This window comes from Nonomuraea africana (assembly GCF_014873535.1).
GTDB lineage: Bacteria > Actinomycetota > Actinomycetes > Streptosporangiales > Streptosporangiaceae > Nonomuraea > Nonomuraea africana.
Window position 1 is genome coordinate 1 of sequence record NZ_JADBEF010000001.1, and the last position, 112,628, is coordinate 112,628.

The 112,628-nt window shown below is 70.5% G+C and carries 100 protein-coding genes, 3 rRNA genes and 2 pseudogenes (1 of these 105 running past the window's edge); 52 read left to right on the forward strand and 53 right to left on the reverse strand.

All coding sequences use genetic code 11. The annotated features are described in order from the left end of the window. Nucleotides 1-163 precede the first annotated feature (163 nt). The 4 genes from H4W81_RS00005 (at nt 164) to H4W81_RS00020 (ending at nt 7,380) form a co-directional block, all read left to right on the forward strand. A 16S ribosomal RNA gene (locus tag H4W81_RS00005) occupies nt 164-1,685 on the forward strand. 342 nt (nt 1,686-2,027) lie between these two features. Further along, nucleotides 2,028-5,134: ribosomal RNA gene (locus H4W81_RS00010) — 23S ribosomal RNA — on the forward strand. Nucleotides 5,135-5,195: 61 nt separating this feature from the next. Further along, nucleotides 5,196-5,312 (forward strand): 5S ribosomal RNA (rrf, locus tag H4W81_RS00015). The 16S, 23S and 5S rRNA genes sit together here, the layout of an rRNA operon. Nucleotides 5,313-5,544: 232 nt before the next feature. After that, a complete protein-coding gene (locus H4W81_RS00020) occupies nt 5,545-7,380 on the forward strand; it encodes a WD40 repeat domain-containing protein (RefSeq protein ID WP_192772887.1) in 1,836 nt (611 codons plus the stop codon). Nucleotides 7,381-7,556: 176 nt separating this feature from the next. Here H4W81_RS00020 and H4W81_RS00025 read toward each other — a convergent pair whose 3' ends face one another. Next, on the reverse strand, nt 7,557-9,026 hold the full coding sequence (locus H4W81_RS00025) for a phosphodiester glycosidase family protein (RefSeq protein ID WP_192772888.1): 1,470 nt from the start codon (nt 9,024-9,026) through the stop codon (nt 7,557-7,559). 207 nt (nt 9,027-9,233) lie between these two features. Here H4W81_RS00025 and H4W81_RS00030 point away from each other — a divergent pair, with 207 nt between their 5' ends. Both H4W81_RS00030 and trpS read left to right on the forward strand, forming a co-directional pair. Next, nucleotides 9,234-9,383: a hypothetical protein gene (locus H4W81_RS00030; protein WP_192772889.1), complete on the forward strand. Its 150-nt coding sequence runs from the start codon at nt 9,234-9,236 to the stop codon at nt 9,381-9,383. Nucleotides 9,384-9,563: 180 nt separating this feature from the next. Next, nucleotides 9,564-10,526, forward strand: coding sequence for a tryptophan--tRNA ligase (gene trpS / locus H4W81_RS00035; RefSeq protein ID WP_192772890.1), 963 nt, complete (start codon nt 9,564-9,566; stop codon nt 10,524-10,526). Here the strand turns inward: trpS and H4W81_RS00040 are convergent. The 5 genes from H4W81_RS00040 to H4W81_RS00060 all read right to left on the reverse strand — a co-directional run bounded on the left by H4W81_RS00040 (nt 10,504) and on the right by H4W81_RS00060 (nt 16,103). After that, nucleotides 10,504-11,535, reverse strand: coding sequence for a methyltransferase (locus H4W81_RS00040; protein WP_192772891.1), 1,032 nt, complete (start codon nt 11,533-11,535; stop codon nt 10,504-10,506). The two genes, trpS and H4W81_RS00040, sit on opposite strands and share 23 nt — an antisense overlap. 226 nt (nt 11,536-11,761) lie before the next feature. Beyond that, nucleotides 11,762-12,079 carry a cupin domain-containing protein gene (locus H4W81_RS00045; protein WP_225958359.1) on the reverse strand — a complete coding sequence of 106 codons (318 nt, stop codon included), beginning with the start codon at nt 12,077-12,079 and terminating at the stop codon, nt 11,762-11,764. Beyond that, nucleotides 12,076-13,692 carry a PucR family transcriptional regulator gene (locus H4W81_RS00050; protein WP_192772892.1) on the reverse strand — a complete coding sequence of 539 codons (1,617 nt, stop codon included), beginning with the start codon at nt 13,690-13,692 and terminating at the stop codon, nt 12,076-12,078. The genes H4W81_RS00045 and H4W81_RS00050 overlap by 4 nt, the downstream gene beginning before the upstream one ends. 88 nt (nt 13,693-13,780) lie before the next feature. After that, a complete protein-coding gene (locus H4W81_RS00055) occupies nt 13,781-15,388 on the reverse strand; it encodes an AMP-binding protein (protein ID WP_192772893.1) in 1,608 nt (535 codons plus the stop codon). Between the two features lie 13 nt (nt 15,389-15,401). Then, a complete protein-coding gene (locus tag H4W81_RS00060) occupies nt 15,402-16,103 on the reverse strand; it encodes a TetR/AcrR family transcriptional regulator C-terminal domain-containing protein (protein ID WP_192772894.1) in 702 nt (233 codons plus the stop codon). Nucleotides 16,104-16,157: 54 nt separating this feature from the next. Between H4W81_RS00060 and H4W81_RS00065 the strand changes: the two genes are divergently transcribed. Next, nucleotides 16,158-17,609: an MFS transporter gene (locus tag H4W81_RS00065; RefSeq protein WP_318781434.1), complete on the forward strand. Its 1,452-nt coding sequence runs from the start codon at nt 16,158-16,160 to the stop codon at nt 17,607-17,609. A 174-nt stretch (nt 17,610-17,783) separates the two neighbouring features. Here the strand turns inward: H4W81_RS00065 and H4W81_RS00070 are convergent, their stop codons facing one another. Then, the gene (locus tag H4W81_RS00070) at nt 17,784-18,488 is read right to left on the reverse strand and encodes an alternative oxidase (protein ID WP_192772895.1); all 705 of its coding nucleotides are present in this window, start codon (nt 18,486-18,488) and stop codon (nt 17,784-17,786) included. A gap of 541 nt (nt 18,489-19,029) precedes the next feature. Between H4W81_RS00070 and H4W81_RS00075 the strand changes: the two genes are divergently transcribed. From H4W81_RS00075 to H4W81_RS00095, 5 genes are all read left to right on the forward strand, one after another. Then, entirely contained in the window at nt 19,030-20,304 is a 1,275-nt protein-coding gene (locus H4W81_RS00075) for an aspartate aminotransferase family protein (protein ID WP_192772896.1), read from the forward strand. Continuing rightward, nucleotides 20,291-21,796, forward strand: a complete 1,506-nt coding sequence (locus H4W81_RS00080) for a CoA-acylating methylmalonate-semialdehyde dehydrogenase (protein WP_192772897.1) — start codon at nt 20,291-20,293, stop codon at nt 21,794-21,796. The genes H4W81_RS00075 and H4W81_RS00080 overlap by 14 nt, the downstream gene beginning before the upstream one ends. A 103-nt stretch (nt 21,797-21,899) precedes the next feature. Continuing rightward, nucleotides 21,900-23,033, forward strand: a complete 1,134-nt coding sequence (locus H4W81_RS00085) for an extracellular solute-binding protein (protein WP_192772898.1) — start codon at nt 21,900-21,902, stop codon at nt 23,031-23,033. 188 nt (nt 23,034-23,221) lie between these two features. Next, on the forward strand, nt 23,222-24,295 hold the full coding sequence (locus H4W81_RS00090; RefSeq protein WP_192772899.1) for an LLM class flavin-dependent oxidoreductase: 1,074 nt from the start codon (nt 23,222-23,224) through the stop codon (nt 24,293-24,295). A 6-nt stretch (nt 24,296-24,301) separates the two neighbouring features. Further along, a complete protein-coding gene (locus tag H4W81_RS00095) occupies nt 24,302-24,883 on the forward strand; it encodes an FMN reductase (protein ID WP_192772900.1) in 582 nt (193 codons plus the stop codon). A 49-nt stretch (nt 24,884-24,932) separates the two neighbouring features. Here the strand turns inward: H4W81_RS00095 and H4W81_RS00100 are convergent, their stop codons facing one another. Beyond that, nucleotides 24,933-26,360: an aldehyde dehydrogenase family protein gene (locus tag H4W81_RS00100; protein ID WP_192772901.1), complete on the reverse strand. Its 1,428-nt coding sequence runs from the start codon at nt 26,358-26,360 to the stop codon at nt 24,933-24,935. A 205-nt stretch (nt 26,361-26,565) separates the two neighbouring features. On the opposite strand from H4W81_RS00100, the gene H4W81_RS00105 reads away from it, so the two are divergent. Further along, nucleotides 26,566-27,192 carry a TetR/AcrR family transcriptional regulator gene (locus tag H4W81_RS00105; RefSeq protein WP_192772902.1) on the forward strand — a complete coding sequence of 209 codons (627 nt, stop codon included), beginning with the start codon at nt 26,566-26,568 and terminating at the stop codon, nt 27,190-27,192. Here H4W81_RS00105 and H4W81_RS00110 read toward each other — a convergent pair. Then, nucleotides 27,149-28,594: a PucR family transcriptional regulator gene (locus H4W81_RS00110; protein WP_192772903.1), complete on the reverse strand. Its 1,446-nt coding sequence runs from the start codon at nt 28,592-28,594 to the stop codon at nt 27,149-27,151. The genes H4W81_RS00105 and H4W81_RS00110 overlap by 44 nt on opposite strands. Nucleotides 28,595-28,685: 91 nt before the next feature. Here H4W81_RS00110 and gabT point away from each other — a divergent pair, with 91 nt between their 5' ends. Next, a complete protein-coding gene (gene gabT, locus H4W81_RS00115) occupies nt 28,686-30,032 on the forward strand; it encodes a 4-aminobutyrate--2-oxoglutarate transaminase (RefSeq protein ID WP_192772904.1) in 1,347 nt (448 codons plus the stop codon). A 152-nt stretch (nt 30,033-30,184) separates the two neighbouring features. Continuing rightward, nucleotides 30,185-30,400 carry a hypothetical protein gene (locus H4W81_RS00120; RefSeq protein ID WP_192772905.1) on the forward strand — a complete coding sequence of 72 codons (216 nt, stop codon included), beginning with the start codon at nt 30,185-30,187 and terminating at the stop codon, nt 30,398-30,400. On the opposite strand, the gene H4W81_RS00125 is transcribed toward H4W81_RS00120, so the two are convergent. Next, nucleotides 30,397-31,617, reverse strand: coding sequence for a saccharopine dehydrogenase family protein (locus H4W81_RS00125; RefSeq protein ID WP_192772906.1), 1,221 nt, complete (start codon nt 31,615-31,617; stop codon nt 30,397-30,399). The genes H4W81_RS00120 and H4W81_RS00125 overlap by 4 nt on opposite strands. A gap of 94 nt (nt 31,618-31,711) precedes the next feature. Between H4W81_RS00125 and H4W81_RS00130 the strand changes: the two genes are divergently transcribed. Beyond that, entirely contained in the window at nt 31,712-32,473 is a 762-nt protein-coding gene (locus tag H4W81_RS00130) for an SAM-dependent methyltransferase (RefSeq protein ID WP_192772907.1), read from the forward strand. Here H4W81_RS00130 and H4W81_RS00135 read toward each other — a convergent pair. From H4W81_RS00135 to H4W81_RS00145, 3 genes are read right to left on the reverse strand one after another with little or no spacing between them, the layout of a single operon-like run. Then, nucleotides 32,468-32,908, reverse strand: coding sequence for a GNAT family N-acetyltransferase (locus H4W81_RS00135; protein ID WP_225958360.1), 441 nt, complete (start codon nt 32,906-32,908; stop codon nt 32,468-32,470). The two genes, H4W81_RS00130 and H4W81_RS00135, sit on opposite strands and share 6 nt — an antisense overlap. Before the next feature lie 47 nt (nt 32,909-32,955). Then, nucleotides 32,956-34,020 (reverse strand): trypsin-like serine peptidase, encoded by a 1,065-nt coding sequence (locus tag H4W81_RS00140; RefSeq protein ID WP_192772908.1) that lies wholly within the window; start codon nt 34,018-34,020, stop codon nt 32,956-32,958. A 56-nt stretch (nt 34,021-34,076) separates the two neighbouring features. Further along, nucleotides 34,077-35,069 carry a trypsin-like serine peptidase gene (locus H4W81_RS00145; protein ID WP_192772909.1) on the reverse strand — a complete coding sequence of 331 codons (993 nt, stop codon included), beginning with the start codon at nt 35,067-35,069 and terminating at the stop codon, nt 34,077-34,079. Between the two features lie 139 nt (nt 35,070-35,208). Here H4W81_RS00145 and dxr point away from each other — a divergent pair, with 139 nt between their 5' ends. From dxr to H4W81_RS00175, 6 genes are all read left to right on the forward strand, one after another. Further along, on the forward strand, nt 35,209-36,390 hold the full coding sequence (dxr, locus tag H4W81_RS00150; protein ID WP_192772910.1) for a 1-deoxy-D-xylulose-5-phosphate reductoisomerase: 1,182 nt from the start codon (nt 35,209-35,211) through the stop codon (nt 36,388-36,390). Between the two features lie 44 nt (nt 36,391-36,434). After that, nucleotides 36,435-37,601: a flavodoxin-dependent (E)-4-hydroxy-3-methylbut-2-enyl-diphosphate synthase gene (gene ispG / locus H4W81_RS00155; RefSeq protein WP_192772911.1), complete on the forward strand. Its 1,167-nt coding sequence runs from the start codon at nt 36,435-36,437 to the stop codon at nt 37,599-37,601. 490 nt (nt 37,602-38,091) lie between these two features. After that, nucleotides 38,092-39,708: an alpha/beta hydrolase gene (locus H4W81_RS00160; RefSeq protein WP_192772912.1), complete on the forward strand. Its 1,617-nt coding sequence runs from the start codon at nt 38,092-38,094 to the stop codon at nt 39,706-39,708. Between the two features lie 52 nt (nt 39,709-39,760). Beyond that, on the forward strand, nt 39,761-40,603 hold the full coding sequence (locus H4W81_RS00165) for a GNAT family N-acetyltransferase (protein WP_192780511.1): 843 nt from the start codon (nt 39,761-39,763) through the stop codon (nt 40,601-40,603). 10 nt (nt 40,604-40,613) lie between these two features. After that, nucleotides 40,614-41,441: an NAD(P)H-binding protein gene (locus H4W81_RS00170; protein WP_192772913.1), complete on the forward strand. Its 828-nt coding sequence runs from the start codon at nt 40,614-40,616 to the stop codon at nt 41,439-41,441. A gap of 92 nt (nt 41,442-41,533) precedes the next feature. Continuing rightward, nucleotides 41,534-41,986, forward strand: a complete 453-nt coding sequence (locus tag H4W81_RS00175; protein ID WP_192772914.1) for a hypothetical protein — start codon at nt 41,534-41,536, stop codon at nt 41,984-41,986. On the opposite strand, the gene H4W81_RS46485 is transcribed toward H4W81_RS00175, so the two are convergent. Next, entirely contained in the window at nt 41,983-44,010 is a 2,028-nt protein-coding gene (locus H4W81_RS46485) for a DUF4097 family beta strand repeat-containing protein (RefSeq protein WP_318781435.1), read from the reverse strand. The two genes, H4W81_RS00175 and H4W81_RS46485, sit on opposite strands and share 4 nt — an antisense overlap. Before the next feature lie 460 nt (nt 44,011-44,470). Beyond that, nucleotides 44,471-45,142 (reverse strand): annotated as a pseudogene (locus H4W81_RS46490) (AfsR/SARP family transcriptional regulator); the annotation flags it as partial. Between the two features lie 71 nt (nt 45,143-45,213). On the opposite strand from H4W81_RS46490, the gene H4W81_RS00190 reads away from it, so the two are divergent. Together H4W81_RS00190 and H4W81_RS00195 are read left to right on the forward strand one after the other, a co-directional pair. Beyond that, complete coding sequence (locus H4W81_RS00190) at nt 45,214-46,224, forward strand: NADP-dependent oxidoreductase (protein WP_192780512.1); 1,011 nt, start codon at nt 45,214-45,216, stop codon at nt 46,222-46,224. Between the two features lie 69 nt (nt 46,225-46,293). Further along, nucleotides 46,294-47,034: an MBL fold metallo-hydrolase gene (locus H4W81_RS00195; protein WP_192772916.1), complete on the forward strand. Its 741-nt coding sequence runs from the start codon at nt 46,294-46,296 to the stop codon at nt 47,032-47,034. Between the two features lie 10 nt (nt 47,035-47,044). On the opposite strand, the gene H4W81_RS00200 is transcribed toward H4W81_RS00195, so the two are convergent. The 3 genes from H4W81_RS00200 to H4W81_RS00210 are packed head-to-tail and all read right to left on the reverse strand — an operon-like array spanning nt 47,045 to nt 48,771. Then, nucleotides 47,045-47,422: a DUF3037 domain-containing protein gene (locus H4W81_RS00200; protein WP_192772917.1), complete on the reverse strand. Its 378-nt coding sequence runs from the start codon at nt 47,420-47,422 to the stop codon at nt 47,045-47,047. Continuing rightward, nucleotides 47,422-48,234, reverse strand: a complete 813-nt coding sequence (locus tag H4W81_RS00205) for a HipA family kinase (RefSeq protein WP_192772918.1) — start codon at nt 48,232-48,234, stop codon at nt 47,422-47,424. The genes H4W81_RS00200 and H4W81_RS00205 overlap by 1 nt, the downstream gene beginning before the upstream one ends. 9 nt (nt 48,235-48,243) lie before the next feature. Next, complete coding sequence (locus tag H4W81_RS00210) at nt 48,244-48,771, reverse strand: hypothetical protein (protein WP_192772919.1); 528 nt, start codon at nt 48,769-48,771, stop codon at nt 48,244-48,246. A gap of 63 nt (nt 48,772-48,834) precedes the next feature. On the opposite strand from H4W81_RS00210, the gene H4W81_RS00215 reads away from it, so the two are divergent. Continuing rightward, complete coding sequence (locus tag H4W81_RS00215) at nt 48,835-49,398, forward strand: TetR/AcrR family transcriptional regulator (RefSeq protein ID WP_192772920.1); 564 nt, start codon at nt 48,835-48,837, stop codon at nt 49,396-49,398. Here H4W81_RS00215 and H4W81_RS00220 read toward each other — a convergent pair. The 3 genes from H4W81_RS00220 to H4W81_RS00230 are packed head-to-tail and all read right to left on the reverse strand — an operon-like array spanning nt 49,382 to nt 52,226. Next, nucleotides 49,382-50,212 (reverse strand): TIGR03619 family F420-dependent LLM class oxidoreductase, encoded by an 831-nt coding sequence (locus H4W81_RS00220; protein ID WP_192772921.1) that lies wholly within the window; start codon nt 50,210-50,212, stop codon nt 49,382-49,384. The two genes, H4W81_RS00215 and H4W81_RS00220, sit on opposite strands and share 17 nt — an antisense overlap. Beyond that, nucleotides 50,209-51,456, reverse strand: a complete 1,248-nt coding sequence (locus H4W81_RS00225) for an LLM class flavin-dependent oxidoreductase (RefSeq protein ID WP_192772922.1) — start codon at nt 51,454-51,456, stop codon at nt 50,209-50,211. The genes H4W81_RS00220 and H4W81_RS00225 overlap by 4 nt, the downstream gene beginning before the upstream one ends. After that, nucleotides 51,453-52,226, reverse strand: a complete 774-nt coding sequence (locus H4W81_RS00230) for an alpha/beta fold hydrolase (protein ID WP_192772923.1) — start codon at nt 52,224-52,226, stop codon at nt 51,453-51,455. Before H4W81_RS00230 ends, H4W81_RS00225 begins: the two co-directional genes overlap by 4 nt. A gap of 58 nt (nt 52,227-52,284) precedes the next feature. Here H4W81_RS00230 and H4W81_RS00235 point away from each other — a divergent pair, with 58 nt between their 5' ends. Beyond that, nucleotides 52,285-53,079: a TIGR03619 family F420-dependent LLM class oxidoreductase gene (locus H4W81_RS00235; RefSeq protein ID WP_192772924.1), complete on the forward strand. Its 795-nt coding sequence runs from the start codon at nt 52,285-52,287 to the stop codon at nt 53,077-53,079. 296 nt (nt 53,080-53,375) lie between these two features. Beyond that, entirely contained in the window at nt 53,376-55,442 is a 2,067-nt protein-coding gene (locus H4W81_RS00240; protein WP_192772925.1) for a serine/threonine-protein kinase, read from the forward strand. Nucleotides 55,443-55,592: 150 nt separating this feature from the next. On the opposite strand, the gene H4W81_RS00245 is transcribed toward H4W81_RS00240, so the two are convergent. Together H4W81_RS00245 and H4W81_RS00250 are read right to left on the reverse strand one after the other, a co-directional pair. Next, a complete protein-coding gene (locus tag H4W81_RS00245) occupies nt 55,593-56,123 on the reverse strand; it encodes a TetR/AcrR family transcriptional regulator (protein WP_192772926.1) in 531 nt (176 codons plus the stop codon). Between the two features lie 73 nt (nt 56,124-56,196). Further along, the gene (locus H4W81_RS00250) at nt 56,197-57,285 is read right to left on the reverse strand and encodes an alcohol dehydrogenase catalytic domain-containing protein (protein WP_192772927.1); all 1,089 of its coding nucleotides are present in this window, start codon (nt 57,283-57,285) and stop codon (nt 56,197-56,199) included. A gap of 112 nt (nt 57,286-57,397) precedes the next feature. Between H4W81_RS00250 and H4W81_RS00255 the strand changes: the two genes are divergently transcribed. The 3 genes from H4W81_RS00255 to H4W81_RS00265 are packed head-to-tail and all read left to right on the forward strand — an operon-like array spanning nt 57,398 to nt 62,043. Further along, nucleotides 57,398-58,630, forward strand: coding sequence for an ABC transporter substrate-binding protein (locus H4W81_RS00255; protein WP_192772928.1), 1,233 nt, complete (start codon nt 57,398-57,400; stop codon nt 58,628-58,630). Continuing rightward, a complete protein-coding gene (locus tag H4W81_RS00260) occupies nt 58,631-61,300 on the forward strand; it encodes an ABC transporter permease subunit (protein WP_192772929.1) in 2,670 nt (889 codons plus the stop codon). Continuing rightward, on the forward strand, nt 61,297-62,043 hold the full coding sequence (locus tag H4W81_RS00265) for an ABC transporter ATP-binding protein (protein ID WP_225958362.1): 747 nt from the start codon (nt 61,297-61,299) through the stop codon (nt 62,041-62,043). The genes H4W81_RS00260 and H4W81_RS00265 overlap by 4 nt, the downstream gene beginning before the upstream one ends. A 102-nt stretch (nt 62,044-62,145) precedes the next feature. On the opposite strand, the gene tnpA is transcribed toward H4W81_RS00265, so the two are convergent. Next, nucleotides 62,146-62,565, reverse strand: a complete 420-nt coding sequence (gene tnpA, locus H4W81_RS00270) for an IS200/IS605 family transposase (RefSeq protein WP_192772930.1) — start codon at nt 62,563-62,565, stop codon at nt 62,146-62,148. 29 nt (nt 62,566-62,594) lie between these two features. Here tnpA and H4W81_RS00275 point away from each other — a divergent pair, with 29 nt between their 5' ends. Further along, entirely contained in the window at nt 62,595-63,902 is a 1,308-nt protein-coding gene (locus tag H4W81_RS00275; RefSeq protein ID WP_192780514.1) for an RNA-guided endonuclease InsQ/TnpB family protein, read from the forward strand. A 42-nt stretch (nt 63,903-63,944) separates the two neighbouring features. On the opposite strand, the gene H4W81_RS00280 is transcribed toward H4W81_RS00275, so the two are convergent. Then, the gene (locus H4W81_RS00280; protein ID WP_192772931.1) at nt 63,945-64,754 is read right to left on the reverse strand and encodes a thioesterase family protein; all 810 of its coding nucleotides are present in this window, start codon (nt 64,752-64,754) and stop codon (nt 63,945-63,947) included. A gap of 45 nt (nt 64,755-64,799) precedes the next feature. On the opposite strand from H4W81_RS00280, the gene H4W81_RS00285 reads away from it, so the two are divergent. Beyond that, nucleotides 64,800-65,459, forward strand: a complete 660-nt coding sequence (locus H4W81_RS00285; RefSeq protein WP_192772932.1) for a TetR/AcrR family transcriptional regulator — start codon at nt 64,800-64,802, stop codon at nt 65,457-65,459. On the opposite strand, the gene H4W81_RS00290 is transcribed toward H4W81_RS00285, so the two are convergent. Further along, the gene (locus H4W81_RS00290; protein ID WP_192772933.1) at nt 65,456-66,313 is read right to left on the reverse strand and encodes a LysR family transcriptional regulator; all 858 of its coding nucleotides are present in this window, start codon (nt 66,311-66,313) and stop codon (nt 65,456-65,458) included. The two genes, H4W81_RS00285 and H4W81_RS00290, sit on opposite strands and share 4 nt — an antisense overlap. Nucleotides 66,314-66,385: 72 nt before the next feature. On the opposite strand from H4W81_RS00290, the gene H4W81_RS00295 reads away from it, so the two are divergent. Genes H4W81_RS00295 through H4W81_RS00310 form a run of 4 tightly spaced genes read left to right on the forward strand, consistent with a single transcriptional unit; the run spans nt 66,386 to nt 69,941 of the window. Beyond that, nucleotides 66,386-67,042, forward strand: coding sequence for a type 1 glutamine amidotransferase domain-containing protein (locus H4W81_RS00295; RefSeq protein WP_225958363.1), 657 nt, complete (start codon nt 66,386-66,388; stop codon nt 67,040-67,042). Between the two features lie 24 nt (nt 67,043-67,066). Next, the gene (locus H4W81_RS00300; RefSeq protein WP_192772935.1) at nt 67,067-68,152 is read left to right on the forward strand and encodes an acyl-CoA dehydrogenase family protein; all 1,086 of its coding nucleotides are present in this window, start codon (nt 67,067-67,069) and stop codon (nt 68,150-68,152) included. Next, the gene (locus H4W81_RS00305) at nt 68,149-69,108 is read left to right on the forward strand and encodes an acyl-CoA dehydrogenase family protein (RefSeq protein WP_192772936.1); all 960 of its coding nucleotides are present in this window, start codon (nt 68,149-68,151) and stop codon (nt 69,106-69,108) included. The genes H4W81_RS00300 and H4W81_RS00305 overlap by 4 nt, the downstream gene beginning before the upstream one ends. Further along, a complete protein-coding gene (locus H4W81_RS00310) occupies nt 69,105-69,941 on the forward strand; it encodes a TIGR03619 family F420-dependent LLM class oxidoreductase (protein ID WP_192772937.1) in 837 nt (278 codons plus the stop codon). Before H4W81_RS00305 ends, H4W81_RS00310 begins: the two co-directional genes overlap by 4 nt. On the opposite strand, the gene H4W81_RS00315 is transcribed toward H4W81_RS00310, so the two are convergent. Beyond that, the gene (locus H4W81_RS00315; protein ID WP_192772938.1) at nt 69,925-70,311 is read right to left on the reverse strand and encodes a hypothetical protein; all 387 of its coding nucleotides are present in this window, start codon (nt 70,309-70,311) and stop codon (nt 69,925-69,927) included. The two genes, H4W81_RS00310 and H4W81_RS00315, sit on opposite strands and share 17 nt — an antisense overlap. A gap of 31 nt (nt 70,312-70,342) precedes the next feature. Beyond that, nucleotides 70,343-72,709 carry a CHAP domain-containing protein gene (locus tag H4W81_RS00320; RefSeq protein WP_192772939.1) on the reverse strand — a complete coding sequence of 789 codons (2,367 nt, stop codon included), beginning with the start codon at nt 72,707-72,709 and terminating at the stop codon, nt 70,343-70,345. Nucleotides 72,710-72,915: 206 nt separating this feature from the next. On the opposite strand from H4W81_RS00320, the gene H4W81_RS00325 reads away from it, so the two are divergent. Then, nucleotides 72,916-73,527 carry a PaaI family thioesterase gene (locus H4W81_RS00325; RefSeq protein WP_192772940.1) on the forward strand — a complete coding sequence of 204 codons (612 nt, stop codon included), beginning with the start codon at nt 72,916-72,918 and terminating at the stop codon, nt 73,525-73,527. 227 nt (nt 73,528-73,754) lie between these two features. Then, nucleotides 73,755-73,982 carry a hypothetical protein gene (locus H4W81_RS00330; RefSeq protein ID WP_192772941.1) on the forward strand — a complete coding sequence of 76 codons (228 nt, stop codon included), beginning with the start codon at nt 73,755-73,757 and terminating at the stop codon, nt 73,980-73,982. Here the strand turns inward: H4W81_RS00330 and H4W81_RS00335 are convergent. From H4W81_RS00335 to H4W81_RS00355, 5 genes are read right to left on the reverse strand one after another with little or no spacing between them, the layout of a single operon-like run. Then, nucleotides 73,976-74,725 carry a glucose 1-dehydrogenase gene (locus H4W81_RS00335; RefSeq protein ID WP_192772942.1) on the reverse strand — a complete coding sequence of 250 codons (750 nt, stop codon included), beginning with the start codon at nt 74,723-74,725 and terminating at the stop codon, nt 73,976-73,978. The genes H4W81_RS00330 and H4W81_RS00335 overlap by 7 nt on opposite strands. Further along, nucleotides 74,712-76,874, reverse strand: a complete 2,163-nt coding sequence (locus H4W81_RS00340; RefSeq protein WP_192772943.1) for an acetate--CoA ligase family protein — start codon at nt 76,872-76,874, stop codon at nt 74,712-74,714. The genes H4W81_RS00335 and H4W81_RS00340 overlap by 14 nt, the downstream gene beginning before the upstream one ends. Further along, a complete protein-coding gene (locus tag H4W81_RS00345; RefSeq protein WP_192772944.1) occupies nt 76,864-78,366 on the reverse strand; it encodes a class I adenylate-forming enzyme family protein in 1,503 nt (500 codons plus the stop codon). Before H4W81_RS00345 ends, H4W81_RS00340 begins: the two co-directional genes overlap by 11 nt. Then, complete coding sequence (locus H4W81_RS00350; protein ID WP_318781436.1) at nt 78,363-78,677, reverse strand: VOC family protein; 315 nt, start codon at nt 78,675-78,677, stop codon at nt 78,363-78,365. The genes H4W81_RS00345 and H4W81_RS00350 overlap by 4 nt, the downstream gene beginning before the upstream one ends. Next, a complete protein-coding gene (locus H4W81_RS00355; RefSeq protein WP_192772946.1) occupies nt 78,674-79,024 on the reverse strand; it encodes a Zn-ribbon domain-containing OB-fold protein in 351 nt (116 codons plus the stop codon). Before H4W81_RS00355 ends, H4W81_RS00350 begins: the two co-directional genes overlap by 4 nt. A gap of 139 nt (nt 79,025-79,163) precedes the next feature. Here H4W81_RS00355 and H4W81_RS00360 point away from each other — a divergent pair, with 139 nt between their 5' ends. Next, a complete protein-coding gene (locus H4W81_RS00360) occupies nt 79,164-79,631 on the forward strand; it encodes a GNAT family N-acetyltransferase (RefSeq protein WP_192772947.1) in 468 nt (155 codons plus the stop codon). 1 nt (nt 79,632) lies between these two features. On the opposite strand, the gene H4W81_RS00365 is transcribed toward H4W81_RS00360, so the two are convergent. From H4W81_RS00365 to H4W81_RS00400, 8 genes and pseudogenes are all read right to left on the reverse strand, one after another. Further along, nucleotides 79,633-81,477, reverse strand: coding sequence for a serine/threonine-protein kinase (locus H4W81_RS00365; protein ID WP_192772948.1), 1,845 nt, complete (start codon nt 81,475-81,477; stop codon nt 79,633-79,635). Nucleotides 81,478-81,687: 210 nt separating this feature from the next. Beyond that, a pseudogene (locus H4W81_RS00370) lies at nt 81,688-81,957 on the reverse strand (alpha/beta hydrolase fold domain-containing protein); the annotation flags it as partial. A gap of 230 nt (nt 81,958-82,187) precedes the next feature. Continuing rightward, nucleotides 82,188-82,694 (reverse strand): methyltransferase family protein, encoded by a 507-nt coding sequence (locus tag H4W81_RS00375; RefSeq protein WP_192772949.1) that lies wholly within the window; start codon nt 82,692-82,694, stop codon nt 82,188-82,190. A 63-nt stretch (nt 82,695-82,757) separates the two neighbouring features. Further along, on the reverse strand, nt 82,758-83,204 hold the full coding sequence (locus tag H4W81_RS00380; RefSeq protein WP_192772950.1) for a DUF6463 family protein: 447 nt from the start codon (nt 83,202-83,204) through the stop codon (nt 82,758-82,760). Then, complete coding sequence (locus H4W81_RS00385; protein WP_192772951.1) at nt 83,201-83,758, reverse strand: TetR/AcrR family transcriptional regulator; 558 nt, start codon at nt 83,756-83,758, stop codon at nt 83,201-83,203. Before H4W81_RS00385 ends, H4W81_RS00380 begins: the two co-directional genes overlap by 4 nt. 95 nt (nt 83,759-83,853) lie before the next feature. Further along, nucleotides 83,854-86,619: an early set domain-containing protein gene (locus tag H4W81_RS00390; RefSeq protein ID WP_192772952.1), complete on the reverse strand. Its 2,766-nt coding sequence runs from the start codon at nt 86,617-86,619 to the stop codon at nt 83,854-83,856. A gap of 232 nt (nt 86,620-86,851) precedes the next feature. Continuing rightward, the gene (locus H4W81_RS00395; protein ID WP_318781437.1) at nt 86,852-88,744 is read right to left on the reverse strand and encodes an ABC transporter ATP-binding protein; all 1,893 of its coding nucleotides are present in this window, start codon (nt 88,742-88,744) and stop codon (nt 86,852-86,854) included. A gap of 250 nt (nt 88,745-88,994) precedes the next feature. Continuing rightward, nucleotides 88,995-90,161: an esterase-like activity of phytase family protein gene (locus tag H4W81_RS00400; protein ID WP_225958364.1), complete on the reverse strand. Its 1,167-nt coding sequence runs from the start codon at nt 90,159-90,161 to the stop codon at nt 88,995-88,997. A gap of 169 nt (nt 90,162-90,330) precedes the next feature. On the opposite strand from H4W81_RS00400, the gene H4W81_RS00405 reads away from it, so the two are divergent. Then, nucleotides 90,331-91,104: a hypothetical protein gene (locus H4W81_RS00405; protein ID WP_225958365.1), complete on the forward strand. Its 774-nt coding sequence runs from the start codon at nt 90,331-90,333 to the stop codon at nt 91,102-91,104. A gap of 348 nt (nt 91,105-91,452) precedes the next feature. On the opposite strand, the gene H4W81_RS00410 is transcribed toward H4W81_RS00405, so the two are convergent. Further along, nucleotides 91,453-92,595, reverse strand: coding sequence for an epoxide hydrolase family protein (locus tag H4W81_RS00410; RefSeq protein WP_192772953.1), 1,143 nt, complete (start codon nt 92,593-92,595; stop codon nt 91,453-91,455). 241 nt (nt 92,596-92,836) lie between these two features. On the opposite strand from H4W81_RS00410, the gene H4W81_RS00415 reads away from it, so the two are divergent. After that, nucleotides 92,837-93,085: an SCO4226 family nickel-binding protein gene (locus tag H4W81_RS00415; protein ID WP_192772954.1), complete on the forward strand. Its 249-nt coding sequence runs from the start codon at nt 92,837-92,839 to the stop codon at nt 93,083-93,085. Nucleotides 93,086-93,103: 18 nt separating this feature from the next. On the opposite strand, the gene H4W81_RS00420 is transcribed toward H4W81_RS00415, so the two are convergent. Further along, nucleotides 93,104-94,243 carry an ROK family protein gene (locus H4W81_RS00420; RefSeq protein WP_225958366.1) on the reverse strand — a complete coding sequence of 380 codons (1,140 nt, stop codon included), beginning with the start codon at nt 94,241-94,243 and terminating at the stop codon, nt 93,104-93,106. Nucleotides 94,244-94,346: 103 nt separating this feature from the next. On the opposite strand from H4W81_RS00420, the gene H4W81_RS00425 reads away from it, so the two are divergent. Genes H4W81_RS00425 through H4W81_RS00445 form a run of 5 tightly spaced genes read left to right on the forward strand, consistent with a single transcriptional unit; the run spans nt 94,347 to nt 98,380 of the window. Next, nucleotides 94,347-95,075: an amino acid ABC transporter ATP-binding protein gene (locus tag H4W81_RS00425; RefSeq protein ID WP_192772955.1), complete on the forward strand. Its 729-nt coding sequence runs from the start codon at nt 94,347-94,349 to the stop codon at nt 95,073-95,075. An 18-nt stretch (nt 95,076-95,093) separates the two neighbouring features. Next, nucleotides 95,094-96,011 (forward strand): glutamate ABC transporter substrate-binding protein, encoded by a 918-nt coding sequence (locus H4W81_RS00430; protein ID WP_225958367.1) that lies wholly within the window; start codon nt 95,094-95,096, stop codon nt 96,009-96,011. Further along, nucleotides 96,011-96,655, forward strand: coding sequence for an amino acid ABC transporter permease (locus H4W81_RS00435; RefSeq protein ID WP_192772957.1), 645 nt, complete (start codon nt 96,011-96,013; stop codon nt 96,653-96,655). Before H4W81_RS00430 ends, H4W81_RS00435 begins: the two co-directional genes overlap by 1 nt. After that, on the forward strand, nt 96,652-97,446 hold the full coding sequence (locus tag H4W81_RS00440) for an amino acid ABC transporter permease (protein ID WP_192772958.1): 795 nt from the start codon (nt 96,652-96,654) through the stop codon (nt 97,444-97,446). The genes H4W81_RS00435 and H4W81_RS00440 overlap by 4 nt, the downstream gene beginning before the upstream one ends. Continuing rightward, entirely contained in the window at nt 97,439-98,380 is a 942-nt protein-coding gene (locus H4W81_RS00445; protein ID WP_192772959.1) for an asparaginase, read from the forward strand. The genes H4W81_RS00440 and H4W81_RS00445 overlap by 8 nt, the downstream gene beginning before the upstream one ends. A gap of 15 nt (nt 98,381-98,395) precedes the next feature. Here the strand turns inward: H4W81_RS00445 and H4W81_RS00450 are convergent, their stop codons facing one another. Beyond that, the gene (locus tag H4W81_RS00450; RefSeq protein ID WP_192772960.1) at nt 98,396-98,857 is read right to left on the reverse strand and encodes a Cif family virulence factor; all 462 of its coding nucleotides are present in this window, start codon (nt 98,855-98,857) and stop codon (nt 98,396-98,398) included. 290 nt (nt 98,858-99,147) lie between these two features. On the opposite strand from H4W81_RS00450, the gene H4W81_RS00455 reads away from it, so the two are divergent. Then, nucleotides 99,148-99,825: a YqjF family protein gene (locus H4W81_RS00455; protein ID WP_225959114.1), complete on the forward strand. Its 678-nt coding sequence runs from the start codon at nt 99,148-99,150 to the stop codon at nt 99,823-99,825. Nucleotides 99,826-99,829: 4 nt separating this feature from the next. Here the strand turns inward: H4W81_RS00455 and H4W81_RS00460 are convergent, their stop codons facing one another. The 4 genes from H4W81_RS00460 to H4W81_RS00475 all read right to left on the reverse strand — a co-directional run bounded on the left by H4W81_RS00460 (nt 99,830) and on the right by H4W81_RS00475 (nt 101,771). Then, nucleotides 99,830-100,093 (reverse strand): hypothetical protein, encoded by a 264-nt coding sequence (locus H4W81_RS00460; RefSeq protein ID WP_192772962.1) that lies wholly within the window; start codon nt 100,091-100,093, stop codon nt 99,830-99,832. A 111-nt stretch (nt 100,094-100,204) separates the two neighbouring features. Next, nucleotides 100,205-100,855, reverse strand: a complete 651-nt coding sequence (locus H4W81_RS00465; RefSeq protein WP_192772963.1) for a TetR/AcrR family transcriptional regulator — start codon at nt 100,853-100,855, stop codon at nt 100,205-100,207. Continuing rightward, entirely contained in the window at nt 100,852-101,373 is a 522-nt protein-coding gene (locus tag H4W81_RS00470; RefSeq protein ID WP_192772964.1) for a hypothetical protein, read from the reverse strand. The genes H4W81_RS00465 and H4W81_RS00470 overlap by 4 nt, the downstream gene beginning before the upstream one ends. After that, complete coding sequence (locus H4W81_RS00475; protein WP_192772965.1) at nt 101,370-101,771, reverse strand: DUF6463 family protein; 402 nt, start codon at nt 101,769-101,771, stop codon at nt 101,370-101,372. Before H4W81_RS00475 ends, H4W81_RS00470 begins: the two co-directional genes overlap by 4 nt. Before the next feature lie 68 nt (nt 101,772-101,839). Between H4W81_RS00475 and H4W81_RS00480 the strand changes: the two genes are divergently transcribed. Both H4W81_RS00480 and H4W81_RS00485 read left to right on the forward strand, forming a co-directional pair. Next, nucleotides 101,840-102,055: a carboxylesterase family protein gene (locus H4W81_RS00480; protein WP_225958368.1), complete on the forward strand. Its 216-nt coding sequence runs from the start codon at nt 101,840-101,842 to the stop codon at nt 102,053-102,055. Between the two features lie 71 nt (nt 102,056-102,126). Next, nucleotides 102,127-103,146, forward strand: a complete 1,020-nt coding sequence (locus tag H4W81_RS00485) for a fatty acid desaturase family protein (protein WP_192772966.1) — start codon at nt 102,127-102,129, stop codon at nt 103,144-103,146. Between the two features lie 29 nt (nt 103,147-103,175). Here the strand turns inward: H4W81_RS00485 and H4W81_RS00490 are convergent, their stop codons facing one another. The 3 genes from H4W81_RS00490 to H4W81_RS00500 all read right to left on the reverse strand — a co-directional run bounded on the left by H4W81_RS00490 (nt 103,176) and on the right by H4W81_RS00500 (nt 106,324). Then, on the reverse strand, nt 103,176-104,318 hold the full coding sequence (locus tag H4W81_RS00490) for a hypothetical protein (protein WP_192772967.1): 1,143 nt from the start codon (nt 104,316-104,318) through the stop codon (nt 103,176-103,178). A 158-nt stretch (nt 104,319-104,476) separates the two neighbouring features. Beyond that, nucleotides 104,477-105,097 carry an isochorismatase family protein gene (locus H4W81_RS00495; protein WP_192772968.1) on the reverse strand — a complete coding sequence of 207 codons (621 nt, stop codon included), beginning with the start codon at nt 105,095-105,097 and terminating at the stop codon, nt 104,477-104,479. A gap of 18 nt (nt 105,098-105,115) precedes the next feature. Further along, nucleotides 105,116-106,324 carry an MFS transporter gene (locus H4W81_RS00500; RefSeq protein WP_192772969.1) on the reverse strand — a complete coding sequence of 403 codons (1,209 nt, stop codon included), beginning with the start codon at nt 106,322-106,324 and terminating at the stop codon, nt 105,116-105,118. Nucleotides 106,325-106,372: 48 nt separating this feature from the next. Between H4W81_RS00500 and H4W81_RS00505 the strand changes: the two genes are divergently transcribed. Then, on the forward strand, nt 106,373-107,350 hold the full coding sequence (locus tag H4W81_RS00505) for an ArsR/SmtB family transcription factor (RefSeq protein WP_192772970.1): 978 nt from the start codon (nt 106,373-106,375) through the stop codon (nt 107,348-107,350). Between the two features lie 18 nt (nt 107,351-107,368). Here H4W81_RS00505 and H4W81_RS00510 read toward each other — a convergent pair whose 3' ends face one another. Together H4W81_RS00510 and H4W81_RS00515 are read right to left on the reverse strand one after the other, a co-directional pair. Beyond that, on the reverse strand, nt 107,369-109,123 hold the full coding sequence (locus H4W81_RS00510; protein WP_192772971.1) for a serine/threonine-protein kinase: 1,755 nt from the start codon (nt 109,121-109,123) through the stop codon (nt 107,369-107,371). Between the two features lie 98 nt (nt 109,124-109,221). After that, the gene (locus H4W81_RS00515) at nt 109,222-109,908 is read right to left on the reverse strand and encodes a hypothetical protein (RefSeq protein ID WP_192772972.1); all 687 of its coding nucleotides are present in this window, start codon (nt 109,906-109,908) and stop codon (nt 109,222-109,224) included. A gap of 143 nt (nt 109,909-110,051) precedes the next feature. On the opposite strand from H4W81_RS00515, the gene H4W81_RS00520 reads away from it, so the two are divergent. Further along, nucleotides 110,052-111,512 carry a trypsin-like serine protease gene (locus H4W81_RS00520; protein WP_192772973.1) on the forward strand — a complete coding sequence of 487 codons (1,461 nt, stop codon included), beginning with the start codon at nt 110,052-110,054 and terminating at the stop codon, nt 111,510-111,512. Between the two features lie 167 nt (nt 111,513-111,679). Then, nucleotides 111,680-112,628 carry the 5' portion of an AAA family ATPase gene (locus H4W81_RS00525; protein ID WP_192772974.1) on the forward strand. It continues 2,567 nt past the right edge of the window, so 949 of the gene's 3,516 nt are visible here — the first part of the coding sequence; the start codon lies at nt 111,680-111,682; its stop codon lies beyond the right edge, outside the window.

The window sequence follows — 112,628 nt, forward strand, 5'->3', positions numbered from 1 at the left end:
ACATAACGAAGCGAGCGCCACCGGGTGGGTGACGGTGAACGCGTCCGTTTCTTGAGAACTCAACAGTGTGTTAAAAGCCAGTGCATGATGCACAACCCCGTCCATTGGACGGATTCCTTTGGTTGGAACATTCATGTTTCAGCCGGGAGAAATTCTCAAACATTGTTTGGAGAGTTTGATCCTGGCTCAGGACGAACGCTGGCGGCGTGCTTAACACATGCAAGTCGAGCGGAAAGGCCCTTCGGGGTACTCGAGCGGCGAACGGGTGAGTAACACGTGAGCAACCTGCCCCTGACTCTGGGATAAGCCCGGGAAACTGGGTCTAATACCGGATACGACACGCTCTCGCATGGGATGCGTGTGGAAAGTTTTTTCGGTTGGGGATGGGCTCGCGGCCTATCAGCTTGTTGGTGGGGTAGTGGCCTACCAAGGCGACGACGGGTAGCCGGCCTGAGAGGGCGACCGGCCACACTGGGACTGAGACACGGCCCAGACTCCTACGGGAGGCAGCAGTGGGGAATATTGCGCAATGGGCGAAAGCCTGACGCAGCGACGCCGCGTGGGGGATGACGGCCTTCGGGTTGTAAACCTCTTTCAGCAGGGACGAAGTTGACGTGTACCTGCAGAAGAAGCGCCGGCTAACTACGTGCCAGCAGCCGCGGTAATACGTAGGGCGCAAGCGTTGTCCGGAATTATTGGGCGTAAAGAGCTCGTAGGTGGCTTGTCGCGTCTGCCGTGAAAGCTCGCAGCTTAACTGCGGGTCTGCGGTGGATACGGGCTGGCTAGAGGTAGGTAGGGGAGAACGGAATTCCTGGTGTAGCGGTGAAATGCGCAGATATCAGGAGGAACACCGGTGGCGAAGGCGGTTCTCTGGGCCTTACCTGACGCTGAGGAGCGAAAGCGTGGGGAGCGAACAGGATTAGATACCCTGGTAGTCCACGCTGTAAACGTTGGGCGCTAGGTGTGGGGGTCTTCCACGATCTCCGTGCCGGAGCTAACGCATTAAGCGCCCCGCCTGGGGAGTACGGCCGCAAGGCTAAAACTCAAAGGAATTGACGGGGGCCCGCACAAGCGGCGGAGCATGTTGCTTAATTCGACGCAACGCGAAGAACCTTACCAAGGCTTGACATCGCCCGGAAAGCTGCAGAGATGTGGCCCTCTTCGGACTGGGTGACAGGTGGTGCATGGCTGTCGTCAGCTCGTGTCGTGAGATGTTGGGTTAAGTCCCGCAACGAGCGCAACCCTTGCTCCATGTTGCCAGCACGCCCTTCGGGGTGGTGGGGACTCATGGGGGACTGCCGGGGTCAACTCGGAGGAAGGTGGGGATGACGTCAAGTCATCATGCCCCTTATGTCTTGGGCTGCAAACATGCTACAATGGCCGGTACAGAGGGTTGCGATACCGCGAGGTGGAGCGAATCCCTAAAAGCCGGTCTCAGTTCGGATTGGGGTCTGCAACTCGACCCCATGAAGTCGGAGTCGCTAGTAATCGCAGATCAGCAACGCTGCGGTGAATACGTTCCCGGGCCTTGTACACACCGCCCGTCACGTCACGAAAGTCGGCAACACCCGAAGCCCGTGGCCCAACCAGCTTGCTGGGGGGAGCGGTCGAAGGTGGGGCTGGCGATTGGGACGAAGTCGTAACAAGGTAGCCGTACCGGAAGGTGCGGCTGGATCACCTCCTTTCTAAGGAGCACCGACCAGTCTTCATCGGCTGGTCTACGTCGAGGTCATCAGCGAACGTCTGATGCTCGGCAAGCTCATTAGTGGAGCACTGGCTACTCGGTTCAGCGTGATCGCTGCCCGTCTAGTACCGCCCGGCTTGCTGGGAGTGGGAACGAGGGTGACAGGGGTTACGAGGTTCCGGACACACTGTTGGGTCCTGAGGAAACGGGCCCTGCAGCCTTACGAGGTTGCGGGTCTTGCTTCTTCTGGAGCACAGGACCAGCGAAGGATCGCCGTTGCGCGGTTTGGAGCTGGTTGCTGTTTGTTGTTTGAGATTTGCATAGTGGACGCGAGCATCTTTGTGGCCAAGTTTTTTAGGGCACACGGTGGATGCCTTGGCATCAGGAGCCGATGAAGGACGTGGGAGGCTGCGTTAAGCCTCGGGGAGTCGCCAACCAGACGTTGATCCGGGGATGTCCGAATGGGGAAACCTAGCACCAGTCATGTGGTGTTGCCTCCGCCTGAATGTATAGGGCGGTTGGTGGTAACGCGGGGAAGTGAAACATCTCAGTACCCGTAGGAAGAGAAAACAACAGTGATTCCGTGAGTAGTGGTGAGCGAAAGCGGATCAGGCTAAACCGTTTGCGTGTGATAGCCGGCAGGCGTTGCGCAAGCGGGGTCGTGGGACCCTCTTGATCGATCTGCCGATCGGTCGAACAGTGAGAAATCGATGGGGTAGTTGAAAGCTCTGGGAAGGGCTGCCGTAGACCGTGAGAGCCGGGTAGGCGAAACCTTGTCGACTGTTTGAGGGGATCCCAAGTAGCACGGGGCCCGAGAAATCCTGTGTGAATCTGCCAGGACCACCTGGTAAGCCTAAATACTCCCTGATGACCGATAGTGCACTAGTACCGTGAGGGAAAGGTGAAAAGTGCCCCGGTGAGGGGTCGTGAAATAGTACCTGAAACCGTGTGCCTACAAGCCGTAGGAGCTTAGTCGTCTTCGGACGGCTGTGATGTGACTGCGTGCCTTTTGAAGAATGAGCCTGCGAGTTATGGTGTGTGGCGAGGTTAACCCGTGTGGGGGAGCCGTAGCGAAAGCGAGTCTGAATAGGGCGTTTGAGTCGCATGCTGTAGACCCGAAGCGGAGTGATCTACGCATGGGCAGGTTGAAGCGAGGGTAAGACCTCGTGGAGGACCGAACCCACCAGGGTTGAAAACCTGGGGGATGACCTGTGTGTAGGGGTGAAAGGCCAATCAAACTCCGTGATAGCTGGTTCTCCCCGAAATGCATTTAGGTGCAGCGTCGCGTGTTTCTTGCCGGAGGTAGAGCACTGGATGGCCGATGGGCCCGACAAGGTTACTGACGTCAGCCAAACTCCGAATGCCGGTAAGTGAGAGCGTGGCAGTGAGACTGCGGGGGATAAGCTCCGTAGTCGAGAGGGAAACAGCCCAGATCACCGACTAAGGCCCCTAAGCGTGTGCTAAGTGGGAAAGGATGTGGAGTCGCAGAGACAACCAGGAGGTTGGCTTAGAAGCAGCCATCCTTGAAAGAGTGCGTAATAGCTCACTGGTCAAGTGATTCCGCGCCGACAATGTAGCGGGGCTCAAGTACACCGCCGAAGTCGTGGCATTGATGAGAATTCGTTCTTGTTGATGGGTAGGGGAGCGTCGTGCAGCCGGCGAAGCAGCAGAGTGATCTAGTTGTGGAGGCTGTGCGAGTGAGAATGCAGGCATGAGTAGCGAATGCAGGGTGAGAAACCCTGCCGCCGGATGACCAAGGGTTCCTGGGCCAGGCTAATCCGCCCAGGGTAAGTCGGGACCTAAGGCGAGGCCGACAGGCGTAGTCGATGGACAACGGGTTGATATTCCCGTACCCGCTTTAACGCGCCCATATCGAACCTCGTGATGCTAAGAGTCCTTAGCTCGGGCACGCCCTTCGGGGCAGCCGTCAGAGTGAACGCTCGATCCGATCGGGTAGTAGGTAAGCGATGGGGTGACGCAGGAAGGTAGTCCAACCCAGGCGATGGTTGTTCCTGGGGTAAGCATGTAGGGAGTGTCGTAGGCAAATCCGCGACACACGTATCCTGAGATGTGATGCCGAGCCGATTGTGGCGAAGTGGATGATCCTATGCTGCCGAGAAAAGCCTCTAGCGAGTGTTGTGGCGGCCCGTACCCTAAACCGACTCAGGTGGTCAGGTAGAGAATACCAAGGCGATCGGGTGAACTGTGGTTAAGGAACTCGGCAAATTGCCCCCGTAACTTCGGGAGAAGGGGGACCTCTGCTGGTGATGAAACTAGCTTTCTGAGCTGGTGGGGGTCGCAGTGGCCAGGGGGAAGCGACTGTTTACTAAAAACACAGGTCCGTGCGAAGTCGTAAGACGATGTATACGGACTGACGCCTGCCCGGTGCCGGAACGTTAAGGGGACCGCTTAGCCACGCAAGTGGCGAAGGTGAGAACTTAAGCGCCGGTAAACGGCGGTGGTAACTATAACCATCCTAAGGTAGCGAAATTCCTTGTCGGGTAAGTTCCGACCTGCACGAATGGCGTAACGACTTCCCCGCTGTCTCAACCGCAGACCCGGCGAAATTGCACTACGAGTAAAGATGCTCGTTACGCGCAGCAGGACGGAAAGACCCCGGGACCTTCACTACAGCTTGACATTGGCGTTTGGAGCGTCTTGTGTAGGATAGGTGGGAGACTGTGAAGCTCGGACGCTAGTTCGGGTGGAGTCATTGGTGAAATACCACTCTGGTCGTTTTGAACGTCTAACTCTGGTCCGTGATCCGGATCGGGGACAGTGTCTGGTGGGTAGTTTAACTGGGGCGGTTGCCTCCTAAAGAGTAACGGAGGCGCCCAAAGGTTCCCTCAGCCTGGTTGGCAATCAGGTGTCGAGTGTAAGTGCACAAGGGAGCTTGACTGTGAGACTGACGGGTCGAGCAGGAGCGAAAGCTGGGACTAGTGATCCGGCGGTGGCATGTGGAAGCGCCGTCGCTCAACGGCTAAAAGGTACCCCGGGGATAACAGGCTGATCTTCCCCAAGAGTCCATATCGACGGGATGGTTTGGCACCTCGATGTCGGCTCGTCGCATCCTGGGGCTGGAGTAGGTCCCAAGGGTTGGGCTGTTCGCCCATTAAAGCGGTACGCGAGCTGGGTTTAGAACGTCGCGAGACAGTTCGGTCCCTATCCGCTGCGCGCGCAGGAGACTTGAAAGGGGCTGTCCCTAGTACGAGAGGACCGGGACGGACGAACCTCTGGTGTGCCAGTTGTACCGCCAGGTGCACGGCTGGTTGGCTACGTTCGGAAGGGATAACCGCTGAAAGCATCTAAGCGGGAAGCTCGCCTTGAGATGAGGTCTCCCACCACGAGAGTGGGTAAGGCTCCCGGTAGACGACCGGGTTGATAGGCCGGAGGTGGAAGCACGGTAACGTGTGGAGCTGACCGGTACTAATAGGCCGAGGACTTGACCACAAAGCATTCTTGCTCGCGTCCACTACGCAATTCTGAGACAACAAGCACTGTCTCATGGGGTTGCGGCGGTTATAGCGCAGGGGAAACACCCGGTTACATTCCGAACCCGGAAGTTAAGCTCTGCAGCGCCGATGGTACTGCACTCGGGAGGGTGTGGGAGAGTAGGTCGCCGCCGCGCAATCTTTACATTATGGGATTTGGGGTTCCACCGTCTGGTGGGGCCCCTTTTCTCGTTGTCGGGGTTCTTCGGCAGGAGCGTCGATCCACTTACCGATCGCAGTGAAGACCGCGCCCCGCAAGCATCGCCGCGCGGCGATCGCCAGCACGGAATCCAACGCGTGACAGATTGATCACCAGTGCTCACGAGATCACTGTTCCGTAGCCACATGTCCCGCTAGAGTTTGGTGATCATGAGGCTGGTGAAGGCGGTCATCACGATTGTGCTCACGACCGGCGTCTCGGTCGCATGCACGGCTCCCGCCGCACCAAAGCGTCCGGTTGCCACGTTCACGTGTTCTCCGGCGTCCACTCCCACCCCAGGCCTCGACGGCCATCTCGACGTCGAGCAGGTTGTGGCCGGCGAACTCGACGACCAGGTGATCGCGGTCAGTGCGGGGGCCGAGGGCACGGTCCAGGTCCGAGACGCGCGCACACTCAAGGCGATGGGCAAGCCCCTTCCCGGCCAGGCGCCGATCGCCCTCGCCAGGCTCCGCGGTGTCCCGATCGTCCTGATCAGCAGCAAGGAGGGCATCGTCCAGGGATACGATCTGCGCAGCCGTACCAAGCGAGGGCCCAGCTTCCTGGCGGGAAAGGGCATCAGCAAGCTGGCGACCGGCGACGAGGACGGCACGCCGATCCTGGCCACCTGGTCCGAGGAGGGTATCAAGATCTACGACCTGCGGACTGGCAGGACACGACGCCTCTGGGACTGGCCGGTTGGTCAGTTGCTCGCCATCACCCGGATTAACGGTGTACCGGCCCTGGTCACCGGCGCGGCCGACTCCCTGGACGTCTGGAATCTCCGCACCGGACAGAAGCTGCGCAAGGGGCTCCAATTTCACGATGAGAGCGATGAACCGGAAGATCGGGGGCCGGACTTCGACAGGAGTGCGATCGTCCGGCGTGGAGGTAGACCGGTTGTCCTGCTGTCGACCGGTTCACAACGCATACGGGTCTGGGACCCGGCCACGCACAAGCGGCTCGTGCTCCTGAAACCGCACTGGGGCGTCGACGCCCTGGCAGAGAATCTGGCATTGTCAGTGGACGAATTCAAGATCGTCGCATGGAATCCCGACGACGGCGCGGAGCTCACGTCTTTTCCGCTCAAGAGTCGGGTGACGACCGTCGCCACGAGCGGAGGTCTCGTCGTGACCGGCGGGCCGGACAATGGCGTCCGTTCCTACGACCTGCGCACCGGCCGGCAGACAGGCGTCGCGAACGGCAGCAGCCTCGACCGCCTGGACCTGCTGCGCGCCACGGACGACGTCGGCGTCGTGAGGTACGAGGACAGTTGGCAGGCCTGGAACCCGACGACGAACGCCGAGCTCGGTCCTCCTGTCGCGGTGCCGCAGTTGGCGGCTCTCGCCATCGGCCCCCACCGAGGCCGCTACCTCGTGGCGACGACCAAGCGTTCGGTGATCCAGATCTGGGAGCTGAGGACAGGCAAGGAGTACGGGCGTCCGTTCACCAAGGCGCCCGGCGACGTCAGCGCGCTGGCGATTGGCAGCCTGCGCGGCAGGACTGTGATCGTCGCAGAAACAGGCGGCAGCCTGTTCGTCTGGGATCTGGGGAGCCGGACGCTCCTCTACTCGTCAGTGACCAAGCAAGGGCCGTTGGTCGGGTTACGGCTGGCGGAGCTGGGCGGCCGCCCGGTCGCCGTGACGCTGGACGAGCACTCGCTCGGCGTTTTCGATCTGGCCACCGGGTCACGGCTCAAGGAGTTCGCCCTGGGCGCCACGCCACCGGCGCCCAAGGCTCTCGCCATCGGCCATGTCAGATGCACGCTCGTTGCCGTGGTCACCAAGGGTTGGAAGATCTCGACGCTGGACCTCAACACGGGAGGCGACCTCACGCCTGTGCTGGAGGCCGAATCGAACGCGGACCAGCAGGCGCTAACGATGTACGGTGATCGCCTGCTCATCGCCGACGAAGGGGACATCGAGCTCTACGACCTTGCCACAAGTCGGAGACTCACCATGGCGCCGACGGGCCGCAGGGGACGGACCCCGCGCCGGTCGCGCGGATAGGGAATCAGAGATGGACCAACAGACTGGCGTACTCGGCGACCCGTAGGCACGGCTTCGCGGGACACCTCGGCCACCTGGTCCAAGGCGTGAGGAGCAGGCACGGTCTTCTCTGATCGTTTGGTGTCGAAACCTCGTGATCGAAGGTTGTGCCTGCTCGCGTCGGACTGAAGAGACCCTTACGGAAGGACGAGGAGGGCGTCGCCGACGGCGCGTTCGCGGCCGTCCGAGGGCTGGTTGACGACCTTGCCGCCAACGACCATCGCCGTCGAACCGCCTCCGTCCAGGTTGATCGCCTGCACCGCGCCCAGCCACTTCATCAGCTGCGCCGCCTCGATCATGTTCGCGCCCACCGTGATCCCAGGCTTGCGCCCATCGACCGTGGCCAGCACCAGTCCGCCCGACCTCGTCACACCCATGAGCGTGCGGGGATGACGGCGGAGGATCATGTTCACCGAGTCGTGGCCGTCACGCTTGGCGGTCACCTTGATGCGGCCGTTGCGGATGAGGCCGACCCCGCCGCCGATCACACTGACGTCCGGCGTGAGCGCGACCCTGCGGCCCGTGCGCTGGTCGATGACCTTGGTGTCGACCGTGACGCTCCAGTTCTCCCAGGCGTGCTCCCACAGCCAGTCGGCCGCGGCGCCCGAGCCGTGCAGGATCCGCGCCCCCTTCGGCACGGCGCCGCCCGCCGTACGGAGGGAGATGACCTTGCCCGAGGCGTCGAGGATGGCCTCGGCGCCGCCGTTGGCGGGGGTCTTGGCGCCGTACTCCTCGGTGTAGAGGATGAGCTCGTCGGTCGCGCCGAGCCTGTTGACGCCGTTGATGTCGAGGCGGGTGCCGTCCTGGGAGATGGCGGCCAGCTTGGTGGTGAGCTCGGTGATGCGGGCCGTACGGCCCTTGAGGACGACGGCCGAGCGGCCCGGGACCGCCTCGCTGAGCAGCCTGCCGCCGACCACGGAGATGCCGACGGGCTCGCCGCGCAGGGCCGGCTGGGTGTGGATGTTGAAGAAGCCGCCGTTGATCGCGGCGATCGCCTTGCGCGCGTTGGCCATCGAGGAGGTGGTCTCGCGCTTGGCGACGCTCGTGCCGAGGCTCGCGGCGAAGGAGCCGCGGAAGGCGCGCGGGTCGACGGTGAGGACCTGCATCTGCCACGGGCCGGTCGTCTTCACGCCGTCGTCGCCGAGGTAGTCCGCGCGGGCCTTCACGCCCGCGTCACTCAGCTCCTTGGCCGCCTTGACGGCCTTGTCCTTGTCCTTGAGCGGCCAGAGCCCGACGCGGACCATGAAGATCTCTTCGGACGGGTCGTCCGAGACGGCGGGACGGACCACTCGCTGCACGCTGGCCGTCTGGCCCGCCGCCTCGACCTCGGCGGCCTTCGCCTCGGCGGTCTCGCGCCTGCCGTAGTCGCGCCCGCTGGGCATGAGCACGGTGACGGTGTAGCCGTCGTTGGCGGTGCCGGTCGAGACGCTGTAGAGGTCGATGCCGCCGCCCACGCTCTTGTGCGTCTTCGCCGGCATTCCGCGCTCGCCGAGGGGGAACCTCGCCGAGGGGAAGGGGGCCGACACCTCCTCCGCCGTGGCGGGCACCGCGACGGTGACCGTGAGTGCGGCGGCCAGGGCAAGGCCGACGAGGGTGTGTCGAGACATGAAAAACTCCCCAGGAGGACGGCAACCGGTCCATCCTGGCGAGATCAACAGGGCCGAGTCAGCGAAACACGCAGACCGGGAAAGACAGTTACCTAATCGACACGACAATGCCAAGATTCGGCTGCGGGGAATGACCTCCCGGGGTTACCTTGCGGTAGGCCGCATACCAAGGATTCGAGCGGCACATCATCCCGAGAGGCAGCCGACATGGGGCTGAGCATCCTCCTTGTGATCATCGCGAGCGTTGTCCTGGGCTTCATTCTTGGCGCGTTCGTGGCGCGTCCCCGCCGGTGGGACATGTACATCTGCGCGGACGACACGATCCACGCCGACGCGACGCGGGATCATCGCAGGTAGACAATGAGCCGGGCGCAAGCCGTACGGAATCTGGGTCCAGTGCGGCTTGCGCCCTACAATGGGTCCATGACTATCAGCATGTGGTGGTGGCCGCCCGACGGCCACTGATCTCCGCATGCGCGAAGGCCGTCTCCAGACGGCCTTTCGTGGTCTCTGGGGACGCTGCGAAAGGAACCCAGAATGAACCACACCGTGCTCACCGGCGACCGCCCGACGGGTCCGCTCCATCTCGGCCACTACTTCGGGACGCTGGCCAACAGGGTGCGATTGCAGGAGCTCCACCAGATGTACGTCCTGGTCGCCGACTATCAGGTGATCACCGACAGGGACGTGCCGGGCGGGATCCAGGCCAACATCACCGAGTTGCTGCTCGACTACCTCGCGGTCGGGCTCGACCCGGCCAAGGTCACGATCTTCCAGCACAGTGCCCTGCCCGAGCTCAACCAGCTGCTGCTGCCGTTCCTCTCGCTGGTGAGCGTGGCGGAGCTCCAGCGCAATCCGACGGTCAAGGACGAGATCGCGCACAGCTCGCAGAGCGCGGTCAGCGGGCTGATGTTCACCTATCCCGTGCACCAGGCGGCCGACATCCTGTTCTGCAAGGGCACGCTGGTGCCCGTCGGCAAGGACCAGCTGCCGCACGTCGAGGTGACCAGGCTGGTCGCACGCCGCTTCAACGAGCGTTACGGCCCCGTCTTCCCGGTGCCCGAGGCCATGATGGGCCAGGCTCCGCTGCTCAACGGTCTCGACGGCGGCAAGATGAGCAAGAGCAGGGGCAACGCGATCGCGCTGAAGGCCACCGAGGACGAGACCGCGGCGTTGATCAGGGCGGCCCGCACCGACGCCGACCGGCACATCACCTACGACCCCGAGGGCAGGCCGGAGGTGGCCGGCCTGCTGACGATGGCGGGGCTCTGTCTCGGCCGCGCGCCCGAGGAGATCGCCGAGGAGATCGGGGACGGCGGAGCCGCGCAGCTCAAGCGGCTGCTCACCGAGGCGGTCAACGAGTTCCTCCGTCCCATGAGGAAGCTGAGGAACTCGCTGGACGCGGCCGACGCCCGCCAGGTGCTGAGAGAGGGCAACGCCAGGGCGAGGGAGCGGGCCGTGCTCACGCTGGAGGAGGTCAGGCGGGCAATGGGGTTCTAGCGAGCGCCAGCTCGCCGGAGGGCGCCCCGAGCGGACGGCGGTGGCGCGGCCGGCCGAATCCTGCCGCCGTCAGCAACCTGCCGACCTCGGCGAACGTCCTGATGCCCGCGCCTCCGGCGATCAGGTAGTTGAGGTCGAGCAGGTCGAGGAGGGTACGGCTGGCCCGCCCCGGCATCGCCCCCTTGAACTGGTCGCCGATGACCAGCAGCCCGCCCGGGTTGAGCGCCCGCGCCACCCGCCGCAGCAGCACGGCCAGCTCCGCGTCGCCGAGGCCATGGATGATGTTGAACAGCAGCACGAGGTCGAACCCCTCGCCCAGGTCGTCGTCGAGGAACGATCCCGCGCGCAACGTCAGCCGGGGGTGCGGCGGGGCGGCGGTCAGCGCCTGGGGCAGGTCGATCACCGTGGCTCTCAGCTCGGGGTGGCGGCGCAGCAGTTCGAGGCTGTAGACGGCGTGGCTGCCGCCCACGTCGAGCACCTGCCTGGCGTCGCGGTGCACGGGGATCGCGGCGGCCGTCGCGGGGCCCTGCCGCCTGGCGATCGCCGCGGTCCATGCCTGGAAGGAGCGCGACAGCTCGGGATCGCCCTCGGTCAGCGTGTAGAACGGCACTGCCGGCGTGCCGTCGCGCACGGACTTCTCCAGTCCTGGCCAGATCCGCGTCGCGCAGCGCTCCCAGAAGGCCAGCCCCTCGGCCAGGCAGAGAGGGGAGTCCGCGCAGAGCCAGGTCCGCGCCGCCCTGGTGAGGTGGTAGCGATCGGCCCGCCGCTTGAGATAGCCGAGCCCGAGCAGCGAGCGGAGCAGCGTCTCGGTGTGGCGGCGGTCGGCGCCGAGCTCCACGGCCAGCTGCGCGGCCGGCATCGGGCGCGTCTGGAGCGCGTCGAACACGCCGAGCCGCACCCCGGCGACCAGCGCGTGGAAGCCGAGGACGCCGAAGTAGTCGGCGAACATCGGCGGCACGATCGAGAGCCGGAAGGCCGCGGCCTCCAGCGGATTCGGAAAGAGCGGCACAGATCGAACGTAGGCCGATTCCACCGGTTCGCCAGAGTAGGGACTACTCAGGTCAGGTCAACCGCCACGCGGTTCGCTGTCTGTATCGCGATGCGGTGGTGCCGGCGGCCCGTCGGTCGCGGCCTTGCCGGCGACCGCCGTGGCCCTGAAGGCGTCGTGGTCGCCGACCAGCAGCGCACCCGGCCCACAAGGCCGATAGACGCACGCGCCGGCGATCAGCGGCCCGTCAGTGGGCCTGGTAGACCTTGCGCAGGGTCTCGTGGACCGTCCACGTGGTCTTCGCGCCCTCGGGCAGGAGGCACACGTCGCCGGGGCCGACCTCGACACGCTGGCCGTCGTCGACCTCGATCGTGGCCCGGCCCGACAGGACGACGAAGATCTCGTCGCGCTCCACGTCGGTCACCACGCCGGGCGTGATCTCCCAGATGCCGCGGCCCTCGTCGAGTTCGGCGACCGACGTGACGGGCGTGCCGGAGACGATCTGGGACGGGTCGAGGGGGTCCAGTTCGAGCTGGACGTCGGCGACGCGCATGACGCGGATCAACGGTTCTCCCTGCGGAAGGATTCAAGGGCGAGGAGGGCGACGTGGAGCGAGAGGCACGACTCCACGTCGTCGAGGTCGGTGTCGAGGATGCGCTCGAGGCGGCGCAGCCGGTCGTAGAAGGCGGGGCGCGACAGGTGCGCCTTCTGCGCGGCGACCGCCTTGTTGCGTCCGGCGTCGAGATAGATGCGCAGGATGCGGGTGAGGTCGCCGCCGCGCTGGGCATCGTGCGCGAGCAGCGGGCCCAGCTCGCGCTCGGCGAACGTCTGGATCCGCGCGTCGTCGCGCAGCAGGTGGAGCAGCCCGCGCAGGCGCAGGTCGGGCAGGCGGTAGTACGGCCTGCCGTCGGGCTGGCGGACCGCCACGTCGGCGACCTGCTCGGCCTCGAGGAAGCTGCGCCGTACGTCGCGGATGGACTCCACCGCCGAACCCGCGGCCAGCACGAACGTCGAGCCCGGCTTCCACATCGCGCGCAGGCGCTCGGCCAGCGCGGTCAGCGCGGGCTCGACCTGGGTGCGCGGCGGCAGCGGCAGCAGCACGCCGACGCGGTCCTGGTCGAGCGCGCCGACGAGGGCGGGCAGCTTGGCGTCGCGGCAGACGGAGGCGGTGGCCTCGGCCAGCTCGCCGAGCAGCGCCTGGCCGTCGAGAGCCTGGTCGACGGGGTCGACCAGGCGAAGGACCACGCTGACGAGCTTGCGCCCGGTGAGCGGCACGCCCACCGCGCGGGCGCGGGCGGCGGCCTCGTCGGGATCGGCGTAGGCGTGGGTGAGAATGCCGGTGATGATCGTGCCGTGCGCCTGGCGTTCGAGCGACTCCTGGTGCCGCTCCAGCAGGCGGCCCAGCGCCAGCGTGGTGGCGGCGCGTTCGGCCAGTACCATCTCGCGCGGGCCCGGCGGGGCGTCGCAGAGCAGGATCAGCCGGCCCCAGTCCTGGCCGCGCGCGCCGACCGTGGTGACCAGCCAGCCGGAGGAGGCGTCGTAGGCGGTGCGCTCGTGCGGGGCGACCGCGCGCGACCTCGACTCCCAGCCGGCCAGCAGCACGCCCGTGTCGCGGCCCGCCGACTCGCAGGCCAGCACCTGGTGGGCGAGGTTCTCCAGCAGCACGGGCCGGCCCGACAGCCTGGAGACCTGGGCCAGCACCTCGGCGGGAGAGGCGCCCTCCACCGACAGCTCGGTGAAGACCTCGTGCAACTGCTCGGAGGCGCGCAGCTCCTCCAACTGGATGTCGATGATCCTGGCGTGGACCGACTCGGTGATCTGCACGAAAGGTGTCTCGCGGGCCAGCACGATCAGCGGGAGGCCGTGCTCCTCCGCCGCCTTGACCACCGCGCGCGGCAGCTCGCGGACGAACCTGCGGCCGAGCTCCACGACCAGGCCGGCGGCGCCGACGGCCGACAGCTCGCCGATGTAGGCGGCCAGCTTCTCGGGGTCTTCGGGCAGGGCGACACCGGTGGTCAGGACCAGCTCGCCGCCGCGCAGCAGGTGCGCGATGTCGGCGATCTCGCCCACGTGCACCCACCGCACCCGGCTGTCGAGCCGGTCCGCCCCGGCGACCACGCGGGGATTGCCCCTGCGTACGGTCTCCAGGGACAGAACGTCGGAGATAGTGGGCAGCACGTGTGGAGCCTATCCGATCAGGATGTAACTAGGGCCACCTCGACATTTACACGATGTCGTACCAACCATTCTATGTCGGCGCGCCCGTTCACGCCCTTAGATCGTCGTCCGTGTACTCGTGCGCGGGCGCCTGTTCTCGCAGCTCGACCCGGCGAATCTTGCCGGAGATCGTCTTGGGCAGGTCGCCGAACTCGAGGCGGCGCACGCGCTTGTAGGGCGCCAGGTGCTCGCGGGCGTAGGACAGGATCGAGCGCGCGGTCTCGGCCGTCGGCTCGAAGCCGGGGGCCAGGGTCACATAGGCCTTCGGTACGGCCAGCCGTACCGGATCGGGGGCGGGGACGACCGCCGCCTCGGCCACCGCCTCGTGCTCCAGCAGCACGCTCTCCAGCTCGAACGGCGAGATGCGGTAGTCGGAGGCCTTGAAGACGTCGTCGGTGCGGCCGACGTAGGTGATGTAGCCGTCGGCGTCGCGGCTGGCCACGTCACCGGTGTGGTAGTAGCCGCCCTGCTCGCTCTCCCTGCCGATGTATCCGGACATCAGGCCCAGCGGACGGCGGTCGTCCAGCGGGAGGCAGATCTCGCCGTCGTCGCCCGGCTCGCCCGTCACGGGGTCGAGCAGGGCGATGTCGTAGCCGGGCAGCGGCAGCCCCATCGAGCCCGGCTTGACGGGCAGGCCGGGGACGTTGCCGATCTGGGCGGTCGTCTCCGTCTGGCCGTAGCCGTCGCGGATGGTGATGCCCCAGGCCTTGGCGACCTGGTCGATGATCTCGGGGTTGAGCGGCTCGCCCGCGGCGACCGCGGTGCGGAGCGGCAGCCGCCAGGCGCTCAGGTCCTCCTGGATGAGCATGCGCCACACCGTCGGCGGCGCGCAGAAGGTGGCGACGTTCTCCGACCTGAGCACCTCGAGCAGCTCGGGGGCGGAGAAGCGCTGGTAGTCGTGGACGAGCACGGTCGCGCCCGCGTTCCACGGCGCGAAGACGTTGCTCCAGGCGTGCTTGGCCCAGCCGGGGGAGGAGACGTTGAGGTGCACCTCGCCGGGGCGCACTCCGATCCAGTACATCGTCGACAGGTGGCCGACGGGATAGGACAGGTGCGTGTGCTCGACCAGCTTCGGCTGGGAGGTCGTGCCCGAGGTGAAGTAGAGGAGCAGCGTGTCGTCCGCGCGGGTGACGCCGTCGGGGGTGAAGTCCTCGGCCCCGTAGGAGAACGGCAGCCAGCCGGGCACCTCGCCCACCGAGATCTTCGTGTACGGGCCGCCGGCGAACTTGGCCGTGTCCGTCGCGTTGGCGATGACGTGCGCGATCGCGCCGCGCTCGATCCGGTCGGCGACGTCCTTGGCCGACAGGAGAGTCGTGGCCGGGATGACGACCGCGCCGAGCTTCATCGCGGCGAGCAACGACTCCCACAGCTCGGCCTGGTTGCCGAGCATGAGCAGGATGCGGTCGCCGCGCCGTACGCCCTGTTCGCGCAGCCGGTTGGCGACCTGGTCGGAGCGCCTGGACAGCTCGGCGAAGGTGTAGGAGACACGGCCCACGATCTTGAGCGCGACGGCGTCCGGGGTCTCGGCGGCCAGCACGCCGTCGAACCAGTCGAGCGCCCAGTTGAACTCCGCGGGCCTGGGCCAGCGGAAGTCGCGGCGGGCGGTGGCGTAGTCGGCCTGGAGCAGAAAGTCCCTGGCGGCGCGGAAATCGCTCATGCAGGCGATCCTGCTACGTGACCAGCCGCCTCTCAAGGCCATCGAGCACGCAGGCGAGTCCGAAGGCGAAGTTCATCTCGCGGACCGCCGCGGGGTCGCGGGCGGTGTACTCCTCCGCGCGGGCGACCAGCTCGGGGTAGTCCGCCGCGGCCGTCCTGATGATCTCGCGCATGCTTTCGGCGTCGTACTCCTTCTCGGCGGCCGCGCTGAACCACGCCACCTCGGGGATCACGGAGCCGAAGACGAACGCGGTGATCGCCGCTCCCGCGTAGTCCTCCTCGAGACCGCGGAAGCCCGCCTGGTGCAGGCCCTTGCGCAGCAGCTCCGCCGCGCGCAGGGAGTTGGGGCCGATGGCCGGCATCCTGCCGATCAGCCCGGCGACCCAGGGATGGCGCAGGATCACCTTGCGCATGCCGTGCGCGAAGGCCCACCCGGTGTCGCGCCAGCCCGCCGAGCCGGGGTCGGGGATCGACATCTCACCCCAGATCTCGTCGAAGGCCAGCTCCAGCAGCTCCTCCTTGTTGGCCACGTGCCAGTAGAGGCTGGTCGCGCCCGCGCCGAGTTTGGCGCCGAGCTTGCGCATGCTCAGCGCGTCGAGGCCCTCGGCGTCCAGGATCTCGAGCGCGGCCCTGACGATCTGGTCGCGGGTCAGGCCCTGGGTCTTTCCCTGACGGGGTTCACGAGTCCAGACGGAGGTGAACTGCTTGGCGGTCACGCTCACAGCATAAATCCGCTCGCACGGTGTGCGAGGCTGTCGTACAGTGTGCGAGTGAATTCGAACGCCGTACGAGACCCTCGTCGCTGGTGGTCCCTCGTCGTCCTCTGTCTGGCCCTGATGCCGCTGGTCGTGGACAGCACCGTCCTCAACGTGGCGATCCCGACCCTGATGCAGGACCTGGGCGCCAGCCCCTCCGAAGTCCAGTGGATCCTCGACTCCTACGTGCTCGTCTTCGCGGGCCTGCTGCTCACCGCGGGCAGCCTCTCCGACCGGTACGGCAGGCGCCGCTTCCTCATCATCGGCCTGGCCCTGTTCGGCGGCGCCTCGATGGTCGCCGTGCTGGCCGTCGAACCCTGGCAGCTCATCGCCGCCAGAGGGCTGATGGGCGTGGGAGGGGCGATCCTCATGCCCTCGACCCTGTCCATCCTGATCACGACCTTCGACGACGACGAGCGGCGCAAGGCCATGGCCGCGTGGAGCGCCGTCGCGATGATCGGCGTGATCGCCGGGCCCATCGTGGGCGGCTTCCTCATCGAGCACTACTGGTGGGGCTCGGTCTTCCTGCTCAACGCCCCCATCGCGGCGGTCGGCATCATCGCCGCCCTCGTGCTGATGCCCGAGACCAAGGGGCCGGCCCGCAGTCCCGACCCGCTGGGCGTGGTGCTCTCGGTCGTCGGCCTGGCCTCGCTGGTCTACGTGGTCATCGAGCGGACGTGGAACCCGGTCATGATCGGCCTGGCCGTCCTGTCCCTCGGCGGTTTCCTGATGTGGGAGCGTCGTTCGGCCAGCCCGATGCTGCCGCTCGGCCTGTTCAGGAGCCGCAACTTCAGCGGGTCGTCGTTCTCGATCCTGCTGATGTCGTTCGGGACGGGCGCGGTGATGCTGATGCTGACGCAGTACCTGCAGTTCGTGCTGGGGTACGGCGCGGCGCAGGCGGGGCTCGCGCTCCTGCCGTACGCGATCTCGGCGGCGCTCTTCAACGGCCTCGGCGCGGCGCTCGGGCAGAAGGTCAGCAACAGGACGCTGATCGTCTCAGGCATCCTGATCATGGGCCTGTCGTTCGTGGTGATGGCGCTGAGCAGCGATTACTGGACGCTGCTCGTGGCGTTCCTCGTCATGGGGGCGGGCGGCGGGATCGCCGGGCCCGCGGCGTATGCGACGCTCATGGGGGCGGTGCCGATGGAGCACGCGGGTGTCGGGTCGGCGCTCAACGACACCATCCAGCAGGTGGGGATGGCGCTCAGCATCGCGGCCCTGGGCAGCGTGCTGGCGGGGGTGTACACCTCCGCGATGCCGTCGTCGGCGCCGGCGGCCGCTCGTGAGTCGATCGCGAACGCGGTGCGGCTGACTCCGGAGGTGGCCGCGGCGGGCCGCGAGGCGTTCAGCACGGCGATGACGACGGGGGCGTGGATCGGGGCGGTGTCGTGCGTGGCGGCGGCCTGCCTGGCGCTGGCCGTCCTCCGCCCCAAGACCCCCGCTCCCCAGGTCCCGGCCGAGGTGTGACACCGGGGGACGGCCGCGCGGGGACCGGCCGCCCCTCTTCGGGAAGTCCTCGGCCCCATGCCGGTCGCCCCACCTCCTCTCGGAGACCTCGGCCCCGTGCGGAGGGAGAGGGGTGTGCCGGGGGTCGGTCGTCCCCTCCTGAGAACCTCGGCCCTGGGAGGGGTGTGCGGGCGGTCACCGGGTGGGGGCCCAGTGGGGGTCCTTGACGTTCTCCAAGCTGTCCAGCTTGTGCATGCGCTCGTCGTGGCCGATCTGCCGCATCAGGTCGGCCACCGAGCGGTAGCGGCCGTACTCGTCGGCGTACGTCCCGGGGTCGGGCATGAACTCCAGGTCGGGGTTCTCCGCCACGAAGGTCATGTACTCGTGCTCGGCATGGTCCTCGAACTCAGCGTTCAGCCGGTACGAAGCCTCCGGCCTGACCAGGAACAGCACCCACGAGACGTGGTAGTAGAAGAACGAGATGAACCACGGCGCCACCTTGTGCAGCAGCCAGTTCTGCTTCATCCCGTGGCGCTGGATGAGGTCCTGCATGATCAGCAGGTGCCACTGCTCGTTGTCCTGGTCGGCGCGAGCCTCGACGATCCGCTCGAACACCCGCTTGGCCAGCGCCGAGCGTCCCGCGTAGCGGTGCACCGCCCAGTAGCCCATCCGCTCCCACGCCTGGTACGGCACGCGGGCGATGATCTCGAGCATGGCGAACTTGGTGAACGACCCCTTCTTGCCGTACATGAGGTCGACGGGCTTGAACATCATCTTGGCCAGCAGGCTGTAGTCCATGCGCGGCGTGGCCAGCGTCTCGGCCTGCGCCAGGCGGAGGGCGTCGCGGTCGAGCTTGGGGGGTCCCGCGGGGGCCTCGGGGCGGTCGATCGTGATGGTCATCTCTGTCTCCTTCGTTTCGATGACCTGATCGTGCTCGACGGGAGGGTCCCGGGGCGTCCGCCGCCGGAGGGCAATCGGCATGCCTCTCGCGATGTAGCGCCAGATTTCCGCGTACGCCGCCAGGCGCACGGGACATCCCCTAAGGGGCGGGGATGGCCCCTCCACGGACGCCCCGTAGATCGCGAAGAGTGAGCGCACCTCCGGCCGGTCCCACGGGCCGAGGTTTCCCGGGAAGGGGCGTCCGAGCCGCAGTGCGGCCCCTTCCCTCTGCGCGGGGGCTCCCCTGGAGTGGACGGCCGTCGCGTGCGGACGGCGGTGAGACCTGGGATCGGCGCAGGCCGTGAGGATGGGCGGCGAGGCGTCGTTACGCCAGGGGCGCAGGTGACGGTCCTGGAGGTGAACGCGGGGGTGCCGCCCCCGTCGCCGAGGTGAACGTCTATATGTCCTGACATGATCGAGGCGGGCAACATGTAAGCCAATGTCGCGTCATGCCGACACGTTGGAGGTGGGATGCGCGGTGGATAACCGGGATACTCGGAGCATGTCGGACCTTCTCGCGCGCCACAGGGCGGTAATCCCCAACTGGGTGGCCCTCTACTACAACGAGCCCATCGAGATCGTCAGCGGCAAGGGCAACCGTGTCGTCGACGCCTCGGGCAAGAGCTATCTCGACTTCTTCGCCGGGATCCTCACCAACATGATCGGGTACGACGTGCCCGAGGTGCGTGAGGCCGTCGAGCGTCAGCTGGCCACCGGCGTAGTGCACACCAGCACGGTCTACCTGCTGCGCGGCCAGATCGAGCTGGCCGAGAAGATCGCCAGGCTCTCGGGCATCCCCGACGCGAAGGTCTTCTTCACCAACTCGGGCACCGAGGCCAACGAGACGGCCCTGCTGCTGGCCACCTACGCGCGCAAGTCCGACCAGGTGCTGGCCATGCGGCAGAGCTACCACGGCCGCTCCTTCGGCGCCGTCGGCGTCACCTCCAACCGGGCGTGGAAGAACAACTCGTACTCGCCGGTCAACGCCACCTTCCTGCACGGCGCCGACCGGCACCTGCCCCAGTTCGCGGGCCTGTCCGACGCCGACTACATCAAGGTGTGCGTCGAGGACCTGCGCCACGTGCTGGCCACCTCGGTGTCCAACGACGTGGCCGCGCTGATCGCCGAGCCCATCCAGGGCGTGGGCGGCTTCACGATGGCCCCCGACGGGCTGTTCGCCGCCTACAAGGAGGTGCTCGACGAAGAGGGCATCCTGTTCATCTCGGACGAGGTGCAGACCGGCTGGGGCCGTACCGGGTCGGCGTTCTTCGGCATCCAGAACCACGGCGTGACCCCCGACATGATGACCTTCGCCAAGGGCCTCGGCAACGGGTTCGCGGTCGGCGGCATCGTGGCCCGCGGCGACCTCATGGACAACCTGCACGCGGTCGGCCTGGCGACCTTCGGCGGCAACCCCATCTCGATGGCCGCCGCCAACGCCACGCTCGACTACGTGCTCGACCACGACCTGCAGGCCAACGCCGCCAGGACCGGCGCGCTCATCATCGACGGGCTGCGCGAGGCGGCGAAGCGGCTGCCGATCGTCACCTCCGTCCGCGGCAAGGGCCTGATGTTCGCGGTGGAGCTGGCCAGCTCCGAGCTGGCCGCCAGGTTCATGGAGGAGTCCAAGAAGCTCGGCCTGCTCGCGGGCAAGGGCGGCCTGTACGGCACGGCGATCCGCATGGCCCCGCCGCTCACCCTGACGATGGACGAGGCGGCAGAGGGCCTCGGCATCATCGTCAACGCTCTGGAGATCATCAACGATGAAGTTCGTTAACCACTGGATCAACGGATCTCCGGTGGACGGCGACAGCCGTACCGCCGAGATCTTCAACCCGGCGACGGGCGAGGTCAGCGGCAAGGTCGCGATGGCGTCGGTCGCCGACGTCGACGCGGCGGTCGCGGCCGCGGTCGCCGCCTTCCCCGCCTGGCGCGACGCGTCGTTGGTCAAGCGGGCGCAGGTGCTCTTCCGCTTCCGCGAGCTGATGTACGCCCACCGCGACGAGCTGGCCGCGCTGATCTCCGCCGAGCACGGCAAGGTGCACTCCGACGCGCTCGGCGAGGTCGCCAGGGGCCTGGAGGTCGTGGAGTTCGCCTGCGGCATCCCGCACCTGCTGAAGGGCGGCTTCTCCGAGGGCGTCTCCACCAGGGTCGACTCCTACTCCATCCGCCAGCCCGTCGGGGTGGTGGCCGGCATCACGCCGTTCAACTTCCCGGCGATGGTGCCGATGTGGATGTATCCCATCGCGATCGCCTGCGGCAACGCCTTCATCCTGAAGCCGTCGGAGAAGGACCCCTCGGCCTCGATGCTCATGGCGCGGCTGTGGAAGGAGGCGGGGCTGCCCGACGGCATCTTCAACGTCGTCCAGGGCGACAAGGTGGCCGTGGACAGGCTGCTCACGCACGAGGACGTCAAGGCGGTCTCGTTCGTCGGCTCCACCCCGATCGCACGCTACGTCTACGAGACGGGCACCTCGCACGGCAAGCGCGTCCAGGCGCTCGGCGGCGCGAAGAACCACATGCTGGTCCTGCCCGACGCCGACCTCGACCTGGTCGCCGACGCGGCGGTCTCGGCCGGCTTCGGCTCGGCGGGCGAGCGGTGCATGGCGATCTCGGTCGTGCTGGCCGTGGATCCCGTCGGCGACGAGCTGGTCGCCAAGATCGTCGAGCGTGTCTCCAAGCTGACCATCGGCCCCGGCGACGACGCGCGTTCGGAGATGGGCCCGCTGGTCACCGAGGTGCACCGCGACAAGGTCGCCTCCTACCTCGACCTCGGCGTCTCCGAGGGCGCGAAGCTGGTGATCGACGGACGCGAGAGCGCCGTGCTCGGCGGCGGCAAGGCGGCCGAGACGCCGGGCTTCTGGCTAGGCCCGACCCTCCTCGACCACGTGCCCGCGGGTTCGCGCGTGCACACCGAGGAGATCTTCGGCCCCGTGCTGTCGGTGGTGCGGGTCTCCTCCTACGAGGAGGGCCTGGAGCTCATCAACGGCGGCGAGTACGGCAACGGCACCGCGATCTTCACCAACGACGGCGGGGCCGCCAGGCGCTTCCAGAACGAGGTGGAGGTCGGCATGGTCGGCATCAACGTGCCGATCCCCGTGCCGATGGCCTTCTACAGCTTCGGCGGCTGGAAGGCCTCGCTCTTCGGCGACACCCATGTCCACGGCGCCGAGGGCGTGCACTTCTACACGCGGGGCAAGGTCGTCACCTCCCGCTGGCTCGACCCCTCGCACGGCGGCGTGAACCTCGGGTTCCCGACCAACAAGTAGTCAGGACGGGGCGCGGGCACGGCGGCCCGCACCCCGCCCTACACGGTCCCCGGTAAGCTCCAGCCTGGACAAGGGGGACTTCGTGAAACACCGCATATCTGCCATGGCCGTCGCCGTAGCGGCGTGCATGACGATGACCGGATGCGTGGCGGCGAACGCGACGGCCGGGCCCGTGACGCCCGCCCCCAAGGCCAGCCCCACACCCACGCGGACCCCGACGTCGACCCCGCGGCCGACGGCCAGCCCCCCGCAGAGCGACGGCACCCTGCAGATCCTCACCTACAAGGGCTATGCCGAGTCGGGTGGCGGGGGTACGAACTGGGTGGCCGACTTCGAGAGCACGACGGGCTGCCGCATCGCCAGGCTCGACACCGTGCAGACCGCCCAGGACATGCAGGACCGGGTGGGGCAGCGCGCCTACGACGTGATCTCGGCCGGCCCCGAGGTCGCCGCGAACCTGATCGAGGCCCAGCAGGTGCAGCCCATCGACACCGCCAGGGTCACCGGCTACGACGAGCTGACCAAGCAGCTGCGCGACCAGAGCGAGGTCGGCGGCAAGGTGTACGGCGTGCCCTACCTCTGGGGCTCCTTCGAGATCATCTACGACGCCGCGAAGACCAGGCCGCGCGACGCCTCGGCGCTCTACGACAGCCAGACCGCCGCGCTGCCCGACAGCCCGCTGTCCATCGCGGACGCCGCGCTGGCCGGTGGCGCCGCCGACCCCTACGAGCTCACCGCAGGCCAGCTCGACCAGGCCATGACGCTGCTGGGCAAGAACAAGAACCGGCTGTACTGGAAGGACCCGATCACCCTGGTGCGCGCGTTCGCCACGGGCAAGGTCGACATCGCGCAGGCCACGCCGTACTTCAGGATGCTGCTGCAGAAGGCCGGAAAGGACGTCAGGGCGCTCGACACGACCGCCACCACGGGCTGGGTCGACTCCTGGATGCTGAACGCGAGCACCCCGAGCCTCGACTGCGCCTACCGCTGGCTCAGCTGGACGGCCATGGCCGAGACCCAGCGCGACGCCGCCGCGTGGGTGGGGCTCGCTCCCGCCACGTCCAAGGCCTGCAAGGGGCGGGCCGAAGGTCTGTGCGAGGCCTACGGCGTCGGTAAAGCGGCGAAGCTGGCAAAGGTCGCCTTTGCCGTACGCCCACCAGGGGATTGCACGCCCCCTGAGGGGGAATGCACTGACTATGTCGCCTGGACCAAGCGGTGGCAAGGACTTGTGAGCTGATCGGGGGCCTGCCGGCCACCGCTTGACCATGCCGCGGGTGCGCCCGTCCCCCCGCTGGGCGACCCCGCCAAGGGGCGTCCCGGGTGTTCCCCCCGACCCCGGGGCGCTCCTTCTTCATGTGTGGAATATCCTGTCAATGGTCACTGTTCATGACGATTGAAACTTCAACATGAGGAAAGGCGATCGCCATGCAGTTCGGTATCTTCACGGTCAGCGACGTCACGACCGACCCGACCACCGGCAGGACGCCGACCGAGGCCGAGCGCATCAAGGCGATGGTCACGATCGCGCTCAAGGCCGAAGAGGTCGGACTGGACGTGTTCGCGACCGGTGAGCACCACAACCCGCCGTTCGTCGCCTCCTCGCCGACGACGATGCTCGGCTACATCGCGGCCAGGACAGAGCGCCTGATCCTGTCGACCTCGACCACGCTGATCACCACGAACGACCCCGTGAAGATCGCGGAGGACTTCGCGATGCTGCAGCACCTGGCCGACGGCAGGGTGGACCTGATGATGGGCCGCGGCAACACCGGTCCGGTCTACCCCTGGTTCGGCAAGGACATCCGCGACGGCATCCCGCTCGCCATCGAGAACTACGCGCTGCTGCACCGCCTGTGGCGTGAGCCGGTGGTCGACTGGGAGGGCAAGTTCCGCACCCCGCTGCAGGGCTACACCTCGACGCCCGCGCCCCTCGACGGCGTGCCGCCGTTCGTCTGGCACGGCTCGATCCGCAGCCCCGAGATCGCCGAGCAGGCCGCCTACTACGGCGACGGGTTCTTCGCCAACAACATCTTCTGGCCGAAGGAGCACTACCAGCGGCTGATCAGCCTCTACCGGAGGCGGTACGCCCACTACGGTCACGGCCTTCCCGAGCAGGCCATCGTCGGCCTCGGCGGCCAGGTGTTCATGCGCAAGAACTCCCAGGACGCCATCCGCGAGTTCCGTCCCTACTTCGACAATGCCCCCGTCTACGGCCACGGGCCCTCGCTGGAGGAGTTCATGGCCGAGACCCCGCTCACGGTCGGCAGCCCCGACCAGGTCATCGAGCGGACACTCAAGTTCAGGGAGCACTTCGGCGACTACCAGCGCCAGCTGTTCCTCATGGACCACGCGGGACTGCCGCTGAAGACGGTCCTGGAGCAGCTCGACATCCTCGGCGAGGAGGTCGTGCCCGTGCTCCGCAAGGAGTTCGCGATCGGGCGGCGCGCCAACGTCCCCGACGCCCCCACCCACCAGTCGCTGCTCGCGCAGAAGGGTTGATCCATCATGAAGCTCGCCGTCGTCTCGGCCGGTCTCAGCCTGCCGTCCTCCACCCGTCTGCTGGCCGACCGGCTGACCTCCGCGCTGGTGGAGCGGGCGCCCGAGGTGGAGGTCGAGGTCATCGAACTGCGCGACCTGGCCGTCGACATCGCCAACAACCTGGTGACCGGGTTCCCCGCGACCAGGCTGCGCGCCGCGATCGACGCGGTGACCGAGGCCGACGGGCTGATCGCCGTCTCGCCGATCTTCACCGCGTCGTACAGCGGCCTGTTCAAGTCGTTCTTCGACGTGATCGACAACGACGCCCTGGTGGGCAAGCCGGTGCTGATCGCGGCGACCGGCGGGACGGCGCGGCACTCGCTGGCGCTGGAGCACGCGCTGCGGCCGATGTTCGCCTACCTGCGGGCCGTTGTGGCGCCGACCGCGGTGTACGCGGCCTCTGAGGACTGGGGCGCCGAGGGCCTGTCCGAGCGCATCGAGCGCGCGGCGGCCGAGCTGGCCGGGCTGATGGGCAAGGAGCAGCCGGTCAGGGCGCGGGAGGACGAGGTGGTCCCGTTCGAGCAGCAGCTCGCGGCGCTCCGGCCGTGAGCGCGGGAAAGGGCGGGGAGCGGCGACGCCGCTCCCCGCCCTTTCGCGATCAGAGCGACAGGCCAGTGAGGACCATGACCTTCTCGTAGGTGAGGTCCTCCATGGCCGAGTGGACGCCCTCGCGGCCGACGCCCGACTCCTTGACGCCGCCGTAGGGCATCTGGTCGGCCCGGTACGACGGCACGTCGCCGATGATCACACCGCCGACCTCCAGCTCGCGGTTGGCCTTGAACGCCATGTCGAGCGAGCGGGTGAACACGCCCGCCTGCAGGCCGTACTTGGAGGAGTTGGCCTCGGCGAACGCCTCGTCGACCGAGGCGACCGCCTTGACGATCATGACGGGGCCGAAGACCTCCTCGCAGGAGACCTTGGCGTCCTCGGGGACGTCCGTCAGCACCGTGGGCGCGATGGTGGCGCCGTCGCGGGTGCCGCCCGCCAGCACGCGGGCGCCGGCGGCGATCGCCTCGTCCACCCAGGCCGACACGCGCTCGGCGGCGGCCACCGAGACCAGCGGGCCCACCTGCGTCTTCTCGTCGAGCGGGTCGCCCGTGATCAGGCCGGCCACGGCCTCGACCAGCTTCTCCTCGAAGGCGGCCCGCACCGACTCCTCGACGATGACCCGCTGCACGGCGATGCAGCTCTGCCCCGCCTGGTAGTTGGAGAACAGCGCGACGCGGGAGGCCGCCCAGTCGAGGTCGGCGTCGGCCAGCACGACGGCCGCGGCGTTGCCGCCCAGCTCCAGCGTGACGTGCTTGCGCGGCACCTGGTCCATGATCGCGTAGCCGACCGGGCCCGAGCCGGTGAAGGAGACCACCGGCAGGCGCGGGTCCTGCACCAGAGCGGCGGCGCGCTCGTTCTCGACCGGCAGCACGGAGAACATCCCCGCGGGCAGGTCGGTCTCGGCCAGGATCTCGCCGAGCACCAGCGACGACAGCGGCGTGGCGGGCGCGGGCTTGACGATGACCGGCGCGCCGACCGCGATCGCGGGCGCGACCTTGTGGGCGACGAGGTTCAGCGGGAAGTTGAAGGGAGTGATCGCCAGCACCGGGCCCTTCGGCTGGCGGCTGACGTAGGCGAGACGGCCGGTCGCGGCGGGCTCGGTGTCGAGCCGCTGGACACCGCCCGACCAGCGCCTGGTCTCCTCGGCGGCGAAGCGGAAGGTGGAGATGGCGCGGTTGACCTCACCGCGCGCCCAGAAGATCGGCTTGCCGTTCTCGCCGGTGATCAGCTGCGCGATCTCCTCGTGCCGCTCGGCCAGGCGCTTGGCCACGTGGGCCAGCGCCTCGGCGCGCACGTGCACGGGCAGCGCGGCGGCCTCCTTCTGTACGGCGGCCGCCGCGGCGACAGCCTCCTCGACCTGCGCGTCGGTGGGCACCGAGTAGGTGCCGACCACGCGGCCGTCGTGAGAGTTGGTTACGGTGAGCTCGCGGTCGCCCGTGGCGGGCTGTCCTGCGAGCCAGAAGGTGCGCACGTCCATACTCCGACGCTATGCCAGATCCGTCGGCGGGTAAGTTCTCCACGTTGCACAACACCACAGGGGCCAGCAGGCCGTTCCGAACAAAGCCATCTGTAACAGATGTAGTGCTATTTCGGGATGTTTAGCTTGTCGAGTGGTTTGAGCGATCTCCGTACTGGCTAAGTCCTTCTGGTGCGGTTCCCCCGAGCATGAAAGGCCTGGCCCCATGACCACGTCTGCGCCGCTGGGGCTGCAAGGTGCCTATCTGCTGGGCGAGCGGACCTCCCACGACCAGCTTCGCAGCCGCACCCTCGAGGTGGCGGTCGACCTGCTGACTCGCGAAGGGCCCGACAGCCTGTCCATGCGCAGGATCGCCACCGAGGCGGGCTGCTCCACCACGGTCATCTACACGATGTTCGGCAGCAGGGAGGGCCTGGCCGAGGCGCTCTACCTGGAGGGCTTCGAGCGCTTCCGCCGCTTTCTCGAAACGGTGCCCGCCAGGAAGGACCCCTTCGAGCACCTCACCGCGCTCGGCCCCGCCTACCGCGAGGCGTGCCTGGCCGAGCCGGGCTTCTACACGCTGATGTTCGAGCAGGCCATCCCCGGTTTCGAGCCGAGCGAGCGGGCCAGGACCCTCGCCCGCGCCGCGCTCAACATCCTCGACAGGGTGATCTCCGACTGCATCTCGGCCGGCTATCTCATCCCCACGCAGCCGCGCAAGATCGCCGACGCGCTGTGGGCGGCGGCGCAGGGCGCGATCAGCCTCGAACGGGCGGGACACCTGCGCGACAGCCGTACCTACGAGGCGGTCACGACCGCGACGATCTGCTGCTACCTGGCGCGGAAGAGTTGAGCGCGATCCACAGCTCGGCGCGCACGCCGGGGTCGTCGAGGTCGCGGCCGAGCAGTTCTGAGACGCGCTTCATCCGGTAGCGCAGCGTGTGCCGGTGCACGCCGAGCCGCTGGGCGGCCGCGTCCCAGTGGCCGTTGGCCCCGAGGTAGGCGCGCAGCGACTCGATGAGGTCGGCCCGCGAGCCGTACTCGTTGAGCGGGGCGAGCAGCGCGGAGGCGAAGGCGTGCGCGGCCGCGGGATCCAGCAGGGCCAGCAGGCCCTGCCCCGCCAGGTCGGCGAACCTCACCGTGCCGCCGCCCGCCTTGCGCGCCGCCTCCAGGGCGCGGCCCGCCTGCTCGATGCCCTCGCCCAGCTCCCGGTACGGCATCGGCGAGCTCACCCCCACGGCGCCTTCGAGCTCCGCCGGCACCTGCTCGACCAGCGCGATCCCCTCGCTGACGAACGTGCGCGGCTCCAGCGGCTCCAGCGTCTCGCCGTCGGCCGCCAGCACGGTGACGGGCTCGGCGGGCAGCAGTCCGCCCAGCGGGGCGAGCGCCGCGTCCGCCCGCTCCACCTGTCCCGCCAGCAGCAGGGCCAGGACGGCCGCGCGCACCCCCCTCTCGGCCGCCAGTTGTGTCCTGCCCTGCTCCAGCGCGAGCGTGAGGAGCGAGCCCGCCGCGTTGATGACGGTGTGCGCGACGGGGGAGAAGGGATGCGGAGCGCCGACCGCGAAGAAGCCGCGGATGCGCCTGGAGGTGCCGCTGAGCGGCTGCACGATCACGTGCTCGCCCGGCGACGACAGTGCCACGCTGGACAGCGGCCGTTCGGCGGACTCGTGCCGGTGCGAGCCGCGGCGCAGCCGGTCGAGGGCGGGCAGCACGGTGTCGAGGCGGGCGTCGGGCGTGGCGTGCGCGACCTCGCCCGACTCGCCGATGAGCGCGGCCCAGCCACTCACCTCCTTGGCCAGCCTGTCGATCACCGCGTGCGTGCCCTCGGGCCGCAGCGCCGCCCGCGTGAGCCTGCCCTGCGCCGCGAACGCCCTGCTGATCTCCTCGTACTGCTCGGCCGCCAGCAGCTCGCTGACCGTCTTGCCGATCGCGATGAACGGGGTCTCGCGCGGCACCTCGAGCAGGGGCAGTCCCGCCGCCGCGGCCGCCGTCACCAGCTCGCCCGGCACGTCGTCGTGGGTCAGCCCGACGCCGAACCCGAGCCCCGCCACCCCGCGCTCCACCAGCCGGTCGACGTAGGCGGCGAAGCCCGAGGTCAGGCGCATGCCGGTGGTCAGCACCAGCTCGCCGCCCTCGAGGAACGGCGTGGGATCCTCGAGCTCGCTGACCGCGACCCAGCGAACCGGACGGTCGAGCGAACCGGCCAGCGGGCGCAGCCGCATGCGGCGCACCACGGTCTGCAGAGAAGGCGCCATCGAGTGTTTGTCCATTCCGGCAAAGCGAGCTAGGCCCATTGTGCCATCGCGACACATCGGACTTCGGCGCCGCCCGCCGTACCGTCACAGCATGAGCAACCATCAGGGAGGTCCGGCGCTTCCGCAGGAGCGCCGCCTCGTCACCGAGATCCCAGGACCGAAGTCGCGGGAGCTGCTCGCGCGCAAGCAGGCGGCCGTACCGCCCGGCATCGGCACCACGCTTCCTGTCTTCGTGACCAGGGCGGGCGGCGGCGTGGTCGTCGACATCGACGGCAACTCCCTGATCGACTTCGGGTCCGGCATCGCCGTCACCAGCGTGGGCAACGCCGCCCCCCGCGTGGTCGAGCGCGTCAGCAGGCAGGTGGCCGACTTCACGCACACCTGCTTCATGGTCACGCCGTACGAGTCGTACGTCGAGGTGTGCGAGAAGCTCAACGAGCTCACCCCCGGCGACCACGAGAAGCGCACGTTCCTGGTGAACAGCGGCGCCGAGGCCGTGGAGAACGCGGTCAAGGTCGCGCGCCTGGCCACCGGCAGGCAGGCCGTCGTCGTCTTCGACCACGGCTACCACGGGCGCACGCTGCTCACGATGACGCTCACCGCCAAGAACATGCCCTACAAGCAGGGCTTCGGTCCCTTCGCACCCGAGGTGTACCGGGTGCCGCTGGCCTACCCCTACCGCTGGCCGACCGGTCCCGAGAACTGCGCCGAGGAGGCCGCGGCCCAGGCCATCGACGCGATCAACAAGCAGATCGGCGCGGGCAACGTGGCCGCCGTCGTGATCGAGCCGATCGCCGGTGAGGGCGGCTTCATCGAGCCGGCGAAGGGCTTCCTGCCGCGCATCGCCGAGTTCTGCCGTGAGAACGGCATCGTCTTCATCGCCGACGAGGTGCAGACCGGCTTCGCCCGCACCGGGCAGCTGTTCGCCTGCGAGGACGAGGGCGTCGTGCCCGACATCATCACCACCGCCAAGGGCATCGCCGGCGGCCTGCCGCTCGCCGCCGTCACCGGTCGCGCCGACCTGCTCGACAAGGTGCACACGGGCGGCCTGGGCGGGACCTACGGCGGCAACCCGCTGGCCTGCGAGGCGGCGCTGGGCGTGCTGGAGACCATCGAGTCCGAGGACCTGGTGGGCAAGGCGCGCCGCATCGGCGAGATCATGCTGCCGAGGCTGCGGACGCTGCAGGAGCGCTTCGACGTCATCGGCGACGTCCGCGGTCGCGGCGCGATGATCGCCATCGAGCTGGTCAAGCCCGGCACCAAGGAGCCCAACCCCGAGGCCGTGGCGGAGATCGTCCGCAGGTGCCACGCCGAGGGCCTGCTCGTGCTGACCGCCGGCACCTACGGCAACGTGCTGCGCTTCCTGCCGCCGCTGGTGATCCCCGAGCACCTGCTCGAAGAGGGCCTGTCCATCCTCGAGAAGGCGCTGTCGGCGTAACCGCGTAAAAAACGGGCATCCGGCTTGCGGCTGGATGCCCGTTTTTGCGTACCACCATCGCCGAGTTTTCACCGTCGCTTGGCACCGCGCTCAACGATCACCCGGCTATAACGGTTCCGGTATGACCACGAGCGGTGACTGCGAGGAGCGTGATGGACTGGCACGGCACGGCGACGTTCGACCCGGAGGGGCTGAGCTGGGCGCAGCGCGACGGTGACGCCTGCGTGGTCTGCCACAAGCGGTGGCCGAGGCCCCGGGTGCACGTCGGCCGCCTGCCCGACAGCTCCCGCGTGCTGGCCTGCCTCGAATGCGCCGAGGCGCTGCTGCCCGCCGTCTCCGCCACCGTCGTCGGCTTTCCCGCGCGCTAGGCGGCCCACTCCGCCGTCTGCTCCCGCATCCCCCACGGCGAGCCGTACTCGGTGAGCAGGTCGAGGAACGGCACCGCGTCGAACGCCTCGGGGCCCAGCACGCCCTCGCCCCGCCACACTCCCCTGGCCACCAGCTCCAGCGCCACCACCGGGTGGATCGCGGTCTGCCAGACGACGGCCTGCGCGCCGTACTCCCTCATCGACCAGGCGTTGTCGACCACGTGGTACAGGTAGACCTCGCGCGGCCTGCCGTCCTTGCCGGTGCCCTTCACCCACGTGCCCGCGCAGGTCTTGCCGCGCATCCGGTCACCCAGCGTGGCGGGGTCGGGCAGCCTGGCGGCGACCACGTCACGCGGCGAGACCTCCTGCCTGCCCACCCGCACCTTCTCCGTGTCGTCGAGGCCGAGCTTGTGCAGGGTCTTCAGGACGCCGATGAACTCCTCGCCCAGGCCGTACTTGAACGTCACCCGCTTGGCGTCGATCCACCTCGGGACCAGCAGCACCTCCTCGTGCTCCACGTTCACGCACTCCACGGGGCCGATGCCCTCGGGGAAGTCGAACACCTCGGGCTCGCTGAACGGCTCGGTCGTGCGCCACCCGCCGTCCTCCCACACCACGGGCGGGTTGAGGCACTCCTCGATCGTGGTCCAGATGGAGAAGGTGGGCGCGAAGTCGTAGCCCTCGACGACGAGGTTCGAGCCGTCCCTGATGCCGACCTCCTCGATGGTCTCGAAGAGGTGGTCGGCGGCGTACCTGGCGAACACGTCGGCCAGCCCGGGCTCCACGCCCATGCCGACCAGCGCGAGCTTTCCGCTCGCGCGCCACTCGCCGTCCTTCGCGAACTGCTCGTCGCCGAGCTTTACGCCGGTCAGCTCGTACGGCGCCCGCGGGTGCGGCCTGGACAGTGACATCGCCATGTCGAGGTAGTGCGCGCCCGCCTCCAGCGCCGCGTCGAACAGGGGCATGGTGAAGCGCGGGTCGACGGCGTTGAACAGCACGTCGCAGCGGTGCTCGCGGAGCGCGGCCACGACGGCGGCCTGGTCGGCGGCGTCGAGCCGGATGGCGCTGAACCTGGGGTCGCCGACCTTCGCGACGGCCTCGGCCGCCCGGTCCTGTTTCGAGTCGGCCACCACGATGTGTTCGAAGAAATCTCGACGGGCGGCGATGGGCACCACGGCGGAGCCGACGCCGCCGGCTCCCACAAGAAGGATTCTCATGCCGTGACCCTACCCACTGACTGGTCATTCAGCCAACCGGACTGTCAACGGGCGATCCGGCTGGATAGGCTCCGGCCAGGAGGAGGAGGACGTGATGACGGAGCCGGTGGAGCTGGACTTCAGCATCCCGAGCGTGGCCCGGATGTACGACTACTACCTGGGCGGCAAGGATCACTTCGCGGCCGACAGGGCCGCCGCCGAGCAGGTGCTCCGGGCCTTCCCCGACACCAGGACGATGGCCAGGGAGAACAGGGCCTTCCTCGGCCGTGCCGTACGGCACATGCGGCGGGCCGGCGTCGAGCAGTTCCTCGACCTCGGCACGGGGCTGCCCGCCGCGGGCAACGTGCACGAGGTGGCGGGCGAGGGCAGCCGCGTCGTCTACGTCGACAACGACCCCGTCGTCGCCGTGCACGGCAGGGCGCTGCTGGAGAACACCGGCGCCATCCTGCTCCAGAAGGACGTCAGGAAGCCCGATTCGGTCCTCGCCGAGGCCGCGGACCTGCTCGACTTCGGCACGCCCGTCGGCGTGCTGTTCGTCGCCATCCTGCACTTCATCGGCGACGAGGACGGCGCGCACGGCATCGTGGCCCGCTTCCGCGACAGGATGGCCCCCGGCAGCTACCTGGCGATCACCCACGGCACGTGGGAGGAGGCCAGGGAGGACGACGGGGTCGACGTCTACAAGCGGACCAACGCCCCGATCTCGGTCAGGACCCGGGCGGAGATCCTGCGCTTCTTCGACGGCTTCGAGCTGGTGGAGCCGGGCCTGGTCGACGTGGCGCACTGGCGGCCCGAGCGGCCCGCCGCCACCGACCGGCGGCTGTGGCTGACGGCGGGCGTGGGCCGCAGGCTATAGACGCTTCTCGAAACAAACGCTCTCCGCGCACCCGGCGTAGGCGCCGAAGCGCGGGATCGGGGTGTAGCCGGCGGAGGTGTAGAGGCCGATCGCCTCCTGGAACAGGCGACCGGTCTCCAGCCTGAGTGTGTGCATGCCGCGATCGGCCGCGAGCTTCTCGACCTCCGCCAGCAGTGTCCTGGACAGGCCGCGCCCGCGGAAGGCGGGCCTGACGTACATCCGCTTGACCTCGCCCACGCCGGGCTCCAGCGGTTGCAGCCCCGCGCAGCCCGCCGCTCGCTCGCCCGACCACATCAGCACGAAGGAGATGCGGGGGTCGAGGTGCTTGGGCGTGTCGTCGACGACGTCGCGCTGCCGCCAGGCGAGCTCGGCCTGCTGCTCGGCGCACAGCTCCATGACCTGCGACGACTCGGACGTTTCTGACGTTATCCGCATGGCCGGGAGGATAACGAGGCCCGTGTTTCAACCGTGTGACGCGGCGGTCAGGCCCGCTCCGCGGTGGCGAACAGCGCCTTGGCCGAGTCGCCGAAGTAGGGGCCGTACATGGTGCCGTGGTCGTTGCTGTACTTGAAGCTGCTGACCGAGGTGACCTTGCCCCGCCCCGTGGTGACGTCGAAGGAGGTCAGCCACGGGCCGCCGCTGGAGCCCGCGGTCATGTCGCAGCGCAGGCCCTGATCGCGCGTCTGGCCGTGGGGGTCGTCGGTGACCCGCCCTGAGCAGTAGATGAGCTCCTCGCCGTCGAACGGCGGGTCGGCGGGGAAGCCGAAGCCGTAGACCTGGCCGCCGCGCGAGGGGTTGAAGGCGATCTCCTGCGTGCCGACCGCGTCGGCGACGTGCCGGCCGCCGGAGGTGTTGAGCGCCACCATGCCGACGTCGTAGCTGTCGTCGCCCGAGCGCGACCACGGGCCCGCGACGAACATCCTGCGCGCGGTGTAGGAGCCGTAGGGCTTGCCGCCTCCCGGCTCGTAGCCCGGCACGAAGGTCCAGTTGCCCGCCCACGAGCCCTTGCCGTCCTTGACGCAGTGGCCGGCGGTGACGACGACGTCCTTGTTGGCGCTCCTGACGGTGCTGGCCGAGCAGACGAAGTCGACGCCGTCCATGGTGAGGAAGACCCGCCCCGTCGTGCGGGTGACCAGACCGCCGGTGCCCCAGCGAGAGCCGCTGGTCGTGGCGGTCGGCCTGGCCGACAGCCGGCGCGGCGTGACGATCTTGCCGGCGGCCCCCGACAGCTCGGGAGCGGTGGCGACGCCCGCCTTGTTGGACAGGCCGCTCAGCAGGCCGCCGTCGCGGGGGAGCGCCGTCCTGGCCACGGTGCCGAGGAGGTCGATCGGCAGGGCCTTCGACATCCTGGCGGGGGTCCAGTAGTCGAGCACGCGGCGCTGCTCGTGCGAACTGCGAGCTGCCACGTGCTCGACGACGTCGGCCTGCGGAGCAGGAGCAGGCGAGACCGGCTTCGGTGCGTGGACGGGCGTGGCGCCGATCAATGCCGCGCCCATCATGCCTGCGACGAGTGGAGCGGACGCAAGCAGGGGGAGGCTCGAGGTCATGAGCCCCGAGTCTGCACTACTAGATGTGTTCTTGTGACTACTTTCGGTAAATCAGCTCAGAGTGCGTTCGTGTTCTGGGCGGCGTTGTAGACAGCCTGGGCCTCGGCACCAAAATACGGGCCGAACATCCAGTTGGGCGCGAAGTTGTACTTGAAACTGTTCACCGAGTTCTGCGTGCCGAGACCGGTCTTCTCGTCGAAGCTCACGAACCACGGTCCGCCGCTGGAGCCGCCGGTCATGTTGCAGGTGAGCCCGTGGTCCTTCGACATCAGGAAGTCGTCGAAGGCCCTGCCGCTGCAGTAGATCAGCTTCGACCCGTCGTACGGCGCGGCGGCCGGGTATCCGAACGAGTGCATCTGCTGGCGCCTGCCCTGGTTGAAGGCCACGCCCTGGCCGCCCACCACGTCCGTCAGCGACTTGCCCTGCAGCGGCGCGACCACCACGGCCGCGACGTCGTGGTTGATGTCCTCGCGCGCGTCCCACTGGGGCGTGGTCAGCAGCTTGCTGGCCACCCAGGTGCCGTGCGGCCGCGCGCCCTTGTCGTAGCCGGGGACGAAGACCCAGTTGGTGTGGAAGGCGCCGCCCATCTTGACGCAGTGTCCCGCGGTCATGACGACGCTCTTGTTCGCGCTGGTCACCGCGTTGCCGGAGCAGGAGGCGTTGCGGCCCTGGTAGGTGAAGAAGACCCGGCCCGCGGTCTTGGTGATCGCGCCGCCGCCCGTCCACGCCGTGCCCGAGCTGGCCTTGGCCGCCTGCGGCCCGCCCGGCGCCGAGTTGGTCGGCGGGACCTCCCACGGGACGCCGGTGGTGGGCTCGCCGGGGGCGCCGTACTTCCCGCCGGACTTGGGCGCGGGGGGAGTGAGGGGCTGGGCCTCCTCCATCTTCTCCGGGGTCCAGTACTGCGTGACCGCCTTCTGCTCGGTCTTGGTGTCGGCGGCCTGCTCGGCGACCGGCTTGGGTCCCGCTCCCGCCTGGGCCGCCGACACGGGGAGCGCGGCGGCGCCGGTGGCGAGGGTGAGGATGGAAAGCAGAGCGAGTCTGCGGTGCATGCGTACCTCCATTGACCGGAACTGAGGTTGGAAGTTAGCGGCACCAATATCCAGATTTCTCTGGAATTGCGTAGAACGATATAGCGTTATTCGGACATTTATTTACATGAATTCACTTGATTAACAGGCGTTGCGGCGGATGCGGAACAATGGAGCCGTGGACTCAGACCTCTCGCGCTCCGTGACCGTGCTCGGATCGACCGGCTCCATCGGCACCCAGGCCCTCGACCTCATCGCCCGCAACCCCGAGCGGTTCGCCGTCACCGCGCTCGCCGCGGGGGGAGGCAGGCTCGACCTGCTCGTCAGGCAGGCCACCGAGACGGGCGCGAAGGTCGTCGCGGTGGCCGACGCGGCGGCGGTGCCCGCGCTGAAGGAGGCGCTGCCCGGGGTCACCGTGCTGGGCGGTCCCGAAGGAGTCGCCGAGGCGGCGGCCATGGAGACCGACATCGTGCTCAACGGCATCACCGGCGCGCTCGGCCTCACCTCCACGCTGGCCGCGCTGGAGGCGGGTCACCCGCTCGCGCTGGCCAACAAGGAGTCGCTGATCATCGGCGGACCGCTGGTGAAGCGGCTGGCCAAGCCGGGGCAGATCCTGCCCGTCGACTCCGAGCACTCCGCGCTGCAGCAGTCGCTGTGGGCGGCGGGCCCGGCGGGTCACGACCCCGAGGCGGTCCGCAGGCTCGTCGTCACCGCCAGCGGCGGGCCGTTCCGCGGGCGCAGGCGCGCGGAGCTGGCCGACGTGACCCCCGAGATGGCGATGGCCCACCCCACCTGGTCGATGGGGCCGGTCATCACGATCAACTCGGCGACGCTGGTCAACAAGGGGCTGGAGGTGATCGAGGCGCACCTGCTCTTCGACATCGGCTTCGACAGGATCGAGGTCGTGGTGCACCCGCAGTCGATCATCCACTCGATGGTGGAGTTCGTCGACGGCTCCACGATCGCCCAGGCCAGCCCGCCCGACATGCGCCTGCCGATCGCGCTCGCGCTCGGCCATCCCCGACGGGTCCCCGGCGCCGCCCACGCCGTCGACTGGACCAGGGCGCACACCTGGACCTTCGAGCCCCTCGACGACGAGGCCTTCCCCTCCGTCGCGCTCGCCAGGCACGTCGGCGAGGAGGGCGGCACCGCGCCCGCGGTCTACAACGCGGCCAACGAGGTCTGCGTCGAGGCTTTCCAGCAGGGCAGACTCCCCTTTCTCGGGATCGTCGACACTGTCGCCAAGGTCGTCGAACGCCACCAGACAACTCCGGCCGAATCGGTGGAAGAAGTCCTCGCGGCCGACGCCTGGGCCCGGGAAGCGGCAAAGCGGATGTTCTAAAGGGCGTAACCGGACGGTCCCTATCGCTGCCTAGACTGGGGGACGTGACTTCCGTAGCACTGGGCATCCCGTCGGTCCGTCCCAAGCCGCTGGCCGAGCGGCGCCACTCCCGTCAGATCATGGTCGGCACCGTGCCGGTGGGAGGCGACGCTCCGGTCTCGGTCCAGTCGATGACCACCACGGTCACCGCCGACATCAACGCGACGCTGCAGCAGATCGCCGAGCTCACCGCCTCGGGCTGCCAGATCGTGCGCGTCGCCGTCCCCTCGCAGGACGACGCCGACGCGCTGCCGATCATCGCCAAGAAGTCCCAGATCCCCGTCATCGCGGACATTCACTTCCAGCCCAAGTATGTCTTCGCCGCCATCGACGCCGGCTGCGCGGCGGTCCGCGTCAACCCCGGCAACATCAAGAAGTTCGACGACAAGGTCGGCGAGATCGCGAGGGCCGCCGCCGACGCGGGCGTGCCGATCCGCATCGGCGTCAACGCCGGCTCGCTCGACCCCAGGCTGCTGCAGAAGTACGGCAAGGCCACGCCCGAGGCCCTGGTGGAGTCCGCGCTGTGGGAGTGCTCGCTGTTCGAGGAGCACGGCTTCGGCGACATCAAGATCTCGGTCAAGCACAACGACCCGGTCGTCATGATCAACGCCTACCGGCAGCTGGCCCAGCAGTGCGACTACCCGCTGCACCTCGGCGTCACCGAGGCGGGCCCCGCCTTCCAGGGCACGATCAAGTCGGCCGTCGCCTTCGGCGCGCTGCTGGCCGAGGGCATCGGCGACACCATCCGCGTCTCGCTGTCGGCCCCTCCTGTCGAGGAGGTCAAGGTCGGCGCGCAGATCCTCGAGTCGCTCGGGCTGCGCGAGCGGGGTCTCGAGATCGTCTCCTGCCCCTCGTGCGGGCGCGCCCAGGTCGACGTCTACACCCTTGCCGAGCAGGTCCAGGCCGGCCTGGAGGGCATGAAGGTGCCGCTGCGCGTCGCGGTCATGGGGTGCGTCGTCAACGGCCCCGGCGAGGCGCGCGAGGCCGACCTCGGCGTCGCCTCGGGCAACGGCAAGGGGCAGATCTTCGTGAAGGGCGAGGTCATCAAGACCGTCCCCGAGTCGCAGATCGTCGAGACGCTGATCGAGGAGGCGATGCGCATCGCCGAGGAGATGGGCGTCGAGATCGACCTCGAGGACGACACCGCCGGCCCGCAGGTGGTCGTCGGCTGAGGGACCGTTCGTCCGCAGCCACCCGGCGCTGACGGCTCCCGGCGGTCAGCTCAGACCGCCAGGGGCTTCCCCGGCTTGCTGCCGCCCGCGGGGGCTCGATGAGCGCCGCCTTGTGATGCTCGCGGGCGTCGCCTGGGGCTTCCTGACGCCTGCGGGGCTCGACCCGGCCGCCCTGCTTGCTGATGCATGCGGGGTCTCGATTAGGGGCGCTGTCTCGTGATGCACGCGGGCGCACTTGGAGGTACCGCTTCCTCGATACGCGGGAGGAGGCGCCGCCCTGGTCGCCCCGTCCTGCTGTCGCTGATCTTCGCGCTTCGCCCCCGGTTCCTACTGGGGCCCGGGTCAGCGTCATGGCGCGAGGGAGTCGTCGCAAGGCTACGCAAAGCAATGAGATCATTACACATTGGCAACCAATCTCCCATGCGCACAGTAGTCAGTTGACTGCGCAGGGGAGTATCTCCCTGTCCTATGAGCAGAGGAGAGCAGCACGGTGAAGCGGGTTGTCGGGATTGGTGCCGGATTGGCGCTGCTGGTCGCGAGTGTCGGCGGGGCGGCGAGCGCCGAGGCGAAGGTGGACAGCGGGGTGACCTGGGGATCGTGTGTGGAGCAGCCATCGATCGCCGCCCGCGTGCTGGGCAGTATCGGGTTCATCGCGCCACCGGAGGTGGAGCCCGAGCAGCCGGGAGTGGAGTGCGCCACCTTGCGGGTGCCGCTCGACTACCGTGATCCGTACGGCCAGAAGATCAAGCTGGCGCTCAACAGGGTGAAGGGATCGGTCTCCCGCGACGCCAACCACTTGGGCACGCTGCTGGTCAACCCCGGCGGCCCCGGCGCGTCGGGGTTGGCTCTGGCCAAGCACGTCGCGGCGGCGCTGCCGCCGAACCTGGCGGGCCGCTTCGACGTGGTGGGCTTCGACCCCCGCGGCGTCGGCAAGAGCGAGCCCGCCCTGCGCTGCGTCGATCCGGTCAAGTACTTCGCCCCGCCCCGGCCCGACCAGGTGCCGCGGAGCTCGGCGGCCGAGCAGGTGCTGCTCGGCAGGGCCGAGGAGTACGCCGCCCGCTGCGGCAACCTGTGGTCGTGGATGCTGCCGCATCTCACCACCGAGAACTCCGCCCGCGACATGGACGCCATCCGAGCCGGCCTCGGGGAGGAGCGCATCAGCTACTTCGGCTACTCCTACGGCACCTACCTCGGCGCCGTCTACGCATCGCTCTTCCCCCACAGGCTCAAGCGCCTGGTACTCGACAGCGCCGTCGACCCGAAGGGCGTCTGGTACAAGGCCAACCTCGCCCAGAACCTCGCCTTCGAGCGGCGCCACCGTGACTTCCTCGCCTGGGCGGCCAAGCACAACGCGGTCTACCAGCTGGGCCGTACGGCGGGGGAGACCTCCTTCGCCTACTACTCCATGCGCCAGCGGCTGGCCACCAGGCCCGCGGGCGGCGTGGTGGGGCCGAGCGAGCTCGACGACCTGTTCACCCTCGCCGGCTACGCCAATGTGCTCTGGCCGAGGCTGGCGGGCGCGTGGTCGAGCTACGTGCGCCAGGGGCAGGTGCAGGGCCTCGTCGACGCGTGGCGGCAGTACGCGCAGAACACCGCGGAGGACGAGAACGGCTACGCCGTCTACCTGGGCGTGCAGTGCGCCGACGCCAAGTGGCCGCGCTCGTGGGCGACGTGGCGGACGGACATGGCCAGGATGCACCGGGTCGCGCCCTTCCTGACGTGGCCCAACGCCTGGTACAACGCGCCGTGCGCGTTCTGGGCCACACCCGGTGGCGAGCCCGTGCCGATCAAGGCGGACCGCGCGCTGCCACCGATCCTGATCATTCAGACGCGGCGCGACGCCGCCACGCCGTACGAGGGAGCGGTGAACATGCGCAGGCACTTCCCGAGCGCCCGCATGCTCGTGGTGTCGGGCGGCGGCCACGGGGTGGCGCTGGCCGGCAACAAGTGCGTGGACCAGCAGCTGTTCCGCTACCTCGAGGACGGCACGCTGCCGCGCCGGGGGACGGGCTGCGCGGGCCTGCCGGAGCCGACGCCCGCGGCGCGGATGGCGGCGGGAAGCGCGCTGGACCACCTGCGCCTGACGCAGGTGCTCGGCCGTCGATAGGCGAGCATGGTCCCTGTCAAAACGGGGCAGGTCGCGTAGGCTTGCCGGTGTGATGCTGCGTACATCGGCGTCGCGTGTGCTCGACGACAGCGACAGGGACGAAGTGCTCGCACTTCTCGACACCAACCCTGTCGCCAATGTCTTCGTCGCCTCACGGGTTCGGAGCGTCGGGTTGCACCCGACGCGCCTGGGCGGGCAGATGTGGGGGTTCGGGCCGCGCGGCGCGCTCACCTCGCTCTGCTACGCCGGAGCCAACCTGGTGCCGGTCAACGCCGGAGCCGAGGCCGTCCACGCCTTCGCCGACCGCGCGCGCAAGCAGGGCCGTCGATGCTCGTCCATCGTCGGCCCGGCGCCCGCCGTCGAGCTGCTCTGGGAGCGGCTGGAGCCGTACTGGGGGCAGGCCAGGGCGATCCGCTGGTCGCAGCCGGTCATGGCGACCACCCAGAAGTCACCGGTTCCCGCCGACCCCCTCGTCCGCCGGGTGCGTCCGGAGGAGTTCGACATCCTGCTGCCCGCCTGCGTGGCGATGTTCACCGAGGAGGTGGGCATCTCACCCAACGGCGGCGACGGCGGCGCGCTCTACCGCACGCGGGTGGCCGAGCTGATCCGCATCGGCCGTTCCTACGCGCGCATCGACGACGGCAGGGTGGTGTTCAAGGCCGAGATCGGCGCGGTCACCCCGCAGGCCTGCCAGATCCAGGGCGTCTGGGTCGACCCGGCGCTGCGTGGCCACGGTCACGCGGTTGCGGGCATGGCGGCCGTGGTGGAGGCGGGGCTCTCGTGCTTCGCGCCGGTCGTCTCGCTGTACGTCAACGACTTCAACCACCCGGCCAGGGCCGTCTACCGGAAGGTCGGCTTCCGCGAGGTCGACACGTTTATGTCTGTCCTGTTCTAGGCTCTTTCGCATGATCCTCGTCACTGGAGCCACAGGAAACGCGGGAAGCTCCGTCGTGAGCGCACTCGCCGAGCAGGGCGCCCCGGTGCGCGCCCTGGTCAGGCGGGAGGCCGACCTGCCCGCCGAGCTCGCGACCGGCGACCTCAACGACCCCGCGTCGGTGGCGGCGGCGCTCGACGGGGTGCGAGGGGTCTTCCTGCTCAGCGGCTACGACAACATGGCCGCGACGCTGGCGGAGATCAGCAAGGCGGGCGTGGAGCGCGTCGTGCTGCTGTCGGCCAGCGCGGCCGAGACGGGCAACCCCGGCAACGCCGTCTCCCGCTACCACATCGAGTCGGAGGCGCTGGTCCGCGAGTCGGGGGTGCCGTGGACGATCCTGCGGCCCCGCACCTTCTTCACCAACGCCTTCCGCTGGCTGGACCAGCTCAAGGCGGGCGACGTGGTCAAGGACGCCTTCCCCGGCGTCCGGGTGGCCGCCATCGACCCGCTCGACATCGGCGCCGTCGCGGCCACGGCCTTCCTGGAGGACGGCCACGAGGGGCAGGTCTACCCGCTCACCGGGCCCGAGTCGCTGCTGCCCGCCGACCGGATCCGCGTGCTCGGCGAGGTGCTGGGCCGCGACCTGACCTTCGTCGGGCTCTCCGACGAGGAGGCCAGGGCCGAGATGAGCGCCGCGATGCCGCAGATGTACGTCGACGCCTTCTTCGACTTCTTCGCCGCGGGCAACCTCGATGAGTCGCAGGTGCTGCCCACCGTCGAGCAGGTGACCGGGCGCCCGCCCCGCCGCTTCGCCGAGTGGGCCGCGGCGAACGCCGCCGCCTTCCCCCAGCCGGCGTAAGCGACCTGAGGGTTTGATCGGCCGCGTTCCGCAGGTGGATCGGTTCCCTCTTGGGGTGAACCGATCTTCGTCCTGGATCGTCACACCCGGGTATGAAACGACGATCATTCAGCCGGGCGAGCGGATGGCTGGCCGCGTTCGTCTTCGGCCTCCCTGCGCTGGGCCTGCTCGCGATGGCCATCGTGTTACGCGGGCGGGCCGTGGCGTTCGCGCTGCCCTACCTGGTGCTCATGATCCTGGCCTACCTGGTGGGCATGGCGTTCCTCGCGGTGCTCAGGTTCCCGCCCGACTGGCTGCGCGCGCTCGTCGCCGCCGTCGCCGTGTACCTGATCGCGCTGTTCACGCCGTTGACCACGGGGATGGCGAGCTATCCGATCGAGGTGGTCAGGTGCGGCGGCCTACCCGTCGTGGCGACGGGCTTCGCCGCCGCCATGGCCTTCGACCGCCCCGGCGACGACACCTACTCGGTGACCCCCCTGGGCGACACGTACTTCTGCACGGCCAAGGAGGCCGAGGCCGCCGACTACACCCATTACGGGTTCTAGGAGGCGACGATCTCCAGGCGGCCGGAGTCGCTGGACATCTCGATCGTCCGGGGCGCCGAGTCGTCGTGGACCGCGTCGATCTCCTTGCCGCCCGACTGGGTCTCCGCCGTGACGTGGTACGGCCCCTTCGGCACGCGCACCTCGGTCGCGCCCGAGTCGCTCTTGGTCTCCACCCTGTCGGGCGGTGTGGTGAACACCAGCTTCGTGCCGCCCGAGTCGGTCTCGGTGCGGACCCGCTTGGCGGTCAGCCGGTCGGCCTCGATGCCGCCGGAGTCGCTCGTCACCTTCACCTCGCCCGACAGATTCGTCAGCGTCACCTGGCCCGAGTCGGACTCGACGTCCACCCGCAGGCCCTTCGGCACCTCGACCAGGTAGCTCACGTCACAGCCCGAGTTGAAGCCGACCGAGATCGGACAGGTGAACGTCAGCATGAGCGTGTCGCCCTTCACCACGTGGCTGGTGGTGGGCTTGCTCTTCTCCCAGATGAGGGTCTCGGTCACGTGGATGCCGGTGCGGTCGGACTCGACGACCTCGACGGTGCCCGAGTCGGCCTCCACTCGCAGGCCGGTCACCTTGTCGGTGACGTCGTAGGCGGCGGTCTCCCGATCCGTGGCACCCACCAGACCGCACCCCGTCAGCGTCACGCCGAGCCCGATCAGGCCTGCCATCACCATCGTCTGCTTCGTCTTCACGATGGCCAACTCTCCTACAAATCGGGGCGGGGTGCCGTCAGGGACCACCCTGAAACACCCCTGAGTGGTTCCCCGCCGAGCCCTGGAACCTGGCGGCGATCCTCTCCACGTCCCCGCGCTCGGCGGGCGGGAGGGGAGCGCCGATCGACTGCCTGAGCGCGCTCGCCTCCGCCAGCAGGCGGCGCGCCTCCTCGGCGGTGGCAGCCGCTCCGGCCAGCCCCTCGGTGGCCAGGGCGACGGCGCGCGGATCGCCGAGCTCCCTGGCGGCGGCACGCCACCCAGCTCGGCCAGGTAGCCGAGCTGGTCCAGGGCCTGGAGCCGCCCCCACCGGTCGCCCAGCTCGCCGAAGAGGGCCAGGCTCTCCTCGCCGTCGCGCTCGGCCGCCTTCAGCTCGCCCTGGAAGATCGCCTTCTTGGCGCGGCCGGCGAGCGCGGCGGCCTCGCCCCAGCGGTCGCCCGACGCGCGGAAGTCCGCCAGGGCCGCCTCGATCAGCTCCTCGGCGGCCGCCGCGTCCCCGAGATGCAGGTGAGCGTGCGCCAGGAACCAGCGCGACCTCGCGTCGGGCGGCTGCACGGGTGTGGCGCCGCCCACGCCGGTCAGCATCGCGAACCCCGCTCCCCACGCCGCCGATCCCGCCAGATAGCGGTGGCCCTCGCTGTGCTTGCCCCGCAGGTACCAGTACCAGGCCAGCGCGCAGGCCGGTCGCGAAGGATCCGCGCCCGAGTCGAGCACGGCTCGCAGGTTGGGCGACTCCTCGTCCAGGCGGCGCAGCCAGTGGCCCTGGGCATGGCCGTACAGGTGGGGGGCGGCCCGCTCGGCCAGCTCGGTGTAGTAGGCGTCGCGGCGGACGAAGACGGGGTCGGCGGGGTCGAGCCGGTCGAGGCAGTAGGCGGCGACGCTCTCGAGCAGGCGGTAGCGCGGCGGGGTGTCGACCACGACCATCGACCTGTTGACGAGCTGGTCGAGCACGTCGAGCCCGGCGCCGACCGCCTCGGCGGCCTCCAGCGTGCAGCCGCCCGGCTGGACGGCCAGCGCGAACATCCCCGCCCGCTGCGCCCCGGTGAGCTGCTCCCAGCTCCAGTCGATCACCGCGCGCAACGTCCTCTGACGCGGTGGCAGCCCGCGGATCTCGGCCGACAGCAGCTGGAAGCGGTCGTCGAGACGCTCGGCCACGCCGCGGGCCCCCAGCGCGCGCACCCTGGCCGCGGCCAGCTCGAGCGCCAGCGGCAGGCCGTCGAGCCGGGCGCAGATCGCCGCGACCCACGGCGCGCTCTCCTCGTCCAGCGCGAACCCCGGCGCCGCGGCCGCGGCCCTGGCGGCGAACAGCTCCACCGCGCTCGCCTGCTGGCAGCCGCCGCGCCCGCAACGCGTCGGCCAGCCGGTGGGCCAGGTCGGGGTGCGGGAGGCCGGTGGCGGCCTCGTCGCGCACGCCCAGCTCGGCGGCGACCAGCTCGGCCACGCCGCCGGTCGCGCCTGCCAGCTCGACCAGCCACACGCCGTCGGGGAAGGCGTCGTCGGCGAGCCGTTCGGCCACGGCGAGGGCCAGCCGGGTCTTGCCCACTCCGCCGGGGCCGGTCAGCGTGACCAGCCGCGCCTCGGCGATCAGGTCGCTCAGCGCGGCCACCGCCGCCTCCCGCCCGACCAGGCCGGTGAGGGGCGCGGGCAGGTTGGTCCTCGGCCTGGCGGCGGAGGTGACGGGCGGTGGCGCGGGGGCCAGCGCGGGGTCCTGTTCCAGCATCGCCTGGTGGAGCGCGGCCAGCTCGGGCCCAGGATCGAGGCCCAGGTCCTCGGCCAGCAGGTGGCGCAGCTCGGCGTAGCCCGCCAGCGCCTCGCTCTGCCGTCCGGCCAGGTAGAGAGAGCGCAGGTGGACGGCGCGCAGCCGTTCGCGCAGCGGGTGCTCGGCCACCTGCTCGCCCAGCTCGTCGGCGAGGCGCCGGTGCTCGCCCAGCGCCAGCCGTACCTCCGCCAGCTCTTCGAGCGCCGTCAGGCGCTGCTCGTCGAGTCGCGCGGCGGCGGCCCTGGCGAACGTCTCCTCGCGGAAGTCGGCGTAGGCGGGACCCCGCCACAGCGCCAGCGCCCCCGACAGCACCGCCGCCTTCACCGCGGGGTCGGCGGTGGCCGCGGCGCGGGCCAGCAGCTCGGCGAACTGGAGGGCGTCCACGCTCTCGGTCCGCAGCAGGTATCCCGTCGGCTGGTAGGCGACCAGGTCGCGGTCGCCGAGGGCGCGGCGCAGCTGCGACACCTTGGTCTGCAGCGTGTTGGCGGGATTGCCAGGAGGGTTGTCGCCCCACAGGTCGTCGGCGAGCCGGTCGGCGGGCACCGGCCGTCCCTCGTGGACCAGCAGGTCGGCCAGCAACGCCCTGACCTTCACCTCGGGCACGCGGACCGGCGACCCGTCGGCGGCCCACGCGGTGACGGGACCAAGCACTCCAAAACGCACCAGGTCACGGTACCCCCAGCCCACCCCCAGCCGACCCTCAGCCGACCCTCAGCCGATCGTGCGCGGCCCCCGGCACAGTGATGGCCATGAACACGATGACAGTGAGCCGTGAGATCCACCTGGCCGCCCACCCTGTCGGGGAGCCGGGGCCCGAGCACTTCGAGCTGGTGGAAACCGGCGTTCCGGAGCCCGAGGAGGGCCAGATCGTGGTCCGCAACACGTGGATGTCCGTGGACCCCTACATGCGCGGGCGGATGCGTGACGAGGAGTCGTACATCCCGCCGTTCCAGCTCGGCGCGCCCCTGGAGGGCTCGGCGGTGGGCGAGGTCGTCGCTTCGCGCTCCGCCGCCGTCCCCGTCGGCGCCACGGTCGTGCACTTCCTCGGCTGGCGTGAGTACGCGGTGATGGAGACGGCCGCCGCCACCGTGGTCGACACCACAGTGGCCCCCGCGGAGGCCTACCTGGGCGCGCTCGGCGCCACGGGCCTGACCGCCTACGCCGCCCTGACCGAGGTCGCCCCCGTACGGCAGGGCGACGTCGTCCTCATCTCGGCCGCGGCGGGCGCGGTGGGCACCATCGCCGGGCAGCTGGCCCGCAAGCTGGGCGCCTCCAGGGTGATCGGCTCGGCCGGCGGAGCGCCGAAGGGCAAGAAGCTGGTCGAGAAGTTCGGCTACGACGTGGCCGTCGACTACCGGGCCGGCTCGCTCGCCGCCCAGCTGGCCGAGGCCGCGCCTGACGGCGTCGACGTCTACGTGGACCACGTCGGCGGCGACCACCTGGTGGCCGCCATCGACGCCCTGCGCCCCGGCGGCAGGATCGCGCTGGTCGGCGCGATCAGCACCTACAACGCCACCTCGCCCGTCCCCGGGCCGGCCAACCTGTTCTCGCTGGCGGCCAAGGACGCCACCATGCGCGGCATGCTGGTCAACAGCTACTTCCACCTGTTCCCCGAGTGGATCGGCAAGGCGGCGGGCTGGCTGGCCGACGGCTCGCTGCACACGGAGCTGACCGTGGCCGCGGGCATCGCGCAGGCGCCCTCGGCCTTCCTCGACATGATGCGAGGAGGCAACGTCGGCAAGATGCTGGTCAGGCTCGCCGCTTGCTGACGGCTCCGGCCCGTGACGCTGGTCACCCCGGTCCGCGCCGCCCTGCGGGCCGATGGCATCATCGGGCCCATGAGGATCACTGTTCTCGGCGGATCGGGGGCCTGGCCCACGGCGGGGGAGGCGTGCAGCGGCTTCCTCGTCGAGCACGACGGCTTCAGGCTGCTGCTGGATCTGGGCTACGCGGCGCTGCCCCGGTTGCTGGAGACGACGACGGCCGAGAGCGTCGACGCGGTCGTGATCAGCCATGGGCATCCCGACCACTGTGCCGACCTCAACCCGCTGCTGAGGGCGAGGGCGCTCGGCGGGCACCGGCCGCCTCCGCTGCCGATCCACGCCCTGCCCGGCTCGCTGGCCGCGGTGCTGTCGCTGGACCGGCCCGGCATGCTGGACGAGGCCTACCGGCTGTGCGAGTTCGAGGCCGGTGACCGGCTGGCCCTCGGCCCTTTCACGGTCGACACGGCGCTCCTGCCGCACTGGGTGCCCAACGCCGCGGTGCGGGTGCGGGCGGGGGACACCTCGGTGACCTACACGGGCGACGGCGGCCCGAGCCCCGACCTGGTCGCGCTGGCCCGCGGCACCGACCTCCTGATCGCCGAGGCGACCTATCCCGACCACCTGCCGCCCGACGACGCGGGCTATCTCACCAGCGCACTCCAGGCCGGTCAGCAGGCCGCCCAGGCCGGGGCGGGCCGCCTGCTGCTGACCCACCTGTGGCCTGGCACGGCGCCGGAGGCCGCCGTGGCGGCCGCCGGCAGGAGCTACCGCGACGAGATCGCGGTCGCGGCGGGCGGCCTGACCGTCGAGGTGTGAGCCGCGCGGGTCAGAGGCGCACGAGGCGCTCGAAGAGCCTGGTCAGTTCGGCGTCGGGGTCGGGGGTGAGGCCCGCGTGGACGGCGGAGGTCTGCACGACCGTGCTGCGAGGGGCGGTCAGCCAGCGAAACCTGCTGCCCAGGGACTCGCGCGTCAGCGGGCCCGCCGCGTCGCCGCACGCCAGCTCGTAGGTCGCCAGCGCCTGCCGTACCTCGTCGGGGTCCGCGGAGGGGTCGAGGGCGCGCAGGCGCGCCTCGTCGAGCTCGACGCGGGCGCACAGGTAGCCGCGCGGCTGGCAGTAGAGCAGGATCCCGACGTTGATCTGCTCGCCGCGCTCCATCTGCGGGATGACGCGGATGACGGCGTACTCGTAGACGTCGCGCTGCATCAATTGTCTCCCTGCTTCCAGAACGCGCCGACCGAGCTGGGGCCGCTCTTCGGCCTGGCGGGCGTCTCGCCCGCCATGCGCAACCACGCGCGCGGGCCGTGGGCGCGGGCCAGCAGGTGCTCGACGTAGGCCTGCCGTACGGCCTGAGCCGACTCGAACGCGTCGTCCTCCAGCCATTCGTCGGGCACGAGCGCGGTGATCGACGTGAGCAGCTCCCTGGTGATCTTCGCGGAGAGCCGGTCACCTGCCGCGGAGACGTCCGCGGCGAAGGGGGCCAGGACGTGGTCGCTCGCGTCGAAGGCGCGCTGGGGGTCGGCGCTCTTCCAGCTGTAGTGGAACCACAGCGCGGCGCCGTGGTCGATGAGCCAGGTGTCGTGGTGCCAGACCAGCAGGTTGGGGTTGCGCCAGCTGCGGTCGACGTTGTGGACGAGGCCGTCGAACCACACCACCTCGGCGGCGAAGCCGGCGTCGGGCCGCCAGGAGAGCGGGTCGAACCCGAGCGCCCCTGGCAGGAAGTCGACCGCCAGGTTGAGCCCCTCGCTCGCCTGGAGCAGCGCCTGGATCTCGAAGTCGGGCTCGCGCAGGCCGATCTGGGGATCGAGGTCGATGAGCTTGAGCTCGGGGGTGCGCAGCCCGAGCGACCTGGCCAGCTCGGCGCAGATGACCTCGGCGACCAGCACCTTGGGGCCCTGCCCCGCGCCGCGGAACTTCACGGCGTAGGTGCCGAGGTCGTCGGCCTCTACCACGCCTGGCAGCGACCCGCCCTCGCGCAACGGGGTCACGTAGCGGGTCGCCGTGATCTCTTCCAGCATGTGACGAGGTTATCGGCCCACGGCCCCGCGCTTCACCGCCGCCAGCATGACCCTGCGGACCAGGCCGCTGCCCAACCTGATCACCAGCCAGTAGCGGGCCATGGCGCGGCGCGCGTCGGGGCTGGTGGTCACGATCCTGGTCTCGGTGGTCAGCAGGGTCCGGCCGCCGCCGAGGTCGGTCAGCTGGAAGCCGAAGGTGGCCTTGCCGTACCCGGGGCGGTCGAAGGTCTCGAAGTCGGCGCCGGTGAGGTTGGCGGCGGCGCCCAGGCGCCACCACTGCCCGATCACCCCGTGGACGACCTCCCTGCCCTCCTCCTCCGCCAGGACGGCGAGGCTGGGCAGGTCGTCCTGGGCGTGCCCGTGGAGCAGGCGGGAGACGACATTGCGCGCGGCGAAGAGCGGCCTGGCCGCCTTGAGGTCGGTCGGACGCAGGTCCTGGACGGCGGCCCAGACCCGCTCCCGCGGGGCGCGGATGACGATCGAGTGCCGCTCGGCGAGTTCGGGGACGGGGATGTAGCGATCAGCGAGCGTGGGCATGGCGACCCTTCCATACGGTGGCGTACGGTCGCACTATACGACACCGTATGGAAGGCTGGCCGGATGGGTCGGTTGACGGCGGAGGACTGGGCGAAGGCCGCGCTGGACGCGCTCGTGGAGGGCGGCCTCACCGCCGTGGCGGTGGAGCCCGTGGCGGCCAGGCTGGGCGTGTCGAAGGGCAGCTTCTACTGGCACTTCGCCAACCGGCAGGCGCTGGTGGCGGCGGCTCTCACGCTCTGGGAGTCGCACACCGAGCAGGTGATCGCCGAGCTCGAGACGATCGAGGAGCCCGCCGCGCGCATGCGCGCGCTGCTGGAGCTGGCCTTCGCCGACCCCGGTGACGCGGCGATCTCCTTCAGGCTGATCAGCGCGGCCGACGACCCCTTCGTCGCCGAGGTGGCGCGCAGGGTCAGCACCCGCAGGCTCGCGGTCATGCAGGCGGCGCTGGAGGAGATGGGCCAGCCCGCCCCCGCGGCCAGGGACAGGGTGGTCGCCGGGTACAGCAGCTATCTCGGGATCGCCGCGCTGATCAGGATCGGCGTGGTGGAGGCCGCGCCGCGCGACGTCGTCGCCCAGGCGATGATGGAGCTGGGCGTGGACCCGCCCGATCTCACGTCTTCGAGATGACCTCCTCGGCGAAGCGCTCCATGGTGGCGACCTTGGGCTCGCCCGGCGACAGCCACCAGGGGGCGGCCATCGTGGCCGTGATGCCCTTGTCGGCGAAGCGCCGGTAGGTGGCGGCGTCGGGAAGCACGGCCAGCGGGGCGACGATCTCGAGCGCGTCCTCGGGCCTGCCGTACTCCTTCAGGTAGCGGCGCAGGTCGGCGAGGACCACGTCGATCTGCTCCTCGGTGTAGATCCGGTTGCCGATCCAGCCGTCACCCACCCTGGCCGCCCTGCGCAGCGCCGCCTCGCTGTCGCCGCCCACGTAGATCGGGATCGGCGCGGCGGGCACCGGCGACATCGACAGCGGCGGCAGTCCCGGCAGCTCGACCTGGGCGCCCGACCAGAGCTCGCGCAGGCGCGGGAGCATCTCGTCGAGCCTGCGCCCGCGCGTGTGGAAGTCCTGGCCGGTGGCGGTGAACTCCTCCTTGCACCAGCCCACGCCCACCCCGAAGCTCACCCTGTCGCCCGACAGCACCGCCGCGGTCGACACCTGCTTGGCGACGGTGATCAGGTCGCGGGCGGGCGCGATGTAGACGTTGGGCGAGAAGCGCAGGCGCGTGGTGACGGCCGACATCGCGCCGATCGTCACCCACACGTCGGGCCAGTGCGTCTCGGCGGTCCAGCGCATCCTGCCGTAGGGGTACGGCGTGCTGAAGTCGGCGAAGAACAGGTGGTCCGACAGCGTGAGGGTGTCGAACCCGCACCGCTCGGCCGCCACGGCCAACTCGACGAACTCGTGGGTGTCGCAGAAGGAGGCGCCGAGCCAGTACCTCATAGGAACTCCGGGATGACCTTGGTGGCGAACAGTTCCAGGTTGCGCTTGACGGTGTCGAGGGGCAGGACGCCCTGCTGGCCCTGCATGTACAGGCCGAACCACTCGAGGTCGGGCATGCGGTCGAGCATGCGCTGGATGCCGCGCTTGACGTCGTCGGGCGAGCCGAACAGCGCCATCTCGACGTCGTTCATGCGCCGCACGTCGCCCTTCTCCGGGGAGATCGGCTCGTGCCTGTCGTCCTCCTTCTTGCGCAGCACCTCCAGGTAGCCGAAGGGGCCGAAGAAGGCGGCGAAGTCCTTGGGGATCTTCTTGCCGTAGGTGTTGATCGCCTCTTCGGTGGTGTCCGCGATGCCGACGATCTTGAGGATGCCGGTGTGCTCGCCCAGCTTGTAGTGGCGGCCCTGCTTCGCCGACTCCTCCTGGTAGAGCTTGGCCTTCGCGGCGTGGTCGTCCGGGTTGGGGGTGAACATCCACGGCATGATGTCCTCCTGCGCGGCCCTGATGACCGAGCGGTCGGAGATCGTGAACGGCTGCCACAGCTCCGGGTGCGGGTTCTGGTACGGCCTCGGGCACACGCTGACCGCCTGGACCCTGCCCTCGTCGTCGAGCTCGCCGGGCGCGCCGAAGGTCCTGGTCCACTCGGTGGCCGGCCAGCCCTCGATGCCCTCGAAGGGATAGGGCACCTGGTAGTCCAGGACGTCTGACTTGTAGCGGAGCGTCTCCTGCGTCCACGCCATCTTCATGATCTTCAGGACCTCGCCGAAGACGTCGAAGTTGCGGTTGTCGCTGGAGGAGCCGTCCGACCTGGCCGCCGCGGCGTGCCAGCGCTGGCCCAGCACGTTCATCCACCTGTTCTGGTAGCCGCGCGCCACTCCCAGCCGCAGGCGTCCCTTGGAGAACTGGTCGAGCAGGGCCACGTCCTCCGCCGCCCTGATCGGGTCCCACGCGGGAAGCACCAGGCCGAGCGGCGCCAGGAGGATCCGCTCGGTCCGCGCCGCCAGGTCGGTCAGGAACATCAGCGGGTTGACCGAGAACTCCATTCCCTCCGAGTGGAAGTGGTGCTCGGTCATCATCAGCGCGTCGAAGCCGATCCTGTCGGCGTGCACCGCGATCTCCCGCACCTCGTGCAGCAGCCTCTGGTACGACTCGGTGTCCCGCCCGATCGGGCGTTTGGCGCGGGCGTTCTCCTCGGCCGCGTACCCGGAACCGGGAATCTGGGGGTTGAGAAAGATCGCGAACTTCACCGGGAGATCTCCTTCAGCCATTGGTTGACCACGAGCGTGAACTCGGCGGGCCGTTCCTCGTGCAGCCGGTGGCCGCTGCCCTGCCAGCAGACCGTGCGCGAGGCGGGATGCGTGAACAGGCCCGACTCCCACGCCGCCTGCGCGGGGTCGGTCCAGAAGGTGAGCACGGGACACGCGCGGCGGGTGAGGTACGGCTCGGCGGCGCCCCGCGAGCCGATCGCCTCCGGCCCCGACCACAGCCCGTCGTACGCCTCGGTCAGCACGTGCGGGGGCGTCGCTAGCAGCCGCCTCCTGTGCCACTCGCGCAGCCAGGCGGGCGAGGCGGCGGTGTAGCACCACTCGTCGATCTGTACGGCGGGCGTCTCGCGCATGGCGACCGCCATGGCCACGATCTCGTCGGGCCGCCCGTAGCCGGGATCCACGCCGACCACGGCCTCGACGCGGGCGGGATGTTCGACGGCCAGACGGGACACGATCACCCCGCCCATGGAGTGCCCGACCGCCACGCAGCGCTCGACGCCGAGCTGGTCGAGCAGTGCGACGAGGTCCTCGGCCATCCTGGGCGGATGGTTGCCGGTCTGCTCGCAGGATGAGTAGCCATGCCCGCGCAGATCCACCGCGATAACCCGAAATTTCTCGATAAATGAGGGAATGTGGGGTGACCACTGGTGGGAGTCGGCGCCCCAGCCGTGCACGAGCAGCAGCGTCGTGTCACCCGAGCCGTCGTCGGTGTAGAACAGCCGCACATCCCCGACCGCAGCGAATCCCATGAGCGGCAAGCTACTCTAAGAACCGGTCCCGAGCAATCGCTTGGTTAAGGAGTCAGTCATGCGGCTTGGCGTCACGATGTTCAGCACCGACCTGGCGATGCCGGTCGCCGATCTGGCCAGAGCGGCGGAGGAGCGCGGCTTCTCCTCGCTCTACCTTCCCGAGCACACCCACATCCCCGTCTCCCGCCGCACCCCGCCGCCCACGGGCACGCCGCAGCTGGCCGAGGAGTACCGGCGGACGCTCGACCCGCTGGTCGCGCTGGCCTCCGCCGCCGCCGTGACCTCGACGATCACGCTCGGCACCGGCATCCTGCTGCCCGCCCAGCGCGAGCCCATCGTCACCGCCAAGGCGATCGCCACGCTCGACCACCTGTCGGGCGGCCGCGTGGCGGTCGGCGTCGGCTTCGGCTGGAACGTCGAGGAGATCGAGAACCACGGCGTGCCGTACAAGGACAGGAGAGAGCGGGCCAGGCGCAACGTGCTGGCGATGAAGGCGCTGTGGAGCCAGGAGGTGGCGGCCTTCGACGGCGTCGAGCCGTCGTGGTCGTGGCCCAAGCCGCGGTCGGGGCCGCCGGTCTACGTCGGCGGCGCGGCGGGGCCCACGCTGTTCGCGCACGTCGCGGAGTACGCCGACGGGTGGATGCCGATCGGGGGCAAGGGGATCAAGGCCGCGCTGCCCGCGCTGCGCGAGGCGTCGTCGACGGCCAGGGTGATCCCGTTCGGCACGCTGCCCACGCGCGGGAAGCTCGACTACTACGCCTCGCTCGGCATCGAGGAGGTCGTCCTGTCGCTCCCCAGCGGAACCGGCGACGAGGTGCTGCCGGTTCTGGACGACTACGCGACCTTCCTTTAGTCGCGGCACCCTAGCGCGAAGGTCACCTTCCCGGTACGGCCGGCGTCCGCTCTCCGGCCTCTCCCGCGCCCTGCCGTACCGCCGTGCTCGCCGACCGGGTTTCGACCTGTCCCAGGTCAGGGGTGGACCGCGCGGCCGAGAGCGCGTTTCGGGTGATCAGCGCGGGTACGACCGCCGCTCGCCGCCTCACAAGTGTGCAGAAATAGGGACATCACAACGGAGTTACGGTCCGTTGACGCGCCGCGATCCCTCGACTTCAGTAGAGAAGTGACGGGTGGCAGCGAGGGGAGGCGCCCGTGCCTGTGCCGCTCAAGATGGGGGACCCCAAGAGACTGGGAGACTACGAGCTGTCCGGACGCCTGGGGGAGGGCGGTCAGGGTGTCGTCTACTTGGGCACGCTGGGGGACGAGTCTTTCGCGATCAAACTGCTGCACGGCCCCGTGGGGGACGAGCAGGCGGCCTTCTTACGCGAGGTCGAGCTGGCCAAGCAGGTCGCCAGGTTCTGCACGGCCCAGGTGGTCGACGCGGGCTTCGACGACGGCAGGCCGTACATCGTCAGTGAGTACGTCGACGGCCCCTCCCTGAGCAGGGAGGTGGCGCTGGCGGGGCCGCGCAGCGGCGGCGCGCTCGACCGGCTGGCGGTCGGCACCGCGACCGCGCTGGCCGCGATCCACCGGGCCGGGATCGTGCACCGCGACCTCAAACCGCAGAACGTGCTGCTCGGCCCCGACGGGGCGCGCGTGATCGACTTCGGCCTGGCCAAGGCGCTGGACGCGGCGGCCACGGTCAGCGGCAGAGGCGTGGGCACGCCCGCGTACATGGCGCCCGAGCAGATCACCGCCTCCGCGATCACCGGCGCGGTGGACGTGTTCGCCTGGGGCGCCACGATGTGCTTCGCGGCCAACGCCTCCGCGCCGTTCGGGCAGGACTCGGTGGCGCCCGTGCTGCACCGCATCCTGACCGCGCCGCCCGAGCTGGGCCGGCTGGAGGGACGGCTCGGCGCCCTGATCGAGCACTGCCTCGACAAGGACCCGCGCAACCGGCCGACCAGCAGGGAACTGCTGCTCGCGCTGCTGGGGGCCGGTGACGAGGTGCCGGCGGAGGTGCTGCGCTCGCCTCCGCCGCACATCCTCAGGGTCGACCCCTACCCGCTGGCCGAGCCGGAGGCCACGGGGGCGGCGGAGGGCTATCTGCTGCCCGAGTCGCGTGGCAGGGTGCCGTCCGGCGCGTCGCTGGCCAGGGCGGCCCGGCCGGCGGGGGGATCGGGGCCGGTCCCCGCCGAGAGCGATCCGAGGGGCCCGGTGGTGCCGTGGCCGCGCGCGCCCGGCGACGACGGACATCCCTCGTGGCCGGGAGGGGACGGGCGGACGCCCGAGGCCACCCATCCCGGCAGGTGGGTGGGGCCCGCGGCGAACCGGGCCTCGCTGGCCGTGTCGGGCGCGCTGCTGGTCAGCTCCGCGGTGCTGGTGGCCGTGCTGGTGCCGGCGCTCAGGGGCGGCGAGGCGCCGCCGGTCGCCGTCGCCGAGCCGACCCAGGTGACCTCCGCGCCCGCGTCGCCGTCCGGGCAGCAGGTCGCCGGCAGGCTGAAGGACACCCCGACCTCGATCAGGCGCGAGCCGTCCGCGTCGCCGTCCGCGCCGCCGTCCGTTCCGGTGATCACCTACGCGGTGCCCGCGCTCGTGGGCATGGACCGTTCCGCCGCCGTTCGCGCGATCAAGGCGGCCGGGCTGGTGGTGGGGTCGGTCACCGAGCGCGACTCGGCGCGGTCGCCGGGCGAGGTGCTCGGGAGTACGCCAGGGGGCGGGACGAAGGTGGCCAGGGGGACACGGGTCGACCTCGAGGTGTCGGCGGGGCCGAAGGTGCCGGAGCTGGCCGGGCTCACCAGCGAGGCCGCCGGCTCCGCGCTGGCCGCCGCCGGGCTGAAGACGGGGAAGATCACGCAGAGCTGCTCCGAACTGCTCGCGGGTCAGGTGATCAGCAGCAGGCCGGGCGCGGGGACCAGGGTCTCGCCAGGCAGGTCGGTGTCGCTGGTGGTGGCCAAGCAGGGCACCCTGGTGCCGGGTGTCGTGGGACTCTCCCGCGCCGACGCGCGGCGGGCGCTGAGGGCGGCGGGCTTCGCGGTACGGCAGCGGGCGCAGATCGTGGACGATCCCGGCGCGGTGGACTCGGTGCTCGGGCAGAGCGTGTCGCAGGGGACGTGCGCCAAGCCTGGACGGACGGTGGTGGTCACGGTGGGGGTGGCCCCGCAGTCGTTCCCCGACCCGTCCGAGCCGACCCTTCCGCCCGACGGCGGCGCCGAACCGCCCGCGGGTCCCGAACCGACCCCGACCCCCACCGACAACGAGAACCCCCCAGCGAACTGACCTCCACTCGCTCGGACCCCGGACCCTTCCACCCAATCGGACCCGGATCGGATCGGCGGGCCCGTGTGGTGGCCTGTCTGCCCCGTCGGGTCATCCTCCGGCCAGGCCCGGCTCCCCGTCGGGTGGGCGTCCCCCTCTGTGTGGATGGGGTCAGATGGCGAGGGTGGCGGTGGTCAGGGTGGTGCGGACGGTGTCTTCGGGCAGGTCGAGTGTCTGGACGACGCCCCACTGGAGGGCGCCCAGCACCGCCCATCCGCGCAACCGGGCCTCCGCCGTGGGCTCGGCCCCCACCAGCTTGGCGAAGATCTCGTCGCGGAAGGTCCTGATCGCCTCGCCTGGCGACCCGGGAGGCGCGTCGTCGGCGCCGCCGAGGTCCTCCATGACCAGCCTGATCACCGCGCGGTGCCGTACGGTGAAGTCCACCAGCGCCGTCACGAACGCCGCCCGGTCGGCGAACTCCGCGCCCAGCAGGTCGAGCATGTCGTCGGCGCACGGCGCGAGCAGTTCGGCGGCCAGCCGGTCCTTGGGATGGAAGTGGTAGGCGACGGCCGTCTTGGTGAGCCCGACGGCGGCGGCGATGTCGGCCAGCGAGGTCGCGGCGTACCCGCGTTCGGCGAACAGCTGCCTGGCCGCGGCGAGGATGCGCGTGCGGGTGTCGTGACCCTGCTCGAGTGTGGTCATCGTCTCGTTTCCACCGGAGCTCCCACGTGTGATCTCACCATGGTAGAGCTCTGTACGGCGCCGGCCGTACGGGCTAGAAGACGATCACGGTGCGCGCGACGGCGCCCTCGCGGACGTGGGCGACGGCCTGGTTGATGTCGGACAACGGCAGCCGTTCGGTGACGAGGCCGTCGAGATCGAGACGTCCGCGCAGGTACTGCGCGGCGAGCATCGGCAGGTCGCGCAGGGGGGCGGCGTCGCCGCCCTGGGTGCCCATGAGGCGGCGGGAGGCGAACAACAGTCCCGGCTCGATCGTCAGCGGCGCGCCCGAGGGCGGGCTGCCGACCATGACGGTGGTGCCGCCCGGCTGGGTGGCGGCGAAGGTCTGGCCGAGGACGCCGGCCACTCCGGTGGCGTCGAAGGCGTAGTCGACGCCCCCGCGCACGATCTCGCCGACCTGCTCGGGCAGGTTCTGGGAGAGCAGGGTGTGGGTGGCGCCGAAGCGGGCGGCGAGCTTGAGCTTCTGCTCGGCCACGTCCGCGGCGATGATCGTGGTCGCGCCCGCCAGGACCGCGCCCTGGACGACGTTGAGGCCCACGCCGCCGCAGCCGACGACCAGCACGCTGGAGCCGGGGGTCACGCGGGCGACGTTCAGCACCGCGCCGACGCCGGTGACGACGCCGCAGGCGAGCAGGCACATGGCGTCGAAGGGCGCGTCCGAGGCGATCTTCACGCACATCGCCTCGCTGACGAGCGCGTACTCGGCGAAGGAGCCGATGCCGATGAACCGGCGGGTCTCCTGCCCCTCGAGCGTGACGCGCGGCGCGCCGCCCATGATCGCGGTCATCCTGGCCGGGCCCGAGCACAGGTGGAAGCGGCCCGCGCCGCAGTGGCGGCACCTGCCGCAGGCGCCGCTCATCGCGATGATGACGTGGTCGCCGGGCTTGACGCCCGTCACGCCCTCGCCGACGCTCTCGACGACGCCCGCGCTCTCGTGCCCCAGGATGTACGGCAGCTGCCGGACGACGGGGCTCTTGCCGTCGATCGCCTTGAGGTCGGACCCGCACACGCCGGACGCCTTGATCCGCACCCGCACCTCGCCGGGCCCGGGGTCGGCGATCTCCACCTCGCGGATCTCCATCGGCTCGTGGAAACCGGTGAGGACGGCGGCGCGCATCAGCATGCGCCACACGCTAGCAAGCAAATGCTTGGTAGAGAAGCGTTGACACCCCCGCGACCCGAATCTACGCTGACGCAAAACCAAGCGAGCGCTAGGCCAAAAAGCGGAGGCTGGGTTGCGGCGAGAACTCGTGGTGCTGGCGACGGTGGTGGCGCTCGCGGGGTGCGCCGCGCAGCAGAAGACGGCTCCTGGCGCGCAGACGCCGGGGGTGACCGACACGACGGTGAAGGTGGGCGGGGTGCTCACCAAGACCAGCGCGAGCGGCTACTCCACCAAGGACGCCGAGCTCGGCGCCAAGGCCAGGTTCGAAAGGGCCAACGCGGCCGGCGGCGTGCACGGCAGGAAGATCGAGTTCGTCGGGGCCGAGGACGACACCCAGGACGCCGCCAAGGGTGACGCGGCCGCCAAGAAGCTGGTCCAGAAGGACAAGGTGTTCGCGCTGGTCCCCGTGCACGCCCCCAACTTCGGCGGCGCGGTCTTCCTCGAGCAGCAGGGCGTGCCGTGGTTCGGCTGGGCGACGGGCCCGCAGTGGTGCGGCACCAGGACCGGCTTCGGCTACAACGGCTGCCTGGCGCCCAAGCCGGGCGCGGGCTCGCAGACCTGGTGGGGCAACCAGATGGCCGACCTGCTCGGCGGCGCCAAGGGCAAGACCGTCTACGTGCAGACCTCCGACTCCAGCGGCAGCAAGTACGGCGGCAAGACCATCTCCCAGTCCTTCCAGGCCGCGGGGTTCACCCTGGTCGGGCTCAACTCGGCGCTGCCCGGCGCCGCGCCGCCCGCCGACTGGCTGCCCTACGTCAACAAGATCATGACCTCGGACGCCGGCGGGCCGCCCGACATCGTGGTCTCGATCATCGCGGGCACCAAGTTCAACGTCGGTCTCTACTCCGCGCTGAAGAAGGCCGGATACAAGGGCGTGCTCAGCGACGCCACCAGCTACGACGCCGCCATCCTGAAGGACCCGGCCACGGCCCAGGCGCTCGAGGGGGTGATCGCCGCGCCGATGTTCGAGCCCTTCGAGTCGAGCGCGCCCGAGATCGCCCAGCTCAGGCAGGACGTCGAGAAGGTCGCCCCCGGCACCACGCTCACCCAGCACCTGGCGATCGGCTACTGGTCCGCCGACATCTTCCTGAAGATGCTGGAGCAGACCGGCAGGGACCTCACCCGCGAGAAGTTCCTGGCCACCGGCAACGGTTCCTTCCACTACGAGAACGCGGGGTTCGGGAAGATCCAGTACCCCAAGGACCACGACGAACCCAGCGGCTGCGGGGCCCTGGTCAAGCTCGAAGGCGGCGCCTACCGGGTCGCCAAGAGCATGAAGTGCTTCGACAACGTGCCGCTCAAGTAGATGCTGGCCTACATCCTCAGCGGGCTGGTCACCGGCGCCGTCTTCGCGGTGATGGCGTCGGGGCTCACCCTGTCGTACGCGGCCACGGGCGTGTTCAACTTCGCCCACGGGGCGGTCGGCTTCCTGACCGCGCTGGTCTTCTTCGAGCTCAACGTGGGTCTCGGCTGGCCGGGGTGGGCCGCGGCGCTGGCCGCCGTCCTGGGGTTCGCCCCGCTGCTCGGGTACGGCCTGCACCGGGCGATGTTCAGGGGGCTGGCCCAGGCGGGCGAGACCGCGCAGATCGTGGCGACGATCGGCCTGACGATCGCGCTCCCCGCGCTGGGACTGCTGATCGCCGACCTGATGGCCGAGCCCTTCGGGCTGCCGCCCGCCGACGCCACGGCGCTGCCGCACGGCGTGGGGCCCTACCCCGCGGTCGAGGTGGCCTTCGGCTTCGACTCCGACCAGGTGATCACCTTCTGCGTCGCCATCCTCGTGGCGGCGGGGCTCTGGCTGTTCATGCGGCACACGCCGTACGGCCTGCGGATGCGGGCCGCGGTCGACCGGCGCAGGCTGGCCACGCTCAGGGGCATCGACGCCGACGCGAGCTCCGCGCTGGCCTGGACGCTCAGCTCGGGCCTCGCGGGCCTCGCGGGTGTGCTGGCCGTTCCCGTCGTGGGCCTCGACTCGGGCGCGTTCACGGTGCTGCTGTTCGCCTCGGCGACGGCGTCGGTGTTCGGGCGGCTGCGCTCGATCCCCTGGACGTTCGCCGCGGGACTCGGGCTCGGCGTGGTGCAGAACCTGGTGGCGGGCTACGCCGACTTCGCCGCCGAGGTCACCGGGCTGCGCACCGCCGTACCGGTGATCCTGCTGTTCGCCGGGCTGGTGCTGCTCAACAGGTCGAGGGAGCGCGTGGCCGGCAGCGCGGCGGAGGACGCGCCGCCACCCGACTACCTGGCCGACCTGCCGGTGTGGCGGCGGCGGCTGCCGTGGCTGGTCGCGCTGGCGGCGCTGCTGGTGTGGACGTTCACCCGGCCCGCCGACGACTTCTACGTGGGGGTGGTGGCGCAGGGACTGGTGCTCGCGCTGATCTTCTGCTCGTTCGTGGTGGTGACCGGGATCGGCGGCATGGTGAACCTGGCGCAGGCCGCCTTCGCCGCGATGGCGGCGCTGACCTGCGGATGGGCGTTCGCGTCGGGCTGGCCGCTGCCGGTGGCGATCCTGGTGGGCGTGCTGGCGGCCGCGGCGGTCGGCGTGCTGGTGGCGCTGCCCGCGCTGCGGCTGGGCGGGCGGATCCTCACGCTGGCCACGCTGGCGCTCGCGCTCCTCGCCGACCAGGTGCTCTTCCAGGTCGACGCCTTCAGCAACGGCACCATCGGCTGGCCGCTGCCGGCGATCTCCTTCGGGGTGGCCGACACCACCGACCCCCGCGTGCGAGTGGTGCTGCTGCTGGTCCTGATCGGGCTGGTCGGGCTGCTGGTACGCAACCTGGAACGGTCGGTGTCCGGCAGGGCGATCCTGGCCGTCAGGTCGGCGCCGGCCGCGGCGGCCACGGTGGGCGTGTCGGGGCCGCGAACGAAGATCATGCTGTTCGCGCTGGCTTCCGCGATCGCCGGGCTGGGCGGGGTGCTGTACGCCACGTCGAAGGGGTCGATCACGGCGACGGACCTGCCGGCCTTCGCCGGGTTCGTGTGGCTGGCCGTGGTCGTGCTGCAGGGCGTGCGCAGGATCGGCGGGGCGGTGCTGGGCGGCCTGATCGCGGCGGTCTTCCCCGAGCTGCTGGCGGGATGGGGGATCTCCGCGCACGTGGGAGCGATCCTGTTCGGCACCGGCGGCATGATCCTGGCCAAGCATCCCGACGGGGTGCTCGCCCAGCTCGCCGAGGCCCGTCACCGCCGCCGCATCCGTGGCCGGGCCGAGACCTCATCCCCGTCCCCGCCCGCCCTCTCGCCTTCGGGCCGCACCCTCGCCGAACCCCAGGAGAACCTCGCCGAAGTCCAAGGGCAGGGGCCCGTCCTCGAGCTCCAAGGCGTCGTCGCCGGATACGGGGACGTGACCGTCCTGCGCGGCGTCGACCTGGCCGTCCACCCGGGAGAGGTCGTCGCGCTGCTCGGCGCCAACGGCGCGGGCAAGTCCACCGCCTGCGCCGTCGCGGCAGGGGACGTGCCCGTCACCGCCGGCGCGATCCTGCTCGACGGCCACGACGTCACCGCCTGGCCCGCCCACCGGCGCGCCCGCGCGGGAGTGCTGCTGGCCCCCGAGGGGCGCGGCGTGTTCCCCGGCCTGACCGTGGAGGAGAACCTCCGGACGTGGCTGGAGGCGCCCGATCCCGTCTACGAACGGCTGCCGCAGCTGGCCGCTCGCCGTACCGTGCTCGCCGGCGCGCTGTCGGGCGGCGAGCAGCAGTTGCTCACGCTCGCGCCCGCGCTCGTCAGGCCGCCCAGGGTGCTGATCGCCGACGAGCCCTCGCTCGGCCTCGCGCCGCTGGTCGTCGAGCAGATCTTCGCCCTCTTCGCCGAGCTGCGCGAGCGCGGGGTCGCGCTGCTGCTGGTGGAGGAGAAGGCCACGGAGGCGCTGGCCGTCGCCGACCGGGTGGCCTTCATGCGCCTGGGCCGCGTCACCTGGACCGGCCCTCGCTCGGAGGTCGACACCGACCGTCTGACCGCCGCCTACCTGGGAGTGTCGTCTTGACCGCGCTGGCCGTGGAGGGCGTCTCGGTCTCCTTCGGCGGCGTCATGGCGCTGTCGGAGGTCTCCTTCACCGTGCCCGAGGGGCAGGTCTGTGGGGTGATCGGGCCCAACGGCGCGGGCAAGACCACCCTGTTCGACGTCGTCTCCGGGCTGCGCAGGCCCCGGTCGGGGCGGGTGCTGGTCGCCGGCGCCGACGTCACGGGCGATCCCCCCGTACGGCGGGCGCGGGCCGGGTTGCGCCGTACCTTCCAGCGCACGCAGGTCTTCGGCCGCCTCACCGTCGCCGACAACGTCCTGTGCGCGCTGGAGTGGCGCGGCGGCGGAGGCGGTCTGCTCGCCGACCTCGCCGCCCTGCCCGGAAGGCGGCGGCTGGAGGACGCGCGCAGGGAGCGGGTCACCGAGGTCCTGGAGCTGTGCGGGCTGCTCCCGCTGCGCGACGCCTACGCCGCGGCGCTTCCCGTCGGGCAGCGGCGGCTGGTGGAACTGGCCCGCGCCCTCGCCGACCGCCCCTCGCTGCTCCTGCTCGACGAACCCACCTCGGGCCTGGACGCCGATCAGACGGCACGGCTGCGCGAGGTCGTCGCCGCGCTGGAGACCACGGTGCTGCTGGTGGAGCACGACATGGGCTTCGTCATGGACACCTGCGACCACCTCGTCGTCCTCGACCTCGGCAAGGTCATCGCCACCGGCCCACCCGCCCAGATCAGAACCGACCCGGTGGTGAGAGCGGCCTACCTCGGCTGACCGTCGCCTCTTCTACCTGGGTGCGGGCCAGTGCTCTCGCCTTCAGGCGGGAGGTGAAGGCCCGCGCGGGAGTGCCCGGTGGGGCGCGAGCGTGCCTGAACCTCAGCGGGTGGGCCGGTCCTGGCCCTGGATGTACGTCCTGACGGTGGTCAGGTTCGCGCCACCGGTCGAGCCCGCGTAGTAGGAGCGGGACCAGAAATGGCCGCCCCACAGATACTCGCGGACGTGGGAGTCGTACTCCTTGCGCAGGTAGCGGGCCGAGACTCCCTTCAACGAGTTGACCAGGGTGGAGAGCGCGACCTTGGGTGGGAAGCCGACGAGCAGGTGGACGTGGTCGTGCTCGCCGTTGAACTCGACGAGTTCACATTCGAAGTCGGCGCAGACGTTCCGCAAGATCTCTTCGCAACGGGTCAGCATCGGCTCGGTGAACACGTTCCCGCGGCACTTCGTGACGAACACCAAATGCGCGGACAGCTCATGAACACAGTGTCTGCCCTTACGAATTTCCGCCTCATTCTCCATGACACCAAAGATAAGATCGGTTCGTGGACATGGCGAAGCGGACCCGCGCGCACGTCGCACGCCTGGACCTGAACCAGCGGCAGTCGGTCGCCTTGGACGGTCAAGCACACACCGCGCGTGCACTGTGGAACCTGCTCCACGAGTTCATGACCTTCCGCCAGGGCCGGTTCGCCTCCCTCAAGGATTGCGACGCGGCGATCCGGGCCGCCCGCCACGAGATCGATTGGATGGGACAGCTCCCGGCGCAGGCCGCGCAGGCCGTACTGAAGACCTACCGGCAGGCGTGGGCGAACTTCTTCAACCCCGACCACCCGGCCGAGCGCCCCACGTTCAAGGGCCGGTTCCGGTCGAGGATGGCCGTGGACGTCCCGCAGGCCCGCGACTTGCAGATTTCCCGGGTCAACCGCAGGTGGGGTGCGGTCAATGTGCCGAAGGTCGGGCGGGTGCGGTTCCGGTGGACGAAAGCCCTGCCTGGCGTCACCAAGGGTGGTCCGGCCGGGAGGATCACCGGGGCTCGCCTGGTGAAGGAGGCCCATGGGTGGAATATCGTGTTCCGCACCGAGCTTGTCCTAGCCGCTCCAGCTCCGCACCGGGGGCCGAAGGTCGGCCTGGACCGGGGTATCGCGGTGCCCCTGGCGCTGTCCACCGGGGAACACCTGGGCCACGGCCCATGGCTCACCGACGGGGAGCAGACCCGGCTCCTGCGCCTGGAACGCAAATCGGCCCGCCAGCGGGCCACTCGCAAGAAAGGCGACCCGGCATCCAACCGGGAACGCCGTACCTATGACCAGATCGCCCGACTCCGCGCGACAGCCAAGCGCCGAGCCGTCGACTGGCAGCACCAGACCACGACCGACCTGGCCACCCGATTCTCAGCGGTCGTGGTTGAGGATCTGAAGATCGGCAACATGATGGCCTCCGCCTCGGGGACTGTTGAGGAGCCGGGCACGAACGTCGCCCAGAAACGCGGCTTGCACCGCTCAATCGCGGGCGAAGCCTGGGGCCGCACGGTCGAGTTCCTCACCTACAAGAGCGCCGACCGTGGCGGCCTGGTGGCCAAGGTCCGCCCGCACGGCACCAGCCAAGAGTGCCATCGCTGCCACACCACCACGACCGGCAGCCGGGAGAGCCAATTCCGGTTCGCCTGCAAAAACAAGGCGTGCGGATGGGTCGGCAACGCCGACACCAACGCCGCCCGCAACCAGCTCCACAGGTACAACTCTGCCGCCGGACGGGCGGTCACAGGACGCGGAGACTCCGGGGTACCGGGGTCTGCGAAGCGTCAAGCATCCCGTTCCACAGTCTCGCCCGCACCCGCGCCGCGAGCTGCTGCGTAAGCAGCACGGGAATCCTCCACATTATTTATGTGGAGGAGCACGTCAAGCCTGAGCCGTGCGGACCGCGGCCAGTTGCGTGGCCTGGGCGACGAGGTTGCCCTTGGCGTCCCATGCGTGGGTGGTCTCGTCCATGCGGTCGGCGGTGACGTCGGACGCGCTCATCCGCACCCTGATCGGCCCAGGAGCGGGCAGTCGCCTGATGTAGGCCGACAGCTGGATGGTGGGAGCCCATCCCGGCGCACCGAGGTCGTAGGAGACGGGTGGCACGGCGTCGAGCGCCACGAGCAGCGACAGCGGGTCCCACTCGGAGCCGTCGGCCAGGCGCTGCCACCCGGCGATGACGCCCTCGCGCGCGGGGGTGCCGAAGGCGAAGCCGAGGTGGGCCGGGTTGAGCCGCTGCTCGATGACCCCCATCAGCGACACCCTGAACCCGGCCCCCGGCGCCTCGGGCGGGGTGAGGAAGCACTCCTGCTCGTCGGGCAGGTCGACGGGCTCGAGGCTGGACCACCACGGGTCCTCCTCCGACAGACGGCCCAACGTGATCAGCGCCTCGACGAGCGGCGCGCCGTCCTGCGAAAGGCGGGCGCGGACCTGCGTGAGGGCGCGGCCCTTCCGCAGCGTCTCGACGTCGATCCGGACGGGCCCGAAGGCGGGAGGCGCGAGGAAGGAGCCGCTGACCGCGGTCACGTGGGGGTGATCGGCGCCCGTGCTCTCGATGGCCGCCCTGCCCATGACGGCCAGCAGGTAGCCGCCGTGCGCTCGGTCGCCGACGCTCCACTGTTCGTCCAGATTGGCGGTGAAACCGCCGTCGTCGAGTACGGCGACCGCCGTCGCATCCCGAAATGTCGTCATATGGTCACATTGACGGCGTTAACCTGACGGTGTCAACCTGATCGCATGAAGCGGGTGAGAGCGAATCGTGGTCAGGGAGTGCGGCTGCGAGAGGAGATCCTTGCGGCTGCTGAGGCGCTCCTGGTGGAGGTGGGCAGCGAGGAGGCGCTGACGCTGCGCGCGGTCGCCGGCCGTACGGGTGTTTCCACCCCGTCGGTCTACCTGCACTTCGCCGACAAGGACCAGCTGATCGAGGCGGTCTGCCTGCGCGCGTGGGATGAGCTCGAGCGCAGGATGCGCGAGGCGGCGCGGGGCATCGAGGACCCGTTCTGGGCGCTGGGCCAGTGCGGGCGCGTCTATGTGCGGTTCGCGCTGGACCATCCCGTGCAGTACCGGGTGCTGATGATGCGGCAGGGGTCGGGCTCGGCCGCGGCGGCGTGCTTCGGCTACATCGTCGAGGCGGTCTCGGCGTGCGTGGCCTCGGGCGCGCTGCGCGGCGACCCGCAGACGCTCGCCCTCGGCCTGTGGTCGGCGGCGCACGGCTGCGCGTCGCTGGTGATCAGCCAGCCGTCCTTCCCCTGGCCGGAGGATCTCGACTCCTTCATCGACGACACGGTCTGGATGGCGGGCTTCGGCACCGCCATCGCCTCACGCCTGCCCAGGCACGGCGTCTCCACGGAGGTGGTCGCCGCGCTCGACGACTTCGCCGAGCGCCTCACCGGCTAACCGCCCGCGCCCAGCCGCCTGCGGAACTCCTCGGTGAGATGGCGGTGCACCAGGGCGACCGCGGGCCTGGCCAGGCCGCCCGCGCGGACCGCGAGATAGCCGGTGTTGAGCGGCGGCAGTTCGGGCGTGGCCAGCGCCACCAGCCTGCCCGCCGCGAGGTCGTCGGCGCACAGGTAGGCGGGCAGCACCGAGACCCCCGCCCCCGCCCGTACGGCCGCCAGCACCCCGCGCAGGTCCGGGATGATCGCGCCCGCGGTCATCGTCGCGCGCCGGCCGAAGACGGACCGCCAGTAGCGCCTGATGATCGGCAGGTCCTCGGCATAGGCGATCACCGGCGCGTCCGCCGGCACGCCAGGCGCGGCCACCAGCACGAACTCCTCGTCGTAGAGCGGCTCGGCGACGACGCCCCGCAGGCGCGGCCGTACCGTGGCGACCACGAGGTCGAGCCGTCCCGCCGCCAGCTCGGCCAGCAGGTCGTCGGTCAGCCCGAACGTGGTGCGCAGCATCAGCCCGTCGGCCACCAGCGGCGCGAGCACGGGGATCACCTCCGCGCACAGGAACTCGGCCGGCCCGCCCAGGTGCACGCCACCTCCCAACGGCAGCTCCGCGCCCAGCACCTCGGCGAGCGCGTCGAGCGAGCCGGCCACCCGCCTGGCCAGCTCGTCGGCCGCCGCCGTGGGCGCGACGCCGCGCGGCAGCCGATCGAACAGTGGCCGGTCGAGCGCCGCCTCCAGCGCCCTGATCTGCGCGGTCACCGCGGGCTGCGACAGCCCGAGCGACTGCGCGGCGGCCGTGATCGAGCCGGTTCGGTGCACCGCGAGAAACGTCCTGAGCAGGTCGAGCGAGACAGACATATCAGAATAATGATGGCTGGGGGGCATAGAAGCTATTTGTGGCTGATGGGTGGGGCGACGCATCATCGAGGCATGAGCAAGCGCATTCTGATCGCACTGACCAGCCATGACGACCTCGGCGGGGTGCGGAGAACCGGATACTACGTCTCGGAGGCGGCCCACCCGTGGCACGTCTTCCGCGAGGCGGGCTTCGAGGTCGTGGTGGCCAGCGTCCAGGGCGGGCAGCCGCCGCAGGACGGCTTCGACCCCGCCGACCCCACCCAGACCGCCTTCCTCGACTCCGCGGAACTGCGTGAGGCCGGCCGGCTGGCCGACCTCGACGGCCGCTCCTTCGACGCGGTCCTGTACGCGGGTGGCCACGGCACCATGTGGGACTTCCCCGGCGATCCCGACGTCGCGCGCCTCGGCCGCGAGGTCTACGAGAACGGCGGCGTGGTGGCCGCGGTCTGCCATGGCCCCTCCGCCCTGGTGAACATGACCCTGTCCGACGGCACCCCGCTCGTGGCGGGCAAGCGGGTGGCCGCCTTCACCAACGCCGAGGAAAAGGCCGCGGGGGTCACCGAGATCGTGCCGTTCCTGCTGGCCGACGCGCTGGTGGCGAAGGGGGCGACGCACGAGCCCGCCGCCGACTGGCAGCCGCAGGTTGTCGTCGACGGCCTCCTGGCCACCGGGCAGAACCCGGCGAGCGCCGCTCCGCTGGCCGAGCGGATCGCCGAGCTTCTCAAGTAACCAAGCGTGCGCTAGGTTGGTGGAGTGGATCTCGACTTCACCCCGGCCGAACAGGCCTTCCGCGCCGAGGTTCGGGACTGGCTGGCCGACCACGTGCCCTCGCGGCTGCCCTCCATGGACACCCGCGAGGGCTTCGAGGCGCACAGGGAGTGGGAGGCGCTCCTGGCCGGCGCCCGCCTGTCGGTGGTCTCGTGGCCGGAGGAACACGGCGGGCGGGCCGCCTCCCCGATCGAGTGGCTGATCTTCGAAGAGGAGTACTGGGCCTCGGGCGCTCCCGCCAGGGTCAGCCAGAACGGCATCTTCCTGCTCGCCCCCACCCTCTTCGCGTTCGGCACCCCCGCGCAACAGGCCAGGTTCCTGGGCCGGATGGCCCGAGCCGAGGACGTGTGGGCGCAGGCCTGGTCCGAGCCCGAGGCGGGCAGCGACCTGGCGGCCCTCACCTCGCGCGCCTCCAGGGTCGACGGCGGCTGGCTGCTCCACGGGCGGAAGACCTGGAGCTCCCGAGCCGCCTTCGCCTCCCACGGGTTCGGCCTGTTCAGAACCTCGGACACCCGGCACCACGGCCTCACGTACTTCCTCTTCCCGCTCGAGGACGTCACGGTCCGGCCGATCGCCCAGCTCGACGGCACCCACGGCTTCGCCGAACTGCTCTTCGACGGCGTCTTCGTCCCCGACGACCTGGTCCTGGGAGAGCCCGGCCAGGGCTGGAAGATCGCCATGGCCACCACGTCCTCCGAACGCGGCCTCACGCTGCGCAGTCCTGGCCGCTTCCTCGCCACCGCCGAGCGACTGGTCGCGTTGGCCAGAGACGCCGATCCCGCGCTGCGGGACCGGGCGGCCAGATGCCTCATCGACGCCGAGGCCTACCGCCTGCACACCTTCGGCGCCGTCAGGGGCGAGCTCGGGGCCACCACGAGCATGGGCAAGGTCTTCTGGTCCGAGCTCGACCTGCGCATGCACGCCCTCGCCATGGACCTGCTCGGCCCCGCCGCGGCCGAGACCCCGTGGTTCGACGGCTACCTGTTCTCCCTCGCCGGGCCGATCTACGCGGGCACGAACGAGATCCAGCGCAACATCATCGCCGAACGCGTCCTGGGGCTGCCCCGATGAACTTCGCCTTCACCGCCGAGCAGCTCGGCTTCGCCGCCGCCGTGCGGGACGTGCTGCGCGACCGCTGCGACCCCTCCGACCGCCTGTCGTGCTGGAAGGAACTGGCCGAGCTCGGCCTCTTCGGAGCGCTCGTCCCGGAGGAATCGGGCGGGCTGGGCCTCTCGCTGACCGACCTCGTTCCCGCGATCGAGGAGACGGGGCGGGCGGCCATGCCGGGACCGGTCGTCGAGACGCTGGTCGCCGGGCCGTACGCGGGCGTGGTCGGCGCGCCGCGCGTCAGCCTGCTCGTGGACGGTCTCGCCCTGGACGCCGACCTCGCCGACCTGATCGTCGACGTCGCGGGCCCCTCCATCGTGTCGGTACGGCTGGAGCCGCGCAGGGCGGTGGACCAGGGCCGGCAGCCGTTCGCGGCGACGGTGGTGGACGAGCTCCGCGTCCTGGAGGCGCCCGCCGCCGACCTCGTCCGGAAGGCGACGGTCGGGGTGTCGGCGCAGCTCATCGGGGTGGCCAGGGAGCTGCTCGCCAGGTCGGTGGCGTACGCCAAGGCGCGCACCCAGTTCGGGCGGCCGATCGGGGCGTTCCAGGCGGTCAAGCACCAGCTCGCCGACGTGGCGATCGCGGTGGAGTTCGCCGCGCCCCTGGTCTACCGAGCGGCACTCTCGGCGGACAACGCGGCGCTCTCAGCGGATCGGGCGGCGTACTCGGCGGACGGGAAGGACACCGGTGCGCCGGTGGGCCTTTCCCGGCCGGACCGGGACGTCAGCGCGGCCAAGGTGGCCGCGGGGGAGGCCGCCGCGCTGGCCGCGCGCACCGCGCTGCAGGTGCACGGCGCGATCGGCTACACCGCCGAGCTGGACCTGCGCTTCTGGCTGGCCAGGACGTGGTCGCTCAGCGCCGCCTACGGCACCACGGCCGAGCACAGGACCCGGTTCCGTCAGGCGGTGTTCGGATCGTGAAGTTCGGCGTGCCCCTGGGCCTGCTCCACCCCGCCGCGTGGAAGGACGTCGCCGTCGCCGCCGACTCGCTCGGCTTCGAGTCGCTGTGGGTCCCCGAGCACCTCGTCTTCACCACCGACCTCTCGCTCGCCGCCTACCCGGGCAGCTCGTCGCCCGGCATCAGGCCGCACACCCCGCTGTTCGACGCGCCCGCCTACCTGTGCTGGCTGGCGGGGCTGACCTCCCGCATCAGGCTCGGTACGGCGGTGCACCTGTTCGCGCTCAGGCACCCCTTCGTCTCGGCCCGCGCCTTCGCCACCCTCGACATCGTGTCGGGCGGGCGGGCCGTCTGCGGAGTGGGCGCGGGATGGTACCCGGGGGAGTGGGCCGCGGCGGGCGTCGACTTCGCCACCCGCGGGCCCCGGCTCGACGAGGCGATCACGGTGGCCAGACGGCTGTGGTCGGAGGAGACGGTCGCCCACACGGGCCGCTTCTTCTCCTTTCCCGAGGTCGCCTTCGAGCCCAAACCGATCCAGCACACGCTTCCCGTGCTGGCGGGCGGCGAGTCGGGCGCGGCGCTGCGCAGGGCGGCCACGCTGTGCGACGGCTGGATCAGCATGCCGCACACGCTGGAGTCGGTGCGGCCGCAGCTCGACCGGCTGGCCGCGCTGCGCGACGGCCGCAGGTTCTCGGTGACCGTCCACGCCTCCTCGCTCACCTCTCCGGACGAGGTCGCCTCGTGGGAGGCGCTGGGCGTCGACCGCCTGATCGTTCGGCCGTGGAAGAGCACCGGCGAAGCGGTGGCGAAACTGACGTCCTTCGCCACCGAGTACGGCGTCACGCCCAGGCCGTGAGCACCTCGTGGAAGGTCGGGAAGGTCTTCCGGACGCAGCCGGGGTCGTCCAGGGTGATGCCGGGCGTGCGCAGCCCCGTGATGCTGAAGGCCATGGCGATGCGGTGGTCGCCGTGGCAGGCGATCTCGGTGGCCTCGGGCGCGCCGGCCTCGGCGCGGGCGGCGGGCGGGCCGTCGGGACGGCCGTGCACGGTCCACCGGTCGGCGTCCTGGGTCACCTGGTAGCCGAGGTCGCGCAGCCCCTGGGCGAACCCTTCGGTGTCGTCGGACCAGAGGGGGCGCTCCAGCGTGGTGACCCCGTCAGCGGCGGCGGCCAGGAACAGCGCTCGCGCCATGACGGACTTGGAGCCGGGGATGCGTACGACGGTCACCGCGAGATCGTATCGAACCGGGGCAGACCGGTCAGGCGCGATGTCGCCCGCCCCGCCCTCTGGAGTTACGTGTCCGCGACCCGGCTCCCACGAGCACGGGCTCCTGCTCCGGGACTGGCCGGGACGGCTGGTCCACGGGTACCGGCACGACCCGCGGCGACACCCACGGGCCCTGACCCGACGGAACCCGGGGGTTCGACGGGATCTGGCTCGACGGGATCCGGGGGATTGGCGGGATCTGGTTCGACGGGATGGGGAGGGTCGGTGGGATCTGGTTCGACATGGGCGACGGGGCCTGTGTCGGTCGAACCGGCTGGGCGGGGTCGCGGGTCTCGGCCGAGGTTCGGTGGCGGCGGCCGCGGAGAGGGGCGGTGTCGGAGAACGTGTCCGTGGTGCCGCGGCCGAAAGCGTCGCCGCCACCGCTGTGCACCGGCTGGTCGGCGCGCATCCCGGTCGCCGTGCTGTGGACGAGAGTGTCTCCGCGGTGTCCTGCCGTGCGGGCAAGGGTTTCGGTGGACTTCGCGCTGTGGACCAGGACGTCGGCGTGCGGGGCGGTCGTGGTGCCGCGGGCCGGCTGCACCGGGCGGGCGGGCCTGGCCGGCCTGGTGGGCCTGGTGAGGCGGGCGGGCGAGCCCGTCGAGGTGGCCCGGTGCAGCCGGGGGTCCTGGCCTCGGGGGGCGGACGAGCCCTGCGAGCGGTGGCGGCGGCCGCGGATCGGCGCGTCGGAGGCGAAGGCGGTGCTCTCCTCCGCCGGGTGCTCCCTGCGCCTGCGCCTGCCCCGGTAGCCGTCGCCCGAGGGCGCCGTCGCCTCGGCGAACGCGTCGAACGGCGCCGACGACGCGGCCTCCAGCGCCGCCAGGATCGCACTCGAGGTCTCCAGCCCTGCGGCGAGCGCCGCCGCGGGATCGGCCGCGAGGGCGGCGGCGCGGGCGTGCGCGTGGCCAGAGGCGCGAAGGGGGGCGTCGCCTGGGATTTGGCCGGAAAGGCGGCGGGGGGCGTGGCCGAGGGTGCGGCCAGAGGCGCCAACGGGGGCGTCTCCGGGGGTGTGGCCGGGGAAAGCCGTCATCGCAGCAGAGGCGGCCGCCGAATCGAAGGCGGTCACGGCGGTGGAGCGCGCGGGGTCCCACGGAGCCGCCGAGTCGAAGGCGAGCATGGGGTCGGCGGCGGTGGCGACGGGAGCGGAGAGCGCGACCGATGCTGCGGCGGACACAGGCGCCTGGGCGGCGAGCAACTCGGCGGACATGGGGGAGGTGGTCGCCTGGGTGGTGAGCAGCTCGGCAGGCGCGGAGGAGGTGGTTGCCTGCGCCGTGAGCAGCTCGGTGGGCGCCGAGGAGATGGTCGCCTGTGTGGTGAGGAGCTCGGCGGGGCGAGTCGAGGTGGGTCGGCGGCGGGTGCCCGAGGCGCGACGCCGGCCCGGCTGACGGGTGAGACGGGCGGGCGCGGCCGCGGCGGCGGGCGCCGGCCGTACCCTCAGCTGGCGGGTGCGGGCGACGGCCAGCACGCCGAGCGCGGCCAGCAGCACCGGGCCGATCAGCGCGGGAGAGCCGAGGCTGGGCACGGCGGTGGTGGCCGAGGCGTCCTTGAAGGCGGTGACGGGCTCGCGGGTGACCGCCTCGGTGCCGGCCGTGGCGGGCTTGGCGTGTTTGGCCTTCTTCGGGGCGGGCCGGTCCGCGGCGTTGGCCGACGACGAGCGGGGAGCGGACACGCTCGGAGAGGGGGCGGTGGCCTTCGGAGCGGTGGCGGCCTCGAGCCTGGCCGAGTGTTCGGCCCCCGCGGCTGCCGGTGAGGACACTGTGACGGAGTGGATGAGCGAGGTGACGGTCGTCTCGGCGGGGGCGGGCAACTGGAGCCGGTCGGCCTGGCCCGGTTCGGTGTCGGGCGGGAGCGATCCCTCGACCTTGGCGTCGGCCTCCTTCAGCCGCGCCGCCTCCAGCCGCTCCTTGATCTTCTCGGGATACCCGTAGCCGGCGACCTTGCTCTGGTCGCGCTCCTTGCGCTTGGCGACGCCCCCGTCGATGTTGCCCTCGATGGTGAAGATCGTGTCCCCCACGACCTTCGTGACGATGCCGACGTGGTCGATGTTGTCGATCTTGTTGGAGCCGCCCCAGTCGTAGAAGACCAGCGCGCCGGGTTTCGGCTTGTGCCCCCAGGCGTCGTTCTCCTTGAACCACTCCGCGTGCGCGACGGTGTAGGCGAACTGCCCCACCCACTCCTCGTAGCCCATCTTGTGGGCGGCCCAGGACAGGAACATGTCACACCAGGGCGCGCCGCTGTAGTCGGCGTCGAACTCGACCGTCTTGCCGTACCAGTCGCCGAACTTGGTGTACGCGCCATTGCCCTCGGAGTAGCCGAGCTGGCTCTCCAGGAGCTCGATGAGCTTCTGTGTCTCTGGGGTCATGGAAGTGCGGGGGAACCCTTCCGTGCACAATGGGACTCGTGAGGAGGGAGGCTACCCTGGGAAAAGGGCAGGTCAAGACCGTGCCAAGGGAATCCCAAGGGGGTGCGCCCAGTGAAAACGCAGGTCAAGAGGCTTCCAGAAATATCTCCCAAACCCCGACATATCCGGAAAAGATCTACCGAATAGGGTTCGGTAGGGTGTCCCGCATGTCGGTCGAACTCGGCACCGAGGAATCCCGCCTCGCCGCCCTCTGCGCTCTTGCCCAGCAGACCCGTGACCTGATGGACGCGGTCGCGCTGACCGATGTCGGAGAGGACGACCTCACCGCCGCCACCGCCGCGCTCATCGCCGTCACCGAGCAGCTGCGAGCGGCCGTCCGCCAGACCCCTCAGCCCTTCGAGATCGCCCCTGACGGCACGCTGCGGCATCTCGGCAACGCCGTCACCGGTGGCGCCAACCCGCATGCCCTCCCGCTGGTCATCGAGGTACGCGACGGTGGGGTGCGGGCCGAGGTGGAGTTCAGGCCGCTGCACGAGGGCCCGCCCGGCGGGGTCCACGGCGGGATCAGCGCCATGATCCTCGACCACCTGCTCGGCCAGGCCGTCGCCGCGGCGGGCTCGGCGGGAATGACGGGCACGCTCACCGTCCGCTACCGCAGGCCGGTGCCGTACGGCACGCCGCTGGTGGCGACCGCGGAGTACACCCGCACCGAGGGACGCAAGACCTGGGCGGAGGGCAGGCTCTCCCTACCGGACGGCGAGGCGCTCGTCGAGGCCACGGGGCTGTTCATCACCCCATCCGCGTGGATCGGCGGGTGAAGCCCTGAGCCTGCGTGCGACGGGCGGCCCGGACGCGGGTCGTCTCCCATGCTCGACGCGCCCGTACGGCGGGCGGCCGGACGTGGCCATCCTCCTGAGGGGTCTCGGAGACCACATCGCCTGCGGATTCGGGCTTCCGGGAGTCGCCCCACCGTGAGAGGCGTCCGGTCACCGGGCGTTTTCAGATCGTTACCAACCGTTGGCGTGTCCTGTGGGTCTAACCCAAAGTGAAGATCCTCTACGGCACCATCGCGCTCATCGTGCTGGCCCAGGCGCTCTCCGGCGGCCTCGTGGGCCGCGCCGCGCCCGTCGAGGTCGCCTGGCCGGCCCAGGCGCCCACCCTCGACGGTGTCGCGTCGTCCGGCCACTGCCACCTCCTCCTCGCCGAAGGAGGGCGGGCCGGCCTGGCCGTCCCGGAGGTCAAGGCCTCAGGCGGTACGGCGGCGCGTCAGTAACCCGCGCCGGTCAGCAGGCCCCCGTCCACGGTGAACTCGCTGCCCGTGCAGTAGCTCGACCGGTCCGAGGCGAGGAACGCCACCACGTGCGAGACCTCGACCGGCTTGGCGAAGCGCTTGATCACCATCGACTTCACGAACGCCTCGCCGTCGACCCCGGCCATGAGATCGGGGTCGGTCGCCATCGAGGTGTTGATCGCGCCGGGGTGGACCGAGTTGACGCGGATCTTGAAGGGGGCCAACTCTCGGGCGGCGGCCTTGGTGACGCCGCGCACGCCGAACTTCGAGGCCGCGTAGGCGGACAGGCCCGCCGCGCCGATGAAGCCCTCGATGGAGGAGATGTTGACGATCGCGCCCCGTCCCGCCGCCTTCATCGGCTCGATGACCGACTTCACGCCCAGCCAGGTGCCCTTGAGGTTGACGTCCACGACCTGCTCGAAGTCGGCCAGTGACATCTCTCCGATTCTGCGAAATTTAATGATTCCGGCGTTGTTGACCAGAATGTCGAGCTTGCCGTACGTCTCGACGGCGGTGTCGACCGCGCGTCCCCACTCGGCCTCGCTCCTGACGTCGTGCCGCACGTAGGTCGCGCCGGTCGCCTCGGCCAGCGCCTTCCCCTCGTCGTCGAGCACGTCCCCGAAGACGACCCGCGCGCCCTCCTCCAGGAACAGCCGCACGTGCGCCTCGCCCATGCCCCGCGCGCCGCCGGTGATCAGCGCGACCTTGCCGTCAAGCAGTCCCATCGGTGCCTCCGCAGAAACGTTGACCGGCGGCGACGGCGATCGCGGCCGCCTCCATGGTTCGGTAGACAGGTATCCCGGCTCCGGCCGCGATCGCCCTGACCTCGTCCTCGACGCCGGGCGGGGCGAACTCGCCGTTCCTGGTGACCAGCGTGACCCTGCCGCCGCCGGCCTGCGCCTTGCCGAGGTGGCGGGCGAAGTCGAGCAGGGGGTCGGCGGCGGTGCCGTAGGTGAAGAAGCTCTGCACGTTCACGTGCGCGACCACGTCCTGGTACGGCAGGCGCCGGGTGATCGCGGCGATCACGTCCTTGACGAGGCCGGGCCGGCTCCTGGGGCCCACGGGGACCTCCAGGGGGTTGGCCAGCGAACTGCCCACGCCGAGACCGAGCGCCCTGAGGTCGTCGAGCACGTCGCCGGGGAGTGGGTCGAGGGTGAGGCCCGCGTCGTCGAACGCGTCGGCGGCGAGCACGCCGGCGCCGCCACTGGGACCGACCACCAGCACCCCGGCCATCCGCCGCCCAGCCTCCTCGCGGCCCGGTTCGGCGGTGCCGGGGGTGGGGCCCTCGAGAGAGACCGGGGCCGCTCGGGTGGGAGAGGGGCCGGGGTCCTTGGGGGATTGCCCGGCCGCCGGGGCGGCGGTGCCGGGGTCTTCGGGGGAGGGGGAGGGGAGGCGGGGGGTGTGGGCCTGGAAGTAGGCGAGGGTGGCGATGAGGGCGTCCTGGGTGGTCACGAGGGTGGCGCCGGTCTGGTCGGCGAGGGCCTGCCAGATCCGCGCGTCGCTCACCATCCCCCCTGTGTGGGACGCGGCCGCCCGGCGGCCCTGGCCGCTGCGCCCGCCGACCAGCAGCACCACCGGCAGCGGGCACGCCGACAGTGCGGAGAAGAGGGCGCGGCCGTCACGGGGATCCTCCAGATACAGCCCGACCACCGAGGTCGAGGGGTCGGCGGAGAGCCACCCGAGCAGTTCGGCGGGAGTGACGTCGGTCGCGTTCCCGAGAGTGGCGACCCTGCTGAACGCCAGCCCGCGACGCTCTCCCACCTTGATCACCTCACCGGCCAGCCCGCCGCTCTGCGAGATCAGCGCGACGCTCCCCGCGGGCCCCACGCCGCCGCCCACGAACGTCTGCCGTCCCCGCGGGCAGTAGACGCCCATGCAGTTCGGCCCGAGCAGCCGCGTCCCCGCCTCACGGGCCGCCGCGACCAGCGCCTCCTCCAGGTCCGCCCGCCCCGCCTCACCGAACCCGCCGCTCATGACCTGCGTGTACGGCACGCCGCGCGCCTGCCGTACCACCTCGGCGCAGGCGGCGGCGGGCACCGCGACCAGCGCGTAGTCCACGTCCGCCGAGGAGAGCGAGGGGACCGCGGGCACCCCGCCGATCGAGGCCGCCGTCGGATGGACGGCCACCACCGGTCTCCCCGCCGCGCGGTAGAACTCGAGGAACATGTTCCCGAAGTTCGGCCGGCTCGTGGAGGCGCCCACCACGGCCACCCGTCGCGGCTCGAACAGCGGGGTGAAGTCGGACGCGGCGCGCGGAGCGGCCGTGGGCGGGGAGGGCGAGGGGACATAACGGGCGTCCACCGCGATCACCCCCGACGGCGTGGCGATCACCGGGTTGAGCTCGAACTCGCCCAGTTCCAGCCGCTCCCACAGCCCGCCGGGACCGCCGAGCGTCATCAGCAGCTTCACGACGGCGTCCACGTCGACGGCGGGCCGGCCGCGGTAGCCGTACAGGAGGGCAGCGCCGCGCAGCGAGGCCAGCATGCGGCTCGCGTCGGTCTCGGAGATCGGGCAGAGGCGCAGGGCGGTGTCGCGCAGCGCCTCGGTCCACACCCCGCCGAGGCCCGCCAGCAGGACCGGGCCGAAGCCGGGGTCGCGGACCAGTCCGGCGATCAGCTCGACCCCCTCGGGGGCCTGCTCCTCCACCAGGAACCCGTCGCCGAGGCGCTCGCGCATCTCGGCGACGGCGGCGTCCAGCGTGTCGTGGGTCAGGCCGAGCCGCACCCCTCCGGCGTCGGACTTGTGCAGCAGGCCCGCGGCCTTCAGCACCAGCGGAGGGGTCAGCGTGCCGGCGAGCGCGGGGTCGGGCACCCCGCGCGGCACCGGGATGCCCGCCTCCCTGAGCAGCTCCTTGACCTCGTGTTCAGTCCACAAGGTGCTGGTACATCTCTCGGATCTCGCGCCGCAGCAGCTTGCCAGGACCGCCTGAGGCGTCCTCGAAGTGCGGCAGCGACTCGGCGACCACGATCACGTCGGGTTGCTGGTGGGGTGGCAGCGTGTCCGACAGCGCCAGCGCGATCTTGGCGGAGTCGAGCGTCTGCCCGGCCCTGGGCACCACCGCCAGCAGGATCCGGCCGTCGCCGACCCCCACCGCGCCGGCCTCGGCCACGGAGTCGAGCGCGGTGGCCGCCTCCTCGACCGCGGCGGGCTGGGTCCAGACGCCGCCCTTGAGTATCGCGTCCTCGCGCCGTCCGAGCACCCGCAGCACGCCGTCGGCCGACACGGTGCCGAGGTCGCCGCCGACGTACCACTCGCCGCGCAGCACCTCGGCGGTCTGGTCGGGCAGCAGGTCGTAGCCGGCCATCCGGTGCGGCCCGGCCAGGTTGATCTCGCCGATCGTGTCGACGACGCGCGCGCCCGAGGGGTCGGTGACGGCGACCGCGCAGCCGGTGCGGGCCCGTCCCGAGGCGCCGAGCGGAGTGGAGCCGTCGTCCACCCTGCCCATGCAGGTGTAGGGGGCCTCGGTCTGGCCGTAGTAGGAGTAGACGCCCGCCTCTGGTAACCGCTGCTTGATCCTGGACAGCAGGGAGGCGGTCAGCGGTTCGCCGCCGAGCATGATGACCCTGATCGACGACAGGTCCACGGGCTCATGGGCGGAGTCGCCGAGCAGCGCCGCGTAGAAGGAGGGGATCTGCGAGACGTGGGTGACCTTCTCCCGCGGGACGACCTTGAGGAAGTTGGCCGGGCCCCAGTCCTGCTCGAGGACCAGCCGCATCCCGGCGTAGAGCGCCGGGCCGACGATCGCGGGGAAGCCGATGCCCCAGATGATCGCGCCGGTGCCGAACACCGAGTCGGGTGCGCGCGGCACGTCCAGCCAGATCTGCGCGGTGGCCAGCGACGAGGCGTGCGTGTGGACGACGGGCTTGGGCAGCCCGGTCGTGCCCGAGGTGTAGTAGAGCGCCAGCGGATCGTCGAAGAAGGCGCCGAGAGGGGGCTCGCCCTCCTCGGCGGAGTCGAGCTCCTCGGCGGAGATCCACGTGGTGATCTCCGGCAGCGAGGGCCTGATCGCCTCGACGACGTGCGCCACGGTGGCGTCGTGGACGAAGGCCGTGCACCCCGAGGCGGCGACCACCGCGCGCAGCGTCTCCACGGGCCAGTACGGGTTGAGCGCCGCGGTGATCGCGCCGATCTTGGCCTGCGCGAGGTAGACCTCGGCCACCCGCAACGTCTCGTTCAGCAGCGCCGCGACCCGCTGTCCTGGCCGGACGCCCGCCGCGAGCAGCGCGTGCGCGCGCCGGTTGACCAGCCTGTTCAGCTCGACGTAGGTGAAGCTCTGCGCGCCGCAGTAGGTGAGCGCGACCTGGCCGGGGGTTCTCGCCGCCCCCGCGGTCAGGAGCGCGTGGCCGTAGTTGCCGTAGGGCGTCATCGAGAACCTCCTGAGGAGTAGAGCACGAAGAGGTTTCCAGAGGGGTCGCGCAGGACCGCGCGCGTCTCGTGCGGGCCGGCCTCGGGGCCGCGCACCAGCGCGCCGCCCCTGTCCAGCAGATCCCGTACGGCCGGCGCCACGTCCGCCACCTTGAGGCAGACGGCGGTGGCGTCGGTCAGGTGCTCGTCGGGTCCCGCCAGCCCGATGCCGCCCTCCAGCAACGCGAACCGGTCGCCGTCCCTGAATCTCACGGGCAGCCCATAGAACTCGATCGCCTTGCCGACGTCGTCCACGGGGATGAATACGTTCACCCGGGCCTCCATTGCGGTAGTTCGTCGCGGAACGTCACCCGGACCGGCATGCCGATGCGCACCCGCTCGGGCGGGCAGTCCACCACCTGGCCGAGCACGCGCGCCCCCTCCGGCAGGTCCACCCAGGCCAGCACGTACGGCCCCCGCCCGCTGAACCCCTTGACGAACGAGCGGTGGACCACGGTGAAGGTGTGCACGACGCCTTCGCCGCTGACCGGCTCGAAGGGGAGGTCGGCACCGCCGCACCAGGGGCATTCGACGGCGGGCAGGTGCACGCGGCGCTCGCAGGCCGTACATCGTTGAATGACCAACTCGCCGCGCGCGCAGGCGGCCCAGTAGGCGTCCATCGCCTGCCAAGCTAGCGCACGCTTGGTTGGGTCACAAGAGCGGGCCACGGTCTGTCTGGCAAAACGATCAACTGCTCGGATCGCCTGGTAGGAGACTTCTCGGGATCGGCGGGAGTCCAGGGGCGATAACATCACGATCGTGGCGGACTGGGAACTTCGGCCGGCTTCGGTGGCGGACGTCGAGGCGGTGGCCGAGTTGCGGGCTGCGGTGCTGAGGCCGGACCTCATGCGGCTCGGACGGTACGACGCGCAGCGTGTGCGGCAGCGACTGCGGGACGGGTTCACGCCGGCACACACCTGGATGATCGAGGTGGGTGGCGCCTTGGCCGGGTGCGTGGCGCTGCGGCCGGCGAAGGACACCTACTGGCTGGAGCACTTCTACCTGGACCCCGGTTTGCAAGGCAGGGGCATCGGTTCTGCCGTACTGAGCAGGCTGCTGGAACGGTGCGACCGCGAAGCCGCCGCGGTCCGACTGAACGTGCTGCAGGGCAGTTCGGCCCGCCGGTTGTACGAGCGGCACGGGTTCACGGTTGAGACCGAGGACGAGGTGGACGTATTCATGGTGCGCGACCCGGTCCCGGCCTGGCGATGGCCTCGCGGGAACTGACCTAGGAGTCCTCCTGCCGGGGCAGGTCGCCTCCCTCAGGAGCGCCCTGGTGGGTCGGGTTCCCGTCGGGTTCGGGCTCCCCGGTGGGTGCCTCGGGTGGCTCGGAGGTCAGCTTCGGCGCGGGGGCGGTCGAGGGCGGGTCGGGAACAGCGGCGGGCGCCGTGGTCGAAGACGAGGAGGCGGGCGGGGTGGCGCCGGCGGTCGTGGACGAGGACGTCGGGGCCGACGAGCCGGCGGACGGGCTCTCGCACGGCGGGCCGTCCACCGGCACCTCGGAGATTTGCGGCCCGTTGGCCGCCGCCCGCTCGGTCTGCACGATGAGCCCGAAGTGGGCGCGCTTCCCGCACGCCACCGGGCCGAGGTCGCGCAGCACCGGAACGGTGTAGGCGGTCTTGCCCGACAGCTCCTTGACCTCCTCGTGGAGGGTGCGGGCGGGGCCGTCGCCGTCCCTGCGGGTGTAGCTGACGCGCAGCCGCACCGGGCCCGTGCCCTCGGCGGCCACCTTCACCGCGCCCGCCGACCCGCTCCAGCCGACGATGTCGGCCGACTTGACCGCGGGCGACAGCGCGGCCGCCCTCCCGGACGTCGTGGTGGGGGAGGGAGCGGGCGGAGGCGGCGCCGTGTTCCCGGGCGTTGTCGGCCTGGGCGTTGTCAGCCTGGGTGTCGTCCTGGGCGTGGTTCTGGGCGCCGCGCTCGTCGGCGGCGCCGTGCTTCTCGGCGCTTGGGGGACGGGGCGTCTGGTCGCCGTCGCCGCGGGCTTCGAGTTGACGGGGGTGGCCCCCAGCTCGAAGGGGGATTTCGGCGGAGGCGCGAGGAAAGTGCCGGGGCCGGGGGGCAGCCGCCCGCCGCTGAGCAGCAGCGCGATCAGCGTCGCGGCCAGCGCGCCGCCCGCGATCCACAGGTGCGGCGGCAGCCTGGGCATCCGCCACCGCCTGGCCAGCGTGCCCCTGACCGGCGCCTCCTGCGGGGAAGCGGGGTTGGCCAGCGGGTAGTGCAGCGCGAGCAGCGTCGCCAGCTCGCCCAGGTGCCTACGCCCCCGCTTCTCCCACTCCGCGCCGTACCCGGCGACCGCGGCCACCTCGAGCTCGGCGACGAACTCCCTGGCCGAGCGGGGCCGTCCAGCGGGATCCTTGGCCAGCCCGCGCCGTAACAGCTCGCGCACCGCCTCGGGAACCACCTCCACCGGCACCGGCTCCACCAGGTGCTTGTCGCGCAGCGCCGCCACGTCGGGCGCCCGGTACGGCTGCCGCCCCGTGACGCACTCGAACAGCACGCAGGCCGCCGCGTACAGGTCGGCCAGCACGCCCGCCGTCCCCTGCGTCCACAGCTCGGGCGCCATGTACGGCGGGCTGCCCGCCGGCACCCCTGGCTCCTCGACGTGCACCGCGAGGCCGAAGTCGGCCAGCTTGCTGGTGCCGTCCGCCTGGACCAGTAGGTTCTCCGGCTTCACATCCCTGTGCGCGATGCCCCGCTCGTGGGCGGCGGCCAGCCCGAGCAGCGTCCCCTTCAGCACCGCCAGGGCGGCCTCGGGGCTGGTCCGCCGGTGCTCGGACAGGATCGTCCGCAGCGACACCCCGTCGACCAGCTCCATCACCACAGCGGTCCTGGTCGGGGTCTCGACGTACTCGTAGAACCGCACGACGTTCGGATCGTCGATCTCCACGAGGCCCGGCGTCTCGGCCCGGAAGCGGGCCATGAACTCCTCGTCCCTGCGCAGCGTCGCGTTCAGGTACTTGATCGCCACGTAGGCGCCCGTGGACTGGTAGGTGGCGAGGAACACCCGGCCCGTACGGCCGGCGCCCAGCTGACGTACTTCGCGGTAACCCGGAACCAATCCAGCCCCCATGCGCGCGCGTGCTCAATGGTTCGACGGTCTCACCCGGGGTTCCGGTTGTCACGAGTCACACTATTTCGCCAAACGTAAACGAGAATGACGCTCCGTAGCCGGACCTGGTGGTCTCGACCGGACGGCTGGGCCTGGCCACCGCGGGCGCCGAGGTGGCGCGGAGCACCTTCTCGTCGTCCATGGTGCTGTCGTCCTCAGCTGGGGGAGTTCTCAGCGAACGACAGTGTCGGTGCCGAGGAGCTTGCGGATGAAGGCGGTGGAGATCTCCAGCGCCGCCTGGTTGGCATGCGTGTCGCGCAGCAGGTCGACCATCATGAAGTCGTGCACGATCCCCTGCAAGCGGATCGCCGTGACGGGCACACCCGCTTCGCGCAGCTTGGCGGCACAGGCCTCGCCCTCGTCGCGCAGCACGTCGGCCTCGCCGGTCAACACGAGCGCGGGTGGCAGCCCCCTGAGGTCGTCGAGCCCGGCGCGCAGCGGTCACGCGGGGCGAAGAGCTGCTCGCGGCCGTCGCCGCTGCGCCACACGACTTCCACCGGCCGTCGGTCAGCCAGTGCACGCTGCCCGCCATGGACATGACGTGCTCCACGTGCTCGCCGTGCAGCAGTTCGCGCCTGCCGTCCGCCGGCACGCCGCGCCCCTCGGCGGCGGCGGGCACCGGCAGCTCCGCCAGGCCCAGCAGCGTGGACGTCGCGAGTCTCGTGTTCGGGTCAGGGCTGGTACGGCCGCAGGCGCGGCCACCAGCCCGGCACCTGCGAGCGATACCTGTCGTAGTCGGGGCCGAACTTCGTCCGCAGTGTCGGCTCCTCGTACCAGCGGACGAACGAGACGACGGGGATCGCCAGCACCGCGACGTAGAGCAGCAGCGAGGGCTGGCCGAGCAGCAGCGCCTGCCCGATGACCGCCGCGAAGACGGCCACGTACATGGGGTTGCGCACGTGCCGGTAGAGGCCGCCGACGACCAGCCGTTCGGGCGGCGCGAGGGGGATCGGCGTGCCGAACCCCTCGACCACGAACCGCACGAACGCGTTGACCAGGACCGCCAGCCCGGCCAGGACCAGGAGCGCCCCGAGGGCCCTGAGCGGGATCATCGCCCACGCGGGCAGCGGGGCGCGCGGCTCCCAGCCGGTGATCCACCATGGGACGAGGACGGCGACGGTGCCGGGCGCGACGGCGAAGAAGACGGTGCTGATGACGGCCGCGGGTGTCTTGCGCATGAGACCACCTGTCCAACGCCGAAATTCACTATGTGATGAGTTTAAGTCGGCGTCGAAAGGGGGTCAATCGGACGTGGTCCCTGCCCTCGTGTCAGCGATCCTGGCCGCGCGCGGCGCGCTCCTGGAGGGGGCGCCTGGACGGCGGGCGGCGACCAGGCCCAGCGCGCCGATGACGAGCAGCGGCCAGCTGCCCGTCACGGGGAAGTAGATGACAGACAGCGGCACGCCGATGATCAGCATGTACCACCCCACCTGCGCGGGCAGCCGGCCCGTCGTCCGCGCCACGTGCTGGGCGAGTGTGCCGATGGCGAGGAGCGCGACGCCGGAGGCCATGAACCAGATGGTCGCCTCGTGCACGAAGTAGTCGGGCGCCTCGGTGTCCACGTTGGTTCTGAAGAAGCCCTCTCTCGCGATCACCGCCCACGAGTTGGGCTGGGCGAACGCCCATACGAAGTGGAGCAGCGCGGTCGCGATGATCAGCCGGGGCACCCAGCGGGTCAGTCCGTTCATTCGGTCGGCCTCCGTTCCTCGGGCATCAGGCGCAGGGCCAGTGCGTAGATCTCCCGCAGCTCGTCGGCGGGGACGGGCGGGACCACCTGCTGGGCCCCGACGAGTACCAGGTAGAGCAGGCGCGCCATCGGCTCGGCCTCGGCCTCGCGGCCGCCGAGCTCCCGCCACAGCGAGCGCACGTAGTCGACGCGGAGCTGGTCGACCCGTCGCTGCAGCGCGTGGACCTCGGTGTCCTGCAGCGCCCACGCGCGCACGGCGATCTCCAGGTCATAGCTCGCGCCCTTGTCATCGAGCACCAGGTTGGCCAGGTGGTCCAGCTTCGCCTGGGCGGAGGCTCCCGCGCTCTCGGCACCGTCGATGTAGCGCCCCGTGTGCTCGGCCTCGAAGTGCTTGAGCAAGTCGGTCTTGAACCCGGCCATGCCCCTGAAGTGGTGGTAGAAGGAGCCCTTGGTCAGGTTGAGCCGGGCGCACAGCCGCTCGATGGTCAGCGCCGGCGCGCCCTCCTCGCTCAGGACCGTCAGGCCCGCTTCCAGCCAGTCGCGTTTGCTCGCCATGTCGCCGTCCGTACCATACGGAATGGTATGGACGATCAGGAGGCCGCCAGGGGGATCTCGAAGTGAACGGTCTGGAAGGTGCACTCAGTTCCCGGTCAGCTCCTGGCGACCGTGGAGATCAGCGTCGCCCGCTGCGCCGCGGTGAGAAGCGCCTCGCCGACCAGTCCGCGCGACTCGCGGGCGACGTAGGAGACCAGGCTGCCGTGGTCGGGCCAGGTCCGGTCGAGCCCGAGCCGCTGGGCCACCGAGCACCCCTGCGCGTCCTCGGCGTTGGGCACGCCGGTGTCGGCGCCCGCGACGACGACCGTGTCCTCGGGGTCCTTTGCGCACGCGGTCACGGGCGCCCGGGCCGAGCGGGCGAAGTCGCCGTGCCCGTAGGAGGCGACGAGCACCTCACCGGGCGCCGCGCCCAGCTGCGCGGGCGTGATCACGCCGCGGAAGGTCGTGGCGTCCTGGGCGGTCTCCTTCACCGCCACCTCCACCACCTCGTCGCCGACGCGGACCTCGACCTTCGCGCTGTCGAGCGCCCCCGCGGCGAGGTTGAGCGGCGCGGTCAGCTCGACGGTGACGGGGGAGTCGGGCTGCGCCCTGGTGATCGGCGCGCCCGCGGAGTCGAGGAGGCGCACCGCCGTACGGTCGGCGGCCAGCCAGGCAAGGGACGCGTTCCACGCGGTGTTGAACGAGACCCAGCCCTCGGTGTGACCGATGTTGCCCACGGTGGGGTCGAAGGGGTAGTGCCCGTTCTTCGGCGAGCCGTCGAGCACGCCGGGGACGCCCTGGAGCATGCCGACGCCGCCCTGGTACTCGCTGAACCAGCCGAGGTCGGCCCCCTCGAAGCCCCACCGCTCCGTGGTCGCCCGGTAGGTGGCGTGGCGGCCGGTGGGATTGCGCCCGAAGATGTTGTCCACGTGGGCCGCCGCGATCTCGCGCAGCCTGGCGGCCAGGCCCGCGTCGCGCACGACCCCGGCCGCGGCGAGCGCGGGAGCGGCGAACCCGGCGACGTTGCCGGTCTCGTTCGGATCGGTGCCGGCGCCACCGCCGCTGAACGACGGGATCGTCCACCGGTCGGCGGAGTACTTCCTGAAGTCCCAGAGGTTGCCCGAGCGGTCGGCGGCGGTGCGCGCCCATGCCTCGATCTTCGCCTGGAGCCCGTCTGGGGCGTCCCCTGGATACTCGGTCAGGAACCTGACCAGGGACGGGACGGTGATGTGCTCCGACTGCCGCTGGCCCTTCGTCGTGCGCGGGTCGGCCCAGTCGAGGTTCTCCACGATCCAGCGCGCGTTGGCCGCGGCGGCGGCCAGGTAACGGCCGGCGTCCGCCCGGCCCTCGCGCAGCGCCACCTCGTACATGTCGAGGTTCGGCCTGATGGAGTGGCCCGGAGGGAACTCGCCCTTGCCGGTGCCGAGCTGGGTGTAGGTCTGGAACAGGTCGCCGGTGTGCGCGGTGTAGTCGTAGACGGAGTTGAACCTGTCGCGCTGCTGCTGGCCCCAGATCGGGAACAGGTAGTCGCGGACCTCCTCGTAGAGCGCCCGGGGCACCCAGGGGGACAGGTCGGGGTAGGCGGCGAGGAAGGCCGCGAGCTGCTCCTTCCACAGGGTGGTGGTGACCCTGGCGTCGAGCAGCATCTCGGCGCCCCACGCGATCAACCGGACGATCTCCGGGGCGTCGGCCGGCAGCGGATGGCGCAGGCCCTTGTACACGGCCGTGTCGATGCGGAGTCCCTCGAAGGCCGAAGGGTTGGCCGCGTACAGGTCGACGAGCGTGGGGATCTCGAAGGAGTAGGTGTCGCCGTCGCGCCACATGACGCTCCAGCCGCACTGCGAGGCGTTGAACCCGGCCCATGACACGCCCGCGTCGCCGAAGTAGCAGCGGGTGCCGCTCATGAACTCGATCGCCCGCCGGTAGGCGACGCGGAAGGTCCACGCGGGCCCAACGCCGAAGTTGAAGGAGGTCCCGCTGCCCTCCACCACCACCCGGTACGGCCCCGCGTCCGCGGGACGGAAGGCGGTGAAGTCGCCGACGCCGCCCCTGACGGCGCCGGAGAAGCGGACCGCGCCGCCCTCGTCGACGACCGTGAAGCCGGTGCCGTCCGCCGCCTTCGGCGCGGTGAACCGCTTCGGCCCCTCGAGGTCGTAGCCGCTTTGGTTGACCATCACGAGCTTGCCGCCCGCGCTCCACGAGCAGCCGGCCGGCTGGGTGGGGTGATCGGCCGGGATCTGCGGGAGCGTGCGGACGACGAGGGAGTCGATCGAGATCTTGGCCAGGTAGACGCCGAGGCCGATCGTCCCCGAGCCGTCGCGGGCCGCCACGCTCGCCACGCGCTCGCCCGCGATCTCGACCACGACGACGCCGCGGGCCCTGCGCACGGTGAGGTCGAACCAGTCGCCCGGCACGACCAGCGGCCCGGGGCCCGAGCAGACGGTGGTGGTGGCCAGCGGTCTGGCCACCATGATCTCGCCGCCGGGCAGCACCTGGGCGGCGAGGTTGGCCGCGCGCAGGTCGGCGGGGTCGGCCCAGTCGGTGATGAGGTTGACCGGCCTGCTGCTCGCGCCGGAGGTCGCTGCCACCCTGACGCGGGCGCTGACCTCGTAGCTCTCGGGCAGGTCGAGCCTCGGGTCGACGGTCAGGTAGCGGCCGGAGGTCTGCCCCCTGGTGTCCACGGTGGCGTGGCCGTCGGCCGTCGTCCACTCCGACAGGGATCCGGTCACGGCCCGCCATCCCGCCATGCCGTCGGAGAAGTCCGCGCGCAGGAGCTCCTCGCCCTGCGCGGCCGCGGGTGGCGCCGCCAGCAGCGCGAGGGTCGTCGCGCCCGCCACCACCGCCGCGACCGCGCGCCGCACGCGTGCCCGTAACCCAGCCATCGCCTCGTCCTCACCTTCGCGCACTCCACACCGTGACTCTCGCATCATGGATGATGCTTGTGCTATTTAGCAATGAGTTGCATTTGGTGAGAGCAGCTTGTGAAGCGGGGGCGCGGGACGCTGCACTCCGGCCCATCCGATCAGTCCCGAAAAATGAGACGCCTCGGAACGGCAGGAGCCGCCTTCCCCTGGGAAAGGCGGCCCCCCATCAGCGGTGCCAAGCGCCCGCCGGTCACACGTCCGTGGCGAACCTCCTGCCGCGCCTGAGGTTGTTCGCGTGCCGCACCCGCAGGGGTGCGGCGCGCGCGACGGGCTCGAGCGTGATGACCCGGGCGTCCACCGGCACGTGCCGGAGATCGTGGGTGATGAGGATCGTGGTCCTGCCCTCCATGAGCCGGCCCAGTGGCTCCATGATCCGGGCCGCGGTCTTCTCGTCCAGCCCGGTCATCGGCTCGTCGAGCACCAGCACGGGCGTGTCACGCAGGATCGCCCTGGCGATCGCGATGCGCTGGCGCTGCCCGCCGGAGATCAGCCGCCCCCTGGCCCCGATCCGCGTCTCGTACTTCTTGGGCAGGGCGCTGACGAAGTCGTGCACACCCGCGAGAGTGGCCGCGCGGACCACCTCCTCCTGCGTCGCCTCCGGACGGCCGTAGGCGATGTTGTCCCTGACGGTTCCGGAGAACAGCAGGCTCTCCTGCTGCAGGACGGTGACATGGTCGCGCAGCGAGTGCCGGGTCAGGTCGCGGATGTCGGTGCCGTCCAGCAGGATGGCGCCGGAGTCGGGGTCGTAGAAGCGCAGCAGCAGCTTGGTGATCGTCGACTTGCCCGCGCCGCTCGGCCCCGTGCACACCAGCACCTCGCCCGGCTCGACGGTGAAGGACAGCCCGCGCAGGACCGGCTGCCTGCGGCCCGGATAGGTGAAGCCCACGGAGTCGAACTCGATCCGCCCCGGGCCCCGCTCCACCAGGTCGACCGCGCCCGGCCGGTCGGTGACCGCGGGCTTGGTGCGCAGGACCTCGATGACACGGTCGGACCCCGCGGCCGCCTCCGACACCGTGAGCGCGATCTCGCCGAGACTCTGGACGGCCGGATAGAGGTAGGCCAGGTAGGCGGCGAAGGCGAGCAGCCCGCCCAGGGTGAGCCTGCCCTGGGAGATCTCCCACGCGCCGAAGCCGATGATGACGATCAGGCAGATGGTCTCCAGCACCTGGACGGCGGGGCCGTACAGACCGGCCAGCCACGCCTGCGTCATGTTGGCCCGCAGCCACGTGCGCCCCTCCCTGTGCAGGTGACGCGCCTCGGCCTCCTGCCGGTTGTAGGCCTGGACCAGGGCCTGGTTGGCCAGCCCCTCCTCGATGACGCTGTTCATCATGCCGTTGCTGCGCCGCTCGCGGGCCGCCGCCGTCCTGAACCTGGAGGCGAAGACCTTGGAGACCACGAGGAAGGCGGGGATCAGCGCCATGGTGACCAGCGCGAGATCCCACCGGATGAAGAACGCGGCCGCGGAGAAGAAGACCACGGTGGCCACAGTGGTGAAGGCCTTGACGAGCCCGGAGCCGACCAGCTCCTCGATGGCCTCGAGGTCGTCGGTCAGCCTGGCCATGAGGTCGCCCAGGCGCCTGTTGTCGACGTAGTCGGGCGTGAGCCGCTGGACGTGCCCGAACACCCGGTCGCGCAGGTACAGCAGGAAGCGTTCGGCGCCGAGCGAGGTCAGCCAGGAACCGGCGAAGGAGACCACGCCCGCCACGGCGGTCAGCCCGAGCCAGCTCAGCGCCGGAGCCCAGAAGGCGCTCAGGTCTCCGGTGGTGAGCACCTGGTCGGTGATGTAACCGAACAGGGCGATCACCGCGACCTCGCACAGCGCGGCCATGATCGCGAACACCATGCCCAGGACGAACAGCCAGCGCAGGCCCTTGGTGTCGGGCCAGAACTCGGCGAACGTCTTACGGATGGACGTGGAGGGGGCGAGCGGTTCCCCGCTCGCCCCCCGTGTGAATGAGAGCCGGCGGGAGGCCCGCCGACTCTCACGCGGCGTTGCTACCACCACCACCGCCTGCGACAGCCGCAGCCGAATCTGCGACCACCCCAGAAGCGGCGGCGACCACAGCGCCACCCCCCGCCCCACCAGTGGTCGGTGCGGACTGGCAAGAGCTGCATAGGAGTCATGATGTTTGCCCCCCTCCCTTTTTGCTCTCTGAAATGGACGCTAGCACCCAAAATGGGATCTTTATCAGTGTCATTCCTTTGTTGGGGCAGTTTTGACGGGAGGGCCCCAGTGTGGGCAGCTTGATGGGTGGTGGCTGGATATATGGAAGGTTGTCCAGTTCAGGGGAGAGTGCTAGCGGGACGATCTGGAGCTCCCGTCGCCCCGCCTGTCAGCAGCCCCGCGCGGCGAACGCCAGGAACTGCGTGACCTCCCTGCTGTCGAAGTTGTCGTCGGAGCCGATCACCAGCGTGCACTCGCCGGTGTCGAGGCGCGGCCCCCAGGCGAGGCTCTCCAGGTTCTGCACGGGCGGCCGTACCGAGCTCAGGTCGGCGACCAGGCGCTTGCTCACCGCGCGGTACGGCCTGCGGGTCAGCAGGCTGTACCTGCCCAGCACGTTCGTGGCGCCGCGCAGGTCGATCTCGTACAGCTTGACGCGGTAGTCGACGCCCTCGATCCAGGACCGCTCGAGGGCGAGGTAGCGGTGGTCGTCGATCGCCAGGATCTCCGAGACGCCGCTGTCGGAGTGGCCGCCCTGCGGGACCGGCGCGGCGGGAAGCGGGTCGATCGGGTAGGCGTACTGCCCGAGCAGCCGGCCCGCGCGGCTCCACACGGTGATGCGCGCGGGCGCCCCGTGCTCGACGGTCGGCGGCTCGCCGTCCTCGTAGCGCGGGCCCTCCGCGATGGCGGCGACGGTGCGCGGCGTGAGGGCCAGGCCCTCGAACCCGAAGTTACGCCGAGGGCCGCTGGTGGTCGTCGTCATCCTGAGGTTGCGGGGAAGGGGCAGCTCGCCAAGGTGTCTGCCCTCGCGGTCGATCCTTCGGACGAACAGGTCGGACACCGGAATGGTGGGGTTGTTCGCGTCGGGCCGGTCGCCCTCGTGGCCCCACAGCAGCCGGCCGCTGCGCCGGTCGAAGCGGATCGTCTCGGGGTCGGCGGACTCGGGCTGACCGTAGCCGGGATAGGGAGTGGAGTCGGGACGCAGGAGCGTGGAGACTCCGGTGACGCTCACTCCGGTGAACTCTCCTGTCGCCCTGTCGATGTCGAGGCGGCCGGTGTAGAAGCGGGCCGGGTTGTAGCGCCAGCGGTCGTCGGAGATGAAGTACCAGGTGTCGGTGCGGGGGTCCCTGTCGATGCCGGACAGGCCGCCCACGGTGGTTCCCGCGAACTGCATCCTGTGCGGGAGGCGCTGCTCGCCGAGGAAGCGGGTGATCTGCACGTCGCGCCGGTCTCGCGGTGGCGCGGACGCCGCCGTCGACGGCAGCGCGCCGACCATTCCGAGACTGATGGCCGTCGTCAATGCGACGGCAATTCCCGCCATTCTCCGCGAATTGGCCATATGGCTCTCCTTGTTCCCGTGAATGCCTCTGAGGGCCCGGCGGGAATATGAGATCGCAGATTCAACGGAATGTCATCGTGATTGGTGTTCTCCTTATCTGCTCGCCGCCATCCGATAATGAAATATCGGGCTTTTTGCGGACGGCTGGCCAGTGGCCCAGACTGTGTCTGTGGACGAGGAGATGGCGGAGTACGCGCGGAGCTGGCTGGCGGAGGACGGCGTGGTACAGGTCGGCGACGACTCGTGGACCAGCGGCGAAGAGCCGGACGAACGGCTGACGGCCAACGAGGTGGCCCACACGTGGACGAGCCTGGCGCTGGAGGACCCCGGCCTCGACCAGGACGGCAGGCTGCGCCTCGCCCTCGGCCTCCTCGACCTTCTCGACGATTACTGGGTGACGTGCGAGATCGGCTTCGCCGTGACGAAGGCGGGTGATCCGAGAGCGGCGGGACCGCTGTGGGCCGCATACCGCCGCAGGCTGGAGGCTCCCAGCTCGGCCGAACCGATCACCTACTCGCTCTGGGTCGACTGGTTCGAGGACCGCGACACGGTGGCGGCCGCGTTCGGCGAGGTGCTGGGCGACGAGGTCGAGACGCTGCGGACCGAGGGCAGGCTCCACGAGCTGACCGCGGACCCGCTGGCCCGCCGCGTCCGGCGGGTTCTGGAGATCTCGGGTCCCGTGCCGTGGGAGATCAAGCACCCCGTCTACCAGGCGGTGGCCACGCTTCCCGGCCTCCACCTCGCCCTGTTCAAGGGCCTCCTCGGCGGCTACCACGACGTCTACGGCAGCCTCGAGCCCCAGGCCGCCCTCACGCTCCTGCGGCGCCTGGACCTCCCCGAGGACACCCCCCATCTCGCGCCGCTGCTCATGGTCCTGGAAATGGGCCACCGCAATCATTACCGATCCCCTGACGCCTGGCCGGCGACGCCCAAGAGCGGGTAAAGAGCGGCCGCGAGAAAATGCGCCAGAATTCGGCGACGGGCCCCTGATCGACCATTTTCTCGGTGATATCGGCGGTGTTCATCTCGGGGAGCGAGGGCGAGAAACTATGGCCATCTCGAAGGCCCGGGAGCGAGGATACACCCGCCGCTCGACCTCGCCAAGAACATCGTCGAGCGCACCCGCTACCACACCGTCAACGGCCGGCCGGTGGCCGTGCGCGGGCCGGGCGGCCGAACCCCGTTGGTCTGGTCCACTCGCGGAAACCGGGCGGCCGAGACCCCCGGGGGTCGGGCTCGCCCGCGGGGACCGGGCGGCCGAGGGGTGGCCGTCCGGTTCCGGCGGGGTGGGTCAGCCTTCGGTTCTCAGCGGGCGGAAGAACGTCCGGAGCTCGTCGGCGACCTGCTCGGGCTCCTCGTGCGCCATGAAGTGACCGCCGCGTCCGGGCGTGCTCCAGTGGCGCAGATCGGCGCAGACCCGTTCGGGCAGGCTCCTGGGCAGGTTCGCGTAGGCGGGCTCGTTGCTCAGGGTGATCGCCGCCGGCACGGTGATCGTCGGGACCGGCCGGTTGTGCGGGTAGTCGTAGTACTGGCGGAAGGACGAGCCGATCGAGCCGGTGGCCCAGTAGAGCGTGGCCACGGTCAGGATCGTGTCCTTGTCCCAGCGGGTCTCCAGGTCGCCGGCGCAGTCGCTCCAGTCGCGGTACTTGTCGATGATCCAGGCGACCAGACCGGCGGGTGAGTCCATGAGGGCCGCGGCGATCGTGTCGGGCCGGCTCCACATGATCTCGCTGTAGCCCTGGTCCCTCACGTCGTACTCGGCGAGGCCGTCGAGGTAGGCCTGCTCCTCGGCGGTGGCGGGCCGCTCGCTGAAGTCGGTCGTGAGCACCGCGGAGGTGGTGTGGACTCCGGCCACCTCACCCGGGTACAGGGCGCCGAGCCACTGCGTCACGCCGCCGCCGATGTCCCCGCCGAACGCGCCGAAGCGCCGGTAGCCGAGGGTCTCGGTCATGAGCGAGTGCCAGATCTCCGCCACGCCCCTGCGGGTGAACACCCCCTGCGGCAGCTCGGAGAACAGGAAGCCGGGCAGCGAAGGGATGATCACGTCGAAGGCGTCGGCGGGATCGTCGGGCTCGGTGAGCAGCGGCGCGACCCGCAGCATCTCCACGAAGCTGCTCGGCCAGCCGTGGGTCAGCACCACCGGCAGCGGCTCGGGTCCGCCTTCGGTACGGCGCCCGCGCAGGTGGACGAAGTGCACCTGCCGCCCGGCGACCTCGGCCCGGTAGTGGGGGAAGGCGTTGAGCGCCGCCTCGGCCTTGCGCCAGTCGAAGCCGTCGGCCCAGTAGGCGACCAGCTCACGCAGATAGCCGGGATCGACTCCGGCCGCCCAGAACGTGGAGTCGGAAGCGGTGGTGAAAAGGGTGCGGTGCAGACGGGCGCGCAGATCGTCGAGCACGTCGTCGGGCACGGAGATGTGAAAAGCGGTAACTGCCATGATCCCTTCGTTCAGGAGTGTTCGACGCTCCTGAACCGCCGGTCAGACAGACACAGCGGCGAGGAGCGCCCGTACAAGGTCGAACATGGACATCGGGCTCACCTCCTCGCGTAGATCAACAGGCAGGAGTATACACACGCCTGAGATCCCTGCCTATTTGAGGAAGTTTTGGGGGTCCGGCGGTCCGGGCCCGATCTACGCTGGGAACGATCCGGCAGGTCAGCCGCCTGAGGAGGAAGCCATGACGAAGTTCATGGACGTCCATCACGGCATGGTGGGCATCACCGACGAGCAGCTTCGAGAGGCACACGCCGCCGACCTGGCGATACAGGAAGAGGAGGGAGTGGCCTTCGAGAGGGCGTGGGCCGACCCCGACGACGGCGTGGTCTACTGCCTGTCGGAGGCTCCTGACGCGGAGGCCGTCCAGCGCATCCACCAGCGGGCCGGTCACCCCGCCGACGAGATCCACCGCGTGCCGCTGACCGTCTGACCGGCGGCGTAAGGCGCCTCAGAGCACGGCGTCGAGCAGGAGCGCGCCGGCTCCCAGCAACGCCGCGTCCTGTCCCGCGCGCGCGGGCGCGATCTCCAGGTCGCGGGTGGCGAGCGGCAGGCAGCGCTCGTACACCGCCGCCCTGATCGCCGCGATCAGCGGCTCGGCCGCCGAGAGACTGCCCCCGACCGCGATCACGTCGGGGTTGAAGAAGTTGACGAGCACGGTGAGCACCTCGCCGATCAGCCGCCCGGCCGTGCGGACCTGGCTGGTCGCCTCCGGCACCGCGTCGTTGACCAGGCCGACGATGTCGGCCGGCCGCTCCACCGCGATCCCCGCCTCGGCCAGCGCGGACATGAGCGCGGCGCCGCTGGCATACGCCTCCAGGCAGTCGGGGTGACCGCACGCGCACGTGATCGAGGAGTCGGTGCGCACCCTGACGTGGCTGATGTCGCCCGCCGCGCCCCTGCCCCTGTGCAGCCGGCCGTTGACGATCACGCCGCACCCTATGCCGGTGCCCGCCTTGAGCACCATGAGGTTGTCCGAGCCCGGCCATGACCTGGCCTCGCCGACGGCCATGAGGTTGGCGTCGTTCTCCACGAGCACGGGCAGGTCGTAACGGGCGCCGAGGTGGTCGGCGACCGGGTAGTTGTTCCAGCCGGGCATCCGGGAGGGGCCGACCACGCGCCCGGAGGCCGGATCGACCGGCCCTGGGATGCCGGTGCCGACCCCGCGCAGCGGCACGCCCGTGGGGGCGTGCGCGCGCAGGAGGTCGTCGAAGGCGTCGGCCATCCAGTCGAGCACCGCCTCAGGGCCCGCCGTTATGTCACAGGCTCTCTCCTGTACGGCGAGCGGCGCCCCGCTGAGGTCGAGCAGGCCGAGCCGGACATGATGGGCGCCGAGGTCGGCGACGGCCAGCAGGCCCGCGCTCGGCGCCAGCCGCAGCCGGCGCGGTCTGCGCCCGCCGCGCGAGGTGCCCGACCCCTCCTCCACCAGCAGCCTGGCCTCGAGCAACTCCTCCACGCGCAGCGACACGCTGGAGGCGGCCAGGCCGGACAGCCGCGCCAGTTCGGCGCGTGACTCGGCCTGGCCGGTGGCGACGAGCCGCAGCAATCCCCCCTGCGGCCCCGTCACGGGCAGCCGCTCTTTGCTCGACATGTGGAGATGAATACCACGCTTTACCTTTGTACGACAACGTGTTGACTTACCGCGAAATCATCCATTACGTTCCGCCTTGTCTTCGATATCGAAGGAAGTTGGGATGATTCGGGTAAGAGGGCTGAACAAGTGGTTCGGCGAGCATCACGTGCTGCGCGACATCGACCTGCACGTCGCACGCGGTGAGGTCGTCGTCGTGATCGGCCCCTCGGGCTCGGGCAAGTCGACGTTGTGCCGCTGTCTCAACAGGCTCGAGACGGCGCAGCAGGGCGAGATCGTCATCGACGGCGTGCCCGCCCCACTGGAGGGCCGCGAGCTGGCCAGGCTGCGCGCCGACGTCGGCATGGTCTTCCAGTCCTTCAACCTCTTCCAGCACAAGACGGTGCTGGAGAACATCACGCTCGCCCCGATGAAGGTGCGCGGCGTCAGCCGTACGGAGGCCGAGAAGACCGCGCGCGAGCTGCTCGACAGGGTCGGGATCGGCGAGCAGGCGGACAAGCTGCCCGGGCGGCTGTCCGGCGGTCAGCAGCAGCGCGCGGCCATCGCCCGGGCGCTGGCCATGCGGCCCAAGGTGATGCTGTTCGACGAGCCCACCTCCGCCCTCGACCCCGAGATGGTGGGCGAGGTGCTGGACGTCATGACCGGCCTCGCGGCCGACGGCATGACCATGGTCGTCGTCACCCACGAGATGGGCTTCGCGCGCAGGGCGGCCGACCGCGTGGTGTTCATGGCCGACGGCCAGATCGTCGAGGAGGGCGCGCCCGCCGCCTTCTTCGACCACCCCCAGACGGACCGGGCCGGGGACTTCCTGGCCAAGGTACTCACTCACTGAACGCAAGGGATGGTGCCCATGAAGAAGATGGTCGCTGTCGTCGCCGTGTCACTCCTCGGCCTCGCCGCCTGTTCCAGCACGAACACCTCAGGCAGCCCCGCCGTACCAGGAGAGGCCAAGCCCGCCGCCAACGAGCTGCTCGCCAAGGCGCCCGTCGCCGACGCGGCCGCGATCCTGCCGGGCTCGACGATGGAAAAGATCAAGAAGCGCGGCGAGCTCATCGTCGGCGGCTCGCTCGACGCCCCGCTGCTGTCCCAGCAGAACCCGGTCAGCGGCGAGATCGAGGGCTTCGACGCCGACATGGGCAAGGCGCTGGCGAAGTACATCATCGGCGAGCCGAAGGTGAAGATCGTCAACTCGGCCTCGGAGACGCGCGAGGCGTTGCTGGCCAACGGCACCGTGGACGTCGTCTTCCAGACGTACACGATCACGCCGGAGCGGGCCGAGCAGGTCGCGTTCGCCGGCCCGTACTACACCTCGGGCCTCACGATCGCCGTCAAGAAGGGCACCACGGGCATCGCCAAGCCCGAGGACCTCAACGGCAAGAAGGTCATCGCGGGCGCCAACACCCCGGCCATTCCCGCGATCAAGAAGCTCGCCCCGCAGGCCGAGATCGTCACCTTCGGCAGCGACCCCGAGTGCATGCAGGCGCTCAAGCAGGACCGCGGCGTCGCCTACGTCCAGGACGAGACGCTGCTGATCGCCAACGCCCAGAAGGACCCGTCCATCCAGGTGATCGGCAACCCCTTCACCCAGGACCCGTACGGCATCGGCCTCAAGCACGGCGACGACCAGTTCAAGACGTTCGTCAACGACTGGCTGAAGAAGACGCAGAGCACCGGCGTCTGGCAGCAGGCGTGGAAGAACTCCATCGGCACGGTCGTCAAGGGCGAGGCCCCCGCCCCGCCGCAGATCGGCTCGGTGCCGGGTTCCTGATGTCCGTCCTGCTGGACCACCTGCCCGAGCTCTGGCAGGGACTGGTCGTGACGCTCCAGCTCACCGTCGCGTCGTCCATCGGCGCGGCGGTGCTCGGGGTGCTGGTCACCGCCATGCGGGTGAGCCCGGTCGGCGTGCTGCGCGCCATGGGCACCGCCTACGTGGAGGCGTTCCAGAACCTGCCCCTGCTGGTCCTGCTGGTGCTGGCCTTCTTCGGCCTGCCCGAGATCGGGATCAAGGCGAGCCCGCTGGTCACCGCGATCGTGGTGATCTCGGTCTACGAGGCGGCCTACATCGCCGAGGCGCTGCGCTCGGGCGTCAACGCGGTCGGCAAGGGTCAGGGTGAGGCGGCCAGGGCGCTCGGGCTGACGTTCAGGCAGTCGCTGTGGCACGTCATCCTGCCGCAGGCGCTGCGCACGGTCGTGCAGCCGCTCGGCAACATCATCATCGCGCTCACCATGAACACCCTGCTGGCCGGTGCGATCAGCGTGGTCGACCTGACCGAAGAGGCGAAAAGGATCAACCTCGTGGAGGCCCAGCCCATCCCGATCTTCGTCGGCGTGGGCCTGATATACGCGCTCATCGCCTCCGGCGTCGGCTTCGTGACGGGACGCCTCGAGCGGCGGCTGGTGATGGTCCGATGAGCGTGCTGTTCGACGAGCCCGGACCGCGCGCCAGGCGCAGGATCCGCATCGCCACCGTCCTGGGAGTGCTGGCCGCCGTCGCCCTCGTGGCACTCGCGATCCGCCAGTTCGCCGCCAACGGGCAGCTGGCCTACGAGCGCTGGCAGCCGTACGCCACCTGGCCCATGTGGCGCTACCTGCTCGACGGGCTGTGGTCCACCGCGCTGGCCGCCGTCGTGGCGGCGGCGCTGTCCATGGCGCTCGGCCTGCTGCTGGCCATCGGCCGGCTGTCCGAGCGGCGCTGGGTGCGGGCGCCCTCGGCCGCGTACGTCGAGGTCGTGCGGGTCATCCCCGCGCTGCTGCTGGTGTACGTGGTGTTGTTCGCACTGCCCAAGTACGGGCTCGACCTGCCGCTGTTCTGGAAGCTCGTGGTGCCGCTGACCGTGTCGAACTCGGCCGCCTTCGCCGAGATCTTCCGCGCCGGCATCCTGTCCGTCGAACGCGGGCAGACCGAGGCGGGTCTCGCCGTCGGTCTCACCCGCGGCCGGACCATGCGGATGATCGTGCTGCCGCAGGCCGCCCGCAGGGTGCTGCCCTCGATCGTCAGCCAGTCCGTCGGCCTGCTCAAGGACACCTCGCTCGGCTTCGTGGTGAGCTACGGCGAGCTGCTGTACTCGGGCAAGGTCCTGGCCGCCTACAACGGCCTGGTCATCCAGACCTACGTGGTAGTGGCACTGATCTACCTCGTGGTCAACGCCTCGCTGTCCAAGCTCGCCAGGGTCCTGGAGCAAAGGAGTTCCGTCCGTGCCTGATTACGCCGCCCTCGCCGAGGTCGTCCGCTCGGGGTTCGTCGAGAGCGTCCACTACGGCAGCGCCGTCGGCCTCGCGCCCGACGCCCGCACCGAGGTCGCGCTCGGTCCCGTGGACGCCCCCGTCCTGCCGCGCTCCTCCGCCAAGCCGTTCCAGGCGCTGGCCTGCCTGGTCGCGGGCGCGGCCCTGCCGGGCCCGCGCCTGGCCATCGCCGCGGGCAGCCACACCGGCGAGGACTTCCACGTACGGCTGGTCGCCGACCTCCTCGAGGAGTACGGCCTCGGCCCCGGCGCGCTGCGCTGCCCCGAGGACTGGCCCGAGGACGAGGCCACCCGCCACCGGCTGATCCGCGAAGGGCTCGGTAGGACACCGGAGCGGATGAACTGCTCGGGCAAGCACGCCGCGATGCTCGCCGCCGCGGTCGCCAACGGCTGGGACGTCGCCTCCTACCTCGACCCGGACCACCCGCTCCAGCGCCAGGTCAGAGCGGTCGTGGAGGAGCTGTCGGGGGAGAAGGCCGCCGCCGTGGCCGTCGACGGGTGCGGCGCGCCGCTGTTCGGGCTCTCGCTCACCGGGCTGGCCAGGGCGGTGCAGGCGCTCGTGCTCGCCGCGCCGGGCAGCGCGCCCCGGCAGGTCGCCGACGCGATGCGGGAGCACCCCGAGTACGTCGGCGGCACCGGGCACCAGAACACCGAGCTCATGCGGGCGCTCCCTGGCGCGGTCGTGAAGGGCGGCGCCGAGGGCGTGCTGGTAGCGGCGCTGGAGTCGGGTCACACCGTCGCGGTCAAGGTCATCGACGGCAGCCCCAGGGCGACGACGGCGATCGCGCTGTCGGTGCTGCGCCGGATGGGCCGCGACGTGTCGGGCGCCGACGCCTTCTCCTCGGTCCAGGTGCTCGGCGGAGGCGTGCCCGTGGGAGAGATCCACGCCCTTTAGCCTGAGGCGGGATCGTCAGCCGACGTACCGGCCCACGCAGTCGGCGAACCTGGTGTCTTCGACCGAGCAGTCATAGGTGAAGTGCTCGGAGCCGCCGTGGCCGGTGGCGAAGTCGTACTCGGCGACCACCCGGCCGGCGGCTCCGGGGCGCACCCCGCGCAGGGCGTACCGCCCTCCCGCCTCGATGACCTCGGGCCCGAGGAAGCGGTCCATGATCTGCGTTCGGCCCTCGTAGATCCTGCCCACGCTGTCGAACCTGGCGTCCCTCGTGAAGGTCTCGGCCACCCGTCCCGCGTCGCCCGCGTTGATCGCCGCGACGAACCGATCGACCAGCGCGCGATGCTCGGCGGGCACGGAAGCCGAGGGCACGGAGGCCGAGGGTGCGGAGGTGGGCGCTGCCGAGGAGTCCGGAGGGGCGGTGGCGCAGGCGCTGAGGAGGACGACCAGGGCGCAGAGGGCGAGGCGAAGGACCTGCATGCGTTCATGCTCCGTCGGCTTGACCGGCGCTGTCCAAGACCTCTCGTCATAACCACCGGTTATGGCCGCCTCTGGTCCTCGGCGTTTACCCGGAGAGCGCCGGGTAGGGGCGGGTCCGAGGGGTGATGGGTGATGGCGCGGAATTTCCGGATCCGGCCGGTAGGCGGCGCGGCCGGCTGCGTGACGATGATCGTCGTCTCCCTGCTGCTGTCCGTCGTCCTGACCGTGCTGGTGAACGTCATCCTGCGATGATGGAAGCGCCCGCGTCTCCCAGGGTCATCTGGCCGGTGATGTATCACCACTGGTCGAACATCACTTTTGTGCACTGGCGCTATCCACGCACTCTCGTCCAGTCGCTGGTCCCCGACTCGCTCACGGTCGAGACCTTCGACGGCGCCGCCTGGGTCGGGCTGACGCCCTTCCTCATGGAGGACGTGCGGATGCCGGGACTCCCCGCCGTGCCGTGGCTGTCGCGCTTCCCCGAGACGAACCTGCGGACGTACGTGCGCGACGCGCGCGGCCGTAGCGGGATCTGGTTCCTCTCGATGGAGGCCGGGCAGCTGCCCGCCGCCCTCGGGGGCCGGGCCGGCTACTGGCTGCCCTACTTCTGGTCGGACATGTCCGTCGAGACCGATGGCGGCCTCTGGCGGTACCGAAGCAGGCGACGCTGGCCGGGCCCGATCGGCGCGCGGTGCGACGGGGACGTGGAGATCGGCGCGGACCTGGCCGAAGGCGAACGGGACGAGCGGGCGCACTTCCTGACCGCCCGGTTCCTCCTGTTCACGCTGGTGGCCGGACGGCTCGCCGCCGCCGAGGTCGAACACCCGCCCTGGCCGCTTCGCCACGCCCGTCTGGCCCGCCTGGACCAGGACCTGCTCCGGGTCGCCGGGCTGCCCGCCCCAGATCACGCTCCCCTGCTGCACGCCTCCCGCGGAGTGCCGGTGCGCGTCGGGATGTGGAGCTGGTGACTCGTCAACGACGGGGCTGACGGAGCCGGCGGCTGTGCGGGCGGATCGCCGGCGGCAGGGTCGGGAGCGTGGCCATCTTGGCGCGCAGGTACTCCTCCGCCAGCCGCCCCACGATCTCCTCGGTCGGTGTGCAACCCACGTGCCGAGCGCGATCGGCCGCCATCGCCACGGTGGTCGCCACCAGCCGGCTCTCGACGGCCGGATAGGCGGCGGACAGCCTCTCCACCAGGGCTCTGTAGTCCTTAGTCCTGCTCAGCATCGTGGCCATGAGTCACCGACTTTCCCTCGAGCTGATGTCGTGCGCACCAGGGCACCGCAACAGGGGGCCGTGGACTCCTCGCCAGCCCGCGGTCCCTGGTCCGCTCTTTGACGATAAGGCTCAGATTTGTGACATAGGGGGAGTTTTGCTGTCTTTTCGGGTGGGCTGGACGAGGCTTTGACAGCCGCCGCCGGTGAGCGCGGCGGCCAGCCGGGCAGCGAGGTCGCGGGCGAAGGCGTCCGTGCCGGGGCCGCGCATCATGAACAACCAGGCGAAGACGGGGCCGACCAGCATGGCGTGCACCAGCTCCAGCGCGGGGAGCTCGTCCAGCTCACCGCGCAGGACCGCCCGTTCGAGCACCGCCGTGACGCAGTCGCGCTGCCGTGCCATGAAGGTCTGCTGGAACCTGACGGTGAGGTCGGGGTCCGCGGTGATGTCGGCGATCAGGCCGGGAACCGTGACCAGCGCGATCGGGTTGCCCATCGTGGCGCGGATGTCGCCGATCAGCGCGGCCAGGTCGGTGGTGAGGGCACCCGTGTCGGCGGGCGTCTCCAGCGCCATCGTGTGGACGGTGGCGGCGTACACCATCTCCTGCTTGGTGGCGTAGCGGCGGTAGATCGCGGCCTTGCCGACCCCGGCCGTGGCGGCGACGGCGTCCATCGTGAGGCGGGCGTAACCGGTCTCGGCGAGCACCTCCCTGGTCGCGGCGAGGATGGACGCGTCGACCCTGGTGTCCCTCGGCCGCCCCGAGCGCTGGCCTTCCGCGCTCACGACGCGACCTGCCGTACCCCTCGACGCCAGATCGCGGCGATCGACCGGGTGTCGGTGATGTCGGCGGTGGGGTCGCCCGCGACGAACGCCTCGGCGTCCTGGGGTCCCCGCACCGCGGGGTACTCACCGAAGACTTCGCGCATGAACTGGGCGGGGTGGCCGCCCTCCGCGTTCGCGCCCACCCCGGCGGTCCGCACGTCGGCGACGTCGTCGCGCTCGGCCGCCTGCGCGCGCAGCGGGGCGAAGTGGCGGGGGACGGAGAACATGTCCAGCTCGGTGGTGATCCCGAACCGCAGCGCCTGGGCCAGGCTGCCGGGGTGGGCGTGCGCGTGGGCGTCGATCAACCCGGGGAGCAGGGTGTGCCCGGCCCCGTCGACCAGGACGTCCCACGTTCCCTCGGGCTCGCCGTCGCTCGCGGTGACGCGGTCGATGAGGTGGTCCCTGATGACGACGTCGGCCCGCGGGGTGACCCCGTCTCCGTCGAAGAGGCGGACGCCGTGGATGAGGGTGGTGGTCATGCCTGCCTCCTGGCGGCGACGAGGAGCATCACGGCCGGCACCCAGAGCAGGATGGCCGGCGACGGCTCGAAGAGGAGCGCAAGGATCGTGCCCCATGCGCCGAGCGTCCATGCCAGGAACGCGGGCGGAGTGACGTCCCTGCGGCCGAGCCAGCCGATCAGAAGACCGAGCAGGAGCAGCGGCAGGCCGAAGGAGCCGATCGTCAGCCAGAAGGCGCCGACGTCGGGAGGGAGCTCGTTCAGGCCGTTGGCGGGGAACCAGAGGCGGCCCGTGAACCAGGCGGGCAGGTACTGGAGGTTGAAGGCGAGGGTGAGAACCAGGTGCAGGGCGCCGAGGAAGGCGGTGATCCGGCCGGCGAGTACGACGTCGCGCCGCCTGGGCAGGACGTTCGTGGTCATGAGCCGCTCCTTACGGAACTGAACGTTTCGGAACTAGCAGTTCCATATATTGGCATAGCGACCCTGAAATGTCGACGTACCATGCCGTACGGTACGCTCGGTCGCGCCCGCCGCAGCGCCCGATGATGCCCGGCATGCCGGAGTGGAACCCGGCGGACGGCCTCGACTGCCTCACGGTGAACGTGTGGACCCCCGACCCCGGCGGCTCGGGCCTGCCGGTGATGGTGTGGATCTACGGCGGCGCGCTCCCGCCGCCCGTCCGGCGGACTGACGCCCCCTGGTAGGGCATACCCCACCGGAGACGTGGGTGGCAGCTGGATTACCGGAGCGCGTGATCTCTTGAAGACTCGGCTCCATGACGATTGATCAGACCGTCCGGCCCGCGACAGGGAGCGACTACGCCCGGCTACTCCAGCGCGTGACGGCGGCGGGGCTGCTGCGGCGGCGGCCCGGCTACTACGCCGCCAGAATGGGGGTGATCGGCGGCCTGTACGCCGCGGGGCTGGCCGCCTTCTTCACGCTGGGGGACTCCTGGTGGCAGCTGCTCGTGGCGGTGTTCTTCGCGATCATGTTCGCCCAGGTGGCCCTGGTCGGGCACGACGTCGCCCACCGCCAGATCTTCCGCACCGCACGACCGAGCAGGATCGCCGGATGGATCGCCGGCAACCTCCTCGTGGGCATGGGCTACGGCTGGTGGATGGACAAGCACACCCGCCACCACGCCAATCCCAACCACGAGGAGCTGGATCCCGACGTCTCCCCTGACATCCTCCTCTGGTCCACGGATCAGGCGCGGGCCAGCCGCGGCCTGCCCAGGTTCATCGGCCGCCGTCAGGCCTTCCTCTTCTATCCGCTGCTCCTGCTGGAGGGCCTGAACCTGCACGCGTCCGGGTTCCGCGCGCTGCTCGACCCGAAGACGAAGCACCGCGCCATGGAGGGGACGCTGCTCGGCCTGCACGTCGTCGGCTACCTCGCCGCGCTGTTCCTGGTGCTCTCGCCGGGCAAGGCGCTCGTCTTCCTCGCCGTCCACCAGGGGCTCTGGGGCGTCTACATGGGATCGGTGTTCGCCCCGGGACACAAGGGCATGCCCACGCTGAAGCCCGGCGAGAAGCTCGACTACCTGCGCCGCCAGGTGCTCACCACCAGAGGGGTGCGCGGGAACCGGTTCGTCGACGTCGCGATGGGCGGGCTGAACTACCAGATCGAGCACCACCTGTTCCCGAACATGCCCACACCCCATCTACGCCACGCGCAGGCCATCGTGCGCGAGCACTGCGCCGAGATCGACGTGCCGTACTACGAGACGGGACTGATCGAGTCGTACCGGCAGCTGCTCCGGCACCTGCACGCTGTGGGTGCGCCGCTTCGCGCGTGACCGCGACGGCGCACCCCGCGCCCGACCGGCTAGCTCACCTTCTCGAACGGCGTCGGCGCCTGGCCCGTCCAGCGGTGCAGCTGGGCGTGGCTGGTCTGCTTGGTCACGCCGTTCTCGGTCACCTGGCCCGCCTTCGACACGTAGAACCGCCCGTCGCCCAGCGAGATCAGGCCGTACTCGGCGCCGAACTCCCAGCCGCGCACACCCGAGGCGGCGTGCTCGATGCCGCCGGGCGCCAGCGAGAGAAGCTGTCCCTCCTCCGGCTCCGGCTGGTCCACGATGGCGGCCTGCCGGGCGGGGACGCTCCCGTCGATCATGTAGAAGGAGTGGTTGGGGAACTGCGGCTTGGCGCCCCTGTACACCCCCATCATCCAGTTGCCGGTGTGGCTGTCGTACTCCAGGTTCTGCACGCCGTACCTGGTGTTGCCGGTGTAGACGAAGTACTTCCCGTCGACGGCCTCGGGGCCGCTGGTGTGCGGGGCGCTCTCGGTGAGCGGCCTCTCGTACTTCTTCCACTGCTCGATGTCGTACTGCAGGAGCACCTGGTGGTCGTTGTCCTGGCGGGAGACGTTGAAGTAGACGCCGTAGGCCACGGTCAGCTTCTGCTTGCCGTTCTTCTTGCCGAACTCGGGGCCGAACGAGACGCCGTCGATGCCGCTGCAGCCGTACCGGTGGTCGGGGGTGTTGGCCACGTTGCCGTCGAACCTGCCGTCGCCGTTCATGTCCGCCACGTAGTCGTCCACCACCTCCTTCAGGTACACCGTCTTCACCACGTCGCTGGACTGCGCGTCCATCCCCATGCTGGTGATCCGGTCGACGTCGAAGACGGCGATGTAGAACGACTCCTGAGCCTTGTACTCCAGGGAGCCGTACACCCGGCCGTCCTTGGCGTTGAAGTCGAGGTCGCCGAGATGCCCGGTGAACCCGGTCACCGATCCCACGGGATTGCCCTGGAGATCGGTCTTGACCAGGAGGTTGGTGAAGGAGAAGTACATGAAGCCCTTGCGCTCGTCGAGCGCGATGCCCTGGACGTGCCCGGCGCTCCACGCCCCGCCGTAGACCTCCTTCGGCAGCTCCACCGGTCTCCCCCGATCCGCCGACGCGGGGGAGGAGAACGCTCCCATCGAGAACGTGGCCGCCACCGCGAGGAACAACAGCTTGCGCATGCTCATACCCGTCTTCCGCTAACGATCAAACCGAAACTAGACGCTATAGCGACCGAATAGCGGCGGTTCCCACAAATTTCTGAACAAGTAGTGAAGTGCGCGAGATATGTGCATGACCGGACCGCCGGCGACCGGCGGTCCGGGTCAGCGTCGGCCGGCCAGGGTCACCGGCTGTGGGCGGCGGCTAGCTGCCCGACCAGGGTGGCGAACGGCATGTCGAGATCGGCGTACACGTCTCCCGCGAGGGGGTGGGCGTTGTCGGCGAGGATCTCGACGGCGAGCGTGGCGTAGTCGCTCACGATGACACCCGCCTGCTGCAGCCGGAGCAGCCCGGTCTCCCGCTTGGTCGCGGAGAAGGTGCCGGAGGCGTCCACGGCGACGTAGGCGCTGTAGCCCGCCGCGGTGGCGGAGATCGCCGGGAACGCCGCGCAGACCTCGAGCGAGACCCCGGCAATGATGATCTTGTCGCGGCCGGTGGCCTCGACGGCGTTCCTGACACGGTCGTCGTGCCAGGCGTTCACCGTGCTGCGGTCGATCACCTCGAGCTTCTCCGGCAGGACGGCCCGCAGCTCGGGAATGAGCGGCCCCCACATGCTGTCCGCCGCGGTGGTCGTGACCACGATGGGCAGGCTCAGGCGCGATGCCGCCTTGGCCAGGCTGGTGACGTTGTGCTTGAGCTCGCTCACCGTGATGTCACGCACGCCGGTGAACAGGCCGATCTGGTGATCGACCAGCAGGAGGGCGGCGTTGTCGGCGGTGAGGGCGTCGTGGAATCGGTTCTGCATTTCTCTTCTTCCTGTTCGCTAGATCGATGACGTTCGAGAGTGGTCTGTCGAGGTGCGCCGGCGCACCGGGCCGCCGATGAGCAGCGCGCCCAGGGCCGAGGCGGCGCCGATGAGGCCGATGCCGCTCCACAGCGTCTCCGGCCCGAGGGGAAGCAGCGCCGTGCCGATCACCGGCGCGAGGACCGCGCCGGCCGACCAGCTCATCCCGGAGACGCCGGCGTAGGTGCCCTGGAGTTCAGGGGAGGCCAGGGCCGCCACGATGGTGGGCAGGGTGCCCGCGATGACGATCTCTCCCGCGGTCCAGACCGCCACCGTGAGCGCGAGGCCGCGCGCGTCGTGCACGAACGCGGTGAGCCCGAAACCGGCCGCCACGACCGCCGTTCCGGCGGCGAGCACGCGGTTGGGGTCCCGCCGGGCCATCCATGCCCCGGTCAGCGGCTGGACGGCGATGATCAGGACGCCGTTGAGCGCCATGGCCAGGCCGAAGCGCGTACGGTCGACGCCCTGCTCGGCCATGGCCAGCGGGAGCGTGGTGAACGCCTGGGCGTACAGCGCGCCGTACCCCGCGGTGACGGCGCAGACCGCGAGCATCAGCCGGTCTCGCAGCACCGCCCGCAGCCTCACCCCGCCGAGCGCCGCCTCGGCCGGGCGCGACTCGGGCACGGCGCGCCACACCACGGCGGCGAAGGCCACCGCGACGGCCGCGTTCACGCCGAACATCCCATGGGCGCCGTGATCGGCGAACCAGCCGCCGGCCACCATCGCGACCGAGTAACCGAGGTTCATCCCCCAGAAGAGCAGCCCGTACGCCCTCGGGCGCAGCGCGGGCGGGACGAGGTCGGCGACCATCGCCTGCGAGGCCGGCCGGTACGACTCGATGGTGAGCCCGAGCAGGAACGCGGTCGCCGCCACGGCGAGGAACCCGCTCGCGGCGCCGAGGACGACCATCGCGGCGGAGGTGGCGAGCATGCCGCCGGTGAGGGTCAGCCGGCGGCCGAGCCGGTCGGTCAGCCATCCGGCGAGCAGGTGCGAGAGCAGCGACCCGACGCCGAAGGCCGTCATGACGGCGCCGGTCTGCCCGAGGGTGAAGCCCTGGACCTGGACCAGGTACACCGACAGGAACGGCTGCACGATCGCGCCGGTGCGGTTGATGACGGTGCCGAGCCAGAGCATCCAGAACGGACGCGGCAACGCCGGCGGGGACGCCCGCGAGGTGAGGACTGCCATGCGGAACATGGTTGACCAGCGGTCGCCCGACCCCTAAATGTTTAATCTGTGGCTGAATCCTCGTTTGCCGAGTTCGACTTCACCTCCGCTGATCTGGCCCGGCTGAGGTTCGCCTTCTCCCCGGTGTCCGAGGCGGTCGCGAGCCTGCGGCTGCTGCAGGACACCGGACGGCACGCGCTGCACCTGCCGTGGATCAGGGCCGTCCGCCCCCGGCTCGCCGAGCTGGACCTGCGGCTGCTGTGCGCGCTGGTCCCACTCGGCCCGTACTTCGTCGACTTCCTGACGCCACCGCCGACCAGCCCCTTGCCGGACATCACCGCCGAGCTGGAGCTCGTCGCCAGGGCCGACCTGGACGAGGCCGTCTCCGAGGCGGCCAGGGTTCCGGCCGCCGACACCCCGGTCATCAGGGACTTCCTCGCCGACCCCGCCGCCGGCGTCGCCCGCGCGGCCGCCGAGCTGCGCCTGTACTGGGACGTGGCGATGGACCGGTTCTGGCCGCAGATCCGAGGGCTGTTCGAGGCGGAGGTGCTGCGTCGCTCCCGGCAGCTGGCCCGCGACGGCGCCGGCGCGATGTTCAACGACCTGCACCCGAACATCACCTGGACCGAAGGGCGCCTGCGCGTGCGGACCCGCGCCTGGCGGCGCAGCGGGCCGCTCGGCGGCGACGGCCTGATCCTGATCCCGAGCGTCTTCCACTGGCCGGACACGACCGTGATGGCGGAGCCGTACCAGCCGAACCTGGTCTACCCGGTGCCCGGCGTCGGCACGGTGTGGTCGCAGGGGGTGGTCCCCACCACCGACGCGCTCGACTCCCTCATCGGCCGGACCCGCGCCCGCATCCTCGTCACTCTCAGCGACGCGGCCACGACGACCATCCTCGCGCGGCGGCTGTCCATGGCGCCCGGCGCGATCAGCCAGCACCTGAAGGTGCTGCGCGAGAGCGGTCTGGTCACCCAGCGCCGCAGCGGTCGCGAGGTGTTCTACGAGCGCTCCCAGCTGGGCGACACGCTCTGCTCGGCCTCGTGAGGCACCGGCCCGGCCGCCCTACCAGATGACGAACTGGCTCTCCGCGCCGCCGCCGTACGCGCTCGTGCCTGTGCGCCGCCACCGCTGGCGTACGTCGAGCTTGGCCCCGGTACGCGGGGCCGTGGCGGTGAACGGGCCGCACGTGACGACCTCGCCCTCGCTCGAAGGGGAGACGCCCGAGCAGATGAAGGGCTGGGAGACGTTCGTCTCGGCGTCGGTGTTGTACAGCTGCACGTGGATGTCCGAAGAGACGGAGACCGATCCCCTGATCCGCCCCATGAGGCGGAACTCATCGCCCACCACGGCTATGCAGGGCGACATCTCGGTGCCCGTACCGGCGCCGGTGGAGATCCAGGAACGGCATCTCCAGTTCGGCTCCGAGTCTTGGCGCTCGGGCTCGGGCGGCTGGCCCTCGTCCGTCAGATCGGTCGGCGCGGGCGTCGACCGCTGGGGCCGGGGAGTCCGGGGGCGCTCCGGCGAGGGCTCGGCGGTACTCGGCCGTCCGGACGGTTCGGAGACGGCCGCCTTCGGCGTACGAATCTTCGGCGGCCGCGCCTTCGGGGACGTCGCGGGCGTGCTCTTCGCCGCACGGGGCGAGGTGGTGTCAGCGGCGGGCGTCGTGGCGCCGGTCTGCCGCTGGATCGACTCGGCCGACGCGACGGCCAGACTCGGCGCGGCCCCGGCGTCCGGCGCCCGCCACGGCGCCACGACGGCCACCGCCGCCGCGCTGGCCACCAGGGCCACGGCCGTCGTCGCGATGACGGCCAGCCGCTGCCCTGACCGCCCGCGCCGGACCGAGGCCACGGTGCCCTCACCGGTCGGGGCCACGGTGCCCTCGCCGGTCGGGGCGGTCCGGATGGGCTCGGGGGCGGGGCCGTCCATCGCGGGCAGGGGCTCTGAGGTGACGGACGGCGCGTCGCCCCTGGTGACGCGAGGCAGCGGGGGCAGTCCCGCCAGCGAGGGCGCCGCCTCGCGCAGCGCCGTCGCCACCTGCCCGGCGCTCGGACGCTGGGCCGGGACCTTCTCGGCGCAGGCGGTGATGATCGGCCACAGGGTCTCCGGCATCCCGGGCAGCCTCCGGGGCATGGCCGTCGCGTGCTGCCTGAGCAGGGCCATGGGATGGTCGCCGACGAACGGCGGGCGCCCGGCGAGCAGCTCGTACAGGATCAGGCCGAGGGCGTAGACGTCGACCGCAGGGGTGGCGGCGCTGCCGTCGGCCACCTCGGGGGAGAGGTACGCGGGCGTGCCGATGATCGAGGTGGTGTGCGTGAGCCCGGGGCCGTGGACGATGCGGGCCACGCCGAAGTCCGTCAGCCGTACCTGTCCGGTGTTCTCCTCGATCAGGACGTTGCCCGGCTTGATGTCGCGGTGCACGACGCCCATGGCGTGCGCGGCCGCCAGCGCGTCGGCGACCTGCGCCATCAGCCGCGCCGCGTCCGCGGGAGGCAGCGTGCCCCGCCGCTGCAGCAGGGCGCGGAGATCGCCGCCGTCGACGAAGTCCATCACGAGGGCGAGGCGCTCTCCCTCGATGACGAAGTCGCGCACGGTGGCGATGTTGGGATGCCGCAGGCTGCGCATCACGTTGCGTTCCTGCACGAACCGCAGGACCAGGTCCTGGTCGCCGGCGAGGCCGTCGCGCAGCAGCTTGACCGCCACGATCTCCGAGGTGTCCCGCCGGCGCGCCCGCCAGACGGTGCCCATCGCGCCGGCGCCGATCTCGTTCAGCAGCACGTACCGGCTACCGAGCGACGCCTCGGACCCGCCCACAGCCATCGTCAGCCTTCCCCCTCCGCCGAACAGACGGAGATCACAATAGTCAGGAAGATCCGGACTATTGGTATCGGGAGCCGCGCCGGTCCCCCAGGCATCGCTTACGCGGCCGTGCCCGTCAGCGCCATGGCACCCCACAGCAGCGCCGTCAGCAGTGCGCCGCCCAGCAGGGCGCGCAGGCGCCCACCCGGAGTGGGGCGCAGCAGCGGGACCAGCGCCACCGCCAGGGCCAGGCCGGCCCAGTCGTGCCAGGGGTGACCCCACTCCACCAGGACGCAGCACTCCTCCGGGGCCGCCGCCAGCAGGGCGAGAACGGCAGGCACCGACTGGCCCTGGATCAGGACGGCCGCGGCCAGGTCCCCTGTCGGCCCCGCGCGCCGCGTCAGGTGGGCCAGCAGCACCCCGGCCAGCGGAAGAACGACCACCCACAGGAGGTGGACGACTCCTGTCACCCAGTCGGAAACAAGCAGCTCGTACGGCGCGGGCAGGCCGCGCAGCAGGTCGGTCGCGGTCATGGCGGCGTAGGCTCCCACGGCCAGCGACAGCCCGCTGATGGCCGCGTGCCCGGCCGTACGGGCCGCCCGCCCGCACGCCACCGCGGCCAGGAAGAGGCCGAAGCGGAAGAACCACGACTCCAGCAGCAGGACGGCCACGCTGTCACGGTCATGAACGAGGCCGGCGAGGACTCCGGCGACGAGCCCCAGCCCCAGTCCGAGCAGGCCCGCCGCCGGCGCGCGCACGGCCCGGCCGGGCGAGGTGGAGGGGCCGGCCTGTTCGATGGGGGGCACCTTGCCAGTATGCGCCAGGGACCCCGCGAGCGGATCTTCAGCGGCCGGAAATCTCCCGGCGATCTCTACTGATATCTCGCGATCTTCTGTGATTCACTGAGCGCGTTCTTTGATCATGACCCCCCACAGGAGAAGAGAACGCCTTGCCCCCCACCTTATTGAGGCGGGCCGCCCTTGCGGGCTGCCTGCTCACGGCGACGCTCGTCGCCGTGCCGTCGCCCGCGGCGCAGGCCGAGCCGGTTCCCCCGGTACCTGTGATCACCGAAGACCCCTACGCCCAGGCGACGCCGCCCGACTACAAGCTGAGCTACGCGTTCAAGGAGGCCGAGCGGCGCGCCGCGGCCAAGCCGGACGCCTACGCCCCGCCGTACATCAGCAGCGGGGTGATCGTGGCCCCCGTGACGACCACGGAGGTCCAGGCCGAGGCGGGCGAGCCCATCGCGCTGCCGCCCCAGATGACGCCCCCCGAGGACGGCACGGGTGATCCCGCGGAGGTCGTCCCGCCGCCCGAGGAGAAGGAGTCGGTGCCGCCGCAGGCCGGCATCGCCGCCCAGTCGCCGCCCGCCGAGGCGGGGCTGTCGGCCGCCGACAAGAGCGCGCGGGAGAGCGCCGCGCCCACCACCGGCCCGGGCGACACCTGGACCGTCCAGCCCAAGGTGAAGCTGGTCAAGTACAGCCTGAACCGGCTGACCGCCATCAAGGACGAGGTCGTCGCGATCTCTCCCGCAGAGCTTCCCGGCGTCGAGAAGGTGACCGCCGCCCTGGTCCAGGCCGAGCACAACCGGGTCATCGTGGAGTCCGCCAACGCCTCCGAGGACTTCCGCGTCGCCCTGGCCACCCGTTACGGCGTGGACGCGGTCGTGGTCAGGCAGGTGCCCGACGAAGGGCTCGACGGGTCGCAGGCCAGGTGGAACGACGGCAGCGTCGGCGGCTTCTACGGCGGCGCCCGCATCGACACCAGCGTCGGTTACTGCACCAACGCCTTCTCGTGGCGTTACGGCGGCTACCAGGCCATGATCACGGCGGGTCACTGCACCTCGCTGAACGGCTCGGTCTCCACGCTGGTGGAATACCAGGGCACCGTGGTCAAGGACACCTGGAACAACCGCACCGGTACCGTGTACATCGACGGCCAGTCCACCTACCGGGGCGACCTGTCCCTGATCAGGCTGGCCGGCGGCAAGACCAGCGCCCCCCGCATCTACGTCGGCTCCAGCACCTCCGGCAGCAGCCGGGCGGTCGCGGGCATGTGGTCGCGCCGGCCCGACTACGGCGACCAGTACTGCACGGGCGGCAGCACCGCGGGCGAGCTGTGCGGCTGGAAGGTCAACGCGCTGCGGATCAACGTCAGGTACAGCGACGGCACCTACGCCAGGAACATGACCAGGGGCTACAAGCAGGGCCAGTGCACCAGGGGCGGCGACTCGGGCGGTCCGATCTACACCGTCAACTCGGCCGGCAAGGTGGTGGCCAAGGGCGTCCACAGCGGCGGCGGCGGTGGCGGCTCCGACGGCTGGGGCGGCGCGTTCGATCCCTGCCGTGAGTACTTCACCGACATCTACGAGGCCTACTACGGCTTCCCCGGCGTCATCGCCACGGGCTGACCCGACCCACGGAAGGGCGGGCCGCCGGACGGGACACCGTCCGGCGGCCCGTTGCCCGCGCGAGCGGGCTCGCTCCAATATCCTCGTACGGGGGAGGCCGTGCTCGAAGGCGTCACCGCCGTGTAGCGGATTCGGGACGTTTCGCCACCACGCATAAGATCCCGGCCATGGATCGCCCAAGCCTGCCGGAACACCTCCAGCTGCTGCTCTCCGACGAACCCGTCCTGGACCTGTACTCCTACGGTCCATGGCGGGTCCCGGACGGCTTGTACGAGCAGGTGCGAGCGCGTGCCCTCGCGCTCAACGACGATCCGGCGGCCGAGGCGCTCGCGGTCGAGCTTCCCGACTTCCTCGCCGAGGACACCACCGTGATCGGCGCGGAGCTGTGGTCCCTGCTGCAGTTCCTCGTCGGCTCGGTCGCGCTGTGCGGCGGGTCCGCGTGTGACATCGCCTACGAGACGATGAGCGATTTCGTCGCGGAGCCGAGGCGGCCCAACCGCGGCTGGACGTGGTCGTCGGCCGACACGCCGTTCCTTCCGCCCGCGTACTGGCTGCTGGACGGCACCGGCGACGATCCCGAGCTGCGTGAGCTCGCGTTCGGGATCGCGCGCAGGTGCCTGGACGTCTTCGAGGGCATCGAGCCGCTCGAACCCCGGCGCAGGGCCCTGATCGCCCTGCACGACCTGCGCGCCGCCGAGCCGGCGCTGGCCAAGGAGGACCTCGTCGCGCCCCTCGAGGCGCTGCCGCGGCTGTGGTCCGAGCGGGCCGACCCCGCGCTGCTGGCCGTCCTGCCCGAGCTGATGGGACCCGCGGGCTACCTGGACTGGGCGTGCTCCGGGTTCCTCGCCGCGCACACCCGTCTCATCGAGAACGTGCAGGGGGCGTCGAGCGCGGGGCCGCTGCCGGGCGCCGACCACCGGTTCGAGCACGAGGTGACGCTGGCGGGTCTGCTGGCGCAGGCCGAGATCAACGAGGTGCCCGCCGAACTGGCCGTGAGCCTGGGCCGGTCGATGCACGCGCGGGTGCAGGCGCTGTTCTCCAGGCTGCGCGAGGGGTTCGACGCCGACGCCTGGCACGCGCTGGTGCGGGCGTGGCTGGCGCGGGGAGTGCTCGCGG

Coding starts and splice junctions, on each gene's coding strand:
- H4W81_RS00020 (WP_192772887.1), top strand. CDS start 5,545: ATGAGGCTGGTGAAGGCGGTCATCACGATTGTGCTCACGACCGGCGTC.
- H4W81_RS00025 (WP_192772888.1), bottom strand. CDS start 9,026: ATGTCTCGACACACCCTCGTCGGCCTTGCCCTGGCCGCCGCACTCACG.
- H4W81_RS00030 (WP_192772889.1), top strand. CDS start 9,234: ATGGGGCTGAGCATCCTCCTTGTGATCATCGCGAGCGTTGTCCTGGGC.
- trpS (WP_192772890.1), top strand. CDS start 9,564: ATGAACCACACCGTGCTCACCGGCGACCGCCCGACGGGTCCGCTCCAT.
- H4W81_RS00055 (WP_192772893.1), bottom strand. CDS start 15,388: ATGAGCGATTTCCGCGCCGCCAGGGACTTTCTGCTCCAGGCCGACTAC.
- H4W81_RS00070 (WP_192772895.1), bottom strand. CDS start 18,488: ATGACCATCACGATCGACCGCCCCGAGGCCCCCGCGGGACCCCCCAAG.
- H4W81_RS00075 (WP_192772896.1), top strand. CDS start 19,030: ATGTCGGACCTTCTCGCGCGCCACAGGGCGGTAATCCCCAACTGGGTG.
- H4W81_RS00080 (WP_192772897.1), top strand. CDS start 20,291: ATGAAGTTCGTTAACCACTGGATCAACGGATCTCCGGTGGACGGCGAC.
- H4W81_RS00085 (WP_192772898.1), top strand. CDS start 21,900: ATGGCCGTCGCCGTAGCGGCGTGCATGACGATGACCGGATGCGTGGCG.
- H4W81_RS00090 (WP_192772899.1), top strand. CDS start 23,222: ATGCAGTTCGGTATCTTCACGGTCAGCGACGTCACGACCGACCCGACC.
- H4W81_RS00095 (WP_192772900.1), top strand. CDS start 24,302: ATGAAGCTCGCCGTCGTCTCGGCCGGTCTCAGCCTGCCGTCCTCCACC.
- H4W81_RS00100 (WP_192772901.1), bottom strand. CDS start 26,360: ATGGACGTGCGCACCTTCTGGCTCGCAGGACAGCCCGCCACGGGCGAC.
- H4W81_RS00105 (WP_192772902.1), top strand. CDS start 26,566: ATGACCACGTCTGCGCCGCTGGGGCTGCAAGGTGCCTATCTGCTGGGC.
- H4W81_RS00110 (WP_192772903.1), bottom strand. CDS start 28,594: ATGGCGCCTTCTCTGCAGACCGTGGTGCGCCGCATGCGGCTGCGCCCG.
- gabT (WP_192772904.1), top strand. CDS start 28,686: ATGAGCAACCATCAGGGAGGTCCGGCGCTTCCGCAGGAGCGCCGCCTC.
- H4W81_RS00120 (WP_192772905.1), top strand. CDS start 30,185: ATGGACTGGCACGGCACGGCGACGTTCGACCCGGAGGGGCTGAGCTGG.
- H4W81_RS00125 (WP_192772906.1), bottom strand. CDS start 31,617: ATGAGAATCCTTCTTGTGGGAGCCGGCGGCGTCGGCTCCGCCGTGGTG.
- H4W81_RS00130 (WP_192772907.1), top strand. CDS start 31,712: ATGACGGAGCCGGTGGAGCTGGACTTCAGCATCCCGAGCGTGGCCCGG.
- H4W81_RS00135 (WP_225958360.1), bottom strand. CDS start 32,908: ATGCGGATAACGTCAGAAACGTCCGAGTCGTCGCAGGTCATGGAGCTG.
- H4W81_RS00140 (WP_192772908.1), bottom strand. CDS start 34,020: ATGACCTCGAGCCTCCCCCTGCTTGCGTCCGCTCCACTCGTCGCAGGC.
- H4W81_RS00145 (WP_192772909.1), bottom strand. CDS start 35,069: ATGCACCGCAGACTCGCTCTGCTTTCCATCCTCACCCTCGCCACCGGC.
- dxr (WP_192772910.1), top strand. CDS start 35,209: ATGCGGAACAATGGAGCCGTGGACTCAGACCTCTCGCGCTCCGTGACC.
- H4W81_RS00165 (WP_192780511.1), top strand. CDS start 39,761: ATGCTGCGTACATCGGCGTCGCGTGTGCTCGACGACAGCGACAGGGAC.
- H4W81_RS00170 (WP_192772913.1), top strand. CDS start 40,614: ATGATCCTCGTCACTGGAGCCACAGGAAACGCGGGAAGCTCCGTCGTG.
- H4W81_RS00175 (WP_192772914.1), top strand. CDS start 41,534: ATGAAACGACGATCATTCAGCCGGGCGAGCGGATGGCTGGCCGCGTTC.
- H4W81_RS00190 (WP_192780512.1), top strand. CDS start 45,214: ATGACAGTGAGCCGTGAGATCCACCTGGCCGCCCACCCTGTCGGGGAG.
- H4W81_RS00195 (WP_192772916.1), top strand. CDS start 46,294: ATGAGGATCACTGTTCTCGGCGGATCGGGGGCCTGGCCCACGGCGGGG.
- H4W81_RS00200 (WP_192772917.1), bottom strand. CDS start 47,422: ATGCAGCGCGACGTCTACGAGTACGCCGTCATCCGCGTCATCCCGCAG.
- H4W81_RS00205 (WP_192772918.1), bottom strand. CDS start 48,234: ATGCTGGAAGAGATCACGGCGACCCGCTACGTGACCCCGTTGCGCGAG.
- H4W81_RS00210 (WP_192772919.1), bottom strand. CDS start 48,771: ATGCCCACGCTCGCTGATCGCTACATCCCCGTCCCCGAACTCGCCGAG.
- H4W81_RS00215 (WP_192772920.1), top strand. CDS start 48,835: ATGGGTCGGTTGACGGCGGAGGACTGGGCGAAGGCCGCGCTGGACGCG.
- H4W81_RS00220 (WP_192772921.1), bottom strand. CDS start 50,212: ATGAGGTACTGGCTCGGCGCCTCCTTCTGCGACACCCACGAGTTCGTC.
- H4W81_RS00230 (WP_192772923.1), bottom strand. CDS start 52,226: ATGGGATTCGCTGCGGTCGGGGATGTGCGGCTGTTCTACACCGACGAC.
- H4W81_RS00235 (WP_192772924.1), top strand. CDS start 52,285: ATGCGGCTTGGCGTCACGATGTTCAGCACCGACCTGGCGATGCCGGTC.
- H4W81_RS00245 (WP_192772926.1), bottom strand. CDS start 56,123: ATGACCACACTCGAGCAGGGTCACGACACCCGCACGCGCATCCTCGCC.
- H4W81_RS00250 (WP_192772927.1), bottom strand. CDS start 57,285: ATGCTGATGCGCGCCGCCGTCCTCACCGGTTTCCACGAGCCGATGGAG.
- H4W81_RS00260 (WP_192772929.1), top strand. CDS start 58,631: ATGCTGGCCTACATCCTCAGCGGGCTGGTCACCGGCGCCGTCTTCGCG.
- tnpA (WP_192772930.1), bottom strand. CDS start 62,565: ATGGAGAATGAGGCGGAAATTCGTAAGGGCAGACACTGTGTTCATGAG.
- H4W81_RS00275 (WP_192780514.1), top strand. CDS start 62,595: ATGGCGAAGCGGACCCGCGCGCACGTCGCACGCCTGGACCTGAACCAG.
- H4W81_RS00280 (WP_192772931.1), bottom strand. CDS start 64,754: ATGACGACATTTCGGGATGCGACGGCGGTCGCCGTACTCGACGACGGC.
- H4W81_RS00285 (WP_192772932.1), top strand. CDS start 64,800: ATGAAGCGGGTGAGAGCGAATCGTGGTCAGGGAGTGCGGCTGCGAGAG.
- H4W81_RS00290 (WP_192772933.1), bottom strand. CDS start 66,313: ATGTCTGTCTCGCTCGACCTGCTCAGGACGTTTCTCGCGGTGCACCGA.
- H4W81_RS00295 (WP_225958363.1), top strand. CDS start 66,386: ATGAGCAAGCGCATTCTGATCGCACTGACCAGCCATGACGACCTCGGC.
- H4W81_RS00305 (WP_192772936.1), top strand. CDS start 68,149: ATGAACTTCGCCTTCACCGCCGAGCAGCTCGGCTTCGCCGCCGCCGTG.
- H4W81_RS00320 (WP_192772939.1), bottom strand. CDS start 72,709: ATGACCCCAGAGACACAGAAGCTCATCGAGCTCCTGGAGAGCCAGCTC.
- H4W81_RS00325 (WP_192772940.1), top strand. CDS start 72,916: ATGTCGGTCGAACTCGGCACCGAGGAATCCCGCCTCGCCGCCCTCTGC.
- H4W81_RS00335 (WP_192772942.1), bottom strand. CDS start 74,725: ATGGGACTGCTTGACGGCAAGGTCGCGCTGATCACCGGCGGCGCGCGG.
- H4W81_RS00345 (WP_192772944.1), bottom strand. CDS start 78,366: ATGACGCCCTACGGCAACTACGGCCACGCGCTCCTGACCGCGGGGGCG.
- H4W81_RS00355 (WP_192772946.1), bottom strand. CDS start 79,024: ATGGACGCCTACTGGGCCGCCTGCGCGCGCGGCGAGTTGGTCATTCAA.
- H4W81_RS00365 (WP_192772948.1), bottom strand. CDS start 81,477: ATGGGGGCTGGATTGGTTCCGGGTTACCGCGAAGTACGTCAGCTGGGC.
- H4W81_RS00375 (WP_192772949.1), bottom strand. CDS start 82,694: ATGCGCAAGACACCCGCGGCCGTCATCAGCACCGTCTTCTTCGCCGTC.
- H4W81_RS00380 (WP_192772950.1), bottom strand. CDS start 83,204: ATGAACGGACTGACCCGCTGGGTGCCCCGGCTGATCATCGCGACCGCG.
- H4W81_RS00385 (WP_192772951.1), bottom strand. CDS start 83,758: ATGGCGAGCAAACGCGACTGGCTGGAAGCGGGCCTGACGGTCCTGAGC.
- H4W81_RS00390 (WP_192772952.1), bottom strand. CDS start 86,619: ATGGCTGGGTTACGGGCACGCGTGCGGCGCGCGGTCGCGGCGGTGGTG.
- H4W81_RS00400 (WP_225958364.1), bottom strand. CDS start 90,161: ATGGCCAATTCGCGGAGAATGGCGGGAATTGCCGTCGCATTGACGACG.
- H4W81_RS00410 (WP_192772953.1), bottom strand. CDS start 92,595: ATGGCAGTTACCGCTTTTCACATCTCCGTGCCCGACGACGTGCTCGAC.
- H4W81_RS00415 (WP_192772954.1), top strand. CDS start 92,837: ATGACGAAGTTCATGGACGTCCATCACGGCATGGTGGGCATCACCGAC.
- H4W81_RS00420 (WP_225958366.1), bottom strand. CDS start 94,243: ATGTCGAGCAAAGAGCGGCTGCCCGTGACGGGGCCGCAGGGGGGATTG.
- H4W81_RS00425 (WP_192772955.1), top strand. CDS start 94,347: ATGATTCGGGTAAGAGGGCTGAACAAGTGGTTCGGCGAGCATCACGTG.
- H4W81_RS00430 (WP_225958367.1), top strand. CDS start 95,094: ATGAAGAAGATGGTCGCTGTCGTCGCCGTGTCACTCCTCGGCCTCGCC.
- H4W81_RS00435 (WP_192772957.1), top strand. CDS start 96,011: ATGTCCGTCCTGCTGGACCACCTGCCCGAGCTCTGGCAGGGACTGGTC.
- H4W81_RS00440 (WP_192772958.1), top strand. CDS start 96,652: ATGAGCGTGCTGTTCGACGAGCCCGGACCGCGCGCCAGGCGCAGGATC.
- H4W81_RS00450 (WP_192772960.1), bottom strand. CDS start 98,857: ATGCAGGTCCTTCGCCTCGCCCTCTGCGCCCTGGTCGTCCTCCTCAGC.
- H4W81_RS00455 (WP_225959114.1), top strand. CDS start 99,148: ATGTATCACCACTGGTCGAACATCACTTTTGTGCACTGGCGCTATCCA.
- H4W81_RS00460 (WP_192772962.1), bottom strand. CDS start 100,093: ATGGCCACGATGCTGAGCAGGACTAAGGACTACAGAGCCCTGGTGGAG.
- H4W81_RS00470 (WP_192772964.1), bottom strand. CDS start 101,373: ATGACCACCACCCTCATCCACGGCGTCCGCCTCTTCGACGGAGACGGG.
- H4W81_RS00475 (WP_192772965.1), bottom strand. CDS start 101,771: ATGACCACGAACGTCCTGCCCAGGCGGCGCGACGTCGTACTCGCCGGC.
- H4W81_RS00480 (WP_225958368.1), top strand. CDS start 101,840: ATGTCGACGTACCATGCCGTACGGTACGCTCGGTCGCGCCCGCCGCAG.
- H4W81_RS00485 (WP_192772966.1), top strand. CDS start 102,127: ATGACGATTGATCAGACCGTCCGGCCCGCGACAGGGAGCGACTACGCC.
- H4W81_RS00490 (WP_192772967.1), bottom strand. CDS start 104,318: ATGAGCATGCGCAAGCTGTTGTTCCTCGCGGTGGCGGCCACGTTCTCG.
- H4W81_RS00495 (WP_192772968.1), bottom strand. CDS start 105,097: ATGCAGAACCGATTCCACGACGCCCTCACCGCCGACAACGCCGCCCTC.
- H4W81_RS00500 (WP_192772969.1), bottom strand. CDS start 106,324: ATGGCAGTCCTCACCTCGCGGGCGTCCCCGCCGGCGTTGCCGCGTCCG.
- H4W81_RS00510 (WP_192772971.1), bottom strand. CDS start 109,123: ATGGCTGTGGGCGGGTCCGAGGCGTCGCTCGGTAGCCGGTACGTGCTG.